105 protein-coding genes and 2 tRNA genes (1 of these 107 only partly in view) are annotated in these 115,343 nt (G+C 35.0%); 44 read left to right on the top strand and 63 right to left on the bottom strand.

Annotated elements, in window-relative coordinates; all coding sequences use genetic code 11:
• Positions 1-22: 22 nt before the first annotated feature.
• The gene (locus WHC90_RS07300; protein WP_188597820.1) at positions 23-214 is read right to left on the bottom strand and encodes a cold-shock protein; all 192 of its coding nucleotides are present in this window, start codon (positions 212-214) and stop codon (positions 23-25) included.
• 288 nt (positions 215-502) lie between these two features.
• Between WHC90_RS07300 and WHC90_RS07295 the strand changes: the two genes are divergently transcribed.
• Complete coding sequence (locus tag WHC90_RS07295; protein ID WP_188597819.1) at positions 503-1,795, top strand: aminopeptidase P family protein; 1,293 nt, start codon at positions 503-505, stop codon at positions 1,793-1,795.
• Between the two features lie 93 nt (positions 1,796-1,888).
• The gene (locus WHC90_RS07290; RefSeq protein WP_188597818.1) at positions 1,889-2,449 is read left to right on the top strand and encodes a PepSY-associated TM helix domain-containing protein; all 561 of its coding nucleotides are present in this window, start codon (positions 1,889-1,891) and stop codon (positions 2,447-2,449) included.
• On the opposite strand, the gene brnQ is transcribed toward WHC90_RS07290, so the two are convergent.
• Complete coding sequence (gene brnQ, locus WHC90_RS07285; RefSeq protein ID WP_188597817.1) at positions 2,446-3,720, bottom strand: branched-chain amino acid transport system II carrier protein; 1,275 nt, start codon at positions 3,718-3,720, stop codon at positions 2,446-2,448. The genes WHC90_RS07290 and brnQ overlap by 4 nt on opposite strands.
• Positions 3,713-4,273 carry a hypothetical protein gene (locus tag WHC90_RS07280; RefSeq protein ID WP_188597816.1) on the bottom strand — a complete coding sequence of 187 codons (561 nt, stop codon included), beginning with the start codon at positions 4,271-4,273 and terminating at the stop codon, positions 3,713-3,715. Before WHC90_RS07280 ends, brnQ begins: the two co-directional genes overlap by 8 nt.
• Positions 4,274-4,318: 45 nt before the next feature.
• Between WHC90_RS07280 and WHC90_RS07275 the strand changes: the two genes are divergently transcribed.
• From WHC90_RS07275 to WHC90_RS07265, 3 genes are all read left to right on the top strand, one after another.
• Positions 4,319-5,104, top strand: coding sequence for an alpha/beta fold hydrolase (locus WHC90_RS07275; protein ID WP_188597815.1), 786 nt, complete (start codon positions 4,319-4,321; stop codon positions 5,102-5,104).
• Positions 5,105-5,132: 28 nt separating this feature from the next.
• Positions 5,133-6,254: a helix-turn-helix domain-containing protein gene (locus WHC90_RS07270; RefSeq protein ID WP_188597814.1), complete on the top strand. Its 1,122-nt coding sequence runs from the start codon at positions 5,133-5,135 to the stop codon at positions 6,252-6,254.
• Between the two features lie 157 nt (positions 6,255-6,411).
• Positions 6,412-8,787: a TonB-dependent receptor domain-containing protein gene (locus tag WHC90_RS07265; RefSeq protein WP_229664884.1), complete on the top strand. Its 2,376-nt coding sequence runs from the start codon at positions 6,412-6,414 to the stop codon at positions 8,785-8,787.
• A 54-nt stretch (positions 8,788-8,841) separates the two neighbouring features.
• Here WHC90_RS07265 and thiL read toward each other — a convergent pair whose 3' ends face one another.
• Positions 8,842-9,891, bottom strand: coding sequence for a thiamine-phosphate kinase (gene thiL, locus WHC90_RS07260; protein ID WP_188597812.1), 1,050 nt, complete (start codon positions 9,889-9,891; stop codon positions 8,842-8,844).
• A gap of 96 nt (positions 9,892-9,987) precedes the next feature.
• Positions 9,988-11,616, bottom strand: a complete 1,629-nt coding sequence (locus WHC90_RS07255) for a M14 family zinc carboxypeptidase (RefSeq protein WP_188597811.1) — start codon at positions 11,614-11,616, stop codon at positions 9,988-9,990.
• A 232-nt stretch (positions 11,617-11,848) separates the two neighbouring features.
• Here WHC90_RS07255 and WHC90_RS07250 point away from each other — a divergent pair, with 232 nt between their 5' ends.
• From WHC90_RS07250 to sufD, 4 genes are all read left to right on the top strand, one after another.
• A complete protein-coding gene (locus tag WHC90_RS07250; RefSeq protein ID WP_188597810.1) occupies positions 11,849-12,178 on the top strand; it encodes a HesB/IscA family protein in 330 nt (109 codons plus the stop codon).
• Positions 12,179-12,194: 16 nt separating this feature from the next.
• A complete protein-coding gene (sufB, locus tag WHC90_RS07245) occupies positions 12,195-13,643 on the top strand; it encodes a Fe-S cluster assembly protein SufB (protein WP_188597809.1) in 1,449 nt (482 codons plus the stop codon).
• An 88-nt stretch (positions 13,644-13,731) separates the two neighbouring features.
• On the top strand, positions 13,732-14,478 hold the full coding sequence (gene sufC / locus WHC90_RS07240; RefSeq protein ID WP_188597808.1) for a Fe-S cluster assembly ATPase SufC: 747 nt from the start codon (positions 13,732-13,734) through the stop codon (positions 14,476-14,478).
• Positions 14,479-14,608: 130 nt separating this feature from the next.
• Positions 14,609-15,922 carry a Fe-S cluster assembly protein SufD gene (gene sufD, locus WHC90_RS07235; protein WP_188597807.1) on the top strand — a complete coding sequence of 438 codons (1,314 nt, stop codon included), beginning with the start codon at positions 14,609-14,611 and terminating at the stop codon, positions 15,920-15,922.
• Between the two features lie 4 nt (positions 15,923-15,926).
• Here the strand turns inward: sufD and WHC90_RS07230 are convergent, their stop codons facing one another.
• On the bottom strand, positions 15,927-17,255 hold the full coding sequence (locus WHC90_RS07230) for a serine hydrolase domain-containing protein (protein ID WP_188597806.1): 1,329 nt from the start codon (positions 17,253-17,255) through the stop codon (positions 15,927-15,929).
• Between the two features lie 98 nt (positions 17,256-17,353).
• Between WHC90_RS07230 and WHC90_RS07225 the strand changes: the two genes are divergently transcribed.
• Positions 17,354-18,565: an aminotransferase class V-fold PLP-dependent enzyme gene (locus WHC90_RS07225; RefSeq protein ID WP_188598583.1), complete on the top strand. Its 1,212-nt coding sequence runs from the start codon at positions 17,354-17,356 to the stop codon at positions 18,563-18,565.
• Positions 18,566-18,758: 193 nt separating this feature from the next.
• Here the strand turns inward: WHC90_RS07225 and WHC90_RS07220 are convergent, their stop codons facing one another.
• Together WHC90_RS07220 and WHC90_RS07215 are read right to left on the bottom strand one after the other, a co-directional pair.
• Entirely contained in the window at positions 18,759-19,397 is a 639-nt protein-coding gene (locus WHC90_RS07220; RefSeq protein ID WP_188597805.1) for a viroplasmin family protein, read from the bottom strand.
• Positions 19,390-19,959 carry a phosphoribosylglycinamide formyltransferase gene (locus tag WHC90_RS07215; protein ID WP_188597804.1) on the bottom strand — a complete coding sequence of 190 codons (570 nt, stop codon included), beginning with the start codon at positions 19,957-19,959 and terminating at the stop codon, positions 19,390-19,392. The genes WHC90_RS07220 and WHC90_RS07215 overlap by 8 nt, the downstream gene beginning before the upstream one ends.
• Positions 19,960-20,136: 177 nt before the next feature.
• Here WHC90_RS07215 and WHC90_RS07210 point away from each other — a divergent pair, with 177 nt between their 5' ends.
• The 5 genes from WHC90_RS07210 (at position 20,137) to pyk (ending at position 24,376) form a co-directional block, all read left to right on the top strand.
• On the top strand, positions 20,137-20,373 hold the full coding sequence (locus WHC90_RS07210; RefSeq protein ID WP_068702406.1) for an acyl carrier protein: 237 nt from the start codon (positions 20,137-20,139) through the stop codon (positions 20,371-20,373).
• Between the two features lie 7 nt (positions 20,374-20,380).
• On the top strand, positions 20,381-21,631 hold the full coding sequence (fabF, locus tag WHC90_RS07205) for a beta-ketoacyl-ACP synthase II (RefSeq protein ID WP_188597803.1): 1,251 nt from the start codon (positions 20,381-20,383) through the stop codon (positions 21,629-21,631).
• A gap of 5 nt (positions 21,632-21,636) precedes the next feature.
• On the top strand, positions 21,637-22,374 hold the full coding sequence (rnc, locus tag WHC90_RS07200; protein WP_188597802.1) for a ribonuclease III: 738 nt from the start codon (positions 21,637-21,639) through the stop codon (positions 22,372-22,374).
• A gap of 101 nt (positions 22,375-22,475) precedes the next feature.
• Positions 22,476-22,946: an IPExxxVDY family protein gene (locus WHC90_RS07195; protein ID WP_188597801.1), complete on the top strand. Its 471-nt coding sequence runs from the start codon at positions 22,476-22,478 to the stop codon at positions 22,944-22,946.
• Between the two features lie 2 nt (positions 22,947-22,948).
• Complete coding sequence (gene pyk / locus WHC90_RS07190; RefSeq protein WP_188597800.1) at positions 22,949-24,376, top strand: pyruvate kinase; 1,428 nt, start codon at positions 22,949-22,951, stop codon at positions 24,374-24,376.
• Positions 24,377-24,424: 48 nt separating this feature from the next.
• Here pyk and WHC90_RS07185 read toward each other — a convergent pair whose 3' ends face one another.
• Positions 24,425-26,725, bottom strand: coding sequence for a M20/M25/M40 family metallo-hydrolase (locus tag WHC90_RS07185; protein ID WP_188597799.1), 2,301 nt, complete (start codon positions 26,723-26,725; stop codon positions 24,425-24,427).
• A gap of 116 nt (positions 26,726-26,841) precedes the next feature.
• Positions 26,842-27,192 (bottom strand): hypothetical protein, encoded by a 351-nt coding sequence (locus tag WHC90_RS07180; protein ID WP_188597798.1) that lies wholly within the window; start codon positions 27,190-27,192, stop codon positions 26,842-26,844.
• A gap of 209 nt (positions 27,193-27,401) precedes the next feature.
• Here WHC90_RS07180 and WHC90_RS07175 point away from each other — a divergent pair, with 209 nt between their 5' ends.
• Complete coding sequence (locus WHC90_RS07175; protein WP_188597797.1) at positions 27,402-27,740, top strand: single-stranded DNA-binding protein; 339 nt, start codon at positions 27,402-27,404, stop codon at positions 27,738-27,740.
• 47 nt (positions 27,741-27,787) lie between these two features.
• On the opposite strand, the gene WHC90_RS07170 is transcribed toward WHC90_RS07175, so the two are convergent.
• From WHC90_RS07170 to WHC90_RS07155, 4 genes are read right to left on the bottom strand one after another with little or no spacing between them, the layout of a single operon-like run.
• Positions 27,788-28,240 (bottom strand): hypothetical protein, encoded by a 453-nt coding sequence (locus WHC90_RS07170; RefSeq protein WP_188597796.1) that lies wholly within the window; start codon positions 28,238-28,240, stop codon positions 27,788-27,790.
• A gap of 56 nt (positions 28,241-28,296) precedes the next feature.
• Positions 28,297-28,746, bottom strand: coding sequence for a hypothetical protein (locus tag WHC90_RS07165; protein WP_188597795.1), 450 nt, complete (start codon positions 28,744-28,746; stop codon positions 28,297-28,299).
• Positions 28,736-29,935 (bottom strand): ABC transporter permease, encoded by a 1,200-nt coding sequence (locus tag WHC90_RS07160; RefSeq protein WP_188597794.1) that lies wholly within the window; start codon positions 29,933-29,935, stop codon positions 28,736-28,738. The genes WHC90_RS07165 and WHC90_RS07160 overlap by 11 nt, the downstream gene beginning before the upstream one ends.
• Entirely contained in the window at positions 29,932-30,558 is a 627-nt protein-coding gene (locus WHC90_RS07155) for an ABC transporter ATP-binding protein (RefSeq protein ID WP_188597793.1), read from the bottom strand. Before WHC90_RS07155 ends, WHC90_RS07160 begins: the two co-directional genes overlap by 4 nt.
• Positions 30,559-31,126: 568 nt before the next feature.
• Between WHC90_RS07155 and ilvD the strand changes: the two genes are divergently transcribed.
• The 14 genes from ilvD (at position 31,127) to argH (ending at position 48,102) form a co-directional block, all read left to right on the top strand.
• Entirely contained in the window at positions 31,127-32,809 is a 1,683-nt protein-coding gene (gene ilvD / locus WHC90_RS07150) for a dihydroxy-acid dehydratase (protein ID WP_188597792.1), read from the top strand.
• A 9-nt stretch (positions 32,810-32,818) separates the two neighbouring features.
• Positions 32,819-34,552, top strand: coding sequence for a biosynthetic-type acetolactate synthase large subunit (ilvB, locus tag WHC90_RS07145; RefSeq protein WP_188597791.1), 1,734 nt, complete (start codon positions 32,819-32,821; stop codon positions 34,550-34,552).
• Between the two features lie 41 nt (positions 34,553-34,593).
• Positions 34,594-35,118 carry an acetolactate synthase small subunit gene (gene ilvN / locus WHC90_RS07140; protein WP_188597790.1) on the top strand — a complete coding sequence of 175 codons (525 nt, stop codon included), beginning with the start codon at positions 34,594-34,596 and terminating at the stop codon, positions 35,116-35,118.
• 17 nt (positions 35,119-35,135) lie between these two features.
• Positions 35,136-36,602, top strand: a complete 1,467-nt coding sequence (gene ilvC, locus WHC90_RS07135) for a ketol-acid reductoisomerase (protein ID WP_188597789.1) — start codon at positions 35,136-35,138, stop codon at positions 36,600-36,602.
• Between the two features lie 149 nt (positions 36,603-36,751).
• A complete protein-coding gene (gene ilvA / locus WHC90_RS07130) occupies positions 36,752-38,017 on the top strand; it encodes a threonine ammonia-lyase IlvA (RefSeq protein WP_188597788.1) in 1,266 nt (421 codons plus the stop codon).
• A 29-nt stretch (positions 38,018-38,046) separates the two neighbouring features.
• Entirely contained in the window at positions 38,047-39,654 is a 1,608-nt protein-coding gene (locus tag WHC90_RS07125) for an NADP-dependent glyceraldehyde-3-phosphate dehydrogenase (RefSeq protein ID WP_188597787.1), read from the top strand.
• Positions 39,655-40,013: 359 nt separating this feature from the next.
• Positions 40,014-40,628 carry a GNAT family N-acetyltransferase gene (locus WHC90_RS07120; RefSeq protein WP_188597786.1) on the top strand — a complete coding sequence of 205 codons (615 nt, stop codon included), beginning with the start codon at positions 40,014-40,016 and terminating at the stop codon, positions 40,626-40,628.
• Entirely contained in the window at positions 40,625-41,812 is a 1,188-nt protein-coding gene (locus WHC90_RS07115) for an argininosuccinate synthase (protein ID WP_188597785.1), read from the top strand. The genes WHC90_RS07120 and WHC90_RS07115 overlap by 4 nt, the downstream gene beginning before the upstream one ends.
• On the top strand, positions 41,809-42,780 hold the full coding sequence (argC, locus tag WHC90_RS07110) for an N-acetyl-gamma-glutamyl-phosphate reductase (RefSeq protein ID WP_188597784.1): 972 nt from the start codon (positions 41,809-41,811) through the stop codon (positions 42,778-42,780). The genes WHC90_RS07115 and argC overlap by 4 nt, the downstream gene beginning before the upstream one ends.
• Positions 42,781-42,790: 10 nt before the next feature.
• On the top strand, positions 42,791-43,921 hold the full coding sequence (locus WHC90_RS07105; RefSeq protein WP_188597783.1) for an aspartate aminotransferase family protein: 1,131 nt from the start codon (positions 42,791-42,793) through the stop codon (positions 43,919-43,921).
• A gap of 33 nt (positions 43,922-43,954) precedes the next feature.
• Positions 43,955-44,890, top strand: coding sequence for an N-acetylornithine carbamoyltransferase (locus WHC90_RS07100; RefSeq protein WP_188597782.1), 936 nt, complete (start codon positions 43,955-43,957; stop codon positions 44,888-44,890).
• Positions 44,890-45,666 carry an acetylglutamate kinase gene (gene argB / locus WHC90_RS07095; protein WP_188597781.1) on the top strand — a complete coding sequence of 259 codons (777 nt, stop codon included), beginning with the start codon at positions 44,890-44,892 and terminating at the stop codon, positions 45,664-45,666. The genes WHC90_RS07100 and argB overlap by 1 nt, the downstream gene beginning before the upstream one ends.
• Entirely contained in the window at positions 45,666-46,736 is a 1,071-nt protein-coding gene (locus tag WHC90_RS07090; RefSeq protein WP_188597780.1) for a M20 family metallo-hydrolase, read from the top strand. The genes argB and WHC90_RS07090 overlap by 1 nt, the downstream gene beginning before the upstream one ends.
• Positions 46,737-46,827: 91 nt before the next feature.
• On the top strand, positions 46,828-48,102 hold the full coding sequence (gene argH, locus WHC90_RS07085; RefSeq protein ID WP_188597779.1) for an argininosuccinate lyase: 1,275 nt from the start codon (positions 46,828-46,830) through the stop codon (positions 48,100-48,102).
• A gap of 59 nt (positions 48,103-48,161) precedes the next feature.
• Here the strand turns inward: argH and leuB are convergent, their stop codons facing one another.
• The 4 genes from leuB to WHC90_RS07065 all read right to left on the bottom strand — a co-directional run bounded on the left by leuB (position 48,162) and on the right by WHC90_RS07065 (position 52,566).
• Positions 48,162-49,277, bottom strand: a complete 1,116-nt coding sequence (leuB, locus tag WHC90_RS07080; RefSeq protein WP_188597778.1) for a 3-isopropylmalate dehydrogenase — start codon at positions 49,275-49,277, stop codon at positions 48,162-48,164.
• A 103-nt stretch (positions 49,278-49,380) separates the two neighbouring features.
• Positions 49,381-49,965 (bottom strand): 3-isopropylmalate dehydratase small subunit, encoded by a 585-nt coding sequence (gene leuD, locus WHC90_RS07075; RefSeq protein WP_188597777.1) that lies wholly within the window; start codon positions 49,963-49,965, stop codon positions 49,381-49,383.
• A 31-nt stretch (positions 49,966-49,996) separates the two neighbouring features.
• Positions 49,997-51,391 (bottom strand): 3-isopropylmalate dehydratase large subunit, encoded by a 1,395-nt coding sequence (gene leuC / locus WHC90_RS07070; RefSeq protein WP_188597776.1) that lies wholly within the window; start codon positions 51,389-51,391, stop codon positions 49,997-49,999.
• The gene (locus WHC90_RS07065) at positions 51,391-52,566 is read right to left on the bottom strand and encodes a 2-isopropylmalate synthase (protein WP_188597775.1); all 1,176 of its coding nucleotides are present in this window, start codon (positions 52,564-52,566) and stop codon (positions 51,391-51,393) included. Before WHC90_RS07065 ends, leuC begins: the two co-directional genes overlap by 1 nt.
• Positions 52,567-52,667: 101 nt before the next feature.
• Here WHC90_RS07065 and WHC90_RS07060 point away from each other — a divergent pair, with 101 nt between their 5' ends.
• Positions 52,668-54,263 (top strand): hypothetical protein, encoded by a 1,596-nt coding sequence (locus WHC90_RS07060; protein WP_373284656.1) that lies wholly within the window; start codon positions 52,668-52,670, stop codon positions 54,261-54,263.
• Here WHC90_RS07060 and metG read toward each other — a convergent pair.
• Positions 54,260-56,383, bottom strand: coding sequence for a methionine--tRNA ligase (gene metG, locus WHC90_RS07055; protein ID WP_262890145.1), 2,124 nt, complete (start codon positions 56,381-56,383; stop codon positions 54,260-54,262). The two genes, WHC90_RS07060 and metG, sit on opposite strands and share 4 nt — an antisense overlap.
• 72 nt (positions 56,384-56,455) lie before the next feature.
• On the opposite strand from metG, the gene WHC90_RS07050 reads away from it, so the two are divergent.
• Together WHC90_RS07050 and WHC90_RS07045 are read left to right on the top strand one after the other, a co-directional pair.
• On the top strand, positions 56,456-57,481 hold the full coding sequence (locus WHC90_RS07050; protein ID WP_373284655.1) for a S66 peptidase family protein: 1,026 nt from the start codon (positions 56,456-56,458) through the stop codon (positions 57,479-57,481).
• The gene (locus tag WHC90_RS07045; RefSeq protein WP_188597773.1) at positions 57,481-57,840 is read left to right on the top strand and encodes a YraN family protein; all 360 of its coding nucleotides are present in this window, start codon (positions 57,481-57,483) and stop codon (positions 57,838-57,840) included. Before WHC90_RS07050 ends, WHC90_RS07045 begins: the two co-directional genes overlap by 1 nt.
• Before the next feature lie 9 nt (positions 57,841-57,849).
• Here the strand turns inward: WHC90_RS07045 and WHC90_RS07040 are convergent, their stop codons facing one another.
• A complete protein-coding gene (locus WHC90_RS07040) occupies positions 57,850-59,181 on the bottom strand; it encodes a thioredoxin-like domain-containing protein (RefSeq protein ID WP_188597772.1) in 1,332 nt (443 codons plus the stop codon).
• A 94-nt stretch (positions 59,182-59,275) separates the two neighbouring features.
• Here WHC90_RS07040 and WHC90_RS07035 point away from each other — a divergent pair, with 94 nt between their 5' ends.
• Complete coding sequence (locus tag WHC90_RS07035) at positions 59,276-60,070, top strand: SDR family oxidoreductase (RefSeq protein WP_188597771.1); 795 nt, start codon at positions 59,276-59,278, stop codon at positions 60,068-60,070.
• On the opposite strand, the gene WHC90_RS07030 is transcribed toward WHC90_RS07035, so the two are convergent.
• Positions 60,063-60,419: a hypothetical protein gene (locus tag WHC90_RS07030; protein WP_188597770.1), complete on the bottom strand. Its 357-nt coding sequence runs from the start codon at positions 60,417-60,419 to the stop codon at positions 60,063-60,065. The two genes, WHC90_RS07035 and WHC90_RS07030, sit on opposite strands and share 8 nt — an antisense overlap.
• A 173-nt stretch (positions 60,420-60,592) precedes the next feature.
• Between WHC90_RS07030 and WHC90_RS07025 the strand changes: the two genes are divergently transcribed.
• A complete protein-coding gene (locus WHC90_RS07025) occupies positions 60,593-61,123 on the top strand; it encodes a CvpA family protein (RefSeq protein WP_188597769.1) in 531 nt (176 codons plus the stop codon).
• Positions 61,124-61,151: 28 nt separating this feature from the next.
• On the opposite strand, the gene WHC90_RS07020 is transcribed toward WHC90_RS07025, so the two are convergent.
• The 15 genes from WHC90_RS07020 to WHC90_RS06950 form a co-directional block, all read right to left on the bottom strand.
• Positions 61,152-61,787, bottom strand: coding sequence for a carbonic anhydrase family protein (locus tag WHC90_RS07020; protein WP_188597768.1), 636 nt, complete (start codon positions 61,785-61,787; stop codon positions 61,152-61,154).
• A gap of 3 nt (positions 61,788-61,790) precedes the next feature.
• Entirely contained in the window at positions 61,791-63,620 is a 1,830-nt protein-coding gene (locus WHC90_RS07015; RefSeq protein ID WP_188597767.1) for a SulP family inorganic anion transporter, read from the bottom strand.
• A 99-nt stretch (positions 63,621-63,719) separates the two neighbouring features.
• Complete coding sequence (locus WHC90_RS07010) at positions 63,720-64,022, bottom strand: hypothetical protein (RefSeq protein ID WP_188597766.1); 303 nt, start codon at positions 64,020-64,022, stop codon at positions 63,720-63,722.
• A 50-nt stretch (positions 64,023-64,072) separates the two neighbouring features.
• Entirely contained in the window at positions 64,073-64,834 is a 762-nt protein-coding gene (locus tag WHC90_RS07005; protein WP_188597765.1) for an SH3 domain-containing protein, read from the bottom strand.
• Positions 64,835-64,838: 4 nt separating this feature from the next.
• Positions 64,839-66,599: a BatD family protein gene (locus WHC90_RS07000; RefSeq protein ID WP_188597764.1), complete on the bottom strand. Its 1,761-nt coding sequence runs from the start codon at positions 66,597-66,599 to the stop codon at positions 64,839-64,841.
• Positions 66,600-66,646: 47 nt separating this feature from the next.
• Positions 66,647-67,474 (bottom strand): tetratricopeptide repeat protein, encoded by an 828-nt coding sequence (locus WHC90_RS06995; RefSeq protein ID WP_188597763.1) that lies wholly within the window; start codon positions 67,472-67,474, stop codon positions 66,647-66,649.
• A gap of 10 nt (positions 67,475-67,484) precedes the next feature.
• Entirely contained in the window at positions 67,485-68,519 is a 1,035-nt protein-coding gene (locus tag WHC90_RS06990) for a VWA domain-containing protein (protein WP_188597762.1), read from the bottom strand.
• Positions 68,520-68,543: 24 nt separating this feature from the next.
• The gene (locus WHC90_RS06985; RefSeq protein ID WP_188597761.1) at positions 68,544-69,551 is read right to left on the bottom strand and encodes a vWA domain-containing protein; all 1,008 of its coding nucleotides are present in this window, start codon (positions 69,549-69,551) and stop codon (positions 68,544-68,546) included.
• Positions 69,538-70,458, bottom strand: a complete 921-nt coding sequence (locus tag WHC90_RS06980) for a hypothetical protein (protein WP_188597760.1) — start codon at positions 70,456-70,458, stop codon at positions 69,538-69,540. The genes WHC90_RS06985 and WHC90_RS06980 overlap by 14 nt, the downstream gene beginning before the upstream one ends.
• A 31-nt stretch (positions 70,459-70,489) precedes the next feature.
• On the bottom strand, positions 70,490-71,359 hold the full coding sequence (locus tag WHC90_RS06975) for a DUF58 domain-containing protein (protein ID WP_188597759.1): 870 nt from the start codon (positions 71,357-71,359) through the stop codon (positions 70,490-70,492).
• A 75-nt stretch (positions 71,360-71,434) separates the two neighbouring features.
• The gene (locus WHC90_RS06970) at positions 71,435-72,424 is read right to left on the bottom strand and encodes an AAA family ATPase (protein ID WP_188598580.1); all 990 of its coding nucleotides are present in this window, start codon (positions 72,422-72,424) and stop codon (positions 71,435-71,437) included.
• A 124-nt stretch (positions 72,425-72,548) separates the two neighbouring features.
• Positions 72,549-73,310: a UDP-2,3-diacylglucosamine diphosphatase gene (locus tag WHC90_RS06965; RefSeq protein ID WP_188598579.1), complete on the bottom strand. Its 762-nt coding sequence runs from the start codon at positions 73,308-73,310 to the stop codon at positions 72,549-72,551.
• A 22-nt stretch (positions 73,311-73,332) separates the two neighbouring features.
• Complete coding sequence (locus WHC90_RS06960) at positions 73,333-74,895, bottom strand: S41 family peptidase (protein WP_188597758.1); 1,563 nt, start codon at positions 74,893-74,895, stop codon at positions 73,333-73,335.
• Complete coding sequence (locus tag WHC90_RS06955) at positions 74,882-75,316, bottom strand: deoxycytidylate deaminase (RefSeq protein WP_188597757.1); 435 nt, start codon at positions 75,314-75,316, stop codon at positions 74,882-74,884. Before WHC90_RS06955 ends, WHC90_RS06960 begins: the two co-directional genes overlap by 14 nt.
• Positions 75,317-75,356: 40 nt before the next feature.
• Positions 75,357-75,938: a HupE/UreJ family protein gene (locus WHC90_RS06950; protein ID WP_188597756.1), complete on the bottom strand. Its 582-nt coding sequence runs from the start codon at positions 75,936-75,938 to the stop codon at positions 75,357-75,359.
• Positions 75,939-76,089: 151 nt separating this feature from the next.
• Between WHC90_RS06950 and WHC90_RS06945 the strand changes: the two genes are divergently transcribed.
• Positions 76,090-77,442 (top strand): Gfo/Idh/MocA family protein, encoded by a 1,353-nt coding sequence (locus WHC90_RS06945; RefSeq protein ID WP_188597755.1) that lies wholly within the window; start codon positions 76,090-76,092, stop codon positions 77,440-77,442.
• A gap of 75 nt (positions 77,443-77,517) precedes the next feature.
• Here WHC90_RS06945 and WHC90_RS06940 read toward each other — a convergent pair whose 3' ends face one another.
• A complete protein-coding gene (locus WHC90_RS06940; protein WP_188597754.1) occupies positions 77,518-83,472 on the bottom strand; it encodes a PAS domain S-box protein in 5,955 nt (1,984 codons plus the stop codon).
• Between the two features lie 410 nt (positions 83,473-83,882).
• Between WHC90_RS06940 and WHC90_RS06935 the strand changes: the two genes are divergently transcribed.
• The gene (locus WHC90_RS06935; protein ID WP_188597753.1) at positions 83,883-85,370 is read left to right on the top strand and encodes a TlpA family protein disulfide reductase; all 1,488 of its coding nucleotides are present in this window, start codon (positions 83,883-83,885) and stop codon (positions 85,368-85,370) included.
• A gap of 57 nt (positions 85,371-85,427) precedes the next feature.
• Here WHC90_RS06935 and WHC90_RS06930 read toward each other — a convergent pair.
• Positions 85,428-85,509: transfer RNA gene (locus WHC90_RS06930), tRNA-Leu, on the bottom strand.
• A gap of 126 nt (positions 85,510-85,635) precedes the next feature.
• Between WHC90_RS06930 and WHC90_RS06925 the strand changes: the two genes are divergently transcribed.
• The 3 genes from WHC90_RS06925 (at position 85,636) to pth (ending at position 87,845) form a co-directional block, all read left to right on the top strand.
• Entirely contained in the window at positions 85,636-86,577 is a 942-nt protein-coding gene (locus tag WHC90_RS06925; protein WP_188597752.1) for a ribose-phosphate pyrophosphokinase, read from the top strand.
• Between the two features lie 26 nt (positions 86,578-86,603).
• The gene (locus WHC90_RS06920; RefSeq protein WP_188597751.1) at positions 86,604-87,182 is read left to right on the top strand and encodes a 50S ribosomal protein L25/general stress protein Ctc; all 579 of its coding nucleotides are present in this window, start codon (positions 86,604-86,606) and stop codon (positions 87,180-87,182) included.
• 84 nt (positions 87,183-87,266) lie between these two features.
• Positions 87,267-87,845, top strand: coding sequence for an aminoacyl-tRNA hydrolase (pth, locus tag WHC90_RS06915; RefSeq protein ID WP_188597750.1), 579 nt, complete (start codon positions 87,267-87,269; stop codon positions 87,843-87,845).
• A gap of 17 nt (positions 87,846-87,862) precedes the next feature.
• Here pth and WHC90_RS06910 read toward each other — a convergent pair whose 3' ends face one another.
• The 3 genes from WHC90_RS06910 to WHC90_RS06900 form a co-directional block, all read right to left on the bottom strand.
• Positions 87,863-88,315, bottom strand: coding sequence for a 6-pyruvoyl trahydropterin synthase family protein (locus tag WHC90_RS06910; protein WP_188597749.1), 453 nt, complete (start codon positions 88,313-88,315; stop codon positions 87,863-87,865).
• A 109-nt stretch (positions 88,316-88,424) separates the two neighbouring features.
• Entirely contained in the window at positions 88,425-89,195 is a 771-nt protein-coding gene (locus tag WHC90_RS06905; RefSeq protein WP_188597748.1) for an enoyl-CoA hydratase/isomerase family protein, read from the bottom strand.
• Between the two features lie 20 nt (positions 89,196-89,215).
• Positions 89,216-90,553, bottom strand: a complete 1,338-nt coding sequence (locus tag WHC90_RS06900) for an MATE family efflux transporter (RefSeq protein ID WP_188597747.1) — start codon at positions 90,551-90,553, stop codon at positions 89,216-89,218.
• A gap of 114 nt (positions 90,554-90,667) precedes the next feature.
• Here WHC90_RS06900 and WHC90_RS06895 point away from each other — a divergent pair, with 114 nt between their 5' ends.
• A complete protein-coding gene (locus WHC90_RS06895) occupies positions 90,668-91,465 on the top strand; it encodes a universal stress protein (protein ID WP_188597746.1) in 798 nt (265 codons plus the stop codon).
• A gap of 8 nt (positions 91,466-91,473) precedes the next feature.
• Positions 91,474-91,547, top strand: a tRNA-Ala gene (locus WHC90_RS06890).
• Between the two features lie 13 nt (positions 91,548-91,560).
• On the opposite strand, the gene WHC90_RS06885 is transcribed toward WHC90_RS06890, so the two are convergent.
• Complete coding sequence (locus WHC90_RS06885) at positions 91,561-94,317, bottom strand: PD-(D/E)XK nuclease family protein (protein ID WP_188597745.1); 2,757 nt, start codon at positions 94,315-94,317, stop codon at positions 91,561-91,563.
• A gap of 79 nt (positions 94,318-94,396) precedes the next feature.
• Here WHC90_RS06885 and WHC90_RS06880 point away from each other — a divergent pair, with 79 nt between their 5' ends.
• Positions 94,397-95,176, top strand: coding sequence for an amidohydrolase (locus WHC90_RS06880; protein WP_188597744.1), 780 nt, complete (start codon positions 94,397-94,399; stop codon positions 95,174-95,176).
• 62 nt (positions 95,177-95,238) lie between these two features.
• On the opposite strand, the gene WHC90_RS06875 is transcribed toward WHC90_RS06880, so the two are convergent.
• The 19 genes from WHC90_RS06875 to WHC90_RS06785 form a co-directional block, all read right to left on the bottom strand.
• Entirely contained in the window at positions 95,239-96,222 is a 984-nt protein-coding gene (locus tag WHC90_RS06875; RefSeq protein ID WP_188597743.1) for an acyl-ACP desaturase, read from the bottom strand.
• Between the two features lie 2 nt (positions 96,223-96,224).
• Positions 96,225-96,953, bottom strand: a complete 729-nt coding sequence (locus WHC90_RS06870; RefSeq protein ID WP_188597742.1) for a lysophospholipid acyltransferase family protein — start codon at positions 96,951-96,953, stop codon at positions 96,225-96,227.
• Between the two features lie 47 nt (positions 96,954-97,000).
• The gene (locus tag WHC90_RS06865) at positions 97,001-97,426 is read right to left on the bottom strand and encodes a hypothetical protein (RefSeq protein ID WP_188597741.1); all 426 of its coding nucleotides are present in this window, start codon (positions 97,424-97,426) and stop codon (positions 97,001-97,003) included.
• A 100-nt stretch (positions 97,427-97,526) separates the two neighbouring features.
• Positions 97,527-100,190 (bottom strand): TonB-dependent receptor, encoded by a 2,664-nt coding sequence (locus tag WHC90_RS06860; RefSeq protein ID WP_188597740.1) that lies wholly within the window; start codon positions 100,188-100,190, stop codon positions 97,527-97,529.
• A 219-nt stretch (positions 100,191-100,409) separates the two neighbouring features.
• On the bottom strand, positions 100,410-101,978 hold the full coding sequence (gene pgi / locus WHC90_RS06855; protein WP_188597739.1) for a glucose-6-phosphate isomerase: 1,569 nt from the start codon (positions 101,976-101,978) through the stop codon (positions 100,410-100,412).
• Positions 101,979-101,984: 6 nt separating this feature from the next.
• A complete protein-coding gene (locus WHC90_RS06850; protein WP_188597738.1) occupies positions 101,985-103,277 on the bottom strand; it encodes a peptidoglycan DD-metalloendopeptidase family protein in 1,293 nt (430 codons plus the stop codon).
• A 39-nt stretch (positions 103,278-103,316) separates the two neighbouring features.
• On the bottom strand, positions 103,317-104,093 hold the full coding sequence (locus WHC90_RS06845) for a DUF3108 domain-containing protein (RefSeq protein WP_188597737.1): 777 nt from the start codon (positions 104,091-104,093) through the stop codon (positions 103,317-103,319).
• Positions 104,094-104,182: 89 nt separating this feature from the next.
• Positions 104,183-105,103 carry a tryptophan 2,3-dioxygenase family protein gene (locus tag WHC90_RS06840; RefSeq protein ID WP_188597736.1) on the bottom strand — a complete coding sequence of 307 codons (921 nt, stop codon included), beginning with the start codon at positions 105,101-105,103 and terminating at the stop codon, positions 104,183-104,185.
• Positions 105,104-105,178: 75 nt separating this feature from the next.
• Entirely contained in the window at positions 105,179-106,342 is a 1,164-nt protein-coding gene (gene hppD / locus WHC90_RS06835) for a 4-hydroxyphenylpyruvate dioxygenase (RefSeq protein WP_188597735.1), read from the bottom strand.
• 47 nt (positions 106,343-106,389) lie between these two features.
• The gene (locus WHC90_RS06830) at positions 106,390-106,740 is read right to left on the bottom strand and encodes a four helix bundle protein (protein ID WP_188597734.1); all 351 of its coding nucleotides are present in this window, start codon (positions 106,738-106,740) and stop codon (positions 106,390-106,392) included.
• Positions 106,741-106,842: 102 nt separating this feature from the next.
• Positions 106,843-108,000 (bottom strand): homogentisate 1,2-dioxygenase, encoded by a 1,158-nt coding sequence (locus WHC90_RS06825; RefSeq protein WP_188597733.1) that lies wholly within the window; start codon positions 107,998-108,000, stop codon positions 106,843-106,845.
• Between the two features lie 205 nt (positions 108,001-108,205).
• Positions 108,206-108,538 carry a 2Fe-2S iron-sulfur cluster-binding protein gene (locus WHC90_RS06820; protein WP_188597732.1) on the bottom strand — a complete coding sequence of 111 codons (333 nt, stop codon included), beginning with the start codon at positions 108,536-108,538 and terminating at the stop codon, positions 108,206-108,208.
• Between the two features lie 24 nt (positions 108,539-108,562).
• Positions 108,563-109,618, bottom strand: a complete 1,056-nt coding sequence (locus WHC90_RS06815) for an NAD(P)/FAD-dependent oxidoreductase (protein ID WP_188597731.1) — start codon at positions 109,616-109,618, stop codon at positions 108,563-108,565.
• A 62-nt stretch (positions 109,619-109,680) separates the two neighbouring features.
• Positions 109,681-109,917, bottom strand: a complete 237-nt coding sequence (locus tag WHC90_RS06810) for a NifU family protein (RefSeq protein ID WP_188597730.1) — start codon at positions 109,915-109,917, stop codon at positions 109,681-109,683.
• A gap of 7 nt (positions 109,918-109,924) precedes the next feature.
• Positions 109,925-111,055 carry an Mrp/NBP35 family ATP-binding protein gene (locus WHC90_RS06805; RefSeq protein ID WP_188597729.1) on the bottom strand — a complete coding sequence of 377 codons (1,131 nt, stop codon included), beginning with the start codon at positions 111,053-111,055 and terminating at the stop codon, positions 109,925-109,927.
• 187 nt (positions 111,056-111,242) lie between these two features.
• The gene (locus tag WHC90_RS06800) at positions 111,243-111,578 is read right to left on the bottom strand and encodes an MGMT family protein (RefSeq protein WP_188597728.1); all 336 of its coding nucleotides are present in this window, start codon (positions 111,576-111,578) and stop codon (positions 111,243-111,245) included.
• 9 nt (positions 111,579-111,587) lie between these two features.
• Positions 111,588-112,202, bottom strand: coding sequence for a hypothetical protein (locus WHC90_RS06795; RefSeq protein WP_188597727.1), 615 nt, complete (start codon positions 112,200-112,202; stop codon positions 111,588-111,590).
• Positions 112,203-112,213: 11 nt separating this feature from the next.
• Entirely contained in the window at positions 112,214-112,888 is a 675-nt protein-coding gene (gene trmB, locus WHC90_RS06790; RefSeq protein WP_188597726.1) for a tRNA (guanosine(46)-N7)-methyltransferase TrmB, read from the bottom strand.
• 8 nt (positions 112,889-112,896) lie between these two features.
• On the bottom strand, positions 112,897-113,106 hold the full coding sequence (locus WHC90_RS06785; RefSeq protein WP_188597725.1) for a DUF6341 family protein: 210 nt from the start codon (positions 113,104-113,106) through the stop codon (positions 112,897-112,899).
• A gap of 119 nt (positions 113,107-113,225) precedes the next feature.
• Here WHC90_RS06785 and WHC90_RS06780 point away from each other — a divergent pair, with 119 nt between their 5' ends.
• The gene (locus WHC90_RS06780; protein WP_188597724.1) at positions 113,226-114,074 is read left to right on the top strand and encodes a hypothetical protein; all 849 of its coding nucleotides are present in this window, start codon (positions 113,226-113,228) and stop codon (positions 114,072-114,074) included.
• Here the strand turns inward: WHC90_RS06780 and upp are convergent.
• Complete coding sequence (gene upp, locus WHC90_RS06775) at positions 114,064-114,717, bottom strand: uracil phosphoribosyltransferase (RefSeq protein ID WP_188597723.1); 654 nt, start codon at positions 114,715-114,717, stop codon at positions 114,064-114,066. The two genes, WHC90_RS06780 and upp, sit on opposite strands and share 11 nt — an antisense overlap.
• 32 nt (positions 114,718-114,749) lie before the next feature.
• Positions 114,750-115,343, bottom strand: partial view of a glycosyltransferase family 9 protein gene (locus tag WHC90_RS06770; protein ID WP_229664883.1) — the 3' portion only. Its footprint extends 441 nt past the window's final position; the window shows 594 of its 1,035 coding nt (coding positions 442-1,035); its start codon lies beyond the right edge, outside the window — the gene reads right to left on this strand; it ends in the stop codon at positions 114,750-114,752.

The raw sequence follows: 115,343 nt of genomic DNA, 5'->3' as shown, positions 1-115,343 counted from the left end.
GTAATAAAAAAAAGTGTATATCTTAGATAACTTTTACGTTAACTGCGTTCATTCCTTTTCTACCTTCTTGTAAGTCAAATTCTACATCATCACCTTCTCTAATCTCATCGATTAATCCAGAAATGTGTACGAAATGTTCTTTGTTTGTGTCTTCTTCAGTTATGAATCCAAATCCTTTAGACTCATTGAAAAATTTTACTGTACCTTTACTCATTGTAATAAAAAATTATAAATAATATTAGGCACAAAGATAGTGTTATATATGATAGGTATTACATAAGTCTTCCTTTTTTTTATCGATTAAAAAATATAAATCTCTGAAAATCAATGTTTACGTGCCTTTGAGAGCCTTAAATATTTTTATTTTTTTCTTAAAAACAGCCTAAATAGTGCAAAAAAAGACTTTTTTAATGCTCTTTTTAGACTAGAATAAAAGAAAATTAGCAGCTATCTGTATCTTCAGCTATAATTAGTACCTTTGTTTGTATAAAAATTTACATCCATGAAGTACCATCCAATACAAAGCAGTTTATTCGTAAAAAATCGTAAAAACTTTGCTGAAAAGATGAGGCCAAACAGCTTGGCTGTATTCAATTCAAACGATATTTACCCTATTAGTGCAGACAGTACCATGCCTTTTGAGCAAAACAGAGACCTCTTTTATTTAAGTGGGGTTGATCAAGAAGAAAGTGTGTTGGTTTTATTTCCAGACTGTCCTAAACCACAATACAGAGAAATTCTTTTTTTAACCGAAACCAATGAGCACATTGCTGTTTGGGAAGGAGAAAAATTAACAAAAGAAGCAGCGATTCAAACGACCGGAGTTAAAACGGTATTTTGGAAACAAGAAATGGAAAAGGTGCTTTTTGAGTTAATGTCGCTTTCAGACACTGTATATATTAATACCAACGAGCATTACAGAGCGAATGTAGAAACAGAAACCAGAGAAGATCGCTTTAACAAATGGTTATTGGCAAAATACCCAGCTCATTCAGTAGCAAAAAGCAATCCGATTTTACAGCGTTTACGCTCAGTAAAAGATCCAATAGAATTAGACCTGATTCAACAAGCCTGTGATATAACAGAGAAAGGTTTTCGCAGAATTTTAGATTTTGTAAAGCCTGGTGTTTGGGAATATGAAATTGAGGCAGAGTTTATCCATGAGTTTGTAAGAAATCGATCAAGAAAATTTGCCTACACACCTATTATAGCAAGTGGTAATAACGCCAATGTATTGCATTATATAGAAAACAATCAGCAGTGTAAAGCGGGTGATTTAATCTTGTTAGATGTTGGAGCAGAATATGCAAACTACTCTAGTGATATGTCTAGAACCATTCCTGTATCAGGAAAATTCACAGCTCGTCAGAAAGAAGTATACAATGCCGTTAACCGTGTTAAAAACGAAGCGACTAAGCTTTTGGTTCCTGGTGCCGATTGGAATTCTTATCATGGTGAGGTTGGTAAAATAATGACTTCTGAACTTCTAGGTCTAGGTCTTTTAGATAAGGCAGACATCCAAAATGAAGACAAAGATTGGCCAGCTTATAAAAAGTACTTTATGCATGGAACCAGTCATCATATGGGTTTAGATACACATGATTACGGTCTTTTATTAGAGCCTATGAAAGCCAATATGGTGTTTACTGTAGAGCCAGGGATTTATATCCCAGCCGAAGGTTTTGGAATTCGACTAGAAGATGATGTTGTGATTCAAGAAACAGGAGAGCCTTTTAATTTAATGCGAAATATTCCAATTGAGGCAGATGAGATAGAAGCACTTATGAATTCTTAAAAAATTTCTTAATATAAAGTTAAAAGCGGGTCCTGACCCGCTTTTTTTATGCTCAAATGTATACTTTCGCGAATCTACAACTGAGCTGCATTTATGACAAAGAGAAAGAAACAAGCCAAAATTCTAAGAGACTTTAGGAAAATCCACCGGTATTCTGGCATTTCTTTGTTTGTTTTTTTCTTTGTGATTTCTATCACAGGCCTGTTGTTGGGTTGGAAAAAAGACAGTAAAGAGCTTTTATTGCCAAATACGTATCAAGGAACTAGTTCTAGTTTAAAAGACTGGAAATCCATTGATTTTTTACATCAAAAAGTAACCGATTATGTTGTTAAAAATACTGCTGATCAAACCTCTTATATAGTAGATCGTATTGATGTTAGAAAAGAGAAAGGTATCGCAAAGTTTATTTTCACCAATCGCTATGAAGCTCAAATAGATTGTGCCACAGGAAAAATTCTAAATTTTCAAAAACGTCATTCTGATGTCATAGAGAACATTCATGATGGTTCTATCATAGACATATACTTCAATTTAAATGGAACTCCTGTTAAGTTAATTTACACAACAGTTATGAGTCTAGCGCTGTTTATTTTTACCGTAACCGGATTTTGGTTGTGGTATGGTCCTAAACGAATGAGAGCTCAGAGATCTTAAGCTTTTCTAAATTTTAAAATACTATTTACCAAAATAAAAGCGATTGCCGCAGGCAAAACCCAGCCTAGACTCTGCTCAGAAAAAGGCAATAATTTTTGTACTCCAGTAAGTTGTTCAGTCGGGATTATAAACTTTAAAAAGTCTGGAATACTACATAAAAACGTAACTCCTACAACGATTTTAAAAACCATAGGTGAGGCTAGTTTCTCGGGTAATACATTTAGCAAAATAAGCACAATTGTAATCGGGTAGATAAACATAAGAGCTGGCAGTGCAACGTCAATAATATAATGCACATCAAACTGACCAATCACCACTCCTAATATAGAAGAAACTACTGCTGTGATCACATAGGCTGATTGTGATTGATTGAACAAGCCTTTTATGTAATCTGAGGTTCCTGTTACGATTCCGACAGCTGTAGTAAAACAAGCCAAACCAACCAACACACTTAAAAAAGTATTGCCAATAGAGCCCAGTGTTTGTAAGCTTAAACCCGATAGAATTTCTGTCCGTGTTGCACTCGCTTCAAAACTGCTTCCAAACAAAGCACCGTTATATATTAACCCTGCGTAGATTGTAAGCAAACCAAAACCAGCAATAAACCCCGCTTTTCTAATCAAGCTTTTTTTAGATTGAAATGAGGCGTTTCTCTTAAAGTTCATTGATATCACTAAGACGCCACCGACTACGATTGCTCCAATTGCATCAAAAGTTTGGTAACCCTCTAAAAGACCATCGATAAAAGGGCTTGCTAAACTTGTCGCTGCCATTTCATTTGCTGGACTAAAAAGACCAATACAGATAACACTACAGAGTATGATAATAATCAAAGGGGTTAAAAACTTCCCTAAAAATTGCAATACTTTACTTCTATTAATTGCAAAAAGGCAAACTAAAAAAAAATAGATAGAACTTGTTAGTAAAGAACTTGTACCAAAAAAGGGCTGAATAGCCATTTCATGAGTTACAGAAGCAGTTCTGGGTGCAGGTAATGCAATAGAAATTGAGTAAACAACTAGACAATAAACATAACTAAATACCGGTGACACTTTTTTACCGAAATCATACATGGTCCCTTGCAAACGTGCATGAGCAAAGATTCCAAGGATAGGAATCACTACTGCTGTGACAAAAAAACCAAGTGTAACCCAAAACCAAGTATTTCCTGCTTTTACTCCCAAATATGGAGGTAAAATTAAATTTCCAGCACCAAAAAACATTGAAAATAACGCAAAGCCCAAGATCAGAGCTTCTTTGTGTTTACCCATTCGAAAACTTTTTAAATAGCCAATAGGCTCCATTAATAATTAGGTAGATTAAAGAAATGCAAATAAGTGTAAATTTTGCAAAAGAAAAATAATAGGCAACCCAGGGCCAATATTCCGTATAGTTTCCTATTAGTAATTTAATTAATGCTACATTTTCTACACCATCAAAAATTGCAGTGATAAACATTGACCAAATTAAGAGGCCTCCAAGGCGATACTGAGGCTTATTAGCCCATAGACGCTCATTGACTTTATGAATTAACAAGGCAATAAATAAGGTGTAAATTAATAAAAATAGATAATCAAAACCCAAACTCAGACCCGCAAAAATTTTAGCCCCAGGTGACCAAGAGTCTAAAATTTGTCTCGAATGCTCTAGGTCTCCAGCCAATTCAAATGAAAACATTCCATAGCTTGCAGTCTCGTTCATGAGCTTGCTATCAAAATAACCCATAACGATGCTGCCAATAATAAGCATGTATAGCAAACTAAAGCTAAGTTTTTTTTCTGTTTTGGTTGTGACCTTCATAAAAGGCGATACAAACATATTCATCTAAATTAAGTTGATTAGCCATTTAAAGATACATATTTTTGTGAGATGGAGAATTTTATCGTTCATAAAAACACACAAGTTTATTATTCGTCAGAAGGCAAAGGGACTACTGTTGTTTTTTTGCATGGCTTTTTAGAGAATGCAAGCATGTGGAATTCCTTAGTAACAGCTCTCTCTACTAAGTATCGTGTAGTAACTATAGATTTACTAGGGCATGGAAAATCAGAGTGTTTGGGTTATGTTCATACTATGGAGATGATGGCTGATGCAGTCCAAGCGGTCTTACAGCACTTAAAACTGAGACGATTTTTTATTGTAGGTCACTCGATGGGAGGATACGTTGCTTTGGCCTTAGCCAAAAAATCACCCGAAAAAGTAAAAGGTCTGTGCTTAATGAACTCTACCGCAAGTGCAGATAGTTTGGAGAGAATACAGTTGAGAACGCGAGCTAATAAAATGGCTCAACAAAATTTTAAGACCTTAGTTCAACTCTCTTTTACCAATCTTTTTAGTGAGACAAGTAGAATAAATTATAAAAAGGAACTAGATTTTGCCTTAGCAGAGGCTTTTAAAACTTCACTTCAAGGTTATATTGCTGCGCAAGAAGGAATGTGCATACGACCTGATGCTCAAGAATTTTTAAAAAATCAAGATTTTCAAAAACTGTATATCATCGGAAAAAAGGATACAGTATTAAATGTTCAAGAATTGCAAAAAGAAGCAGCACATACACAATCAGAAGTAGTTTTACTAGACCAAGGGCATATGAGTCATATAGAAAACAAGGCCGAAGTTATAAAGGCGTTAAAAGCATTTTTGAAAAAAAGATGATTTTAAATTTTACATATCTTTGACCTTTATGGAGAACTCATCAATTATTAGTGTTCTAGCGATCATTATCGTTTTATTGTTTTTGTTTTTTTCTGTTTTTCTCCTAACCGTTAAGACAGAAAAAAAGCTGAGCAACGCCTTATTGGCTGCTTTTTTAGTAGTCACAGCTATTGATATCAGTGCGTTTTTTTATATGCAGTATATTCAGCTACCCTTAGCGTTAGAAATGCTTCGGATTAAAATCTCAAACTTTAAAGATCCTTTACTTTTTTTGTACATTTTATCTGTAATCTACTCAAACTTTAAGTTAAAAAGGATTCATTTGATATTTGTTTTGCCATGGGTTATTAATATTGTTGTTTTAATACCCCGCTTTTTTTTAGGAGATACGACTGCTAAAATGGAGTTTTTTACTCAGTATGATCAAACTGTTGAAGGCCAATTTCTAACTGTTTTTGGACATGTTGTTTCGCTAGCCTATTTTCTTGCTACAGTTTATTATGTACTTCGATACAGAAAATTACTTTTAGAAAATTATACTGATAAGAATGCATTTAAAAATTATATCTGGCTTAAGCAGTTGCTAATTCTAATCACCATTGGCCAATGTTTAACCATTGTTAAAAATACTTCTCGAGGAATTTACGCTAATGAAACAATTGATGCTCTTAGAATCCTAACCCTACTATTTGGAGTTTTCTTTATTTTCTGGTTAGTATTTAAAGCGCTAAACTCTCCAAAATTATTTCGGGGGATAGATGTCAACTTACAGGCATCCAAAGAAATTACAAAAGACACTGCTGTTAATGAGAAAATCAATCAACAAATAGCATTGCTTAAAAACTATATGAAAGATGAAGAGCCTTTTTTAAACCCTTCTCTAAGCATTAGAAATTTAGCAGAACAAATGAACATACCGCCGAGAGAATTATCGGTGCTCATCAATCAAAACCTCAATCAACATTTTTTTGATTTTGTAAATGAATACCGAATAAACAAAGCCAAAGAAATTCTTAAGGATCTTTCAAAATCAGAATTTACAGTCTTGGAAATTTTGTACGAAGTTGGTTTTAACTCTAAATCTTCTTTTAATACTGCTTTTAAAAAGCACACAGGCACAACTCCAACACAGTACCGTAAAACTACTTAAAAACAGGTGGTTAGCGTAAAGTCGAACTTAGGGTATACAAAGTCGAACTCATTTTTAGTTGCTAAAAGAGTTCGACTTTGCGTTTTCGGTCGTCTGTCTTTGTAAAGAAGCTCATTTTTGTCTCATCAAAATTAATAACAACAAAATGACATCAAAAATGAAACAGCTTATCACAATCTTCTTATTTTTCTTTCCAGCGCTAATTATAGCACAAACCATTACTGGAAAAGTAGCGGACAAAACAGAAGCAATTCCGTATGCCAATGTAGTAATAACGGATGCCAACCAAAAAATAATCACTGGAACCACAACAGATGATACTGGTTTTTTTAGTTTAAAAGTAAAGGCAGGTACTTATAAATTAACCGTCAGTTTTATTGGCTATAAAAATGTAACAAGAGAAGTTAACCTTACAAAAGACATTCATTTAGGAACGATTTTAATTTCAGAAAGCGAAGCGCTTTTAGATGAGGTTGTCATTCAATTTACCAAAAGAATCCTAGAAAGAAAAATTGACCGTCTGGTGTTTAATGTGTCACAAAGTATTGCAGCAACAGGTGGAAACGGTGTTGATATTTTAAAAATCACTCCAGGTGTTCAGCTCCAAAACGGAACCATACAAATTCTTGGGAAAGGTGCTTCTAGAGTATTGATCAATGATAGAATTTCTCCTCTACAAGGCGATGAATTGGTAAGTTTTTTAAGTGGGTTGAATGCGAATGATATTGAAAAGATAGAAGTCATTACAAATCCGCCTGCCAAATACGAAGCTGCTGGTAATGGAGGTTTAATTAATATTGTTTTAAAGAAAGGGGTACAGAATTCTTGGAGAAATTCGAGTACTTTAACCTACAACCAAAACAGCTATAATTTTACCACGCTCACAAACAATTTCTTTTACAATAAAAACAGAATTTCATTTTCTGCAAATCTAAACGCAAGCAAGGGTTCTTTTGAAAATAATGAAGGTTTGCAAATACACTACCCCAACAATTTTTGGGATATTGATGTACGATCTAAAATGGGTAAGGATCAATTTTCTGGACGTTTTTTAGTTGATTATGCGCTGTCAGCTAAAACTACTTTTGGACTGCAATATTTAACAACCAGCAATACGCCAAAAGATCTAGGAACCACTATTTCTTCAATTTTTGATGCAAATAATAACTTGGAAAAAAAGTTGATCAATACCGGAGTGAACAATGTCAATACAAAAAACCACACGCTAAATTTTCACCTCATTACTCAATTGGATTCTTTAGGGAAGCGCATTTCTTTGGATGCTGATTATTTTACATTAAATTCTAAAAGAGATAGAGACTTTGTTACTGAAAGTTATTTTGCAAATGGCAATTTTGAAGGCCTTAACTCTGCAGCGATAAACAATGCTAACCAAAAAATAGAAAACTTTAGTACGAAGCTAGATGTTGATCTACCCTTAAAAAAGATTCATGTTTCTTTTGGTGCTAAAGCTAGCTTTACCAAGTCTTTGAGTGATGTTTTTTATTATAATACCATCTCAGGGACAGCAGTTTTAGATGCAAGTCGATCTAATAAATTTACCTATCACGAAGATAATTTAGCAGCCTATGTTTCTGGGAATACCCAATTAACTAATAAGTTGCAAATGCAATTTGGTCTGCGTTTAGAAAATTCAAAAACTGAAGGGCTGAGTACTCAGGTAAATCAGACCAACGCCAATGAGTATACAAAGCTATTTCCAACGCTCTATTTTTCATACACAAAAAATGATTATCACAACTTTGGATTTACTTATGGGAGAAGAATAAACAGGCCTAACTTTACACATTTAAACCCGTTTCGATATTATATCAACGACAAGAGTTATAGTGTAGGAAACCCTTTTTTACAGCCTACCTTTAGTGATAATTTTGAGTTTTCACATGTGTATAAAAACAAGTTTCACACCAGTGTTTTTGTAAACTATATTAGCAATGGTTTTGGTACAGTTTTTACTTCAGATATTGCAAATCAAACCCAAATTATAACTAGAGAGAATTATTTTACCCAATACAATTATGGGATTACAGAGAGCTTTTCATACGCTAAAGTTTCTTGGTGGAAAAGTCAGAACAGCATTAATTTATTAGGATATCAAACTCGTTTTATCAAAGATTTTGGTTCTCAACCTAAAAATGGAATGCGTTTGTATTTAACGTCAAACAATACGTTTACACTCGCCGAAAACACAAAGTTGCAGCTAAATTCTTGGTATAGTTCAAAGCACAACAGCGGCTTGTATAGCCTAGGAGAAATGTTTGATCTGTCATTTGGTTTGGAGCATCATTTTAAAAAGAGCAATGTAAAAATGTCCTTATTCTTTAATGATGTTTTAAATACCACGAGTCTAAACAACTATGTGTCTACGGTTAATGGTGTAGAGCAAGTATACAAGCAAAATGAAAGTTCTAGAAACTTTAGACTTTCACTCTCATATGATTTTGGAAACAAAAAAGTACAGGTAAAGAATCGCGACTTTGGTAACGATGATGAACTTAGAAGAAGTCATTAATTTTTAAATAAAAAAAAGCCACAAAAAAAGAGATTTTGTGGCTTTTACTATTTTTTATTCTTGCTTGAGAGCATTCCAGCCTTGCGCCTTTAGTGCAATTTCTTGGTTGGCTCGAGTTACTAGGTTTAATCCCTGGTCTTCTGCAGTGATATGACCAATAATACTAAAATTTGGATTGCCTTTTATTTTATCAAAATCAGCAATAGGAACTGTAAATAGCAATTCATAATCTTCGCCGCCACTTAAGGCCACCATAGTGCTGTCGATATTAAACTCTTCACAAGCAGAAATTACCTGTGGGTCTAATGGAATTTTATCTTCATAAAGTTTACAACCAACTTTGCTTTGAGAGCAGATGTGCATGATTTCTGATGATAGGCCATCAGAGATATCGATCATTGACGTAGGTTGTACTTCTAGTTCTTCTAGGATGCCTTTTACATCTTTTCTTGCTTCTGGCTTTAACTGTCTTTCTATTAAATATGTATATGCATCCAAATCAGGTTGATTGTTTGGGTCTACCTGAAATACTTGTTTTTCTCTTTCGAGAACTTGCAATCCAAGGTAAGCAGCTCCTAAATCACCACTCACTACGATTAAATCAGTTTCCTGGGCGCCAATTCTATATACCACATCTTCTTCTTTTGCAGAACCGATGGCAGTTACAGAGATTAGCATTCCCTTTGTAGATGAGGTTGTGTCACCTCCAATTAAATCAATTTTATAGGTATCACAAGCCAACTTGATTCCGGCATATAATTCTTCAATTGCCTCTAGAGGAAAACGATTAGAAATGGCAATAGAAACAGTAATCTGTTCAGCAGTACCATTCATGGCGTACACATCAGATAGATTAACCATCACAGCTTTATACCCTAAGTGTTTAAGAGGCATATAGCTCAAATCAAAATGAACTCCCTCAATTAATAAATCTGTGGTAACAAGGGTTTGCTTGTCTGTTGCAGCCAATACGGCAGCATCATCACCAACTCCTTTTATAGTAGATGAGTTGTTGAGACTAAAATGTTTAGTAAGGTGATTTATCAAGCCAAATTCTCCAAGCTCGGACAAAGAGGTTCTTTGTGGGTTTTTATCTTCAATCATGCCGCAAAGATACAGCAATTCTATTTGTTTTTAAAGCAAAAAAAAGGGAGCGTGTTCTATAATACACCCCCTTTAAATTTATATGTTGTTTAAATATTATCTAACAGAATAATATTTAAAAACTGGATATTCAACCGCCTTAGTATCGACTCCTTGTGCTTTTAAATACTCATCAAAGAAATTCCAAGTAGCTAAACCATCATCAGATTGTGGCTCTAAAGTGTAAAAAGCTAAATTGGTTAATGGCTGTGCCATGTCTACCCAAAAGTCTCCTTTTTTAAAGGTTCTAGTTTTTGCAACATAGCTTCCCTCTAAAGTGGTCATAAAATGCCCTTCAAATTTACGTCTTGCATTGGTTAATTTTTCTACCATAAAAACTTCACCGGTAGCTCTCTTACGTCCCTTTAGTTCTGTAACTTCAATTCCTTGTTTTCTCAGGTGGTCCACAATCGGCTTCATTGATTTTGGTAAAAAATAACCACGTGGTAATGTTGTAGAAACTGTCGCATCAAATTTTGACAGGTTTTCTACATTGGGTACATCAATTATTTTTCCTGAACGAACATAGCTTTTTCTTCCGTTTTTATTTAGATAAGGTACGTAATCGTAGGTTCTGTAATTTTCAATTTTTTTCTCTAAAGGCACCATTTTAAAACGAACCCCTTTTTGAGCTTTACCTGCATTGCTGATTACATTTTGTATAGCATCTTTTTCTGCTTGCGCATTGATGCTCATCATTTTTTTACCATTTTTATGGGTAAATTCTAGAATTTCAGCAACAAAACCATAGGTTCCATTGATACGTGTATAAAAACGATCGTGAGCAAAAGCTTCACTTAAAATACCTACCTTATTACGCAATCCCATTTGATTTACGATGTATCTTGGATGGTGATTGTAAGTGTAAATAGAGGTTGGAGGCCAAGCTTTGTTTACAGAATAATATCCATAAGGACCGATCTTAACTTTGTAGTTTTCATCTGCTTTTTTTACCACTTCTGGCAATAAAACATCCCAAGTAAAATCATAAGGAGCTTTTTCTCCAGCATAATGATAACTTGGAGCATAGGTAATTCCGTAACCATGCCAGGTTCCGTTAGTGGTATGTAGATCAACCAACATTTCTGGATTCCATTTGTTTAATATGTTTTGAACCAGTCCGTTAGTTTCAAAAGCTTCCATTTTAATACCGTCTCTGTTTAGATCTAGCCCTTGGCTGTTTTCTCTGATTCCAACTTCAACAGGACTATCTTCTTGAGAAGGTCTTCTTCCTTGTTTCATTTTGTCATTAGAATCGGTGTTGTAGATTGGAGCAAAAAGAATAATTTGATTGTCTAATAAATGCTTTTTGTCTCCCAATAAGATATCTCGCATCAGTTGCAAAACAACTTCTTTTCCTTCTACTTCACCAGCGTGAATATTCCCTTGAATGTACAAGACTGGTTTGCCAGAGGCGATAGCTTCTTGAGGTGTTTTAATTGATGGGTTAGCCAAAATAGCAACAGGGATTTTTTTTCCTTCCTTACTGGTTCCCATATATTCTAATTGTAGCAAATCAGATTTTTTTTGCAAGGCCGTAATAAACGACATCACATCAGAATAGCTAGAGGTTTTTTGGTAGTTTGATTTTTCTGCAACAGTGATCAAATCTTCGCTCCATACTGTTTGCTGTGCACTCATTTGCCAGCAAAGAAGTAGGGTTAATACAGTGATTAGTTTTTTCATTTAGTTGTGTTTAATAAAGGTCAATAAAAGTAAGTCTAAATCCTTATTTGTAAATTACATAAAGCACTCTTTAACATTTTGTTAACAGTTTTCTTTGCCTTCAAAAACTAAAGTCTTGATTTATATCGATAATCCTTATTTGTCAATCAATTTTAATCATGCCTAAAGTTTACTAAAATGATATTTTGTTGCTATCTTTGCATCTAATTTTGATTTAATCTACATAAGAATTATGATAAAAGTTTCAGACATCGCTAAGAAAAAAGTGGTAGAGTTAATGACTGATGATGGTTTTGACACTGCAATACACTTTGTTCGTGTAGGTGTTAAAAGCGGAGGTTGCTCTGGCTTGTCATACGACTTAAAGTTTGACAAAAATCAAGCAGAAGGCGATAAGGTTTTTGAAGACAATGGTGTAAAAATTATTGTTGACAAAAAAAGTTTCTTGTACTTAGTTGGAACCACACTAGAGTATTCTGGTGGGTTAAACGGAACAGGTTTTGTGTTTAACAATCCAAACGCAAATAGAACCTGTGGGTGCGGAGAAAGTTTTTCGTTATAAAAAAGATTGAGAAATTATGAGTAAGTATACTGAAGATAATTTACGAGAAGAATTAAAGACCAAGGAATACGAATATGGTTTTTATACAGATATAGAAAGTGAAACCTTTGCAAAAGGGTTAAATGAAGATGTTGTACGTGCTATTTCAAAAAAGAAAAATGAGCCAGAATGGATGACCGATTGGCGTATTGAGGCTTATAGAGTTTGGGAAAAAATGACAGAGCCAGAGTGGGCAAACGTTAAATATCCTAAGCCAAATTTCCAAGAAATGTCTTATTATTCTGCTCCTAAAAAGAAGCCGAAATTAAACAGTTTGGATGAAGTAGATCCAGATTTGTTAGAGACCTTTAAAAAATTAGGAATTTCTATAGATGAGCAAAAAAAGTTGGCAAATGTTGCAGTAGATATCGTAATGGATTCTGTATCTGTAGCCACAACTTTTAAGAAAACGCTTGCTGAGAAAGGGATTATATTTATGCCTATCTCTGAAGCCATTCAAGAGCATCCAGAATTGGTAAAAAAATACTTAGGATCTGTAGTTCCAACTACGGATAATTTTTATGCAGCCTTAAATTCGGCGGTATTTTCTGATGGATCTTTTTGTTATATTCCAAAAGGAGTTCGTTGTCCAATGGAACTATCGACCTATTTTAGAATTAATGAAGGAGGTACGGGTCAATTTGAAAGAACTTTAGTTGTTGCAGATAAAGGCAGCTATGTTTCATATCTTGAAGGCTGTACAGCACCACAGCGTGATGAAAATCAATTGCATGCTGCAGTGGTAGAGCTTATCGCTATGGATGATGCAGAAATTAAGTACTCTACTGTTCAGAATTGGTTTCCAGGTGATGCAAATGGAAAAGGAGGAATCTTTAATTTTGTGACCAAAAGAGGGATCTGTGAAACCAATGCAAAAATTTCATGGACACAGGTAGAAACAGGTTCTGCAGTGACATGGAAATATCCAAGTTGTATTTTAAAAGGGAATAATTCTGTAGGTGAGTTTTACTCAATTGCAGTTACCAATCACTTTCAACAAGCAGATACAGGGACCAAAATGATTCATTTGGGTAAAAACACTCGAAGTACTATTATTTCGAAAGGAATCTCTGCTGGAAAATCACAAAATAGTTATCGAGGATTGGTTCAGGTTAGTGCCCGAGCAGAAAACGCCCGTAATTTTTCGCAATGTGATTCATTGCTAATGGGGAATGATTGTGGAGCACATACTTTTCCATATATCGAAGTAAAAAATAAATCTGCTCAGATAGAGCATGAGGCTACTACCAGTAAGATTGGTGAAGATCAATTGTTTTATTGTAATCAAAGAGGAATCGATACAGAAAAAGCAATTGCATTAATTGTAAATGGTTTTAGTAAAGAAGTTTTAAACAAGCTTCCGATGGAGTTTGCTGTTGAAGCTCAAAAATTATTAGAAATTAGTTTGGAAGGTTCTGTTGGTTAAACTCAAAAGAGCTTTTAAAAAAAGTATTAATAAAGTAGTTGAAAAACTAAAACCTTAAGACAGCTGTCTTGGGCTTTAAATTATTTATATGTTAAAAATTAACAATTTACACGCAAGTATAGACAATAAATCAATCTTAAAAGGATTGAATTTAGAGGTAAAAGCAGGAGAAGTTCATGCAATAATGGGTCCTAATGGTGCTGGAAAAAGTACTATGGCTAACATCATTGCCGGAAAAGAAGAGTATGAGGTTACAAACGGAATCATTGAGTTGGATGGTGAAGACATTAGCGAGTTGGCTCCAGAAGAGCGCGCTCATAACGGTGTCTTTTTATCTTTTCAGTACCCAGTAGAAATTCCAGGAGTTTCTGTAACTAACTTTATTAAAACTGCTATTAACGAGTCTCGAAAAGCAAGAGGTATGGAAGAAATGCCAGCCAAGGACATGCTAAAATTGATTCGTGAAAAATCAGAGTTGTTAGAAATGGATCGTAAATTTTTATCGCGTTCGTTAAACGAAGGTTTTTCTGGAGGAGAGAAAAAAAGAAACGAAATTTTTCAGATGGCAATGTTAGAGCCAAAATTGGCCATTTTAGATGAGACGGATTCTGGTTTGGATATTGATGCTTTGCGTATCGTAGCTAATGGTGTAAACAAATTAAAATCTAAAGACAATGCAGTGATTGTAATTACACACTATCAACGCTTGTTAGAATATATCGTACCAGATTTTGTACATGTATTGTACGATGGTAAAATTGTAAAGTCTGGAGATGCATCTTTGGCTTTAGAATTAGAGGCTAAAGGTTACGATTGGATTAAAGAACTCGTATAATCTCATCCTTGCATTTTTGCAAATTCTTTAAAAATTAAAATAAGATTTTTAAGAAGTTGAGAAGCTCATCACAGTGGAGTTTATATAAAAAAGATTTCGCACTAGCGGCGAAACTACAGAAAGAAAAAACATGGAATTAAAAGATAAAATTATTGAATCGTATGTGGCTTTTGAAAACAAAGTCAATGTCAATTCTGATATTCATGATATTAGATCTGAAGCTTTACATACTTTTGAAAAATTAGGCTTTCCTAGCAAAAAATTGGAGGCGTGGAAATACACCTCACTAAATGCTGTTTTAAAACAAGATTACTGTTTGTTTCCAAACAAAGAAAACACAGTAACCTTTGCTGATGTAAAGAAATACTTTATTCACGATATAGACACCTTTAAAGTTGTTTTTATCGATGGAAAGTACAGTTCTTTTTTATCGGACACCACTCATGATAATATGGATATTTGCTTGCTGTCTTCGGCCTTAGCAAAACCCAAATACAAAGCGGTTATTGAGAACTACTTTAACAAAATTGCCAAGCAAGACAATCTTACTTCTTTAAACACGGCCTTTGCAACAGAAGGAGCTTATATTTATATTCCTAAAAATGTTGAGGTTAACAAACCGATTGAGGTAATTAATTTTACAACTGGATCAGAACAAGCGACACTTTTGCAACCTAGAAACTTAATTGTTGCTGAGCAAAATGCACATGTACAAATTATAGAACGTCATCAAAGTTTAAATGATACACCTGTGCTAAGCAACGTCGTAACAGAAGTTTATCTAGCCAAAGATGCACAGGTAGATATCTATAAAATTCAAAATGACAATATCAATGCATCACTGGTAGACAATACCTATATTGAGCAAAAATCAAACAGTGTTGCCTCAGTTCATACCTTCTCTTTTGGAGGAAACATTACCAGAAATAACTTAAACTTTTATCAAAAAGGAGAGCATATCAACTCTATCTTAAAAGGGATTACAATTATCGAAGGTAAACAGCATGTAGATCATCATACTTTGGTTAATCATATAGAGCCAAATTGTGAAAGTCACCAAGATTATAAAGGGATTTTTGACGATCGTTCTACAGGTGTTTTTAACGGTAAAGTAATCGTAGAAAAAGAAGCTCAAAAAACCAATGCTTATCAGCAAAACAACAATATATTGGTTAGTGATAGATCTACCATTAATGCAAAACCTCAGTTAGAGATTTTTGCAGATGATGTAAAATGTTCACACGGTTGTACCATCGGACAATTAGATGATCAAGCTTTGTTTTATATGCAGCAGCGTGGAATCCCTAAAAAGGAAGCCAAAGCATTGCTTATGTATGCCTTTGCCAATACGGTTTTAGAAAGTGTTAAGATTCCTGAAGTAAAACAACGAATTACCAAATTGATTGCCTCTAAGTTAGGGGTTCAGATTGGTTTTGAATTGTAGTCTTTTACCGGGCATTGATGCTTGAAAGCACATGGCTCATAAACTCATTTTCATCGGCATTTTTACTTAGGCCCATTCTTACAATTACCAGGTCATTGTCTGGAAAGATATAAACATTTTGACCTTGGTATCCGTTTGCGGCAAACATGTTTTTTGGAACGTCTGGAAAGCGATTTCCGGCATTCAACCAAAACTGAGCTCCGTACCAACCATCAGAAGTAGGTGTTGGTGTAGTTGCATAATCAACCCAAGAAGCATTAAAAATTTGTGCTCCGTTCCAGTTTCCTTTATGTAGGTATAGCAAACCAAATTTAGCCCAATCTCTTGGAGTTGCCCAAGCATAAGAAGAGCCAACATAATTGCCTGCTAAATCAGTTTCTATGGTCATAGAACTCATACCTATTTTATCGATCAGTTCTGTATACCAAAAGTCTAAATAATCTTGATGATTTTTAAACTGCTGTCTTAAAATTCGGGATAATAAATTGGTGGTTCCTGAGGAGTAGTTCCAGCTTTGGTTAGGTTTTCCTGCAAGTGGTTTGTGAATCTGTTGTTGGGTCATGTCTCTTTCTAAAAACAACATTTTAGTTGCGTCAGAAATTTCATTGTAGTTTTCATCCCATTCTAAACCCGAGTTCATTTGCAATAAATTATGAATTGTGATAGCGCTTCTCTCATCATCTTTCCAAGCTGCAATCGGTGCTTTGTCTTGCACGTTTAAAAGGCCTCTACTTTGTAAAATTCCAAAAATAGTACCCGTGATACTTTTGGTCATGGACCAGCCTAAAATTTTTGAATCTTTGGTAAAGCCTTCGGCGTATTTTTCGGCAATTATATGATTTTTATAAACCACAACCACAGCCCTAGTTTTATTTTCTGGCTCAAACATGGCCGTAATCGCATTGTTTAAAAGCGTGTAATTAACCTCTTTAAAAAGACTGTCTTTTGGATTGGCGCTTCCGTACGGAAAAGCTGTATTTAGATCTGCTTTGGCTCTTTTAGGAGTTTTATAGTTTGCTGTTTGATCTGATTTTTTTAAACTTAAAACAGCCCCCAAACCTTCTCTGTAAATAGCTTTTCTAGTAAGCAGCCCAAAAGCTGATGAAGTGGCAAATTTTTCGGCTTGGTTGATATAGTTGCTGGCAAGGTTGATGGGAGAAAAATTATTATCTGTACTGTCAGTAAATGCCAGTGATCTGTCTGCTAAAAAGACAGAAGAAGCAGTGTTTTTTGCAGCATAACCGGCAATAATATTTAACTTAGGGTAGTTAAAAAAAACCGCAAGTAAAATTACGGTAAGAAGTAAAACAACTGTTTTTTTGAAGTATTTCATGATAAAAAAGGGATAAACGAGGTGTAAAGATAAGAATTTAAGCTTTTGATATGGCTGTTCTCTTTGCAAGCCTTATTTTTGTATTTCAATTTAAGATGATGTTTCCAATAGAAAGAATTAGAGCCGATTTTCCAATACTACAAAGAACCGTTCACGGTAAACCGTTGGTATATTTTGACAATGCTGCTACCTCGCAGACACCTCAAATGGTCATCGATGCTATTGTTGAATATTATTCAAAATACAATGCAAATATTCATAGAGGAGTACATACTTTAAGTCAAGAAGCAACGGATAAATACGAAGAAGCTCGACTTAAAATTCAAAAGCATTTAAACGCAGCAAAAGCCTATGAAATTATTTTTACTGCAGGAACAACTCATGGAATCAACATGGTTGCCTCTGGTTTTTCTGAGCTTTTAAAAAGTGGAGATGAAGTGATTGTTTCTGCCTTAGAGCATCACTCAAACATTGTTCCTTGGCAAATGCTTTGCCAAAAAACAGGAGGAGTATTAAAAGTAATTCCGATGCTTGACAACGGAACTTTAGATATGGATGCCTACGAAAATTTAGTAACTAGCAAGACAAAGTTGGTTTTTTGTAATCATGTATCCAATGCGCTAGGAACCATCAACCCAATAAAAAAGTTAATAGCAAAAGCCCATGCTGTTGGTGCTGCTGTTTTAATTGATGGCGCTCAAGCAGCTCCGCATATTAAACCAGATATGCAAGATTTGGATGCTGATTTTTATGTGTTGTCTGCTCATAAAATTTGTGGTCCTACCGGTGTTGGAGTCCTTTATGGTAAAGAAGCCTGGTTGCAAAAACTACCACCTTATCAAGGAGGTGGAGAAATGATAGAAACCGTTACTTTTGAAAAAACAACCTATGCAGGCTTGCCACATAAATTTGAAGCAGGAACTCCTAATATCTGTGGAGGAATCGCCTTTGGAGCGGCTTTGGATTATATGAATGCCATTGGTTTTGATGCAATTGCTGCATATGAACATGAGCTGCTGGCTTATGGAACAGAAAAACTACAAGAAATAGAAGGCTTAAGAATCTATGGAACTGCGGATAAAACTGCGGTAATCTCTTTTAATATAGAAGGTATCCATCCCTATGATATCGGTGCTATTTTAGATAAATTAGGGGTTGCTGTTAGAACCGGACACCACTGTGCACAGCCTATCATGGCTTTTTATAACATCCCAGGTACGGTAAGAGCTTCTTTTGCTTTTTACAATACCAAAGCAGAGATTGATGTATTGGTTGCAGCTGTTAAAAAGGCGCAAATGATGTTGAGTTAAGTTTTTTTGTTTAAAGGTTCAAATCTGCCTGCCTATTTCCTGCTGGAGACATTGCAGGAATAGGTTAAAAGGCTAGAGAAAAGAGAAATTTGATATACACAGCTTATATATTTTAATAAGATTTAGAATCTCGGTTTTAGTAGGTCGTTTAGCGCTGTTCTTTCTTCTCTTTTCTCTTTTCCAAAACCACCTTTTACTTTCTCCCAAAGTCAGCAGGAATTTCGCCCCATGCCTTGGTTTCCCATTTTAAGATTGGATTTTTATAGCTGTTTTCTTTAAGCCATTTTTCGGCTCGTTTAATAAGTATAAGTAAGTCTTGATTGCTTTGATCAAAGACGATGTTGGTTCTGCAAGCTTTTTTCTTTACCCAACTCATAGCGATTTTTGAATCAGAATAAATAGGAATGTCTTCTTTATTTCGGGCCTTTAGAAAGGCCAAACCGTGAACCAAGGCTAAGAACTCACCTATATTATTGGTTCCTTTTTGATAAGGTCCCTGAATAAAGAGTTGCTTTTTTGAGTGGGTGAGCACTCCTCGGTATTCCATCTTACCCGGATTGCCACTACAGGCTGCATCAACAGAGATGCTTTCTAAAATAGGAGATCCGTAGCTTGCTTTTTCTGTAGCCGTTAATGTTGCTTTTTTGGTGTTTTTACCTTTGTATGAAGCGTAATTTTTGTTGTAAGCCAACTGCGCTTCTGTTTTATCTGCAAAGGCTTTGTATTGAGCGCCTTCAAAGCCGTCAATTTGTTTTTTGCAATCGTTCCAAGAAGAAAAAACTCCTTTTTTACGACCGTTCCAGACAACATAATATTTTTTTTGTTTAGCCATTCTTTAGTACTACTTCTTCTACAACTTTAGGAAAATGTGCATACTCTAAAGTATGAATTTTTTGGGCAATATCATCAGCAGAGTCCGTATTTTTAAGTTGCGTTTTGGCTTGAAAGATAATGGCCCCTTCATCATACTGTTCATTGACATAATGTATGGTGATTCCTGTTTCTGTTTCTCGGTTGGCTTTTACGGCTTTATGAACGTGCATTCCGTACATGCCCTTTCCACCATATTTAGGTAATAAGGCAGGGTGAATATTTATGATTTTGTTTGGGAAGGCGCTAATCAGTTCTTCTGGAATTTTAAGTAAAAATCCAGCTAAAACAATATAATCATAGTCTTTAGCTAAGGTCTTGATAAAGCGCTCAGAGTTGTTTAAGTCCTCTTTTGTAAAGAAATCACAAGGAACTTCTAATCTTTTACAGCGATCAAAGACCCCTGCATCCCTTTTATTACAGTATACTTTGCTTACTGTTACAGTTTTTGAATTTTTAAAATAATGTATGAGATTCTCTGCGTTAGAACCTGATCCTGAGGCAAAAATGGCAATTCTATGCATCTTTATGGTTTTTTATCAGTACAAAAAAAAGCATAATTATTAACAATGTTGATTAGTTTATGAATTCTTTAAAGATTTTTTTTTACTTTAGATTCCACAATTTTTATGTAAAAGTTAGAATTAAATAATAAGATTCGTATTTTTGCATCGATTTTAAATTTTTAAACTTATAAAATTATGTCAGACATTGCATCAAGAGTAAAAGCTATTATCGTAGACAAATTAGGAGTAGACGATAACGAAGTAACAAACGAAGCTAGCTTTACAAACGATTTAGGAGCAGATTCTTTAGATACTGTGGAATTAATTATGGAATTTGAAAAAGAATTTGATATTCAAATACCAGACGATCAAGCAGAGAATATTGGAACTGTAGGTCAAGCAGTAAGCTATATCGAAGAAGCAAAAAAGTAATTTTCATATGCAATTAAAACGAGTTGTAGTAACTGGGCTTGGTGCTTTGACACCAATAGGTAATAATATACAAGAGTATTGGGATGGTTTGGTTAACGGAGTTAGCGGAGCTGCCCCGATCACGTATTTTGATGCCACAAAGTTTAAAACTCGTTTTGCTTGCGAATTGAAAAATTTTAACGTAACCGACTTTATTGATCGTAAAGAGGCCCGAAAAATGGACCGATTTACTCAGTATGCGATGGTTGCATCAGATGAGGCAATAGCTGATTCTGGATTAAATGCCAATGATTCAGATCCTGATAGAATTGGTGTTATTTGGGGAGCGGGTATTGGTGGTTTAGAGACTTTTCAGAACGAAGTGTTAAACTTTGCTGCTGGAGATGGATCACCAAGGTTCAACCCTTTCTTTATCCCTAAAATGATTGCAGATATTGCTCCAGGGCAAATATCAATCAAGCATAATTTTAGAGGACCAAATTTTGCAACAGTTTCTGCCTGTGCATCGTCATCAAACTCTATTATAGATTCCTTAAATTACATTCGTTTAGGCATGGCCGACGCGATAGTTACTGGAGGTTCTGAAGCAGCAGTTACGATAGCAGGAATGGGTGGTTTTAATGCTATGCATGCATTATCTACAAGAAACGATGATCCAAAAACAGCTTCGAGACCTTTTGATAAAGATCGAGAAGGTTTTGTGTTAGGTGAAGGCGCTGGTGCTCTTGTTTTAGAAGAGTATGATCACGCTGTAGCACGTGGTGCTAAAATCTATGCAGAAGTTATTGGAGGAGGACTTTCTTCTGATGCATATCATATTACAGCTCCACATCCAGAAGGATTGGGTGCCAAAAATGTGATGATAAACTGTTTAAAAAATGCGGGTATTGAAGCAAGTGATGTTGATGCAATCAACATGCACGGAACTTCTACACCTCTAGGAGATATTGCAGAATCAAAGGCTATTAAAGAAGTCTTTGGAGAGCACGCTTACAAGATTAACCTAAATTCTACCAAGTCAATGACTGGTCACTTATTGGGTGCTGCTGGTGCTATCGAAGCAATTTCTTCGATTTTATCAATGGAACACGGTATGATACCACCAACTATCAATCATTTTACAGATGATGAAGGCATTGATAATAAACTCAATTTTACATTTAATAAGGCTCAGAAACGAGATGTTAAAATAGCATTGAGTAATACCTTTGGTTTTGGAGGTCATAATGCTTGTGTCGCTTTTAAAAAGCTTGATTAATATCTATGAATTTTATTCGTAAAATAGTTAAGCCCAGACAAAAAAAAGACGAGGCTTTCCTTAACGAATTAAAACAGCTCCTTAGGTTTTCTCCTAAAAAAATATCCTATTATAAAAAGGCATTTACACATCGGTCGCTAAAACTTACTGATGAACACGGAGATCCTATTAATTATGAGCGATTAGAGTTTTTAGGTGATGCCATGTTAGGCTCAATTATAGCCTCTTATTTATACAAAAAAGTTCCAGAAGGCTCAGAAGGTTATTTAACGCAGATGCGTTCAAAAATTGTAAGCAGAGAGCACTTAAATGAATTGGGTAAAGATTTAAACCTAATCCAATTTGTAAAGAGTAATATTTCTAAAGACAATATTGGAGATAATATTCATGGAAATATTTTTGAAGCCTTGGTTGGAGCAATCTATCTTGATAGAGGATACAATTATTGTAAAAAGTTCATTTATGAAAAAGTTATTTCTCCTTACGTAGACATAGAAAAGCTAGAAGGAAAAGTAACCAGTTATAAAGGTTTGATTATCGAGTGGTGTCAGAAACAAAAAAAAGCCTACGATTTTGATGTGTATGAAGATTCTGGAAACGAGCACATTAAGCATTTTAGTGTAAAAATTAGCATTGAAGGTGTGTTGGTTGCAAAAGGAAGAGCCACTTCTAAAAAGAAAGCCGAAGAACAAGCTGCAAAGAGAGTCTTTTTTGCCATGCAAGAAGAGATAACAAATTCTTAATATTCACACGACAACGTTTTCGTTAATTTTCAAGTACGTTTAGAAAACTATCTGTAATTTAGCAGAACAATAGGTAGCGTACCTGTATATAGAGATGTAGCATGCAAATACACGCCTTAGAAATAGATGACTTTTCCAACGATGATTATATTCTTATTGGCATTCATTCTGCTTTAGAAGAATTTCAGTTGGCATATTTGTTAAACCAGTGTTTGTTGACAAATTTTAAAAGAGCTAAGCATGGCTTGGATTTTGAAAATAAAAACAACAATGCCACTTTTTCTATCTATGAATATGAGAATACAAAGTTCAGCCAGTTTTGGTTTTTAATTGAAAACAAATATGTTGATACTTTAGACAGTCAATCTTCTGGGTTTTTTCAGAGCAACGAAATAACCACCTATTTAATACCAGAACAAAAAAAAGTTGATTTTTTTCTTAAACTTGAAGGTGATTTTGACCCAGAGTTTATTCAAAAAACTATAGAAAAGATTAACAATATAAATCAAGTTATTACGTCTTATACCATTGACGTTTATACTTTAAAATCTAAAGATTTTTTAATTTTTTAAACATGCCAGCAAACAAAAAAACAAAAATAGTAGCCACATTAGGACCTGCAATTAATTCAAAATCCATGTTAGAAAAAATGGTAGAAGCAGGTGTTAATGTTTTTAGAGTTAATTTTTCTCATGCAGATTATGAGAATGTAAAAGAACGCATTAAAGATATCCGAGAAATCAATAAAGAAAAGGGTGTTTATACTTCTATTTTGGCTGATTTACAAGGACCAAAACTTCGTGTTGGGGTTATGGAAGAAGGAGTAGTTCTTAAGGATGGGGATTCATTTGTGTTTACCACAGAATCTTGTATCGGAACTTCAGAAAAAGCATTTATGACCTATCAAAATTTTCCAAAAGACGTAAAAGTTGGGGAGCATATTTTGGTAGACGATGGTAAGTTGCTGTTTGAGGTCATGGGAACCAACAGAAAAAATGAAGTGCAAACAAAAGTACTAGTAGGGGGTGTATTGTCGTCTAAAAAAGGTGTAAACTTACCCAATACAGCTATTTCTTTACCTGCATTAACAGACAAAGACATGAAAGATGCAGTCTTTGCTCTAGAGCAAGAGGTAGATTGGATAGCTCTTTCATTTGTCAGAAACCCTGAAGATTTAAGAAAATTACATGATCTGATCAAACAAAAATCAGTGCATAGAGTTCCTGTAATTGCAAAAATAGAAAAACCAGAAGCTGTAGAAAATATCGATGCTTTAATTCCATATTGTGATGGTCTAATGGTTGCACGTGGAGATCTAGGGGTAGAAATACCTATGCAAGAAGTTCCTCTAATCCAGAAGAAACTAGTTCAACGTGCTAAAATGGCTAGGATTCCTGTTATTATTGCTACCCAAATGATGGAAACCATGATTACCAATGCAGTGCCAACCAGAGCCGAGGTAAACGATGTGGCAAATTCTATTATGGATGGTGCCGATGCTGTGATGTTGTCTGGAGAAACCTCTGTAGGAGCTCATCCGCTAAGAGTCATTCAAAAAATGACTGAGATTATTAGAAGTGTAGAAAATTCTTCGCTGATTAAAGTGCCGCAAACACCGCCACATATTAGAACCGATCGCTTTATTACAAAATCGGTTTGCCACCACGCTGCTCTTATGGCAAACGATGTTGATGCCACTGCTATTTCAACATTAACCAATAGTGGGTATACAGCTTTCCAAATTTCTGCATGGAGACCTAAGGCCAATATTTTGGCATTTTCATCAGAAAAAAGAATCTTAACCAAATTGAGCTTGCTTTGGGGTGTTAAATCATTTTTTTATGATAAAAACGTCAGTACTGATGATACTGTAGTAGATATTAATAAAATTGCCAAAGCCAAAGGCTATGTTAAAAAATCTGATTTTGTGATCAACTTAACTTCAATGCCAGTTGAGGCAAAAGGGATGGTAAATACCTTGCGTGTTTCACAGATTAAATAATAAAGTATTTAAACAAAAAAAGCCTTGAATTTTCAAGGCTTTTTTTGTTTATAATTTAATTCGCTGTATGCTAATAATGGCATCATTGCTCACCATTGGCATGGGCATCATATTTTCATCTCGAGGCTTGATTGAAAAGAGTGGACTTTCTAACAAATCAAAAGAGATTTCATTTATGATGATGTCAAGGTTCTCGTGTTGACCCACTTTTATACTAAGCTGGATACTTGCCTCATCTGGGCTTAAAAAGTAGCTTAAAAAAGCACCATTGCTAACTGTAAATGCCTTGTCTTTATTAGCAGATGTTTCATTAATTTTTAATTGCTGAAAACTAATCTTTGCCGTATTTGTAAATTCTATTTTTTGAACATTCCTTTGAGGCGTTATTAGCATGTCTATAAGTCGAGAGCCATTAATAAGGGTGTCTTTTAGAATTTCTATTTTTGCAGAAGGAATGGCTTTTGTTTCTGTTTTTAATAGATAACGAAAACGGGTATTGTACTTGTTTCTTGTTTCTGCCTTATCCAGACTACCAGCTGTCGGATTTTTACCGAAAATTTGCTCAGTATAGGTATCCATAGTTTGATTGTGGCTTCCAAAATAAGCAGTTTTCATGTCGTTATCCTGAATAAAAGCAAGGCTGTTGGGTTTTTTATTGTCAATGTTAAAACCACTAGTATAATAAGTGTATACAAAAGTACTTAGTGCTGCAACTCCCAATGCATTAACCATCCATTTTCTAGATTTAAATGAAGCAAAAACAGGAGCCATAAGTCCAAAGATCAATGCAATAAATAGACCACTGATAAACAAGCTTTTTAATCCCAATCCCACCGGAAACATTTTAATTTGGGGAGCGAACATGTAAATTACTGGGATAGCCAGAATGGAATAAATAATAATTTTTGTAGATTTTTTAAATTTTAAAAACACATGAACAAGCATGCCTACTAACACAAAGTACACAGGGATAATAAAATATCCAGCACCAGGTAAGTATAACTTAATAAGCAGGTTTATGAGTAACCAAAAACTTAATGGAGCGACAACCAAGTCTATGCCGTTGTATTTTTTAAAATAGGGAGCATACAATTTAAATAAAAGCCAAATGCACAGGCAGCTAAAGGCAAAAATATAATAATAACCATTATAGGTAAATCCGTGTAAAATATCATTGTATTGAGGATGCAGCCACAATACTCCTTGCCATAACAAATAACAAGAACCCGCAGTAATGACGAGACCTAAAACAAAAGGAATATAGCCACTCATGATTCCTTTAACTGTTATTCTGTTTAAAGAAATACCAAAAAACAAAAGAACCATAGTTAAAATCACGCTAAAGATTAGCAAAGCTGTACCCCATGAATACGGATACTGTAACATTCCAAGAACAGGAAAGTTGGTATAAACCACATCAGTCGAACTGTCTAATTTGCTTAAGTCTGCATTTGAGAAATAAGGTAAAAGTGTCATTAAATAATCTGCCTGATGTAATAAGGTTGCTCGATCAAGACGTTCATAAGTATCTTGAGCGGTATGATAATCAAAATGATCACCAATAAAAGCAAAATTAAACCCATTGATATTGGCTTCCTCTCTAAAAACAGTTAGATCTGTATCATTAGGGAGCATCTTATAAATACTATACATCAATGAGTTGGCAACCGGATAATTAGGCTTGGCTTCTAAAAAAGCTTTTAGCAAAGCACTGTTTTTACCATTGGTTTCCATAAGCATATAGCTTGGGCCACCACTACCTCGAGCTTCAAAATTTAAAACCAATCCAACCTCTTTTGCTAATGGATGATTGTCTACAAAGGCTTTTGCACCAAGTAAACCCAATTCTTCTCCATCAGAAAATAGAATTATGATATCGTTTTTAGGTTGTTTGTTTTCTGCTAAAAAGGCACGAACACCTTCTAGAATTGTGACCACTCCAGAACCTGCATCACTAGCACCAAATGATGAATGAGGATTTGAATCATAATGCGATAATAATACTAATGATTTTCCGTTTTCTGAGCCCTTAATTTTGGCAATGATATTTTGTGTTTTGGCAGCAGCAAACCACTTTTTATTAATAACTGTTGCTGTTTGAACTTCTGGTTCTAATCCTAATTTTTTTAATTCAACCACAAGGTAATCCCTAACCAATTGGTGATTAGAAGCACCAATAAAATGAGGTTCTTTACTAATGTTTTTTAAATGTGTCAATGCGTTGCTTAAGACAAACCCTTTTTCCTGATTTGCTGTAGTTTGATTTTTTGACGGAATCATGTCAGAAAAAGCCCAAAAGATGGTTGCTAAGATGATGCATACAGATATAAAGGGAATAAGTTTTTTCATTAGTGGACTGCTTTTTAGTAAATGTAGTAAAAATTAAAAAAAGGGGAGCTTATAAATAGCTAAAGTAAAGGTGTTATCCTTTAATTATCAATCATTTATTAAAGCATTTCGTTTAGTTATTCTTTTTTAATCAATAGATAGTAATCGTTTTCTAAGGCTAGATAGCCTTGATTGTATACATAGTAATACGTGTTTCCTGTTTTTGTGGTATAGATACTTGTAAAAAAATGAAAGTCAAACCCACGATCAAATAATTTGCTTCGGGTTACTTTTGTTTTTCCTGTTGCATTGAGCTCAGTTAAAATTTTGTAATTCTTACGAAGGCGGTTGTTGGTATTTCTGATGAGGTTTTTACTCTCTGTATTTACTTTGTTATTGAAGCTGTTTCTACAATAATCAGAGCAAAACTTTTTATCTACTCTACCTTTTATGGCTTCACCACACTCTAAACATACTTTATTTTCCATAGTTTTTTGTTTAAAGATATAAAAAAACATTTACAAACGACTACAAACGTTTACATACGAAAGTAACCGTGTTTCAACCGAATCTCATAATCAAGTTGCCACATCTTTGCAGTGTTAAGTTTATGCTAGGCTTGCTTTAGTATCTATTTAACCATACAAATTTTTATAAACCGCACGGATTATTATTGAAGTGCCTAAAAACTTATCTTATGAGTACGTTAAGAAACAAAGTTCAATTAATTGGACATCTAGGAAACAACCCAGAAATCATTACACTTGATTCTGGAAAAAAATTAGCAAAATTATCGATTGCTACAAATGAAACTTACAAAAACGCCCAAGGCGAAAAAGTAACTGACACGCAATGGCACAATGTAATTGCCTGGAGTAAAACTGCAGACATTATAGAAAAGTATCTGGAAAAAGGCAATGAGGTTGCCATTGAAGGCAAACTAACTTCTCGTTCTTATGACGACAAAGAAGGAGTTAAAAAATACATCACTGAGATAGTGTGTAATGAGTTGGTTATGCTTGGGGGATCCAAATAATCTAAGATTACTTTGGAAATGAAAAGAGCGCTTAAAAGCGCTCTTTTTTATTTTTTTACAAGTTTTAAAGTTGCCTTGTCTAAGCCAAAACTCACTTTACCTTCAAGGTCATAAACGGGGTTAAAAAAACCAGTAACCTCTACAATATCATCAGATTTAAATTTTTTATTGGTGTTTTTATATCCGAATAATTCCAAGATCGTTTCTGGACCAGATTTCCCACAAAAGAAACACGAAGCAAAAGGATTTTTAGAAATCATAAACCATTTGCCATCAGGATCTAAATCCAAAAAATAACCAACAATTTTTACTTTAGTATTTTCAATGTCTTCTAGAGACATCCCGTCTTCTTTAAGGGCAGATTGCGGGTTTTCTTCAGCTAAGCGAAACTCTTTGGCATAGATATCTAAAACATTTGTCCATGTTATTTTTTTTTGACCAAAAGAACTATTTGAAAGTAAAACAAATAGAAAAATACATAGTAGTGATTTAATTTTCATTGTGGAATCTTGTTTAATATTATTTTGGAAATATAGAATTGATCTTTGCTGTAAATTTAATTTAAATGCTTTACGGTTGGGTTGAGTAAAATAAAACTAACGTCTACTTCGTTTTCAGTAATTAGTTTTATAGTTCCAGTTGCAGTAACAATGTCATCGGTTTTAAATTTTTGTTTGTCATTTTTAAACTTCATAAGTTCAAGTACAGTTTCAGGGCCTGCTCCACCGCAAAAGAAACAGGTTGCAAAAGGATTTTTAGAAATCATAAACCATTCGCCATCAGGATCTAAGTCTAAGAAATACCCAGTGATACTAATTTTTTTTCCTTCAATATCTTTTAATGATTTCCCCTGTCCTTTAATTGCTTTTGCAGGGTTTTTTTCAGAGAAGATTACCTCTTTGGCGTAGATATCAATAATGTCTTTCCAACTTGTTTTAATTTGCCCATATGAGTTGTTGATCACAAAACTGATCAAAAGAAAGGCTAGTATAGTTTTAATTTTCATTGCTCAATATTTTAGAAACGTCCATAGTAAAAATTGGGATGATGGCGATGGCAGTTGCCGAAACAATAAGCCCAAAAGTAAACAGCCCTAACTCTAATAGGTCTTGTGAATAATTTAAAAGGTAAATTTGTTGTTTGTATGTTTGTTCAATTGCATTAAAAACGGCTTGTAATCCAAGGGATGCAATAAGAATACCGACTCCAAAACTAAATATTCCAATAAGAATACCTTCTGTAAAGACCAATAAAATTAATTTATTTCTACTAGCTCCATAAGTTCGTATTAAGGCTAATTCTTTCGATTTATCCACCACCATTCTGTATAAGCTAATAAAGATACTAATTCCAGAAACAAATAAAATTGCGATGGCTATCCAGCTAATGGCTTTGGTAGCAATGGCTGTCATCTGAAATAATTTATCCAATTCATATTTAGGTAATGCCGCCTGAAAGTTGGTGGTCTCATTAATCATACGAGGCAATTGAAGCAGCGCTCTTTTGTTTTTAAATTGTACTAACAAAGCAGTGATTTCTCCATCTGCATGATCGTGATTTTCTTCAGCAGCTGCACCGTGCTCATGCATATGCCAAATACTTTCTACATCTGTAACGATAAGTCTGTCAACCACATTTTGTGTAGGTGCTAAAATTCCGACAACTTTTAAAGGGTGCTCGCTGTGTTCTTCAATTGCATTTTCTATCAAGCCGTGGGCGCTAGAAAAAGTGTCGCCAATCTTTAGGTTTAAATTAGTGGCAACAGCACTCCCAATCACTACTTCAAAAGGAACCTTAAAAAGTACCCCTTCGCTTAGTTTTGCCTTTTGGAGATCAATAAATTGCGTTGTAGTACCAACTATTTTATAGCCTTGGTAGTTGTCGCCAATCGATACAGGAACCGCTACATCAATAGCGCGATTGCTTCCAATTTTTTTGGCTTCAGCATAAGAAATATTTCCTGTCGGGTTGTCAATATGCAAAACAGCCGATAGAACCAATTGCAATGGACTTCCTTTGGCTCCGACAACCATGTCTACACCATTTAAGCTTTGTTTTAATTGATTTTCAAACACCCTATTGAGTTGTTTAACTCCTAATAACAGACCGATGCTTAACGATAAAATTAAAACCGTCAAAAAAGTCTGTAAGGCTTTTGTCTTGATATTTTGAATGCTAAGCTTTAATAAATTCATAATACAAGGGTGTTAGTAAACTCATCTTTTATGCGCTGGTCATGGGTAATAATGATCAAATTCGCTTTTGATTTTGCTGCTTGTTTTTTTAATAATTTAATTACCAATTTACAGTTCTCATCATCTAAACTAGAAGTAGGTTCATCAGCAAGAATGATGTTGGGTTGATGAATAACGCCGAGCGCTATGCCCAAACGTTGTAATTGCCCTTGACTTAATTGGTGTGGTTTATGATTTTTTACAGCAGTCAAGTCAAGTTGCTCTAACAAGCTGTCAATGGTTTCTTTTGAACTAGGAAGCCCGCTAAAATACAAGCGGGTAGTTAGGTTGTCTGAAACTGATAAAGAAGCGATGGCAGTTGTCTTTTGAAAAATAAACCCAATGTTTTTACCTCTAAAATCATCGAGTTTTTTGGGTTTAAAATGCGTAATATTATTTTCATTTACGATGATTTCTCCACCCTGTGGAGTTAAAATACCTCCTAAAAGGTGTAATAGTGTCGTTTTCCCAATTCCAGAGGCTCCTAAAATTAACAAGTGTTCTTGTTCTTTTAGCGTGATGTCCGGAAAACGGAATGCCACATTTTCTGAGTAGGAAAAAGAAAGGTTGTTGGTTGTAATCATAAACAAAAAAATCAGCAGTAAATATAATTTATAAGAATTTTATAACATAATAAACTATCATAAAATGGGGTTAAATTTTTTTAGTGCTTTTTATTGTTTATTTCAAAGAAAGATAGATATTTGTCACTCACATATGAACAGACAAGGTATCCATATCATTTCTACTATTATTATTGCTATTCAAAAGCAATGATACGGAAGTGTATATCTATAATTTAAAATAGTTTAAAAGCCTTCCGTTTTCGGAAGGCTTTTTTTATGAAACAAACGAAACAGATGAGTTTTATTCAGAACATCATTATCGCAATTAGTATCATTATTAGCTCACCACCGAGTTGATACAGATTCTTATTGCCCATATAAAGCAAAAACCTGTATCAATTTGATACAGGTTTTTTTTATAAAGTCAATCCGTTGAAAATCATAAAATAAAAAACACAAAACCCACTAAATCAGTTATTTATGTGTTTTTTCATTAAAATAGACATCAGCAAAATAAAAAAATAAAGAATACCGAGAAAGTACAAATATCTAATATTGAACTCTTTAAAAAACAGAATTAATACAAATGAAACTAAATAAACACAGTAGTAGATTAACAGAAGATCAATCACAGCCAGCCTCACAAGCCATGTTGTATGCTGTTGGTTTTACCGATGAAGACATGCATAAAGCGCAAGTTGGAATCGCTAGCACAGGCTATGATGGTAACCCTTGTAATATGCATTTAAATAATTTGGCAGCAGAAGTAAAAACAGAATGTAATATCAATGGGGTCGTTGGATTAGGGTTTAATACCATTGGGGTTTCTGATGGAATTTCTATGGGTACTTCTGGCATGAATTATTCTTTGGTTTCTAGAGATTTAATTGCAGATTCTATAGAAACAGTGATGAATGCACAAAGTTATGACGCCTTGATTTCTGTAGTTGGTTGTGATAAAAATATGCCTGGTGCTGTCATTGCAATGTTGCGTTTAAATCGACCTTCAATTATGATGTACGGAGGTACAGTAGCTTCTGGAAAATACAAGGGAAAAAAGTTAAACATAGTATCTGCTTTTGAGGCACTGGGGCAAAAAGTAGCTGGGGAAATTGATGAAAAAGAGTACAAAGAAATCGTTAAAAGAGCTATCCCTGGTGCCGGTGCTTGCGGTGGAATGTACACAGCAAATACGATGGCTTCTGCAATAGAGGCCATGGGATTTGCATTGCCCTATAATTCTTCAATTCCTGCAGAAAATCCAAACAAGTTATCAGAAAGTGAACGAACTGCACTGGCGATCAAAAACTTGTTAAAATTAGATTTAAAGCCCTTGGATATTATCTCTAAAAAATCAATAGAAAATGCCATAGCCATTGTAAATGCTTTGGGCGGATCTACCAATGCAGTTTTACATTTTTTGGCGATAGCCCATGCTGCAGATATCGATTTTTCTTTAGAAGATTTTCAACGAGTAAGTGATCGAACACCGTTGATTGCCGATTTAAAACCGAGTGGAAAATACTTAATGGAAGATGTTCATGGCGTTGGTGGTACACCAGCAGTCATGAAATATTTATTAGACAATGGATATTTACACGGCGAGTGTTTAACCGTTACAGGAAAAACTTTGGCAGAAAATCTAGCCAATGTTGAACCCCTTTCATTTGATGCAGAACAAGATGTAATTCACTCCAAAGACAGCCCCTTAAAATCTTCGGGGAATCTTCAGATTTTATACGGAAATCTTGCAGTCGAAGGAGCCGTTGCAAAAATTAGCGGAAATGAAGGTTTGCATTTTAAAGGAAAAGCAGTGGTCTATGATGGAGAAAATGCAGCAAATATTGGAATCTCTAACGGAGAAGTTAAAAAAGGAGATGTGGTTGTTATCCGATATGTTGGGCCAAAGGGAGGACCAGGAATGCCAGAAATGCTAAAACCAACCTCTTTAATTATGGGAGCAGGTCTTGGGAAATCAGTTGCTTTAATTACCGATGGACGTTTTTCTGGTGGAACTCACGGATTTGTCGTTGGTCATATCACTCCAGAGGCACAATCTGGTGGTACAATTGGACTGTTAAAAACAGGTGATGTCATTACCATTAGTGCAGCTGAAAGAAGCATTAATGTGCTGCTTTCTGAAGCAGAATTAACTAAAAGAAAAGCAGACTGGAAAAGACCAGCATTAAAACATAGAAAAGGAGTTTTATACAAATACGCAAAAACAGTAGCATCAGCATCACAAGGTTGTGTGACAGATGCGTTTTAAAAAAAGCTTATGAAAGTACAGACACAAACCAAAGCCTTAAAAAGGCAACAAAAGACAGAACACATTTCTGGAGCCGAAGCAGTTGTACGCTGTTTGCTAGCAGAAGGAGTTAATTTAATCTATGGCTATCCCGGTGGAGCAATTATGCCAATTTATGATGAATTGTATAAATACCAAGACAAATTACAGCACGTATTGGTACGACATGAACAAGGCGCAACCCATGCAGCACAAGGTTTTGCTAGAGTAACAGGTAAAGTTGGTGTCGCGATGGCAACTTCTGGACCAGGAGCAACAAACTTGGTCACTGGAATTGCTGATGCACAAATAGATTCAACTCCCATGGTCTGTATTACCGGGCAAGTAGGGAAGCATTTATTAGGTTCTGATGCATTTCAAGAAACTGATATCGTTGGCATCTCTACTCCAGTGACCAAATGGAATTATCAAATTACAGAAGCAGCAGAAATCCCAGAAGTGTTGGCAAAAGCATTTTATATCGCTCGTTCTGGGAGACCAGGACCTGTATTAATTGATATCACCAAAAACGCACAGTTTGATAGCTTTGATTTTGAATATAAAAAATGCACAGCTATCCGTAGTTATAAGGCGGTACCAGATGTAGATAAAAGTATGTTGTTGGCTGCTGCTGCATTGATAAATAAGGCAAAAAAACCATTGATTGTTTTTGGTCAAGGAGTTCTGTTAGCAGAAGCAGAAGCCGAATTTAAAGCACTCATTGAAAAGGCAGGGATTCCAGCTGCATGGACAATTTTGGGCTTATCAGCCTTAGCGTCTAAACATCCACTAAATGTTGGCATGGTTGGCATGCACGGAAATTACGGGCCCAATAAACTTACCAATGAATGTGATGTGCTAATTGCAATCGGGATGCGATTTGACGATCGTGTAACCGGCAATTTAGCAAGTTATGCAAAACAAGCAAAGGTGATTCATTTTGATATTGATCCATCAGAGATTGATAAAAATGTAAAAACGGATGTTGCAGTTTTAGGAAACGCAAAAGAAACCTTGGCTAAAATGTTGCCTTTGCTTGAAAAGAAAACTCATGAATCTTGGCTACAAGAATTTAGAGACTATGATGCTATTGAATTTGAGAACGTGATCAAAGAAGAATTGTATCCAAGCAAAGCTGGAATTTCTATGGGTGAAGTGCTCAAAGAAATTAACCAGGTAACCAATGGAAAAGCAGTGATTGTTTCTGATGTTGGTCAACATCAAATGGTTGCCTGTAGATATGCAGAGTTTCAACAAACAAAAAGCAGTATTACCTCGGGTGGATTAGGAACCATGGGTTTTGCATTGCCAGCCGCAATTGGCGCTAAAATGGGAGCGCCAACTAGAGAAGTTATTGCCATTATTGGCGATGGGGGCTATCAAATGACCATTCAAGAATTGGGAACCATTTTTCAAACCAAAGCTGCTGTTAAAATTGTGGTTTTAAACAATGAGTTTTTGGGAATGGTGAGACAGTGGCAACAGTTATTTTTCGATAAAAGGTATGCATCAACAGAAATGACAAATCCAGATTTTGTGGCCATTGCAAAAGGCTATCATATCAATGCCCAAAGAGTTACAAAAAGAGAACATTTAACGGCTGCCATACAAGAAATGATCAGTTCAAAAGAATCGTATTTCTTAGAAGTATGTGTGGCAAAAGAAAACAATGTATTTCCGATGATTCCGACAGGAGCATCTGTTTCAGATATCAGATTAAGTTAATAAATAGAGAATCTTTAGGGCCTCTTCAAAAAAAGAAAAAAATGAACACAGAACTGAAATCGTATACCCTATCAATATATACAGAAAACAATATTGGTTTGTTAAACAGAGTATCGTCAATATTTTCTAAAAGACACATCAATATAGAAAGCTTAACAGCTTCGCAATCTGAGATTGAAAATGTAAACAGGTTTGTAATTGTTGCCAGCATGGAAGTGCATCAAGCAAGTAAAATTGTCGGACAATTAGAAAAGCAAATAGAAGTCATCAAAGCCTATGCGCATACAGATGAAGAAACCATTTATCAAGAATCTGCACTGTATAAAGTGGCCTTAGACTCTTTGCTCGGCACTTCTCAGTTACAAGAAATTATTAAACAAAATCACGCACATATAGTCACGGTTTCTAATGATTTTTTTGTGATTGAAAAAACAGGAAGTAGAGTAGAAACTGAACGATTATATCAAGAACTAAAACCCCACAAATTATTGCAATTTGTAAGATCAGGTAGAATATCAATAAGCAAAGAACCAATGAATATTTCAGAAATGCTCACCGCATTTTAAAACTTAATAAAAGAAAAATGACAAATTATTTTAACACGCTATCATTAAGAGAACAATTAATAGAATTAGGAAAATGTCGATTTATGGAGTCTTCAGAATTTGAAGATGGCGTAAGCGCATTAAAAGGATTAAAAATTGTAATTATTGGTTGTGGTGCCCAAGGATTAAACCAAGGATTAAACATGAGAGATTCTGGATTGGATATTTCGTATGCCTTAAGAGCCCAAGCCATTTCAGAAAAAAGACCATCATTTTTAAATGCCACTAAAAACGGATTTACCGTTGGAACTTATCAAGAATTAGTACCTACAGCAGATTTGGTTTTGAATTTAACACCAGACAAACAACATACTAATGTGGTAAATGCAGTAATGCCTTTGATGAAAAAAGGAGCGACCTTGTCTTATTCTCACGGATTTAATATCGTAGAAGAGGGCATGCAAATACGAGAAGACTTAACCGTGATAATGGTTGCGCCCAAATGTCCAGGTTCTGAAGTAAGAGAAGAGTACAAAAGAGGCTTTGGAGTGCCAACATTAATTGCTGTGCATCCAGAAAATGATCCACAAGGAAAAGGCTTGAAGCAAGCAAAAGCCTATGCTGTGGCAACTGGTGGACATAAAGCAGGAGTCTTGCAATCGTCTTTTGTGGCAGAGGTAAAATCAGATTTGATGGGAGAACAAACCATTTTATGTGGAGTCTTGCAAACTGGAGCAATATTGTCTTTTGATAAAATGGTAGAAGAAGGCATTGAGCCAGGTTATGCCGCAAAGCTAATTCAGTATGGATGGGAGACCATAACAGAGGCTCTAAAGCACGGAGGAATTACCAATATGATGGACCGTTTATCAAACCCAGCAAAAATTAAAGCCTTTGAAATTTCTGAACGCTTAAAAGAGATTATGCGTCCTTTATTTCAAAAACACATGGATGATATTATGTCTGGTCATTTTTCAAAAACCATGATGGAAGACTGGGCTAATGAGGATAAAAACTTGTTGAGCTGGAGAGCAGAAACTGGTGAAACTGCTTTCGAAAAAACAGCGGTAACCAGCCAAGAAATTCCAGAACAAGAATATTTTGATCACGGTACTTTATTGGTCGCCTTTGTTAGATCAGGTGTAGAGTTGGCCTTTGAAACAATGACTGCCTCAGGGATTATTGCAGAATCAGCTTATTATGAATCGTTGCATGAAACTCCTTTAATCGCAAATACCATTGCACGTAAAAAGTTATACGAAATGAATCGTGTGATTTCTGACACGGCAGAATACGGTTGTTATTTGTTTGATCACGCTTGTAAACCCTTATTAAAGGACTTTATGAAAACAGTAAAAACTGATGTTATTGGTGCAAAGTTTAGCGCAGGAAACCAGGTAGGTAATCAACGATTAATTGCTGTAAATAAAGTGATTAGGGAACACGAAGTAGAAAAAGTTGGAGCTGTTTTACGGGCTTCAATGACTGCGATGACACAACTTTAAAAGTTGTTGTCATTTGGTCAGAGCAACGATAGGAGCGATGAGAAATCTCTTAAATAAAATAAAAAAAGATATTATTAATCTGACAATTGGCAGATTTCTCAATCGCAAAAATGCTCATTTCGAAATGACATTATATTGAAATACAAAAAATGAACATACAAACATCAACATATTACCCAAAATTAGAAGATATTCAAAGAGCTGTCACTTCATTAAAAGATGTAGTGACAGTAACTCCTTTGTCACAAAACATTAATTATTCTAGAAAACTTGATGCAACTGTTTTGTTGAAAAGAGAAGATTTACAACAAGTTCGCTCGTATAAAATTCGCGGAGCATATCATAAAATTAGTTCATTAACAGAAGAAGAATTGCAAAAAGGAATTGTCTGTGCCAGTGCAGGGAATCACGCACAAGGTGTTGCTTTTGCCTGTCAAAAGTTAAAGATTTACGGAACTATTTTTATGCCAACGCCAACTCCAAAACAAAAGTTAGATCAAGTAAAAATGTTTGGAGGGAAATATGTGACGGTAGCCTTGGTTGGAGACACTTTTGATGATGCTCAAAAAGAAGCCGCATTTACTTGTGAAACCCAAGGAAAAACATTTGTTCATCCCTTTGATGACCCTAAAATTATCGAAGGGCAAGCCACGGTTGGTTTAGAAATTTTAGAGCAGACAAAAGAACCAATCGATTATGTTTTTATTCCTGTTGGTGGTGGAGGCTTGGCCTCTGGGCTTTCATCGGTTTTTAAAATGCTTTCACCCAACACCAAAATTATTGGAGTCGAGCCAGAAGGAGCGGCTTCAATGAAAACTGCTCTTGCACAAGGAAGCAATGTTCGACTTTCTAGCATCGATAAATTTGTAGATGGAGCGGCAGTTCAGCAAGTCGGCGCTCTAACTTATGAAATATGTAAAAAAAACCTCGATGCTATGATGACGGTTCCAGAAGGGAAAGTGTGTCAAACCATTTTGGATCTATATAGCAAAGATGCCATTGTCGTTGAGCCTGCCGGAGCATTAACTTTGGCGGCCTTAGATAGCTATGCAGATGAGATAAAAGGAAAGACCGTGGTCTGTATCGTTAGTGGTAGTAATAATGATATTACCAGAACTCCAGAAATTAAGGAGAGAGCCATGCTTTATAATGGTCTAAAGCATTATTTTATCATTCGATTTCCACAACGAGCAGGTGCATTAAAAGAGTTTGTAGTCCACGTGTTAGGAGAGCAAGATGATATTACCTATTTTGAATATGCTAAAAAGCACAGCAGAGAAGATGGTCCTGCAATTGTGGGTGTAGAATTAAAGCACAAAGATCATCTACAACCGCTCTTAATGCGGATGAAAAAAATGAATTTTTATGGTGATTATTTAAACGATAAACCTGATTTATTTCAATTTTTGATATAACTTGCATAAAATTTAATACAAATTTTCTATTGAAAAATTTATTTACAAATAGCTCAATACCAGAAGAATTTAGAATCAATGTACCGTACATCCAAGATCGGTATTTGGTCAATGGATCTTTAAAAAAGTGGGAAGGAAAATTTACTGAGATTGTCTCTCCTATTTTTGAAGCTACTCCAGAGGGCACACTTGTGCAAAAATCAATTGGTAGCATCCCTGATTTAGGTAAAAAAGAAGCCTTAGAGGCTTTAGAGTCAGCATATACTGCTTACGATAAAGGGCGTGGAGCCTGGGCAACAATGAAGGTAGAAGAACGCATTTCTTGTGTGGAGAAATTTGCAGAAATGATGTTAGAAACCCGCGATGAGGTGGTTAAATTATTGATGTGGGAAATTGGCAAACCCTACAATGAATCTTGTAATGAATTTGACAGAACTATTGAGTATATTAATGATACCATTGTTGCTTTAAAAGCAATGGATAGAGCAGATTCTAAAGTTCAAAAGAGCGATGGAATTTACGCACAGATAAGAAGAGGCCCCTTAGGAGTGGTTCTGTGTTTAAGCCCTTATAATTACCCATTAAATGAAACTTTCTGCCTGTTGATTCCAGCGTTAATCATGGGAAATACAACCATTTTTAAGCCAGCAAGACATGGTATTTTACTTTTATCTCCTTTGTTAAAAGCATTTCAAACCTGTTTTCCAAAAGGCGTTGTAAATCTAATTTATGGAAGCGGTAGAACCCTAGCGACTCCAATTATGAAATCAGGAAAAGTAGATGTCCTGGCATTGATAGGTAATAGCAAGTCTGCTAATATTTTACAAGAGTACCATCCAAAGAAAAATAGATTGCGTTTGGTGTTAGGTCTTGAGGCTAAAAACCCAGGAATCGTATTGCCAGATAGCGATATAGATCTAGCAGTAAAAGAATGCTTATTAGGCGCTTTGGCATTTAATGGTCAGCGTTGTACGGCCTTAAAAATACTTTTTGTGCATGAAGATGTTGTACAAGAATTTAATCAAAAGTTTGTAGAAGAATTAGCCAAATTAACTGTAGGATTGCCTTGGGATTCTGATGTAAACATCACTCCTTTGCCAGAACCAACCAAGCCTGCATATATTAAAGAATTAATAGACGATGCACTTAATCTTGGAGCCGTTGTCCTTAACAAAGGCGGAGGAGACAGCCTTAAAAGTTTTGTCAACCCAGCAGTGTTGTATCCTGTAAATAACAAAATGAGAGTGTATGAAGAAGAGCAATTTGGTCCTGTTGTGCCGATTGTTTCATTTTCTGATATTCAAGAACCGCTAGACTATATTTCAGAGTCCAATTATGGGCAACAGGTTAGTCTGTTTAGTAAGAATGCCAGTTCTTTAGCTCCTTTGATTGATTCTTTGGTCAATCAAGTGTGTAGAGTAAATATCAATACCAAATGTCAAAGAGGCCCGGATGTTTTCCCTTTTGTTGGAAGAAAAGATTCTGCTGTGAGTACCCTGAGTGTTCATGATGCCTTGCGAACATTTTCAATTAGAACCTTGGTAGCCTTTAGAAGTAACGAGGCTAATGATGCTATTCTAACGGATTTACTAGAAAGCAATCAATCCAATTTTGTAAATACTAATTATATTTTGTAATTTTTTTTAAGTACTTGTTGCACATATTTAAATTATGTATACATTTGTGGCATGATTTCAAACAAAAATAAAAATCGCTCGATCGCTCTTCGTAGTTTCGTTCGCTTACGCCGCCGCTGTTAAGTAGAACCAAACCCACTGATCTTATACGCAATTTTTATTTTTTTCCATTGAACACATTATATACCCTTATCACATTATCTTCTTTTTCTTTTGTTTTAAACAACAAGAAGAATTCGACGCGCATTCGCTTTAGTCGTCGCCCGTAGGGCGAATATCTTTATAGAACCCAGGTGAGTCCGGTTCTCCACTCAAGAAACTTTTCAAAACATTTAGTATCCATTAAAAAATCAATTTCAATGAAGGTTGTTATTGCTAATATGTCGCATGGAAAATATGCAGACATTATTTGTCAAACCATTGACGAAGCGGCCTTGGTAAGAGGCACTGGAATCGCAAAGCGAAAACCAGAATACATCATGACAAAGCTAGAAAACGGCAATGCCGTCATTGCTTTGGATGGAGATAAGTTTGCTGGATTTTGTTATATCGAAGCTTGGAGTCACGGCAATTTTGTTGCCAACTCGGGCTTGATTGTACATCCAGATTATAGAGGGATTGGCTTGTCAAAAAGAATTAAAAAAGTTGTTTTTGAGCACTCAAGAGCCAAATTTCCAAACGCAAAAGTTTTTAGCATTACTACAGGTCTGGCTGTAATGAAATTAAACAGTCAACTGGGTTACAAACCTGTAACTTTTTCAGAACTGACTACAGATCAATCTTTTTGGAACGGTTGTCAAACCTGTAAAAACTACGATGTTTTACAGCGAACTCAGCAAAAAATGTGTTTGTGTACAGGGATGTTATATGATCCAAAAGCAAAAAATAAAGAGATTAGAAAAATCAAAGAATCGGTGTTTAAGAGACTAAAAAGTATCAAGCAAAACCTATTCTTACTAAAAGAAAAAAAATGAAAAAATTAGTTTTAGCCTATAGCGGTGGTCTAGACACATCATATTGTGCAGTTCACTTAACAAAAGACCAAGGATTTGAAGTACACGCAGTGAGTGTCAATACAGGAGGTTTTACTTCAGAAGAGCTTCATAAAATTGAAAAAAACGCTTATAAAATGGGTGTGAGTAGCTATGTAAATATTGATGCAATTTCTGAGTATTATCAAAAAGTAATCAAGTTTTTAATCTTTGGAAACGTTTTAAAAAACAATAGTTATCCACTTTCTGTTAGTGCAGAAAGAATCATTCAAGCCATTAAAATTGTTGATTATGCCAAAAAAATAAAGGCCAGTCATATTGCACACGGAAGTACAGGGGCAGGGAATGATCAGGTGCGTTTTGATATGATTTTTCAGATTTTAGCTCCAGAAATCACCATTGTTACACCTATCAGAGATCAGCAATTGTCCAGACAAGAAGAGATTGCTTATTTGCAAGATCACGGTATAGAAATGTCTTGGGCCAAGGCAAAATACTCTGTAAACAAAGGGCTTTGGGGTACCAGCATTGGAGGAGAAGAAACCTTAAACTCAAAAGACCCTTTACCAGATTCTGCCTATCCTTCTCAACTTCAAAAAGAAGGTTCAGAACACGTAAAGCTCGGTTTTGAAAAAGGACAATTGGTGCAGGTAAATGACTTTGCTCAATCACCAGAAAAAAACATTGCCTATTTAAATGATTTGGCTGCTGCCTATGCAATAGGTAGAGATATTCACGTGGGTGATACTATTGTGGGTATCAAAGGAAGAGTGGGTTTTGAGGCTGCTGCCGCATTGGTTTGTATCAAAGCCCATCATCAGTTAGAAAAACACTGCTTAACCAAATGGCAATTGCAGCATAAAGAACATCTGTCAAGTTATTATGGAATGCACTTACACGAAGGGCATTATTTAGATCCTGTGATGAGAGATATTGAAGCCTTTTTACAAAACAGTCAAGAGGCGGTTACAGGTACTGTTTTTGTAAGTCTAAAACCTTACCACTTTAGCATACAAGGGATTGAATCTTTACACGATTTAATGAACCCTGCTTTTGGAAGTTATGGAGAGATGAATTTGGCTTGGACAGCAGATGAGGCTAAAGGATTTATCAAGATTGTAGCCAATCAAAATAAGATTTACCAACAAGTAAACTCAAAATCATGATAGAAGTAGGAATTATCGGTGGAGCAGGATATACTGCTGGAGAATTGATTCGAATTTTGATAGGGCATCCAAAAGTGCACATCAATTTTGTATACAGTACTTCAAATGCCGGAAACAAAATAGCAAGCGTTCATCAAGATTTGTATGGAGAAACCAATCTTAAATTTTCGGATGAGATTAACAGTACTGTTGATGTCTTGTTCTTGTGTTTAGGTCATGGAAACTCAAAAGCGTTTTTGGCTGAAAATCATTTTTCTTCTAGCACCAAAATTATTGATTTAAGCAATGATTTTAGACTTACCGAGGATGCCGTTTTTGAAAACAAAAGCTTTGTGTATGGGTTGCCTGAACTGCAAAAAGAGGCCATTAAAAATGCTCAATACATAGCAAATCCTGGTTGTTTTGCTACGGCCATTCAATTGGCTTTGCTTCCACTAGCAAAGGCACAGCTATTGCAAAATGAGGTACATATAAATGCAGTTACTGGAGCAACTGGAGCAGGGACAAGCTTATCGGCATCGACACATTTTACATGGAGAGACAATAATTTTTCTCATTACAAGGCTTTTTCACATCAGCATTTGGGAGAAATTAATCAAACCATTCATCAGCTTAACAACAAATCAGAACTCTATTTTATCCCAAACAGAGGTAATTTTTCTAGAGGGATTTTTGCAACCCTATACACCACTTTTGATGGGACTTTAGCAGAGGCGAAAGACTTGTACAACTCTTTTTATAAAGAGGCGGCATTTACACAGGTTTCTGATGAAGAAATTCATCTAAAGCAGGTGGTAAATACCAACAAGTGTTTGATCAATCTACAAAAGCACAACCAGCAATTGTTAATTACTAGCTGTATAGACAACTTATTAAAAGGAGCATCTGGACAGGCTGTTCAGAACATGAATTTGATGTTTGGCTTGGAAGAAAAAGAAGGAATTCAATTAAAAGCTAACTATTTTTAAAACGAAACTCATGAAACTATTTAATGTATATCCCTTATTTGACATCACACCTCTTAGTGCAAAAGATGTTTATGTTTATGATGATCAGGGCATCAAATATTTAGATTTGTACGGAGGGCATGCGGTCATTTCTATTGGACATTCGCATCCAACGTATGTAAAAAAGCTACGTGAGCAAGTGAGTAAATTGGGCTTTTATAGCAACTCAATACAAAACCCATTACAAGAGGTGTTGGCTCAAAAATTAGGAGCACTGTCTGCTTGTGAAGAGTATGAATTGTTTTTGTGTAATTCTGGTGCAGAAGCCAATGAAAATGCATTAAAACTTGCCTCTTTCTACACAGGTAAAAAGAAGGTACTGGCTTTTAACAACTCTTTTCACGGAAGAACTTCATCGGCGGTGGCTGTAACCGATAACCCAAAAATTGTAGCTCCGTTAAATGCCCAACATCAGGTTGATTTTGTTGCACTTGGAGATTTGCTTTCTGTCGAAGAAATTTTAAAGAAAGAACAGACCTGTGCAGTAATCGTAGAGTGCATACAGGGAGTTGGGGGCTTGGATGAAAGCAGCACTCAGTTTTATCAAGGCTTAGCAAAATTATGCAAACAATACAGTGCATTATTTATAGCCGACGAGGTGCAATCGGGTTATGGTAGAACAGGAGATTTCTTTGCTTTTCAAAAACATCAAATACGACCAGACATAATTTCTGTAGCCAAAGGAATGGGCAATGGTTTTCCAATTGGAGGGATTTTAATAGGGCCTGGTATTGAGGCTTCTTATGGGTTGTTGGGCACCACCTTTGGAGGAAACCACTTGGCCTGTGCAGCTGCATTGAGTGTTTTAGAAGTTCTAGAAGAAGAGCAATTAATGAAAAATGTTTCTGAAGTCTCAGCGTATTTTATGGAGAAAGCAGCTCAATTGGCTTCTGTAAAAAATATCAAAGGAAGAGGTCTAATGTTGGGCTTAGAATTTGATTTTCCAGTGGCTGCTTTGAGAAAAAAACTCATTGATACCCAGCATATTTTTACGGGGAGCTCAAACAATCCAAAACTGTTGAGAATTCTTCCTCCGCTAACGATTAAAAAAGAACATATAGATCATTTTTTTCAAGCCTTAATTAAAGAACTCGATAGCTAAACCTTAGCGCAGCTGAGATTAAAAGTAGTACCCATGAAAAAATATACAGATTTACAAGACATAGATAACATTGAAGCCTTGGTAAATGAGGCCATTCAATTAAAAAAGAATCCTTATCAATTTTTAGATTTAGGGAAAAACAAGACTTTGGTTATGCTGTTTTTCAACGCGAGTTTGCGTACGCGATTGAGCACAGAAAAGGCCGCCAGAAACCTAGGAATGCAGGTAATCGTTATGAATGTGAATGCAGCCTGGGAGTTAGAATTTGAAGAGGGAACCATTATGAACTTGACTGCATCTGAGCATGTAAAAGAAGCTGCTCAAGTAATTTCTCAATACGCAGATTGTATTGCGATCAGAGCATTTGCTTCGTTAACAGATAAAGAAAAAGACCTGCAAGAAATGGTCTTAAGCAGTTTTCAAAAGTATGCTTCTGTGCCGATTGTCAATATGGAAAGTGCTACGGCTCACCCATTGCAAGCCTTAGCAGATGCCATTACTTTAAAAGAGTTTTCAGGCAAGAAAAAGCCAAAAGTAGTACTGTCTTGGGCACCGCATCCAAAGGCATTGCCCCACGCAGTAGCAAATTCATTTGTGCAAATGATGCAACTGTTAGAGGTAGATCTTTGTATTAGCCATCCAAAAGGATATGAACTAAGCGATGCTGTTGTAAAGAACACTACAGTTATCTATGATCAAGAAGAAGCACTTAGAGATGCCGATTTTGTCTATGTCAAAAACTGGAGTAGTTTTCAATCTTATGGTCAGGTACTTTCTCAGGATCCAACATGGATGATGACCCAAGAAAAACTAGGCACTGCAAAGTTTATGCATTGTTTGCCAGTGAGAAGAAACGTAGTGGTAGAGGATGCTGTTTTGGATGGACCAAATTCATTGGTAATAGCCCAGGCAAACAACAGAACCTATGCGGCTCAAATCGTATTAAAAAACCTCTTAGAAAATCAATAATGGATACGGTAAGAATAGTAAAAATAGGAGGTAATATTATTGATGATCCACAAGCTTTGGATGATTTTTTAGTGAACTTTTCAAAGTTACAAGGTCCGAAGGTTTTGGTGCATGGTGGAGGAAAACTAGCCAGTAAATTAGCTCTTCAAATGGGTGTTGAGGTTCAAATGACTCATGGCAGACGAATTACAGATTTGCCAAGTCTAGAGATTGTAACCATGGTTTATGCAGGACAGATAAACAAAACAATTATTGCAAAATTGCAAGCAAATCAATGCAATGCTGTTGGTTTTTCAGGAGCCGATGGCAATGCTGTTGTAGCAGTGCAAAGACCCGTTAAAACGATTGATTTTGGCTATGTAGGAGATGTCAAAAAAGTTGATTTAAAGGTTCCAGAACTGCTTTTAGGTCATGGAATCACTCCTGTGTTTTGCGCCATCACACACAATGAAGAAGGGCAATTGTTAAACACCAATGCAGATACCATTGCCTCAGAACTTGCACTGGCCTTTTCTAAAAATTACAAGACAGCCTTGTATTATTGTTTTGATAAAAAAGGAGTGCTTAGAGACAAGGATGATGAAAACTCTGTGATTAGAAAAATTACAGCAGCTACTTTTAAAGAATTAGTAGATGCTAAATACATCGTAGATGGGATGATTCCTAAACTGGAAAATTGTTTTTACGCTTTAGAAAATGGGGTTCAAAAAATAGAGATAGGCTTGCCTTCCATGATATTTGAGCCAGAAACCATACACACAATATTAGAAAATTAATGGACACTACACAGAACACACAAGAAGCGATATTGCTTTTAAAGCAGTTGATAGCAACCCCGTCTTTTTCATCAGAAGAAGCGGCTACTGCACTTTTAATTGAGCAGTGGTTTACAAAACAAAAGATTGCTTATCATCGAACAGTCAATAATGTTTGGGCAATCAATCAATTTTTTGATCCGAAGAAGCCAACACTGCTGTTAAATTCGCATCACGACACAGTAAAACCCAATTCTGGATACACCAAAAATCCATTTGAAGCGATCGAAGAAGACGGAAAACTTTATGGATTAGGGAGTAATGATGCAGGCGGCTGCTTGGTTTCTTTACTCGCCACTTTTGCTCATTTTTACAAGCACAAAGAGCTTCGGTACAATTTGGTGATGGTGGCCTCAGCCGAAGAAGAAAGTAGTGGGCCGAATGGTTTAAATAGCATGTTATCTATACTTCCAAAAATTGATGTTGCCATTGTAGGAGAGCCAACCTTAATGAACTTGGCAATAGCAGAAAAAGGCTTGGTTGTTTTTGATGTGCTTGTTAAGGGCACCCCAAGTCATGCAGCACATCCTAATTTAGACAATGCCATTTATAAATGCATTCCTGTATTGGATTGGTTTCAAAATTTTCAATTTGAAAAAGACTCTGAAACCTTGGGCCCAGTTAAAATGACGGTGACTCAGATACAGGCAGGAAAACAGCACAATGCAGTGCCTGCAGATGTAAAGTTGGTTATCGATGTACGGGTAAATGATGCCTATACCAATAAGGAGATTGTAACCATTTTGCAAGAATCAGCTCCTTGTGATAGCATGCTGCCTAGAAGCACAAATTTAAATTCATCGGCCATTTCTAAGGAGCATCAATTGGTAAAAGCAGGCCTTGCTTTAGGAAGAACAACCTATGGCTCACCCACGCTCTCTGATCAATCAGTTTTGTCTTGTCCTTCCTTAAAATTAGGACCAGGAGATAGCACAAGGTCGCATTCTGCAGATGAGTTTATTTATTTGGATGAGCTAAAAGAAGGTATAGAAATCTATATAGAATTATTAAATCGCGTGATTGTGAAGTAGCTGTCATTTTGCAGCTGATGTAGCAGTTAAAACAGTAAATTATTAATACTAAGATTCCCGTTTTTAAGGGAATGAAAAAAAAGAAATAGAGATGAAACTTTGGGACAAAGGAATATCAATAGATAAAAAAATAGAAAAATTTACAGTAGGGAACGATCGTGAAATAGACATACACATTGCTAAGTACGATGTTCAGGCATCTTTAGCACATGCAAAAATGCTACAAAAAGTAGGGCTGATTTCTGAAGAAGAATTAAGCCAAGCCATCAAAGGTTTATCAGCTTTGCAAGGACAAATAGAAGCGGGTACTTTTGTCATTGAGTCCCATTTTGAGGATGTGCACTCCAAGATTGAGTTTGAGTTGACCAAGAGCTATGGAGCCGTTGGCAAAAAAATCCATACCGCTAGGTCTAGAAACGATCAGGTTTTGGTTGCACTGCATTTGTATTACAAAGATCATTTGCAGCAAATTAAAACACAAACAGCCACATTTTTTGAGACCTTAATAAATTTAGCAGATCAGCATCAAGAAAAATTATTGCCGGGCTATACCCATTTGCAGGTGGCCATGCCATCTTCTTTTGGCTTGTGGTTTTCTGCCTATGCAGAGCTTTTAATAGACGATGTATATTTGTTAAACGCAGCCTTGCAAACGGTAGATCAAAATCCACTAGGCTCTGCGGCAGGTTACGGTAGTTCGTTTCCTATCGACAGAGATTTTACCACCCAAGAGCTAGGCTTTGCTAGCCTTAAGTACAACGTAGTTGCAGCCCAAATGAGCAGAGGTAAAAGTGAAAGAACTGTTGCAGCAGCCTTGGGAAGTTTGTGTAATACCTTGGCAAGATTTGCCATGGATATCTGTTTGTATACCAGTCAGAATTTTGGATTTATAAGCTTTCCAGATGCATTAACAACGGGGAGCAGTATTATGCCTCATAAAAAGAACCCAGATGTGTTTGAACTGATTCGAGGAAAATCAAATAAAATTCAAGCATTGCAAACCGAAATGATTTTAATTACCAATAATTTACCGAGTGGTTATCACAGAGATTACCAATTGCTTAAAGAGCATATGGTCATTGCTATAGAAGAGGTAAAAGAGCTTTTAGATATTTTTAATTTTGCTATCCAGCAAGTGATTGTCAACGAAGTAAATCCTATGGATGAAAAGTATAAATACTTGTTTACGGTAGACAACATCAATAATTTAATGCTAAGCGGAATGCCTTTTAGAGATGCCTACAAAGAAATTGGAGCAAAAGTAGAGGCGGGTACTTATGAGCCTGATATCACTAAAAAACACAGCCATATAGGAAGCATACACAATTTATACTTAGCTCAAATTAAAGAGAAATTTCCAAATTAAAAAGAGTGTTACCAACTTGGTAACACTCTTTATTCAAATAAACTAATATCTCAAGGTTATCAGATAATAGTGCTTTGGCCCATATGAATATTCATGAAATTCATATTGCTGTCTTGTTGGTTTTCTATATAGTCAGCGATAAAATCACCTACCTTAGAGGTGGTAAATGCTCTTTCTGGATTGAGATCTTCTGTGCTAATTTCTAATTCTAATGATTTTTCTACAGCGTTAGTAATCGCATTGGCTTCTTTGTGTAAGCCGAGGTGTTGCAATAATAGGGCTGCAGATAAGATAGCCGCAAGTGGGTTGGCACAGTTTTTCCCAGCGGCTTGTGGGTACGATCCGTGAATCGGTTCAAACAAGGCCGTTTTTTTACCAACAGAAGCCGATGCTAATAAACCAATAGAGCCTCCAATTACACTGGCTTCATCACTAAGGATGTCTCCAAAAAGGTTTTCAGTTAAAATCACATCAAACTGTTTTGGGTTTAGGATCAATTGCATAGCAGCATTGTCAACAAAAAGAAAATCCAACTGCACATCTGGATACTGATTTGCCATGGCAGTGATAGTTTTTCTCCACAAACGCGATGTTTCTAAGACATTGGCCTTGTCTACTAAAGTTAGTTTTTTCCTTCTGTTTTGAGCCTCTTTAAACGCTAAGTGTGCAATTCTTTCTATCTCTTCTACACTATATGAACAGCCGTCAAAAGCAATCGTTTTGTCATCGCTTAACTCTTTGATACCAAAATAAATACCGCCTGTTAGTTCTCGGTAGATTACAATATCAGTACCGGATATAATTTCCTTTTTTAAAGGTGAGTTGCCAATCAATTGCTCATAAGCTTTGATTGGACGAACGTTGCAAAATAAGCCCAAGTCTTTGCGAAGTTTTAACAAGCCTTGTTCTGGTCTAACTTTGGCTTTAGGATCGTTGTCATACTTTGGGTGTCCAATAGCACCAAATAAAATGGCATCTGATTTTTTACAGAGGCTTAGTGTTTCGTCAGGCAAAGGTGCTCCTGTTGCATCAATAGCACAGGCTCCCATTAAAGCCTCTTTAAAGCTAAAGCTATGATTGTATACATTGGCAACTGCCATCAACGCTTTTTTGGCTTGTGCCGTTACCTCGGGACCGATTCCATCTCCAGGAATGACTGCAATATTGTATTTCATATTTTTTTATTTGTGCGTTACCAAAAGGGTCGCGCTTTTCGTTATATATGTCTGCCGGTAGGCAGGTCTTTTAATGTCACTTCTGTCGCTAACGCGCTTTTATTTAGTATTCTAGTTGAGCTTCAAAAGCTGTTATTTTGTCCTTCTTACTAATTAAAAAATCAATATCATCATAACCGTTTAGCAGGCAGGTTTTTTTATAAGGATCGATGTCAAAAGAGCTGGTTCCAACTGCTGTCAAGAGTTGCTGTTCTTTTAAATTTACCACAAGAACGCTGCTGGGGTTTGCTTCTATTTCTTTTAATAAGGCCTTTAAATATTTAGGAGTCACCTGTATGGGTAACAAGCCATTGTTTAATGAGTTTCCCTTAAAAATGTCTGCAAAAAAACTACTGATAATTACTTTAAAACCATAACCCATTAAGGCCCAAGCAGCATGCTCTCTACTTGATCCACAACCAAAATTATCTCCAGCTACCAGTATGCTCCCGCTAAAAACAGGGTTGTTTAATACAAAATTGGGATTGAGGTTTCCATCGTTAAAATACCGCCAATCTTTAAAAACCTGCTCTCCAAAACCCAACTTGTCAGTTGCTTTTAAAAAGCGTGCCGGAATAATCTGATCGGTATCTATATTTTCTGTTGCCAATGGAATGGCTGTCGATTTTAAAAGTGTAAATTTTTCCATTTAACAAATGCGCTCTATTGTTTTTTAAAATTTATAAAACTTGGGGTTCCAAGGTCTTGGTGATATCTACTATTTTCCCTGAGACTGCCGTTGCTACTGCAACTAAAGGACTCGCTAAAATGGTTCTAGCACCTTGTCCTTGTCTTCCTTCAAAATTTCTGTTAGAGGTAGAAACACAATATTCTCCCGAAGGAATTTTGTCGTCATTCATGGCTAAACAGGCAGAACAACCAGGCTGTCTTAAGCTAAAACCCGCCGATTCAAAAATCTGCAGCAAACCTTCTTCAGCAATTTGCTTGGCAACGTTTTGTGAGCCAGGAACCAACCATGCCGTTACATTATCGGCTTTTTGTTTTCCTTTTACATAGTTGGCAGCGACTCTAAAATCTTCTATTCTTGAGTTGGTACAACTTCCGATAAACACATAGTTGATGGGTGTATCAATTAATGAAGCTCCTTTTTTAAAATTCATATAAGCCAATGATTTTTCAAAAGAACGCTCATTCGTTTTTGGGATGTTTTCAGAAATTTTAATCCCCATACCAGGGTTGGTTCCAAAGGTGATCATCGGTTCAATCTCTGAAGCATCGATATGGTGTTCTTTGTCAAAGACTGCTCCTTTGTCTGTAGCTAAGCTTTTCCAATAGGATATTTTTTTGTCAAGTTCAGCCCCTTTAGGAGCAAATTCTTTTCCTTTGAGATAGTCAAAAGTTTTTTGGTCTGGAGAGATCATCCCTCCTCTGGCACCCATTTCTATACTCATATTACAAACCGTCATTCTGCCTTCCATGCTCATGTTTTCAAAAACATCACCGGCATATTCACAAAAATAACCTGTACCTGAGTTGGTTCCTAGTTTTGCAATAATGTAGAGTATAACATCCTTAGGAAGTACTCCTTTTTTTAGTTTTCCATTCACCAGCACACGCATTTTCTTAGGCTTTTCTAAAAGCAAGCATTGACTGGCAAAAACCTGGGCCACTTGACTAGTACCGATTCCAAAGGCTATGCTTCCAAAGGCCCCATGTGTAGAGGTATGAGAATCTCCACATACCATGGTCATTCCGGGTTGTGTAATGCCTAATTCTGGGGCAATCACATGGACAATTCCGTTGTTTTTATGCCCTAATCCGTATAGGGTAATCTTATTTTTAGCACAGTTTTGTGTAAGCTGCTCAAGTTGTTTTCTAGAGTTTGCATCTTTTATGGGTAAATGCTGATTTATCGTTGGCGTATTGTGATCAGCCGTTGCGACAATCTTGTCAGGCCTCGCAACAGAGATCCCTCTTTTTTCTAGTTCTTCAAATGCTTGAGGGCTGGTTACCTCATGAATCAAATGCTTGTCTATATATAAAACTTGAGGGCCATTTTCTATGGCGTCTACCACATGAGAGTCCCATACCTTATCAAAGAGTGTTTTTTTCATTAGGCAACGGCTATTTTAGAGAATTTATCAACGTTTTTCATGATTGTGTGCAGGTCATTATCTTTAATTTCTTTTTTTGAATCTGCCAATTGTAAAAAGTAGTTATAGGCTTTGTCTAACTGAATTTTAGTCAACTCATACCCAATTTTTTTTGCTCTGTAAGCCAAAGCAGCTCTACCGCTTCTGGCAGTTAAAACAATGGCGCTTTCTGTGACACCTACATCTTCTGGATTTATAATTTCATAGGTTTCTCGGTTTTTAATAACTCCGTCTTGATGTATCCCAGAACTATGAGCAAAAGCATTGGCTCCAACGATGGCTTTATTGGGCTGTACTGGCATGCCCATTTTTTCTCGAACCATCATGCTGGTATCGTAGAGTAAATGCGTATTGATATTGGTTTCTAAGTTTAAATATGGGTGCTGTTTTAAAATCATTACCACTTCTTCTAAAGCTGTATTTCCGGCACGCTCACCGATCCCGTTAACGGTACATTCAATTTGTCTGGCTCCATTAACAACACCAGCAATAGAGTTAGCTGTTGCCAAGCCTAAATCATTATGACAATGACAAGAAATAACAACCTTTTCAATGCCTTTTACATGCTGCTTGAGGTACTTAATTTTTGCTCCGTATTCTTCTGGTAAACAATAGCCAGTGGTATCAGGAATGTTTAAAACCGTAGCTCCTGCTTTGATAACGGCTTCACATATTTCTGCTAAAAAGGCATTTTCTGTTCTCCCGGCATCTTCTGCATAAAATTCTACATCGTGGACAAATGTTTTTGCATAGCGAACCGCTAAGACAGCTCTATGTATCACTTGGTCTCTAGTACTGTTAAATTTAAATTTTATATGAGAATCACTGGTGCCTATGCCTGTGTGGATTCTTGGATTTTTGGCAAACTTAAGTGCTGCTGCTGCAATTTCTATGTCTTTTTCTACTGCTCTTGTTAAAGCACAAACGCTTGCATTTTTTACAAGTTTGGCAATCTCGCTTACCGAATTAAAGTCACCTGGACTAGATACCGGAAAACCCGCTTCAATTACATCAACACCCAAGAAGTCTAATCGCTCTGCGATTACTAGTTTTTGTTGGGTGTCTAATTTACAACCAGGAACTTGTTCTCCGTCCCTTAGTGTGGTGTCAAATATTTCAATCTTATTTGTGGTCATAAAAATGAATTCAGTTTTTTAATCTAACTCAAATGTATATATTGTCCATTCCTTAGTAAGTAAATTTCGTTTTGAAATTACGATGCTTATTTAAGGTCAAAATGATATTACTACCTGATAATCAACCTATTAGAATGAGTGTTTTTACGTCGCCCAATCATCAAAATGATTCTTTATTTGTTTTGATCAAGTCTCTGACCAAGTCAGAAAAGAGGCAATTTAACCTGTATGTGGGCAGGCTAGAGGGGAACACTGAAGCTAAATTTTTTACCTTGTTTAAGTTGTTAGACAAGATGAAGACCTACAATGAACCACAGATTTTAAAAAAGAATATTGTCGCCAAACAACAATTGGCTAATTTAAAAGCACACTTATACAAACAGTTACTAATCAGTTTGCGATTAAATCCTGTGCATCAAAATGTTCGAATGCAAATTAGAGAGCATTTAGATTTTGCAACGGTGCTCTATCAGAAAGGGCTTTATAAACAGAGTTTAAAGCTTTTAGAAAAAGCCAAATCGATGGCCTTAGACAATGATGAAAAAAACATTGCCTATGAAATTGTCGAACTAGAAAAGGTCATTGAAACGCAGTTTATCACTCGGAGTATTAGTACGCGTGCCGATGAACTTTCTTTGCAGGCAAAAGAGTTGAGCCAACAAAATGTGATTACCAGCAAACTCTCTAACCTGTCTTTACAATTGTACAGTGTCTTGCTAAAAACGGGCTATGTTAGAAATGATAAAGAGCTTCAAAAAATCACCAATTATTTTAATAGTCATTTGCCAAAGTATGTTTATGAGTCCTTGGGATTTCGCGAAAAATTGTGGTTGTACAAAGCTCATCTTTGGAAAAGTTTTTTAACCCAAGATTTTGTACAATCGTATAAGTATGCATCTAAATGGGTAGCCTTGTTTAAGGAGCAACCTAAAAATATTGCTCTGCATCCCGTTTTTTTCTTAAAGGGAGAAAATTACCTGCTTGAAACATTGTTTTTTGTTAAAAATTATTCAAAGTTTAAAGACGAGTTGGTAAGTTTTGAAGCTATGGTTAACACAAATAGCTTTCCATCAAACAGTAATACTGATATGCTAGTTTTCCAATACTTGTATGCCAATAAATTGCATTTGCACTTCTTAGAAGGAAGCTTTGAAGAAGGTGAGTATTTGGTTGCCCTAATTGAAGAAAACATTGTGCAGTATAAAAATCATTTAGACAAACATCATATTGTGGTCTTGTATTATAAGATAGCCTGTTTGTATTTTGGGATGGGTCAAAACCGACTTTGTATTGCCTATTTAAACAAAATAATAGAGGACAAAAACCTAACCTCTGGTGAGGATCTCCAATGCTTCGGCAGGATATTAAACCTAATTGCCCATTATGAATGCGGTCTAGACTATCATCTAGAGAAACATTTTAAAGACACTTATAAGTTTTTATTAAAAATGGAAAACTTGCAGGAGGTACAAAAAGAGTTTATTGTATCTATCAAGGCCTTAGGTGATGTATATCCACATCAAATTAAGGGTGAATTTAAAAAGATTCACCAGCGATTGCAAAAATTTGAGAATCATCCCTATGAAAAGCGTGCGTTTTTATACTTAGATATTTTATCTTGGTTAGAGAGTAAAATAGAGCACAAAAGCATCGGAACTGTAATCAGAGAGAAGGCCTTGCAGTTAAAAAATAACTAACTTATTTGCTGACCGTTATCTATAGCTTGTTCTGGGCTAACAAAAGCCAATTTTCCATCGATGGTGTCTGTCATTAAGATCATTCCTTGACTCTCAATTCCTTTTAAAGTTCTCGGTGCTAAATTGCACAAAACAGTTACCTGTTGACCAATGATTTCTTCAGGACTAAAACTTTCTGCGATTCCAGAGACGATGGTTCTTACATCAATACCTACATCAACTTTTAGCTGAAGTAACTTTTTTGTTTTTGGAACCTTGGTGGCTTCTAAAATAGTCCCCACTCTCATATCCAATTTGGTAAAGTCATCAAAATTGATAGTTTCTTTTTGAGGAGCTACCGTTTTTTTCTCGTTTTCGTTACTTTTTTTGGTTGCTTCTAATTTTGCCAATTGCGCTGTAATTTCTTCGTCTTCAATTTTAGAAAAAAGCAATTCTGCTTTGTTAATTTGATGTTTAGCAGCCAGCAATGTAGCTTCTGTACTCACTGATTTCCATGTTAGAGTTGCTGTGCTTTTATCGCTTTGATTGATGTTTAAAATCCCTTTTAATTTGGCAGAGGTAAAAGGTAAAAAAGGCTCAGATAAAACGGCCAAACCAGCTGCAATCTGCAAGGCAACATGCATAATTGTTTCTACGCGTTTCGGATCTTCTTTAACTACTTTCCAAGGCTCTTCGTCTGCCAGGTATTTGTTTCCTAAACGAGCAAGATTCATTAATTCTTGACTTGCTTCTCTAAAACGGTAACGCTCTATAGATCTAGATATGATCTCTGGAAACTCTTGTAATTGAGTAAGCACTTCTGTATCTATGGCTGTTAATGAACTTGCTTCAGGAACAAGGCCATTGTAATATTTAGAAGTTAAGACCACAACTCTATTGATAAAGTTACCAAAGATAGCAACCAATTCATTATTGTTTCTGGCCTGAAAATCTTTCCAAGTAAAGTCTGTGTCTTTGGTTTCTGGAGCTGTTGCTGTAAGTGCATATCGCAAAGCATCTTGCTGATTTGGAAAATCAACCAAGTATTCATGCAGCCAAACAGCCCAATTTTTTGAGGTCGATAGTTTGTTTCCTTCTAAGTTTAAGAATTCGTTAGCAGGGACATTTTCTGGCATTACAAAATCTCCATGGGCTTTAAGCATTGCAGGAAAAATAATACAGTGAAAAACGATATTGTCTTTCCCAATAAAGTGCACCAATTTGGTATCGTCATTTTTCCAATAAGGCTCCCAGTCTTTGTTGTTTTGTGCAGCCCATTCTTTGGTTGCAGAAATATATCCGATAGGAGCATCAAACCAAACATACAATACTTTTCCGTCGGCTCCTTCTAAAGGAACAGGAATACCCCAATCCAAATCTCTGGTTACTGCTCTAGGTCTTAAACCATCATCAATCCAAGATTTTACCTGACCTAATACATTGGGTTTCCAGTCGTTTTTATGACCAACTAAAATCCATTCCTTTAAAAAAGCTTCATGCTTGTCTAAGGGTAAAAACCAGTGTTTGGTTTCTTTTAAGGTTGGGACGTTTCCGGTGATAGAAGATTTTGGATTGATCAAGTCTGTTGCATTGTGGCTAGTTCCACAACTTTCACACTGATCTCCATAACTTTCTTCATTGCCACATTTAGGGCAAGTTCCTATAACAAAACGATCGGCTAAATATTGATTGGCCTCTTCATCGTATAATTGTTCTGTTATTTCTTCAATAAACTCACCATCATTATATAATTTTAAGAAAAATTCTGAGGCAGTTTTATGGTGAATTTCTGCAGAGGTTCTTGAATAATTGTCAAAAGAAATTCCAAAATCAGCAAAAGAATCTTTGATAATTGTATTGTATTTATCAACCACTTGCTGTGGAGTGATTCCTTCTTTTTTTGCCTTAATTGTGATAGGTACTCCGTGTTCATCTGATCCACAAACAAAGACAACATCTTCGCCTTTAAGTCTCAAATAACGTGTGTAGATATCAGCAGGTACGTAGACTCCGGCTAAATGCCCAATATGGACAGGTCCGTTGGTATAAGGCAAAGCTGCAGTAATGGTATATCTTTTAGGAGTCTTCATTTTAAGTTGATTTTGAATTGAAATTAGTTTGGACCAATTTTTGAATTGCAAAAGTACAAAAAAGCAAGCAGAAGTTATTTTACAATGCCAACGAAAATTGATACTTTTACAAAAAGCAATTCTATGAATTTAAAAGCCCAAACCTACTTAGTCAGACTCTTTTTTTTAAGCTTGATAAGCTTTGCTTCTGCTCAAGAAATGCCAAACTCACTTAGAGTTAAAAGCAATCAACTAGTTAAGGCACCTTATCTTAAAAAGGGAGATACGATTGCTATTGTAGCCCCGGCAGGTATTTTAATGAACCGAGAGGCTTCCATAGAAAAAGCAAAGCGATTGGTAGAAAGTTGGGGATTGCATGTGGTTTTGGGTGAGCATTTGTATGTCCAAGGATCTCATTTTGCAGGTTCTGATGAAGAACGAGCAGCTGATTTTCAAAAGGCCTTGGACAATAAAAATATCAAAGCAATTTGGAGTGCACGTGGAGGATATGGATCTGTTCGGATTTTAGACTTATTAGATTTTAGTACTTTTAAAAAGCATCCCAAATGGATTGTTGGTTATTCAGATATTACTGCAATTCACAGTCATGTACACAACCTAGGTTTTGAAACATTACACGCTATGATGGCAACCAGTTTAGAAGAAGATCCGAAAGAAACTAAAAAGACCATTGCTAGCTTTAAGTCTGCGCTATTTGGAGAATCTTTGAGCTATCAAGTTAGTCCAAATGATCTGAATAGAAAAGGTTCTGCAGAAGGTCAATTGGTTGGCGGAAACTTAACCATGTTGTTAACCATGTTGGGTTCAAAAAGTGAAATAGATACCCGTGGAAAAATCTTATTTATTGAAGAAATTGGCGAGTATAAATATCATATAGATCGTATGCTGCAAAGTTTAAAGCGGGCAGGGTATTTTGAAAATTGCAAAGGACTTATTATTGGTGATATGACCAAAATTAAGAAAAATACTACGCCTTGGGGAGAATCTATAGAATCACTCATTTTAGAAGTGGTTGCAGAATATGATTTCCCTGTTTTGTTTGATTTTCCTGCAGGTCACGAGGCAGACAACCAGGCGATTATACTTGGTAGAACTATAGAAATGGATGTTACAGAGCAACACGCAACAGTTTTATTTATGCAGAACTAATGGCAAAGCACTACGAACTTGGTAAAAAAGGAGAGCAGTTAGCTGTTGAATTCTTGTTAAAAAAGAAGTATACCATCCTAGAGACAAATTATCGTTTTTTAAAAGCTGAGGTTGATATTATTGCCCAAAAAGAAGATACTATTGTCGCGGTAGAAGTAAAGACTCGGTCCTCAGAAGCTTTTGGGAATCCACAGGATTTTGTCAATAAAAAAAAGATTCAACTCTTAGTTTTGGCTATGGATCATTATGTGCAAGACAAAGATTTAGATGTTGAAGTTCGCTTTGATATCATTGCTATTATTAACCAAAAAAGCACCTTTACTATAGATCATATAGAAGATGCTTTTTTGTATTTCTAAATAGAAAACCTATTCTAAACCACTGATTATTTTTTGTAGTTGCTCTAATGTTTGTGGTTTGGCAATGATTTTTTTATTGCTGTTCAAAACGATATAGGTTGGCGTTGAATATATTTGATAGGTTCTAGCTGTTGGGTTTTCCCATTTATTTAAACCGAGGATATGGTGCCATCCGCTTAAACCTTTGATATAGCTTTTCCAATTAGCACTTGATTCTTCCATCCCGAAAGCAATAATTTTTGTATTCTTTTTACCTTTCATAAAGCTGTGTAATAAAGGAATTTCACGGGTACAATGAGAGCAAGTGGTGCTCCAAAAAATCAATACATAGTTTGAGGCTTCTTTTAAGGTAGAAAGCTTGTAGTTTTTACCATTCTCTGTCCAGCTAATATCTGGAGCTATTCTACCAACCTCAACAATCGTTTTTTCTTTAACTAAAGCTAAGAATTCTTGATCTTTTATGTTTTTTGGTAGTGGATCGTAATAGCTGCTCATTAAATAATCTACAAAAGTAACTCGCTGGTAATTGATAAATTGGGTAACTAAAAACTCAACAATATCTTTTTTAAATACTGGATCTTTTACTCTACCTAGAACATCTTTAATGGCTTTTTTATGCAGATTTTCTTGTGTTTTTTCATCTTCAGAATAATTCATGTAGAACACATAATCTGTAATCCTATCAACTAAAAAAGTAGAATTGTATAATGTCTTGTTGTTAAAATCGATGTTGTCAAAAAAGTGCTTGACAACCATGTTTAGGTAAGCCTGTGAATCTTTTGAAATACTAGTACTGTTGTATCGATTATTGGCTTTAATAAAATCCTCAACCATTTTTCCTTTGGCTTTCTTTACATAAGAAGCTTGTAAGGCAGTAATTTCTTTTAGTTGGTTGTTGTATAGTTTTTCTGTGTTTGCTGATGGGCCTTTTAAATAGGCTACCTGCAAGGAGTCTAACTTGTACTGTTCAAGAGCAACAACTTTAATATAGTCTTGATATAGGATGTTTTCTGAAGAGCTATCAAAATGAATGCTTTCTTCTGCACTGTTTGGGTTAAAACGAAAACGGATGTCTTCTTTGTTAAATAAAAAATCGACAAAGCCAGCGCCTTCTGTTTTGTAAGAAACACGATACATTCCTACTTTGGCATCGGCAGGTAATTCAAATTTAAATTGACCATTTTCAATTTTACCACTTTTTACAAACAGTTGTTTTGCACCTTCAATTTTATACAGGATTACCCAGCTAAATTTGTCGGCAGGGTTTAGGGTTCCTTCTATTTTATATTGAGCTTGTGCTGTGATTGCAAACAGGGCAAAAAGAATGAATAATTTTTTCATAATCAATTTTTTAATTTTCTTAAACTTCTCAAGAAGTGTACCAAAATTACTATTTCTAAGTTAAAATAAGTACATTGCTTTTAAATTATTTTACATGAATTTTTCAAATAAAATCGTTTGGATTACTGGAGCATCTTCTGGAATCGGAAAAGCTCTAGCAATTAAATTGTCAGAAGAAAATGCAATTTTAATTCTTTCTGCGAGAAAATTGCCAGCTTTGTTAGAGGTGCAACAGTTGTGTAAGGACCCAGAGAAGGTATTTCCTTTTCCCTTAGATTTAGAAGACTATAAAGATTTTCCGAGCAAAGTTGCTGAGCTGATCAAAAAGCACGGAACTGTAGATGTTTTAATTAACAATGGAGGCATCAGCCAACGATCATTGGCAAAAGACACTGAGCTAAGTGTAGATGAAAAAATAATGAAGGTTAATTATCTTGGAACTATTGCACTTACTAAGGCCTTATTACCTCATTTTATTGAAAAACAAAAAGGTCATTTTGTGGTCACATCTAGTGCTGTAGGGATTATAGGTACCCCTTATCGATCTAGCTATGCTGCATCCAAACATGCCTTGCATGGCTTTTTTGATAGTTTAAGAGCGGAGTGTTTTACAGACAATATATCAGTGACAATCGTCTGCCCAGGGTTTGTAAAGACTTCAGTATCTATGAATGCTTTAACGGGTGATGGTAGCCCACAACAAAGCATGGATAAAGCAACAGAAAACGGAATAGATCCAGAGCGTTTTGCTACAAAAATGCTCAAGGCTATTGCTCAAAAAAAAGAGGAGGTTTATATCGCTGGAACCAAAGAGAAGTTTGGAATCTACCTAAAGCGTTGGGTTCCTAAGCTATTTTCTGTTTTGGTAAGAAAAATTAAAGTTACTTAAAGAAATCTAAATTCTCAAAATAAGCAACAATAGATTCTTTCATCAATACAGATTGTTCTCCAGGTTTTAAATTAGGCAACTGATTGATTGTTTTATAATGCGGCCATCCATCTTCATCAAAAAAATCAAATTCATAGTAGCCATATGGCTCTAGCAATTTGCAAATGGCAATATGCATTAGGTTTAATTTTTCGTCTTTTTTAAATTTACGTTGTCCTTGTCCAAGTTCTTGAACACCAACAAGATATATAACTGCGTCAATATTTAAAGGATCCCCATCTGCAAATTGAGCAGAGAGTTTTTCAATGATGTAATCCCATTTTTCTTTTAAGGTGCTATTTTCTGTCATAAAAAAATATAATGCCTCAAAGATACGCACTCTTTGCAATATTTTTCTTTAATAAGAACAGACATTTGAATTTTCGTGCGATTTGTAGTAAGTTAGCTACGCAGAATCAAAGTAGAAATCTCTCACTTGTAATAAGAAACTGTAAAGTAGTATAAAAAAGTTGTTTTTAAATTATGAATGTTTTTGATATTGTTATTACGATTGTATTGGTTTTTGGTTTTGTTAGAGGTTTGATAAAAGGTTTTTTTGTGGAAATCGCTTCACTAATTGCTTTGATAGGTGGGGTTTATGGTGCCATTCATTTTTCGGATTATGCAGCTTCGTATCTTAAAGAAAGTGTGTCTTGGTCAGAAAAACAGATTTCTTTGGCAGCTTTTGCACTTACCTTTATCGTTATCATAGTTTTAGTGAGCCTAGCTGGGAAACTGCTAACTAAATTAGCAGATTTTGCAGCATTAGGGATAATTAATAAAATATTAGGAGGTGTCTTTGGCTTTTTAAAATATGCGTTGATACTAAGTGTATTTTTTATCTTCTTTCAAAAAATGAACAAAACAATAAGTTTTGTCAAACAAGAAACACTCGATGAATCTTTATTATATGGGCCGATAAAAAGCATAGTCCCAGCAATTATTCCAAGCATCGACTTGGAAAACCAGCCACTTAAAACAGAGGGTCTGGACAAGCTTCTAGAAGAGATATAAAAAAAGGAGGCAATTGCCTCCTTTTTAATTAGATTAAGTATACTTTTCCTGTACTCAGCTGATAGACGCCACCTACAATTTTAATTTCTTGGTTTTGTTCCATTTCTTTTAAAATTGGGCTTTTGTCTCTAATTCTGTCGATAGTTAACATTACGTTGTTCTCTATGGTCTTGTTTACAAATTCTTCATTCGAAGAATTTTTCTTGCCGTTTACTTGACCTTCAGACATTTTAACAGCGGGCTGAATATTGGCTAGCATAGAGGTAATATTCCCTAATTCTACATGGTCGCAGGCAGCTCTTATGGCTCCACAACTTTCGTGTCCCAATACAAATATCAATTTACTACCAGCAACCTTACAAGAATACTCCATACTTCCTAAGATATCTGTATTCTCAAAATTACCTGCTACTCTTGCTACAAAAATATCTCCAATAGTCTGGTCAAAGATTAATTCGACAGGAACTCTTGAATCGATACAAGAGAGTACAATTGCTTTTGGATGCTGTCCTTCAGTAGTTTGTGTTATCAAGGCTTTGTGGTTGATAGAATGCACCTCATCTCTAATGAATCGTGCATTCCCTTCAATAAAATCTTGTAAAACGCGCAGTGGGGTCAATTTGTCCTGCTGCTCTTTTGTAACTGCTTTATCTCTATGTAACATTGTTTAGTTTTTTGTTTGTTCTTTAATCCAACTTGTACAGTCTTTAAATGTTTTAAAGATATGTTCCTTAGGAATCAAATCAGGAACAAGATCTATACGTTCTAACATATATTTAGGTTGGGTTAACACATTTACTAATAATACTTTTTTGCCATTTTGAACCAACTCCATAGCAGCATCTTCTAGCGCATACAAACCTGATTGGTCCATGTACGGAGATCTTCCCATACGAATGATTACATATTCTGCAGAACTTGGAATTTGTTTGGTTAAACTCTGGAAATTACTAGTAGATCCAAAGAACAAAGGACCTTTAATGTGTTTGATGTATACTTTTTCTTTTAAATCTTCTGGAAAATCAGCTTCATCTTCCCAGCTTTTTTCTTTTTTAAGTGATTTTACATCTGATCTTTTTTCTGAGACATCACCCATTTTTTTCATGAATAACAAACAAGCCATTACCAAACCAATTCCTACTGCGTTCACTAAATTCCAGAACGTAGATAAGATTAATACGATAAACATAATAACGACTTCACCAGAAGGCATTTTTACAACAGCCTTTAGTCCTTTATAGTCCATTACACCAATACCTACAGTAATTAAAATACCAGCTAATACTGCTGCAGGAATCTGTGAAGCTACCGGGCCTAATGCTAATAAAATTAATAGTAATAATAGTGCGGCAACCATACCAGAAAGTTTTGTTTTTCCTCCAGCATTGATGTTTACAACGGTTCTAATTGTTGCACCTGCACCAGGGATACCACCAAAAATTGATGAAATACTATTTCCAATTCCTTGACCTATTAATTCTTTATTTGGATTGTGTTTTGTCTTGGTCATATTGTCTGCAACGACCGAAGTTAGTAATGAGTCAATGGCTCCAAGTAGCGCTAATGATAGTGCGGTAAAAATATAAGGTGAAATTCCGCCAAGACTAAATTGTGTAAACATTTCAAAATGTGGTATCGGTAAACCCGATGGAATTTGTTCTATAGAACGGTAATCCAAGCCTCCAAAATAGGCCACTCCACTAACTGCGAGCAAGGCCACCAAAGTACTTGGGACGGCAGTTGTTATTCGTTTAAAACCATAGATAATAAAAATAGTCGAAAGAGCTAAAATAAGCTCTAACCAGTTAATATTTCCAATAGCTCTTGGAAGTGATTTCACTGCGCCGATTACACCAGAAGTATTACTAGCAGCAAGAGTTTGAGACTCTTTTAATATTTGATCCTCTGTAATTGTTCCTGCTCTGTTGATGGTTTCTTTAAAATCTTCTAAAACCAAAATACCTTCTCCTGCTTCATCTTTAAGAATATTTTGTAAGATGATTTCTTCTGCTTGAGGTTTAAATTCATTTACAAAAGCAACATCCTCTTTTGGGTAATATCCAACAGTTGGTAAAATTTGTGTAATGATAATAATTACTCCAATTGCTGTCATAAAACCAGAGACGACCGGATAGGGTATGTATTTAATGTACTTTCCTAAACCAGCTAATCCTAGTATTACTTGAAGTAAACCTGCCAAGAAAAATACAAATAAAATGTAAGGAAGTGCTTTTGTAACATCTCCATCGTTGGCAGCCACGATTCCTGCAATAACCACAACACTAACGGCAGTCATTGGGGCAGTTGGTCCAGAAATTTGGGTGCTAGTACCGCCAAATAATGCGGCGAAAAAACTTAAAAAGATGGCCCCATACAATCCAGCACTAGGTCCTAATCCAGAACTAACACCGAAAGCTAAAGCTAGTGGAAGGGCTACAATACCAGCAGTAATACCACCAAAAATATCCCCTTTAATATTTGAAAAAATAGATTTCATATAAATATAAGTTTTTAATTCCTTGCTAAAAGTAGGAATTAATTAATAAAAAAATTGAATGATTGTGTTCTAAGTAAATAGAAAGTTTTTGGGCTAAGATTAAGCCACATTGTACTCTGGAGGTGGAAATACCACGTTGAGATAAGGCTTAGGATAATTAGCGTTGTTATGTCCTAAATTGTTGTCATTAGAAACTTTGGCAAACTCAAATTCATTTGGCTTTACCTGAACAATGAAAACTTTGACATTTTTATCTGCTTTTTGTCCTTGTTCTTCTTCTTCCGAAGTAGAGTAAATAAAAGAGATATCAATAGATTCATCTATTAATGTAACAACGGTTGGCGCTGTTACAAACAGGATAAAAATAAAAGAAAAAAAGATTGCTATCTTGTTTTTGTTCATCAGTTTTTTTGTCAGAAATGCGAATTTACTAAAATTTAAGTAATTATTTGTTAATTCTGGGTTAACAATTTTAATTCGCTAGAGCTCATCCAACCAATTTTTCCGTCGGCTAGAAGGATTTTATTCCAATCGTCAACGGCATCCAAAATCTGAACTTTGGTTCCTTCATGTAATTCAAAAATTTCATCTGAATTTGAGGTTGGAGCATTTTTCACAGACACTTTTGCAGCAAAGATAATTGCTGTTTTAGTTGTTTTATGCTTGTCGTATTGGTGATAACTAACACTTAAAGAAGCTAACAAGCCTAGAAATGCAATAATACTTGTAATAAAGTAAATCCTTTTTTTGTTTGAGATTTTTGAAATATAAAAGAGTAAAAAAAGGACTGCGGTTAGAACCGAGAAGATTACTGAAATACGAGCCCATTGATCAAAGGATAACTTTTTGATGTAGTTGGTTTCTAATCTCTGTAAAAAGGTCTGAGGCAGCTCTTCTATGTTGTCTATGACCATTCTTTTTGCAAATGTCAAATTATTAGTAGCATCTGTATTTAGAGGATTGATCAATAAGGCTTTCTCATAATAATAGATGGTATTGGCAACACTGTTTAGCTTGTAGTAACAATTTCCTAAATTGTAATACAGGTCGGATGATATGCTGTCTTTTCCTTCTATCTGTGTATAAAGCTCTATTGCTTTTTTATATTGTCCTTCTTTGTATAAACCATTTGCTTGATCAAACAAAGCGCTACTAGTTTGCGCAAACATTGTTTGTGCAACGAGTATAAATACGATGTATATACTTTTTTTCATCAGCTTATAATTGTTTGTCTATAAGAGAAATTACATGTTTGGCTTTTTCAAACTCATCTTGCATCATCACATCAGTGATCGGAGTATAACGAGCAAAATCACAACCGTCTAAAACCTCAATAAAAGATTCAATAGTTTCTTCACTGATCTTTTTATCAATTAAAATTTCTTTGATACTCTCTCTACTTATATCTACAGTTTCTATTTGCAATTTTGCTTTTAAATAATTGTGCAAAGCTCTTTCTAAAGCTATGTAAAACGCTTCTTTGTTTCCGAGTTGTTTTTTAGCTTCGGATAAGTACTTTTTAGCGAGCCTATCTGCTGTTCTAAGTTTCTTGCCAACCAGGTCTTTTGACTTTTCGACACTTTTATTATAGATGATTATGCCAATCGGTATAAAAAGTAAAGGGATAATTAAGAGTAGATAAAACAGATTTGAATCAAAGAAAAAGCTTGTCGTTTTAGGTTTAAAACTAGTACTGGTTTGAATATATCTAAAGTTGTTTCCAGAAATTACGACATCTTTTTTAGCCGTGTCTGCATTTGTGCTGCTTACAATTTCTTTCCCTTCTAAAACATTTACATACAAATCGTCTGTTGTTATAGTCTTGTATTTTTTCTCTGAAGGATTAAAATAGGAGAAGGCCAGTTTTGGAATTTTGTATTTCCCTTTAAATTGCGGAACAACGGTATATAAATCAGAGACTGTACCCTGCAACCCACTTGCTGTGGTTCTTAGGTTTTCCTTGTGCTCAGGGGTATATACCTCTAGTTCTTTTGGCGTTTCTATGTTAGGTAAGCTAAAGAGTTTTAAGTTTCCTTTTCCTGATACAGTCACTTTTATTTCTGATGATTCATTGGCTTTTAAATCATTTTTATTTGCAGAAACTACAAAATCAAAATCTCCAACGGCACCTGTAAAGTTTTCTGGTTTTCCTTTTATGGGTAAAGCAGCAACCTGAATGTTTCTTTGGGCAGAGGTAAACTCTTTTCTAACAGTTGTAGTAATTGGGTTTCCAAAAAAATCACCTCGGCCGGTTGGTACTCCAATCCACACATCCATTTTCATGGGTTCAATTATCAGTTTTCCTGATTTTGTTGGAATAAGTAGCGCTTTTTTTAAGACTACATAACGATAATCTTCTCCGTTAAACTTCCCTAATTTTACCTGTAAATTGTCTATTCTAATGTCTTGATTCCAAAAGCCATTGTATTTTGGGCTTTCTGTTACCTCATAATTATCTACACTGATGTTTTGACTAACATACAGCTTATACTCAACATAAATACCTTCTCCAACATAAGGCTTGGTCTTAGAAACTTCTGCAACCAAGTGTACGTTTTGCTCAGCAATATAATTAGGGTCATTTGGATTTTTTGGAATATCGACTGCTTTTAAGATGTTCATCTCAACCGTATTGGAAGTGAGTGTTTTTCCTCCAAACTCTATGGTTGCTCCAGGGATAGTATAAACGCCAATGTTTTTTGGTTGCAGGGTGTAAATATAGGATTGTGAAAAGGTAGTTTTTCCGTTAATCCACGCTTGGTTTACAGATTGACTTGGCCCAGCTATGACCTTAAAATTTTTAAAATTTGGTGGAGAAAAATTATCTGCACCTTGCATATTGATGGTAAATTCTATTCTAAAACGTTCGTTTACACCCAATTTGTTTTTACTAACCGCAGTAGTAAATGTCGCTTGGGCTAATAAGGATTGGGTAAACAATCCAATAAAACACAGTATGTAAAACGCTTTCATTTTCATTTTGTCAACAATCAAAAATAATAAGATTTGTAAATATTAAAAATTACTTACCAATCTTTTTCTTTATTGGTTTTTGTTCCTTTTGCTTTCTCTACGTTCATTTTTTTCTGAGTCTTTTTTTCTTCGTTGTTCAAACTCTCTAACAATTGTTTGATCTGCTCAGGAGTCATTTTGCCTTTTTTAGGCTGCTCTTTTTTCTTATTGTCTTTATTTTCGTTTTGTTTAGGGTCTTTGTTGTCTTTCTGATCACCATTTTGATCATCTTTTTTGTCGTCCTTGTTTTTATCCTCGTCTTTCTGGTCTCCTTTTTTATCGTCCTTTTGATCTCCTTTATCGTCGTTCTTATCTTTGTTGTCTTTCTTGTCTTTGTTATCCTTTTTGTCGTCTTTATTGTCCTTGTTCTCTTTGTCCTTTTGCTCTTTTAATTTCTTTTTTGCAACGGCCAAATTGTAACGAGTCTCATCATCATTTGGATTGTTTCTCAAGGCATTCTTATAAGCGTCTATCGCTTGTTGATATTGCTTTTGCTCCATCATAGAATTCCCAAGGTTATGAAAAGATTCTGCTTTTGAGAACTTGTCTTTTGCCGCTTTTGCAGACAATTCAAATTGAGGAACTGCTTCTTTATAATCCTTTTGCAAATACAAGGCATTGCCTAAATTATAACTAGCCTTTTTATAGGTGGCGCTTTTTTCTAAGGCCTTTTTGTATAGGACACTGGCATCAGTATACTTTTCTTGCTGATAGAGTTCATTTCCATTTCTCAACAAGCTTCTGGCCTCTCTTTGAAGTGCAATGCTATCTTGCTGAGCAAAGCTCGTAGCAGAGAACAGCACGAAGAATACTACGGTAAAGATGTTTTTAATTCTATTCATTGGTATTGTTTTATTGCTCATTAAATAAATCAATTTTTTTAACCCATTTTGTTTTTTTGTCAAGGAAAAATACATCAATTAAAAGAAAGAGGATCCCCAAACCAATAAACCACTGAAATTGATCTTTATAATCTGAAAATTGCTTGGTTTCAAACTCACTTTTTTGTGCGTTTGCCAATATTTTTTCAAGTATATCCACAGGAGTTTCAGTTTTGTTTCCGTCGATATAGCGTCCACTAGCAGAATTTGCTACTTCTTCTAAAACTTCTTGGTTGCGCTTGGTTATGACAGTTTCTCCCTTGTTGTCTTTTTTGTATCCTACCAAAGATCCGTTTGTCTTAATTGGGATTGGGCCTCCTTGCTCGGTTCCAACACCAATGGTAAAAATCTTAATACCTTCTTTAGACATGCTTTGTGCAACCTTGCTGGTTTCATCTTGATGATCTTCTCCGTCTGAAATAATGATTAAAAACCGATTGGTTTGCTCATCATTATTATAATAGGTTTTTGCCAAAGTTAAGGCTTCATTAATTGCTGTTCCTTGACTCGACACCATATTTGGTCCAGCATTTTGTAAAAACATACTTGCTGCAGCATGGTCGGTTGTAATTGGTAAGAGTGGATATGCATTACCGGCATAAATAATGATTCCAACACGGTCACTTCCTAATTTATCAATAATTTTAGAGATAATTTGTTTGGCTTTTTCCAAACGATTAGGAGCAATATCCTCTGCCAACATACTTTTAGAAACATCCAAAGCAAAAACAACATCAACACCTTCTCTTTTTAAAGTTTTTAATTTGGTCCCCATTTTAGGGTTGGTTAAAGACACCACTAAAAAACTGATCCCTATAAGCAAAAACACCAATTTTAAAACCGATTTAAACGTAGAAGTGTTTGGAGCTAATCGCACTAATAAATCTTTATCAATAAATTTTTTCTGAGTGCTTTTTTTCCACCAAAAGACCAATAGAAAAAGCACAATAATCACTGGGATTATAGCTAGGTAATAAAAATAAGAAGGTTCTTCTATCTGATACATTTTTTTTGTGCTAGTTTTGTTAAACTATATAAAACTTTTAAATATCGTATTCTTTAAGGTGTATTCCAATACTAATAAACCTAATGCGATTAGTACTAAGAGTCGGTATTTCTCTTCGTAATTGTAATATTTAAATTCTTCAATTTTTGTTTTTTCTAATTTGTTTATTTCATCGTAGATTTCTTTTAATTTGGTGTTGTCCGTGGCTCTAAAATATTTACCATCGGTTTGTTCTGCGATGTACTTTAAAAGATCCTCATCAATTTCTACTTGCTGTTTTCTGAATATTAATTGACCTGTTTGCGGATTGATATTTACAGGGAAATCAGCCATTCCATTTGTCCCTATTCCAATCGTATATACCTTAATTTCTAATTCTGTTGCCAATTCTGTCGCCGTCTTTGGGTCAATAAAACCAGAGTTGTTAACTCCGTCGGTTAGCAAGATAATCACCTTACTTTTGGCTTTGCTTTCTTTAAGTCTATTTACGGCAGATCCGAGTCCCATACCAATGGCAGTACCACCTTCTAACTGTCCCCATTTAATATCAGAAATAGTTCTTTTTACGATGCCTTTATCACTAGTTATTGGTGTTTGGGTAAAACTTTCACCAGCATAAACCACAATTCCTATTCGATCGTTGGGTCTTTGATTTACAAAGTCTGTAGCTACGTTTTTTAAAGCTTCTAATCTATTTGGCTTTAAGTCTTTTGCCATCATGCTTGCAGAAACATCAATGGCCATCACGATGTCTATACCTTTGTTGGTTTTTGTCTTTTTACTCACCGCCACATTTCTGGGTCTGGCTAATGCCACTATAAGTAAAGAAAATGCAAGTAAACGGAGTACATAGAGTATCGGTTTTAGTTTTGGCAACCATGATTGCTCAGCTTTAAACCCCTTAACACTTGGTATGGTTAAATTTGCACTGTTTTTGTTTCGCATTAAAACATACCACACAATGAGGATAGGGATCAAGGCAAACAGCCAGAAAAACTCAGGATTTAAAAACTCAAAATTACTCCAATCCATCTTCATCTTCTTTTATAGGTGTAGGTTTTAAATTAGAAACCACCAGTTCTGCATCTTTTCTGTTTCCTTCTATTTCATCTGCCATAGGCATTGATTTAGCAAACTTCACCAAATCAGCTTCACGCAATAAAGCTTTTAATTTTTGTATGGTTTCTTCAGAGGTGGTGATAGATCCAGTCTTATTAAAATCAATCAAGGTATCTACCAATTCATCGGTGGTAGACTCCAGGGCAGGAACCTTTAGTTCTCTTTCTATATACCCTCTAACAATGTCTGTAAGCTCACTGTAATATTCTTTTACTTTGTTGTTTTGCCAAAGTAGTTTTTTATCCAGTTGTTGCAGTCTTTGAATAGCCTCTTCAAACGGAGGCAATAGTGCTTCTGCAATTTTTTCTTCTGGGGTCTTTTTCTTTCTAAAAATAAAATACAAAATCACAGCCAGTACCACTAGCCCTAAGAGAACATACCATAAGTAAGGTATAAAATCATCAAAGGTATAAGGTTCTTTTTGGATAGATTTTATAGGAAACATCGGTTGTTTAACAGTGTCAATAGCCACCGTTGCTACCTTTACAAGCAATGAATCTGTAAGGTGTAATCGTTGTTTTATAAAAATTTGTTGCTGTGGAATATAAAAAGCACCGCTGTCAAAACCAGTAAGAATATACTTCTTAATTAGCTGATTTTTTAAGGTGTCCATTTTTGTGTCTTCAACAATTTCTAGGCCCTTTAAATTTTCTAATTTAGGAATGATAACATTGTCTATCTCATCCACAGAAATTTGATAGGTAATTTGTTCACCTATTCTAATTTGTGCGGTATCAATAGCCGCTTTGACCAATGGCTTTTGTTGAGCAAATGCCATGGTCGAAAAGAATATGAATAGATAAAATAAGTTTTTCTTCATTTTTTAAACGCTTTTTGTAAACGCAGTCTTGCTAGTTTCCTTTGTGTTTAAAATAGCCTAATAATTTTTTTACATAATCCTCATCAACTCTTGTGTTGATGGTTCCCGCTCCACTTCGACTAAAGGTTTTTTGATAAAAATCGAACAAACGCAAGGCATTGGCCTTGTAGTTAGTTCGGACATTTTTTGCTCCAGTATTAATCAATTGTACTTTTCCGGTTTCTGCATCCAACATGGGTACCATTCCTAAATTAGGAATCTCTTCATCGTGCTTGTCGTAAATTCTGATTCCGGTAACATCGTGTTTGTTTCCAGCAATTTTAAGGGTTTGCTCATACGAGTCATCCATAAAATCAGAGAGTACAAATACGATGGCCTTTTTCTTCATCACATTGGATAAAAACTTAAAAGCTTCACCAATATTGGTTCCTTTGCTCTTTGGTTTAAACTCAATCAATTCTCGGATAATACGCAGTACATGACTTTTTCCTTTTTTGGGAGGGATGTACAATTCTATTTCATCCGAAAACAGCATTAAGCCAACTTTATCATTGTTTTGTATAGCAGAAAAAGCTAGTGTTGCAGCAATCTCTGTGGCTGTATCTCTTTTGTATTGTTGGTGGGTACCAAAAAATTCAGAACCAGAAATATCAACCATTAATAGCATGGTCAACTCGCGTTCTTCTTCAAAGACTTTTACATAAGGTTCATTGTAACGTGCGGTCACATTCCAATCAATGGCTCTAATATCATCGCCATATTGGTACTGCCGAACTTCAGAGAAAGTCATACCTCGTCCTTTAAATGTAGAATGGTATTCTCCTCCAAAAATATGATCAGACAGCCTACGTGTCTTAATCTCTATTTTTCGAACTTTTTTTAGTATTTCTTTCGTCTCCATTGTTTCAATTGCCAGTTAACAGTTATCAATAATCAGGGGTTTTTTACTCGCCGATAATTGTCTTTCGATAATTGATTAAGGTACTTCTACTTCATTGATAATACTGTTAATGATGTCTACAGAGCTAATGTTTTCTGCTTCTGCTTCATAAGTGATACCAATACGGTGTCTAAGTACATCATATACTACTGCTCTAACATCTTCTGGAATAACATACCCTCTACGTTTGATAAAAGCATAACATTTGGCAGCTTTTGCCAAGTTAATACTTCCACGAGGAGAGGCTCCAAATCCGATTAAAGGCTTTAACTTTTCTAAGTTGTATTTTTCTGGATAACGCGTCGCAAAAATAATATCTAAAATGTATTTTTCAATTTTCTCATCCATATAAACCTCATTAACTACTTCACGAGCTTTTAAGATTTGGTCAACAGAGATAATTGGATTTATTTGTGCGTGTTGGTTGTTTAGGTTTTGACGCATGATAATTTGCTCATCAGCCAATTTAGGATAATCAATAACCACTTTTAACATAAAACGGTCAACCTGAGCTTCTGGCAAAGGATAAGTTCCTTCTTGCTCTACAGGGTTTTGGGTAGCCAATACTAAAAAGGGCTCATCCAATTTAAACGTTTCGTCACCAATAGTTATTTGGCGCTCTTGCATGGCCTCTAGCAAAGCCGATTGAACCTTTGCAGGTGCACGGTTAATCTCATCAGCCAAGACGAAATTTGCAAAAATGGGACCTTTTTTAATCATGAAATCATTCTCTTTCATGTTGTATATCATGGTTCCAACTACATCAGCAGGTAATAAATCTGGGGTAAATTGAACTCTACTAAAACTAGCGTCTACAGCTTTAGATAAAGTGTTTATCGCTAAAGTTTTTGCAAGACCTGGAACTCCTTCTAGTAAGATATGCCCATTACCAAGCAAACCAATAAGCAAGCGTTCAATCATGTCTTTTTGACCCACAATTACCTTGTTCATTTCCAAAGTTAAAATGTCTATAAAGGCACTTTCTCTTTCAATCTTTTCGTTGATTGCTCTTACATCTACATTCATTTGTGATTCTATCATTATGAGTAATTTATGTGTACTAATCTAGTTATAGTTTGACAAAGCTACAATAATAGCAATTTTTTTCTTGTTAAAAGAAGGTTAAAGATTTGGTTAAAGTATTGTGAAATCAAGGCTTACCGTATTCTTTAAGACCGATGTTTCCGTCTTCAAAAACACCATAGGTAAAATACTGAATCCAATCTCCTAAATTGATGTATTTGCTTTGCTTGTTTAAGTCAATTTCAAGAGGCAAATGACGATGACCAAAAATAAAAAAATCATAGTGTTTGGTCTCTAGTTTTCGTTTGCAATATTGAACTAGCCACTCATTATCTTCTCCTAAAAAAGCAGCATCTTCATCACCAGAAATGAGTTTATTTTTAACAGAGAAATACTGTCCTAATTTAACGCCAATATCGGGATGCAGCCATCTAAACAACCATTTAAAAAACGGAAAAGTAAATACTTTTTTCATGCGTTTATACCCTTTATCTCCAGGGCCTAAACCATCTCCGTGACCGATGAGTAAAGAGGTTGTGTTAAATACAAATTCTTGAGGCTCATGATATACAGGAATGTTTAATTCTTTTTCAAAATAGTCACGCATCCATAAATCGTGATTCCCTACAAAAAAATAAATGGGAATTCCACTGTCTTTTAGCTCGGCCAGTTTTCCTAAAACCCGAACAAATCCCTTTGGGACCACTGTTTTGTATTCAAACCAAAAATCAAATAAATCTCCCAATAAAAAGATTGCAGCAGCATCTGTTTTTATCTCGTCTAACCATGAGACAAATCTTTGTTCTCTTGGCATACTAGCCTCTGCAGTTGGTGCCCCTAAATGTTGATCTGAGGCGAAGTAAATTTTTTTGTTTTGGGGTACTTTAATCATCATAGACAAAGGAACGGCATTAATTGGAACTTTCCAACTCTAATACTTTTAGGATCATCGTATCATCTTCTTGAATCACTTTATAAAAACCTTCATCGCCAAACAATTGATTTGCAACAGCAGCCTTTAAGTATTGAGTCATGGTTTTAAGCATGCTTTTAGAGGGTTTAAGTTTTGGTATGCCTTCTAGGTATTTTTTTAAAATAAGATCTATATAGTTGCCTTCTATATATTGGCTTAAGCTAATTTTTTGAAGTTTTTTTCGATGCTCATCAACATAGTCAAAAGCAAAGTTATTAATGGTGTTATACAAGTAGGTGTTTAGGTAGGCTGTTGTGTCTATCGGCACAAAAACATCAGGAACAATTCCTCCACCTCCGTAGACTATTTTGCCTTTTGGGGTTTTATATTGTAATGAATCTACCACCTTAATACTGTCTCTATTAAGCAATTCTCCATTTTGATAGCGGTTGGCCATGTCTCGTTGATAGGCCTTGTCATTTCCGTCGCTATAGGGTTTCTGTATAGAGCGTCCGGTAGGTGTGTAGTATCTTGCTATGGTTAAGCGCACTGCTGAGCCATCTCCTAAATCCAACTCTTCTTGAACCAATCCTTTACCAAAAGAACGTCTTCCGATGGTTGTACCTCTATCATTGTCTTGTAGGGCACCAGCAACAATTTCTGATGCAGAAGCTGTTCCTTGATCTATTAAGACATACAAGCCTCCTTTTTCAAAACTTCCTCTACCACTGGCAAAGTCTTCGTCAATTTCACCCTTGTTATTTTTGGTAAAAACGATGAGTTTTCCAGACTCTAGAAATTCATCGACTATTTTATTGGCAATATCCACATAGCCACCTCCATTATCACGTAGATCTAAAATTAAATCAGTCATGCCCTTTTTTTGCATCGTGTTCAGTGCTGATTTAAATTCTTGGTAACTAGTTCTTGCAAAACGCTCTAATTTAATATAGCCAATAGAGTCGTTTATCATATACGATACTTCCACACTTTTAATGGCTACTTTACCTCTCTTAAGTGTCAGAGAAAATAATGAATCATTGCTTTTTCTGTAGAGTTGAAGTTTAATAGGGGTACTAGCAGCACCCTTTAAAAAACTCATTATTTGATCGTTAGACAAGTTCTTGTTGTATAAGGTGTCTGTGTTTGCTAGTAAAATTCGATCACCAGCTTTGATTCCTGCCTTGATACTTGGGCCTCCTTTTATGGGTTGGATGACTGTAATGGAGTCTTTAATCATTCGAAACTGAACTCCAATTCCAACAAAGTTTCCCTGCATGTTTTCTGTAACCGCTTGTAGGTTTTCTTTTGGGATGTACACAGAGTGAGGATCTAATTTTCCTAAAATTTGCGTGATTGCTCCGTCCAATAAATGATCTGTATTGATAGAGTCTACATAATCTCTCTGGATAAAATCGATGAGGCGTTTTATCTTTATTTCATTAGGAGATTTTTTTGAAAACAAGAAAGCATCACTACTTCCTGAATTAAAAAGACTTCCTATAAATATGCCTAAGACAACAGCAATAGATAAGTATATGGGTAAATTATTTTTGTTCATCTGTAATCTGCATTAATTCTGTTTTTACCCCCGCTTTTTCTAAAAATTTTAATCCGACTCCATCTTTATAAGCATTTGCATAGACCACGCGTGTAATACCAGCTTGATGAATGAGTTTGCTACATTCTTTGCAGGGAGATAAGGTAATATATAAAGTAGCTCCTTTACAAGATTGTGTTGAGGATGCTACTTTTAAAATGGCATTTGCTTCTGCGTGCAAAACATACCATTTGGTGTAATTTTCTTCATCTTCACAATGGTTTTCAAAACCGGTTGGGGTTCCGTTAAAGCCATCAGAAATAATCATACGATCTTTTACAATAAGTGCCCCTACCTGTTTGCGGTCACAATGAGATAATTTTGCCCATTCATGTGCCATTCTTAAATAGGCGGTGTCATATTTTAATTGCTTTTTACTCATAGAGCGAAGGTAGTAGTTTTTTTAAAGTGTTTGTAATGAATTACCAAAAAACACGCTCAATCATCATAGGAATAACAAAGCCAATAACAATAGATGAGCAGACTAAAACCCAATCGCGCTTGCTAACTTTCCCCATTGATTGAACCAAAGAGCCAACTATTAAAATCCCTAAAACTATTATAACTTGTGATAGTTCAATTCCTAAAGCAAATTCTATTAGAGGGAGTAGTTTATCTTCTTCTTTTCCTATCATCATTCTAAAATAATTAGAAAAGCCCAAGCCGTGTATCAACCCAAAAATTAGTGCAAATGCCAAATTGATATTCTCTTTTTTCTCATTGAGTTTGTTAGAATTATAGACGTTTACAGCTCCTGTAATAAAAATAGTGACAGGGATTAAAAACTCTATTATTGAAACATCAATTTTTAAAATTCCGTAAGCAGATAAGGCCAGCGTTAATGTGTGTCCGATGGTAAAAAAGGTAATTAGCCACAGTACTTTTTTTAGCTGGTAAAAAGAAAAAATTACCGCTAAAACAATTAAAAATAAAATATGATCATATGCCTGAAAGTCAAGCACATGATAGAGGCCCATTTTTATGTATAAAATTACTTCATCCATGTTAGAGAATTTTTTAGATTTCCAAATATATAAAAAACAACAGATGGCTTTGTGGTTTGGGCTCATAATATTTCTATAAAATTAAAGGTCTGTTGTGGCTAATAATTTTTAAATTTGAAAAGAACAAATCATTAATTTTAATAAAAGCAACATGAGTTCAAGAAGAGATTTTATCAAAAAATCAGCTATAATAGGTACGGGAATCGCCATGGCTCCTAGTCTTTCTTATGGAATGACCAATCCAGCCAAGAAGTTGAAAATCGGTATGATAGGAGTGGGTTTACGAGGCACTAACCATTTAAACAATGTATTGCAAAGAGATGATGTAGAGGTGACGGCCATTTGTGATATTGATCCTGCAAGAATACAAGTAGCCTTGAAGCAAGTTGCAAAATTTGAAAAGAATAAGCCCGCTGTTTTTGGAAGCAATGAAGAGGATTATAAAAATTTATTGGCTCTTAAAAACGTAGATGCCGTAATCATTTCTACACCTTGGTTGTGGCATACGAGAATGGCAAAAGATGCGATGTTGGCTGGAAAATATACCGGATTGGAAGTGTCTGCAGCAAATACCATGGAGGAGTGCTGGGATTTGGTCAATACCCATGAGCAAACTGGGAGTCATTTAATGATTTTAGAAAATGTAAATTACAGAAGAGATGTCTTGGCGGTTTTAAATATGGTCAAGCAAAATGTTTTTGGAGAGTTGGTTCATTTTCGATGTGGCTATCAGCATGATTTGCGCTTTGTTAAGTTTAATGATGGAAAAACACCTTACGGAAAAGGAGTGGAGTTTGGAGATAAAGGAATTTCAGAGTCCGCTTGGCGAACACAACATTCTTTATTGAGAAATGCCGATGTATATCCAACTCACGGAGTAGGGCCAATGGCTACCATGTGTGATGTAAATAGAGGTAACCGATTTATGTCCCTAACTTCTCATGCCACCAAAGGAATCGGTTTGCACAATTATATAGTTGCTAATGGAGGCAAAGACCATCCCAATGCAAAATTAAAATTTAAACAAGGAGATGTAATCACTTCGACCATTGAAACTGCTAATGGAGAAACAATTATTGTGACTCATGACTGTAACTTACCCAGACCCTATTCTTTAGGGTTTAGAGTGCAAGGCGCTAATGGATTGTGGGAAAAAGATGGGGATAGAATGTATATAGAAGGAGTTTCAAAGCCTCATGCTTGGGATGCTTCTAAAGAATGGTTAGACAAATACGATCATCCACTTTGGAAAAAATACGGTGAGCATGCGCAAGGGGCTGGTCATGGTGGAATGGATTTCTTTGTGATTAATGCCTTTGTCAACTCAGCACTGCAAAACATTGCCCCACCTTTAGACGTGTATGACGCAGCAGCCTGGAGTGCCATTACACCGCTTTCTGAAGCATCGATAGAAAACAACGGAGAGCCACAAGATTTTCCAGATTTTACGAGAGGAATGTGGGTAAAACGCAAGCCTTATAATTGGATGAAGGATACGTATTAAAGTAAAAAACCTCAACTGAAAAGTTGAGGTTTTTTACTTTAATTATATGCTGTTTCTATGGTTTTTTGGAGGAATTCATTTTTCTAATGATAGACAAATTTTAATTTTTGTACCAACATTTATTTCAGAAGTAATAATCAGCTCTCCATTCATGTTTTTAATGCGTTCTTTAACGGCGAATAAACCAAAACCAGATTCTGAACTTATAGTATTACTTAATGTTGAGGTATCAAATCCTTTTCCATTATCGGTGAGTATAACAGTAATTGTTTCTTCATCTTTTTCTAGATCTAATATAATTAAAGAAGCGTTTGCATATTTTATTGTATTTGTTACAGCTTCTTGAATACAACGAAATAGTAAAATTGATTTAAATTCATTTAGGCTACTAGTATCTGTATTGGTGTTAAACTCAAACTTAATCCCATATTGATTTTCAATAGTATCCGCAAACCAAGATAAGGTATCAATTATGCCTAGCTGATATAAGACAGGTGGTGAAAGATCGTAGGTTATTTTACGACTATTTTCTAAGGCGCTAGAAATGTGATCTTTGATAAAACTTAGATCTTCTTGAATGTTTTCTAGTTCTGTTTTTTTCTCCAATTCTGAAATTCGCATTTTCGAAATAACTAGAGATTGACTTAAGTGGTCGTGAATATTGGCAGCTATTTCTTTTTTTTGTTTTTCTTCAGTTAAAGAAAGTTCGGTGGTTAATTTTTGAAGAGAAGATTGATAGTCTTGAATTTCTTTTTTAGCCAACATCCATCTTGAAATATCTCTATTAGTAGTTACAAAAGAATCAGCTTGGCCTTTCTTAAATACTGGAGAAACAGACCCTTCTAACCAAACATAATGCCCGTTTTTATGACGAATACGGTACTCTACTGTGTTAGAACTTTTATCTTTTGAAACATTTTTATTGATTGTTTTTTTTATTTTTTTAACATCATCATTATGAATTAAATCTAAAAAATGTTTATCAGTTAGCTCTTCTTGCTTGTAGCCCAGTATATTTTCTACAGAAGGGCTAATATATTTAAGCTGATTGTTGATGTCTTGTAAAGTAATAATATCATTACTGTTATTTGCCAATAAGCGATAGGTTTCTTCTGCTTTTTTTCTATCAGTAACATCAGTCATGGCACCAACCATTCGAGTGGCCACTCCTTCATTATTTCTAATAACAACACCTTGGTCAGATACATATATAAGGCTTCCATCCTTATTAAATAACCGGTACTCTTTTTTCCATCGAGTGCATAAAGGGTCAGCGATTGCTTCTTCGATACTTTTCTGAATTTCGTCTTTGTCTTCAGGGTGAAAACTATCTTTCCAAAAATTTTCCTTATTCAAAAACTTTGAGACTTGGTCCCCGAATAACTGTTCAATGGCTTCTGAACGATAGAAGGTATTGTTGGCGATATCCCAATCCCAAATTACATCATTGGTTGCTTCGGTTACTTTTTCAAATCGTTCATTTGCTTGGAGTATTTCCTTCTCCGCCTGTTTTTTAGCTGTAATGTCAATATTAGTTCCTATCATTGTAATAGGCTCTCCAGAAACTTCATCCTTTATTACAATAGCATCTCCTTGAACGTGTCTAATGGACTTGTCAGGCCAAATAACTCGGAACTCCACATTAAGTTTTGAAAGGCCTTGTAGTGCAATTTGAACCTCCTCATTGGTTTTATCAATATCATCGGGATGAACTGTAGCAGCCCAAGTTTCGAACTTGCCATTAAAGTCTTTTTCAGTTATTCCAAAAATTTTAAACATGGTCTTGTCCCAAATGAGCTGGTTGTTTGGAATATCCCATTCCCATATACCAATATTTGCTGTTGTGGTCGCTAATCGCAATCGTTCTGAGGTCGAAATTAAATTTTCTTCAGCAATTTTCCGCTCGGTAATATCTAGAACTACTGCCAGAAAATTTTCATGTGTACCATGATTTATAAGCTGTAAATGAACCTCAACAGGGTAAACACTACCGTTTTTACGTTTGTGATTGGTAAAGAATACAATTCTATCTTTTTTGTGTTTTATTAACGGTGTAGTAAGTACATTAAATGATGCTTTTGTATAGTCAGGGATAAGATCAAGTGTGGTTAATGAGTGTATTTCTTCATTTAAATAGCCAAGATTATGTAGAGCACCTTTGTTTACATAAATAAATTCTAGGGTTCTCGAATCGAATATATAAATTTCGTTTAAGCTGTTTTCTAAAGTTGTGTATAAACTATTGCGTTCTTGCTCTGTTTTTTTTCGTTGGGTTACATCTTTAAAATAAATAGATAGCCCCTCATTAGATGGGTAGGCTGTAACCTCCAGCCATATATTTAAAGCTGGGTAATGTTCTTCGAAGTTAACCATCTTACCAGTCTCCATTGCTTTGTGATATTGGCGGTAAAACTCTAAATCTTTGGCATCTGGATATGCATTCCAAAGATTCTTTCCAATGATGTCATTTCTGCTTTTTCCAAGAGAAACTTCTGCTTGCTTATTCCAATAAGTAACCATCCAGTTTCTATCTACAGCAAAAAACGCATCCCCTATACTTTCTAATATATTTGCCTTTTCGGTAAGGACATTCTGGAGCTCTTCAGTGATTTTTTTAACCGCATGGATATCTTGAAAACTACCATAAACTCTTATGCTTTTTCCTTGAACTATTTTGCTTTTTCCCAGCACCCTAACCCATTGCTCTTTTCCTTTCGCTGAGATGAGTAAAATTTCTTCATCAAACTCAACGTTTTCTTCAAGTAGCGCAGTAAATGCTTTGCTCATTTGGATTTCACTCTCTTTGGTGCAGAACTCCAAACCAGCATTAAAACTAGCTTCAAAATTTTCATCAACCCCTAGAATCTCTCTCATTAACGGAGACCAATACATCATATCTCCCTTTTGACTAGTTAAATCCATTTCCCAACTTCCAATTCGTGCCATTTTGGTCGTTTGTTCAAGCATTTCTTGATTCTTAGCCTCTTGGGTGACGTCTAATATAATGGAGTTAAAAAGTATTGTACCGTCTGCTAAATAAGTAGGAGTTCCGTTGCCTAGATGGATTTTTAACTCACCATTTGGCATTACATATTTGAATCGATATGACCACTTTGATTTAGACGCTATAGATTCAGTAATACTTTGTTGAACCTTTTCAAAATTGCCGCCAAGCTTAATATTGTTCCAAACTAACTGATTGTCTTTCATTACTTCGTTAGCAGAAAACCCCCATACTTTTTTTGAACCTGCACTAACAGATTTTAAGACGTCAGTTCCATCAGGATAGATAAGGTACTGAAACACTACTCCAGGTAAATTATTGGCAAGTGATTGCAGTCTATTTTCAGCTTGTTTTACGGTGTTAATATCTTGAAAACCACCGTATAATCGAATGCATTTGCCATTTTTAAATTCGGCATCACCAATAGAGCGAACCCATAATTCATTCTTATTTGCTGTGATGATTACCGCTTCAAAATCCCAATTTTTTTGGTGAGCAATGGCGTTTTCTATCTTTGATTGAACCATTTCCCGAAAATCCTCCCTGTAAAAGTTGATTGCTTCTTCCAAGTTTGGATTGTAGAGATTTGGGTCTGTTTCATGCATCTTGTGCACTTCATCAGACCAATAGAGTGTTTGTTTAATTAAATCTACTTCCCAGCTTCCAATTTGGACGAGCTTGCCAACTTGCTGGTTTAATTCTCTCAGTTTCTTTTCTTCAGAGATATCTTTACCTACAGCATAAATAATACTTTGCTCAGGTAAGGAAGTAGCAGTCCAGCTCAACCAAACTACTTTACCTTCCTTTGTAATGTAGCGGTTTTCAAAATTAGTAAGGTTTTCACCACTATACAATTTAGTTTGTTGTGCCACAGTAAGCAGCAGATCTTCTTCATGAACAAATGACTTTACTGGACGTGAGTAAATTTCATCAAATGAATAGCCTAATATCTTTAATCCAGCAGGATTTATTCGCTTTATATAACCATCAAATCCAGTTACACAAATCATGTCTGGTGTGAAATCAAATATCTGAGAAAGCTCTATTTCGATTTGCTTTCTACTCAACTCAGAGCCAACTACTGTCTCTAAGTTTAGAAATAGTTCAGAACTCACATTAAGAGCAGACTTTGCTTTTTCTGTCCCTATCAAAAGACCGCCTATTATCTCATTATTATGAGTTAATGGAACACCAATAAATGTTTTAATTCCTGCTTTATTTGCAGCTGATTTTCGCTTAATCAAGTCCCAATTATCACCTTTAGCTTCGCAGATCACTGTTTTGTTATTTTGCATAACCTGACCTGCTAGACCATCATTTATGCGTATTGTATTTGTGTCATTGGATGCTTTTAAAAATGCTTTACCAGCTTTGCCCTTTGCGTAACTAGCTGCTAGATTAAGCGTTATAGTATCAATTGCAGGCAACCAAATTTCAGCAAAACTAAAATCATCAAATCGAGCAATTTCCTTACATAGATCTAGTAAGCAGGGAGATAAGCCTTTGTTGATGTTTTGATTAAACGTCTTACTTATTTTAGCGATGAGGTTCTTTTCAAACTCTTCATTTTTTTGTTTGGTTACGTCACTTATAACATCCACAATTCCTCCAATGGAAGGGTCATGTATCAGGTTGGTAATAACAGCACTAACCCATCTCCATGAACCATCTTTATGTTTGATTCTTGAAGTGTGCCCCTGTATAGAAACACCCGGATTCTTCATAGCTTGTGATATGGCCTTCGCAGAATTATCTCTATCCTTTGGATGAATTAGTTCCCAAATATCCAGGTTTATTGTTTCTGATGCTGTGTAGCCTATAATTTCATTTATTCCCTCAGAGACAAAGATTGTCTCACCTTCTGGAGAAATTATGGTGATACAGTCGGTACTGTTTTGGATTAGTTTTTCAAATCTTTTTTTAGTTTGAGCAATCCGTTCTTCCTGCTCAATTTTATCTGTAATATCCCTTGAATTAATAACAATGCCATTAATTGCTGAATTATCTAACATGTTTGTTAATACCGATTCAACCCATCTCCATTCATTTTTATTATTTTTAGCACGATAAGGTTTCATTATTAGCCTATCTACTTTGGTTGATTTTTCAAGCTCAGCTAATGTTTGGCTAATATCATCGGGGTGAACAAAGTCAAATGCATACTTCCCAATAAATTCTTCAGGTGGAATACCAGAAATAGCTTTGATTGAAGGACTCATATACAAATAACATCCTTCAGTGTCTAAGACAGCTACTAAGTCAAATGCACCTGACACTAACGCTTTAAATCGTTGCTCATTTTTCTTAATTTTATCTTCCTGCTCAATTTGTTCTTTATTATCTCTAGCTACACAATAGAATAATTTGGTTGTAGCATCCCATCTTGAGGACCATAAATTATAGGCAATTTCACCATTTTTCTTTTGATATCGATTAGAAAAGGTTTTTATGTCGCGCCCACCTTCGATAGCAGTTGCAGTTTCTTCGGTTTTTAATTTATCATTTTCTAGAGTTAACTCTATATAGGGCCTCCCAATTAACTCATCGGGCTTGTAGCCCCACAGTTTTTGGGCAGCTGAGCTTACATAAACAAATTCTCCTTTTTCATTGATGGTGCAAAAAACATCTAACGAAGCATCTAATAATCGACTAGCTTCATTTGTGTGTTTTATGGTTGATGCACTATTTTTCCATCGGCACGCAACAGCAAAGATTTTTTTATCATCATCTAGTAAAGGTTCAAAAGAAGTGCAGCCATTTTTAGTTTCTTCTAACGCTGGATCATAAAGCTGGTTATCGACTTCGAAAGACGATCCGCTTAAAGCCTTTTTATAGTATGATTTCCATTTTTTTGCATCATTTAAAAGAAAGACAGGTTTGTAAAGCTCTGGTGTTTTTCCTGTGATTGTTTTTAGTGCACTTAAGTAGGCTTTATTTGCGTAAATTAATTGAAGGTCAAGATTTACGATCCAAAAAGAATCTTTACTTTGGTCTAATGCAGTATTTGTTAACTGAGTATAATTCATAAAGATTGAAGTGTTGAACGCAATTAAAATACAAAAAATTTTACATCAAACCAAAAGAATGTGTTTTTATGGTATGCTGTAATAATTTGATATTTAAAGAGTTATAAATTTTTATTGAAAAGAATTCAAAACTGCATAGTTTTTTAGGTTTTCTTTAGATTAAGGGTGGGTATTAAAGTAAAAAACCTCAACAGAATGTTGAGGTTTTTAGTACTCGAGGTGGGAATCGAACCCACACTCCCGAAAGAACTGGATTTTGAATCCAGCGCTATCTTGTTGTTTATTTTTTGTAGTTTTTTTATCCTATTTTTGTTACTGTCTGTTACAGACAAAATTAAATAAGATGAGTGTAAAGCTTAGAGAAAGAAAAAGAGTAGACAAGTTCTTATAATCCTAATAACTAACTTAGAATGAAAAATAAAATAAAATATTTTACAGCTATTTTTTCAGTATTACAATTATTTATTTCTTGTGATAATAAATCGGTAGATAAAGATGATACTAAAATAGTGGTGACTGGAAAAGTTGAAAACCTGAAGGATACTACAATTGTTTTTTCCTATTATGAATATGATTTTTTAAAAGACCTTGCTCGCCAAGAAGTTAAATTTGATAGTGACGGTTCTTTTAAAATGAAAATGGAAAAAACAGCAGCTTTAAAAGGGTGGTTTTCCTTTGGTAAGGTTCCAATAACTGAAGTGTTTCAGCTTAAAACTGTTAAGAATAAAGACACAATAATGAAAACGGAGACTTACGATTTTAGAATGATTTATCTTTATTTACAACCTGGAGATAGTTTACACTTAACTGTTGATGTAAATGATATAAAAAACACATATAATTTTACGGGAGAAAATGCAGCTCAAAGTATATTTGTAAATCAAGAAGAGTATCGTTTTAACAATTATAAAAGTAAATTTTTAAGGAACTATTATAATTTGGTAAACAGAGGGCCTGATGAGTATAAGCAAATAGCTGATGAGTTATATCAGAATAAATTAGCATTTTTAGATGACTTTTCGAGTTCTCATAAGTTAAGTGATGATTTAATTGCTTTTTATAAAGCAGATTATAAGGCAACAAATGTTGGTTCAAAAATTAATTATCCAGCAATGCATGCTAGTTATACTAATAAAGAAGAAACAGTTCTTCCAGAAGATTATTATAATTTTTTAGAAACAGTTAAATTAGACGGAAGTATAAGTAAGCACGGTACTGGTTATTTTTATAATTTAAGAACCTACTTAAAAAAGAAGTATGATTTTGAGAAATCTTCAAATAAAGAAATCCCTGAATTTTACGATTGGTTAGAAACTGAGCTATCTGAAAAGAATAGATATGAATACATGGCCTATGCTTTACCAGGTGATTTTTCGAAAAAAGTATATGATCATTTTGATAGTAATAGTCCTTACCCAGAAATGGCTAAAGCTGTAAGAATAAAGTATAAAGATTCAGAAGGTATGTTAGAGGGAAGTCAAGTGCCTAACATTTTATTTGAAGATACCAATGGAGGTAAGGTGGCGTTGAATGATCTTCAGAATCAATATGTGTATATAGATTTATGGGCTACTTGGTGTGGTCCTTGTATAAAAGAGATCCCATATCTTCAAAAGGTTGAAAAAGCATATCACGGCAAGAATATACGCTTTGTCAGTGTGTCTGTTGATTCTGAAAAAGATAAAGAGAAGTGGAAAAAATTTGTTAAAGATAAATCACTTAAAGGCACACAACTATATGCAGATAGTGTTGCTCACAATATTATTAAAAAGGTTTTTAGGGTTAATACCATTCCAAGATTTATATTATTAGATACAAGAGGTAAGGTGGTTTCGGCTAATGCACCAAAGCCATCTGACTCTAAATTAATCGATTTATTTGATAAAAATAATATATAGCATACTATTATAGTAGATAAAAAAACCTGACAATTAACTAATTGTCAGGTTTTTTTGTACTCGAGGTGGGAATCGAACCCACACTCCCGAAAGAACTGGATTTTGAATCCAGCGCGTCTACCAATTCCGCCACTCGAGCAATTCTTAAATTGGACTGCAAATTTAAAAAATATTTTTAGTTTATCAGCATAAAAAACACTCATCTCACTAAATATTTTTATTTTTGTCATTCACAACACACAAACTAATAACAAAACCCAACTAAATGCCTACAAATCAACTTGAACCAAAAATTTTTGCTTGCTCACAAAGTGTAGAATTGGCTGAGAAAATTGCCAAAGAATACGGAAGTCCACTAGGGGAGGTTACAGTAACTCATTTTAGCGACGGAGAATTTCAACCTGCATTTGAAGAATCAATTAGAGGAAGAAGAATTTTTATTATTGGTTCTACGTTTCCAACAGCAGATAATTTAATGGAAATGTTGTTAATGATTGATGCTGCTAAAAGAGCATCAGCAAGACACGTAACAGCTGTAATGCCTTATTTTGGATGGGCAAGACAAGACAGAAAAGACAAACCAAGAGTTGCTATTGGTGCAAAATTGGTTGCTAATTTATTACAAGCTGCAGGAGCTACAAGAATCATGACCATGGATCTGCATGCAGATCAAATTCAAGGATTTTTTGAAAAGCCAGTGGATCATTTATTCGCTTCAACCATCTTTTTGCCGTATGTAAAATCGTTAAAGTTAGATAACCTAATGATTGCATCGCCAGATATGGGTGGGTCTAAAAGAGCCTATGCATACTCTAAGTACTTAGATTGTGATGTAGTGATTTGTTATAAGCAACGTAAAAAAGCGAATGTCATTTCTCATATGGAGCTCATCGGCGAAGTAACAGGAAAACATGTTATCTTGGTTGATGATATGATAGATACAGGAGGAACTCTTACAAAAGCGGCAGATTTAATGATGGAGAAAGGTGCTTTAAGTGTCCGTGCAATTTGTACACATCCAATCTTATCTGGGACCGCAATTGAGCGTATAGAAAACTCTAGCTTGGTTGAGTTAATTGTTTCTGATACAATTCCTTTAAAAAGAGAAAGTTCTAAAATAAAAGTTGTATCTTGCGCCCCTTTATTCGCTGATGTGATGCACAAGGTTCAGTCCAACACATCCATTAGTGGACAATTTTTAATGTAAATAAATAACCATAATTAAAACAAGTAATGAAGTCAATTACAATCAAAGGATCTCAAAGAGAAAGCGTGGGTAAAGTAGCTACTAAAGCCTTACGTAATGCTGGTCAGGTACCTTGCGTTATATACGGAGGAGACAAGCCTATGCATTTTTCAGCAGAAGAATTAGCATTTAAAAAATTAGTGTACACTCCAAACGTTTATACAGCAACGATTGAATTAGGAGGAGAGAAAATCATCACTACATTACAAGACATTCAGTTTCACCCTGTAACAGATAAAATCTTACACGTAGATTTTTATCAATTGTTTGAGGACAAAGAAATTTCGATGAACATTCCAGTAAAATTAGTTGGAAAATCGAAAGGTGTTGCTACTGGAGGTGCATTACGTCACAACTTACGTAAATTAAAAGTAAAAGCTTTACCAGCTAACTTACCAGATGTTATTGAAGCAGACATCACAGAATTACAAATTGGAAACAAATTGGTTGTTCGTTCTTTACAGAATGACAAATACACAATTATGCATCCAGAAAATACTGTGGTTGCTCAAGTAAGAATGTCTCGTAACGCAACTAAAGTAGCTGCTGAAACAGAAGAAGAATAAAATTCATTCTATTTATAATAGCAAAAAGCGTTACAGTTATGTAACGCTTTTTTTTATTTTTGCAATAGACTAAGGAAAGACTTAATGAAAAAATTTTTAATTGTTGGTTTAGGTAATATTGGTGAAAAGTATACCAATACAAGACACAATATTGGTTTTCAAATATTAGATGCACTTGCCAAAGATGAAGGTGCTGATTTTGTTACTGAAAAGTTAGGAGATCGGGCAGAGTTTCGTTTTAAAGGAAGAACTTTTATCTTGTTAAAACCAAGCACTTATATGAACTTAAGTGGTAAGGCTGTTAAGTATTGGATGGATCAAGAAAGGATAGCCATAGAACAACTACTTGTGGTTACGGATGATTTAAATATTGATTTTGGAACCATCAGAATTAAAGCAAAAGGAAGTGCTGGAGGACACAATGGTTTAAAAGATATTCAAGAAAAATTAAATACAACAAACTATCCACGATTTCGTTTTGGTGTCGGAGCTAATTATTCTAGAGGGCGTCAGGTTGATTTTGTCCTTAGTCAATGGGATAAAGAAGAAACAAGCATGTTAATAGAACGAATTCCTGCCTCTTGTAAAGCCATTTTATCTTTTGGTACCGCAGGTTTAGCCAATACCATGAACACCTTTAACGGAAAAGGCGATAATATTTAAAATAATTGTTTTCTAAATTACTGATTGTCAGAAGCATACCATTCTGCAAAGCTGGTTTCTGTCTCTTGAAGTCTTACAGAAAACAATTGAATGTTTTGAGGTAGGCGTCCCTTGATTTTTTTAGCAAAATCAATCACCATCATTTCGCTGGTGGGTTGATAATCAACCAAAATTACATGATGATCTCTGTCTTGTAATTCTTTTGCCAACTCTATATGAGGTGTGTTTTTATTAAAGACTGTTGCATGATCAAACACATCGACAATTTCTTCTTTTACAATTTTTTTTAGGTCTGTAAAATCAATCACCATACCATATTTTACTTGGGTGGAGTCTGAAATGGGTTTCCCAATAACAGTAACAGATAGCTTATAACTGTGCCCGTGGACATTTTTACACTTTCCGTCGTAGCCATAAAGGGCATGACCTGTTTCAAAGTTAAACTGCTTGGTGATTCGGATAGTACCCATAAGCTTATTTTTTTGCTTTAAATTTATTGTAAAAATACATGATTGCTAAAACCACAGCCAATCCTAAAAATAAATAATCTGGACCCATATTTAATGTTTTTGTGAGTTGTTATTTTTTAAATTTTGCCAATGCTTTTTTTGTAAAATCGGATAAAACCAATTTGCCAGAAATTTGTGCTCGCTCTATTAATAACGTATCCCAATTTTCTGTGTTTTTCCATAAGATTTTTTTCATTTCAGCTAAGGCTTCTAAATTATAGTTGGCCAATTGTTGGCTAAGGATGTCTACTTCTTTATAGAGCTCTTCTTGAGTTTCAAAAACCTTAGCATACAAACCTTTTTCTTTGGCCCAATAAGCATTTTTCCATTCGGTAGCTGCAAGACTTAGCTCTGTTAAACCAGCCAAACCCATTTTTCTTTCTACTGCAGGAGCAATTACAAAGGGGCCAATACCGATGCTAAGTTCAGACAATTTAATTGCTGCTGCTTCAGTGGCCAAGGTATAATCACAGGCAGCTGCAAGCCCTACACCTCCACCAACAGTTTTTCCTTGTACAGCACCAATAATTAATTTTGAGCAGGTTCTCATGGCATTGATAACATTTGCAAAACCAGCAAAGAATTTTTGCCCATCTTCTAAATTAGTAATGGCCACTAATTCATCAAAAGAAGCACCAGCACAAAAGGCTTTTTCTCCTTCAGATTTTAAGACAATTACCGCTACTTCTTCGTTCTTAGAAAGCAGGTTAATTTCTGCCGTCAATCTGGCCAATAAACCACTTGGAAATGAATTGCTTGCAGGGTGCCCAAACTCTAGGGTTGCCACCTTATTTTGAATACGAGTATACAAACTCCCTTCGATTCTATTGGTTGTGCTCATGGATTAATCTTTGGTCAAATTTAAGGCTTTTGAATTAGGGGTAAAAACATTCTTCTAAATTTAAAATATAAAAAGATTCCTCTAAAAAAGATCCAAACGGTAAATGCAATCCAAATAGCGTAGAGTTTCCAGTCAAGCCAATCAAAAAATAATAAGGTAGGGATAAACCCAAAACCAGTTGCAATAAGCAGTACATTTCTAAGGTATTTCATTTGTCCCAAACCTTTAAAAGTTCCATCAAAAATAAAGGTCATAGCACAGAGTGGTTGCATGAGTAGAATAACCCAAAAAACAGTATAAAATTCTTTTAATACTAGAGGGTCTTTTGTGAAAATTAATCCAATTTGGTTGTAAAACACACTTCCCATCACTATAAAAATAAGACCGAGAATTGCTGCGTAACGCAGTAGTTTCTTATTGAGTAGCCACAAGCTGTTGTATGATTTTTGCCCATATAATTTTCCGGAAAGGATGTTTCCAGCACTCGAGTAGCCATCAATCATAAAGGCGCCTAACAACCACAAATTTAACCCGATTGTATAGGCTGCTATGTATTCTTTGCCATATCCTGTTGCATAAGCTGTACCAAAATACAAAGCAGTGTTCAGCGCAAGGGTTCTAATAAAAAGGTTCCAAATCATATAAAGAAGTCTTTTTATTTCTGGATGAAAAGGTAAGCTCACACGCAAAGGAATGCTTGTTTTTTTTACGAGTAAAATAGCAGAAATTACAGCCATTACTATTTGGGCAAACACACTGGCGTAGGCAGCTCCTTTAATATCCATGGCGGGGATCCAGCCTTCAATTCCATAAACTAAAATAATGTCCAAAACAATGTTTAGCAAAGCTCCAATAATGGCAACGATCATTGGATAGTAGGTGTTTTGTAAACCTCTAAAAGCTCCAAAGATAGCAAAGGTGAACAAAGAAAAAGGAAACCCAAAAACTCTAATTTGGTAATACTCTATACAGTACTGTAAAATGAGGTTATCAGCATTGTAAAAACGAAATATACTGCTAGCAAAAGGATAACTAATACCTAGAATTATAAGGCTTAAAAGCACGATAATTAAGATGGCCTGACTGGGTAGGTTTTTTATTTCATCCAATTTATCAGCTCCTAAATACTGAGATACGATTGCAGAAATAGCACTTCGAGTTTGTCCAAAAACCCAAATCAGCATAGATATAAAGGCACCAACGATTCCAACTGCTGCTAAAGATTCAACAGCATTGTATTCAATGTTTCCAATAATGGCTGTGTCTGTTATAGACAATAAGGGTTCTGCAACACCGGCAATGAGCGCTGGTATCGCTAATTTGTTGATACTTTTAAAGTCGATAGGGGTTTTGTTCATAGGGTAAAAAAAGCCATTGAAACCAACTAAATTTTAACAAATGTTATATTTAGGTTGATTACTTTTGCAATTCATTAAAATTATGTAATTTCCTTTTCTCAAAAAAAACAATTCATGAAAAATATTCTTGTTCCTATCGGTTCTAGTGAAAATTCCATCAATACCCTTCAATATGCAATAGATTTTGCTAGCACTATTGGTGCTAATATCTATGTGCTTAGGGCATATAAAGCCTTTTCTAAAGCTGGAACGATGGTTGATGTAGACGCAATTTTAGAAAGAGAAACTAATTTGTATTTAAAATCTGTTATCAATTCAACCAACCGAAGGGGATTAGATATCAAATTGATTTCTGCCAATAGTAATGTATTAGATTCAATAACTTCTGTTGATAAAAAAATAGGAATCGATTTAATTGTGATGGGACCAAAGAGCAACTCAATTAAAGAAGAAGTTTTCTTAGGAGGTACTTCAGGTAGTGTAGTAAAACAATCTAGTATCCCCGCTTTAATTGTTCCAGAAGGCTATGTGTTTAAACCTTTTGAATCTGTGTTAACAGCATTTAAGTCTGGGGTTGTTACAGAGAAAAACGTTTTAGAACCTTTGCAGTTTTTAATGAAAACTTTTAATCCTGTTGTAAATTTATTGTTGGTTAAAACTCCAGGGTATTCAGATGAGGATTTGGTTTTAGATAGCCAGCTAGAAGCTGTAAAATCATCATTAACTGTTACAGAAAATGCCACTACATTTCAAGGTGTTTTAGAACATTTTCAGGCAAATAATCCTGATTTATTGTGTGTTTTTAGAAGAAAGCGAGGGTTTTTCACAAAATTATGGGAGAAGAATACCATCCTAAAAAAAGAATTTCACTGTAGTATTCCATTATTGGTCTTAGGCGAAAAGAAAAAATAAGTATAGCTGGGGATGTAGCTCAGTTGGCTAGAGTGCTTGACTGGCAGTCAAGAGGTCGTGGGTTCGAATCCCATCTTCTCCACAAAATAATGACCCTACGGGGTCATTTTTTTTATCAATTTTTCTTCGAAAGGAATTTCTGGATTGTAGATTTCTAAAATTAGAGTTTCCATTGCATGTACAAATTCTGCTAACTTTTCTGGTGTAATTATTACCTCTGCTGGTTTTCTACCTTCTGCAAAATTTACTTTTATAAAGCCTTCATTTAAATTTTTAAAAGAAACAATCCCTGCTTCGAATGGTTTTTCAGGGTTGTAGTTTGGAGACTTGCTGTATAAAAAAGCGTAGAGAAGTACCTGGATAGCCTTGCTATATTTGTCATCGTTAATAGTCGATACATCGCTGATTTTTAGATTGCTTGCCGTTACTTTTCCTGTTTTGTAATCAATAATTCTCAAAACATCATTTAGTTGATCTATTCGATCTACATTTCCGTGTAGTTTAATCGGGAAAGGAATGCCTTTTACCTGTATTGTCGTATCTAAAGTTTGTTCGGTAGCAATGATTTTTAGTTTATTTCCCTGAGCAACTAGTTTCTTTTCGTTTTTGATAAATCGTTTTACAAATTGTTTGGCAACTTCAAAAATTAGCTTGTTTTTTCCGGTAAGAACTGCACTTTGATGAAAATGTTTTTTAAAATAAAAATGTATGGACTCATCAATTTTTGTCTCCATACTACTAAAATGGTCAGTGCTTAATAAACTGCCAATATAAGGTTTGTAAAGTGCTTCAAGCGTTTCGTGGACTATCGTTCCAAGGGTGTTTGCAGCCACCGTTTCTTCTACCGCGTCTAGCTCTTTAATAGCAAGTACTTTTTGCTGATAAAAATCTAATGGGTTTCTAAGGTAACTAGTTAGTGATGATGGCGAAATACCCTTTTTTGCTAGCTCTTTAAGCTTAGCCATCACAAATTCTGATTTTTCTATGCGTTTTAAATTCGTCTTTTCTGTTCGTACCTCTGGACTTATCTGAACAGTAGTTAGGGCTGGTTTTAATTGATTTAGTTGTGCTATAAACCTACTTTTTTCTCCAGCTCCAAAGCTATCACTTTCTGAATTATAGAGTAGGAAGATGTTTTTTGCTCGCTGTAACAATCTAAAAAAATGGTAAGAAAAAATTGCATCTTTTTCTTTAAAAGTAGGAAGCCCATAAGCCACTTTGACATCAAAAGGAATAAAAGAGTTTTGCTTGTTTCCAGCAGGGAGGACTCCTTCATTTACTGAGCTAATGATTAGGTTTTCAAAGTCTAGAACACGTGTTTCTAACATGCCCATTAATTGCAAACCCTTTAAAGGTTCACCTTCAAAAGACAGGCTTTCGCTAGCAATGAGCTGGTTAAATAACTGCTGTAAACCTTTTAAACTTTGCAGATATTTATAGCTGCTCTGAAGTTCTTGTAATTGTGTAAAAATTTTATAATATCTAAATAAGTATTCTTTTTCTATAGCACTTACCTCTTCTTTTAAAAACTGAATAAGTAAAAGTAAGCGATCAAAAAAGTGTTCTATACTTGTTAGTGGATCAAAAATAGCTAATATTATCTCTTTTTTCTTAGGCTCAAGTGGGTCTAGACAATTAGCAATATATGCTTGACTGATAAAAACCTCATTATTTTTTGCAATGCGAGTGGCAATGACTAAACTAAGATTTCCACTAGGAATATTTAAGGTATTAAAAAGCAATGGGTGTTTTAAAAGGTCGATGACATCTTTGTAATAGAATCCATTTGATACTTTCTTTTGTAAGCTTTCTTGGGATAAAAACACCTTAAAAATCAATGAAAATAAAAGGGTAGAGGGCAGGTCTTTTAAAGGATATCCCATGGTAATATTAATGCCTTCTATCTTTTTTGGCAATGCGTTCAGTGCCAGGGGCAATAGGCTTTCATCAGCTAAGACGACTGCTGTTTTCTGAAAAGATTCAAAAGAATCTAAGAGTTCGCCAATATATTTAAATTGACTGCTATTTTTTGAAGCCCCAATTACTTGAATATTTTTTGGAGTATCAAAAGAATTTGTAACAGTTTTTAGTTCATTCTTTTCATAATATTTCCAGCTCTTTTTGTACTGTCTAATAAAATGCCCTGCCTGATGTTTATCCTTTAAAAAAGCGCTATCAATATCCCAATAGACCTTTGCCTGTTCTGTAGCCAAGACGGTTTGAAAAATCAATTCTTCTGCTTTGTTTAAGGCATTAAAGCCTAAAAAAATCAATTTTTTTTCTGGATTCATTTTACAAAAGGAATCGATTTTTTTAGCAGCCTCTCTGTACATTAATCCTTGATAACCCCAATTTTTCTCTAGTAAATATTGGTACAATTCTGTATAATATTCTCCAAGTTTTTCCATAAAAGAAAAATGACTTTTCATTAGAGGAGTACTTTGCATAGGAGTTTTAAGATCCCAATTTTTAATGCGTTGGATGTCTTTTAAGTAATTAAAAATACCTTTTGGGTCAACTAAGTGTTGATCAATTTCATTAAAATCTTGAAGTGCAGTAACCGCCCAAGAAGCAAATATATCAAAAGACTCTGGTTTTGCTGTCTTCTTCTGATAGCAGTGGTAAAAATGAAAAAGTAAAGGAACTGCTTCGACCTTGTTGATATGAGAAACACGTGAAATAAAGGTTTCAATATTTAAAATTTCTGGCAAAAAACCACTGCTTATTTTATCCTGAATGGCTTTTTTTAAAAAGACACCAGCTCTTTGTGATGGAAGTATAAAAATACTATTTTCAAAAGTATTTTGACTTTTTAGGATGTCGTCTAAGGTTTCAGAAATGAATGATTGCATGGATTGCCAACTGATAATTTGAACAAACAATGTACAAAAAGCCGAGTTCTTTTACTTACTTTGTTAAAAAATAATTTTTATGAGTTTAACCTTGCAGATTGCTTTAGTGCAAACCGATTTGTTTTGGGAATCCCCCAAAGAGAATTGCAACCAATTAACAGTTCAACTTGCTGAGCTTCCTAATACTGTAGATTTAATTGTCTTACCAGAGATGTTTACTACTGGGTTTTCTATGGAGCCAACAAAACTGTATGAAACTATGGATGGACCTACTGTTAAGTGGATGCAGGAACTAGCCAAGCAAAAGGCAGCGGCGGTTATGGGTAGTCTTATTATTAAAGATCAGGAGCAGTTTTTTAATCGACTGTTATTTGTAGAGCCCACTGGAGCAATAACTAGTTATGATAAAAAACACGGATTTAGTTTGGCAGGAGAAGATAAGGTATACACACCTGGAGTTTCAAGGCAGTTGGTACACTATAAAGGCTGGAGGATTTGCCCGCTTATTTGTTATGATTTGCGCTTTCCGGTTTGGGCTCGTAATACAGTTGATTATGATCTCTTAATTTATGTTGCCAATTGGCCCGTTCCGAGAATAAATGCATGGAACACTTTACTAAAAGCAAGAGCTATAGAAAACATGAGTTATTGTGTTGGGGTCAATAGAATTGGAGTTGATGCCAATGGCTATGAATATTCAGGAAATTCTATTGCTATAGATTATCTAGGATCTCCTTTAACGGAGGTTTGCGAGCATAAAGCAGCAGTGCTTATCACAACACTTTTAAAAGAACCGATGATGGCTACCCGACAAAAATTAGGATTTTTAAATGATCGAGATAGTTTTGTAGTAGACTAATTACTGTATAATAAAAAAGCCGTCAATCTTAGATTGACGGCTTTTTTATATCTGTGTTTATTTTAAACGATAGGATTCATCCATTTAAAATCATATTTGGTATCTGGAACCACAATTCTTTCTGTGATTCTATACATACGATCTGGAAGCTTTAACAAATAATCTCTTGCTTTTTCTGCTTCAGGACTTAGGTTGGTTAATTTGTCAATTTCCCAAGTGGTATTTAGCTTTTTAAGGATGTCTACATAGTCAAAACCAGTATAAACCCCTACGCGTTGTGCGACAGTAGAAAATTGATCAAACAAGGTTCCTTTGTTGTTAAACGATTCTCTCAGGTGTACTGCAGGCATGACAATCTTATGCTTCATCATATGTTGAAAAGCTAGCATCATTTCGTTTGGATCTATTTTAAAGATTTCTTTAACAAACTCTGCATAGGCTATATGATGGCGCATTTCATCACCAGCAATAATTTTAGACATTTTAGCCAAGGCCTTGTGCCCTTTGCTTTTGGCGATTTTTGCTACGTTATTATGAGAAATATAGGTTGCAAGTTCTTGAAAACTAGTGTAAACAAAATTCTTATACGGATCAGATGCAGTACCGATGTCAAAACCATCAGCAATTAAATGTTGGGTGGTAATTTCTACCTCACGCATGTTTACACGTCCAGACAAATACAAATACTTATTTAAAACATCACCGTGACGATTTTCTTCTGAGGTCCATGCTCTTACCCATTTTGCCCAACCGTTATCTGGATGTTGACTAACTCCATCAAGGTCTAATAGCCAAGACTCATAAGTAGGTAAAGCCTCTTCGGTAATAGTATCACCTACTAAAACTACCCAAAAGTCGTCATCCAATTCTTTCGAGATTTCTTGAATTTCTCTTACTTCATCAATGAAGCTATCTTTTTGAGAATTAGGCAAAAAATCAGTTGGCTGCCAAATTTTTTCAGGCGTGATTAAAAACTTATCTACAAATGTATCGATGTTTTTTTCTAAGGTTAACATCACCTCTTTTCTTATGTTGTGTACAGACATATTTATTGGATATGATTGGTGACCGCTGTTTCTACTTCTTTCATTAATTCATCAAACGGTAATGAATCTATTTTTATAGGTTTGTGTGTAGTAATGCTAATAGGACTTCCTAAACCCAAAGGAAATTTGCCATATTTAAATACTTTCCACGAATTGTTAATGGTCAAAGGTACAATATATCCGTCAGGATTGTATTTGGTTATCATTTTTAATCCATTTGTAGAAAAAGGCTTTGGCTTCCCCGTTCTACTTCTGGTACCTTCTGGGAAGATAATTGCCCCCCATTTTTTTTCGCGGATTCTTTTAGAAAATCGTCCAAGCTCAGTAAGTGCTTGTTTTGCATCTTTCCTGTTGATAAGAGCCGCGCCTCCGTGTCTTAAATTGTATGAAACACTTGGTATGCCTTTACCCAACTCGATTTTGGCAACAAATTTTGGGTGATGCTTTCTAAAAAACCAACCAATTGGAGGGATGTCAAAAGTACTTTGGTGGTTTGATACAAATATTAAGCTGGTATCTTCTGGTAATGTGTGTTTGTTGATCAATCGGATAGGAATCCCCAAGATTAGTAAAGACTTAACCAAAAAAAAGTTTAGTGCTGCCACAACTTTATCATGTGCTTTATGGCCAAAAACATTTAAGCTTATCCATTGTAGCGGGTGAAAAATCACTAACAACAGAAAAAAGACAAGGATAAATATTGGAGATATTATATAACTTAAAATTTTCATTTTTATATTTAAAAAAATCCTAAGAAAAACTTAGGATGTGAGTGTTCTTATTTAAACCATTGATTCCAGGGAATTCTTGCTAATATCAACAAGAAAGCGATGCCATAGAAAATGGCAAAGGTTTTAAATTTAGCAGTGTCAGTTGTTTTCTTTTTGTGTTTAGACCAACCAATAGTAATTAAGACAATAGCTATGATCATCATTAGAGGATGCTCTAGAGCTAACAATCTACTTTCTGAGTTACCCATTACAGCAGTGCTATCAGCTTTCATTGCTTTGTACCAAGGACTCATAAAATACCAACCCAATCCGATTAATAATTGAATATGTGATACGATTAAGGTAAACAAACCTATGCGTAAATCTTTATCGGTAAAGGCTCTTTTTTTTTGAAGTGCTAAGAGTGCATTAATAACTGCGAAGGCTAAAAAAAGCACCACTAAATAGGCCCAATAAGAATGTATTTCTTTCATGATCTTGGTTTTATTTTTTAAAGGAGTAAATATACAGAATTTTAGTCATAAAAAAACCACCTCAAAAGAGGTGGTTTTAAAAATGTATAGTTTTAATTTCTTAGAAAGAAAACTTAAAAGAAGCATTCCAAGTTCTTCCGTAACCAAAGTATACTCTGTTGTTTACATCTATACCATCATAGGTTGTGCTACCTGCAGTTGCATGGATGTTTGTGTAACCATCAGAAATATATCTCGTGTCTAAAACGTTGTTTACGTTAAGTCTGAAACGAGCATTAACTTTTTCTCCAAAGTTAAATTTGTATGATACTCCTGCATCTAATAAAGAATGACTAGGAAGTTTTAAAGATCCAGCATCATTATCAGCTTGTGAGGTAAAAGAAGAAGCGCTAATTGTTGGGTATAAATTTGTTGCGTAAAAATTGCTAATATCAAATTTTAAGTCATCTGTAGCTCTATATGTAACTCCAATTCTTGCTGTAGTTTGAGCAGCATCACCAACTTTAACTCCATCTAAATAAAAAGTTGTTCCACTAGCTCCAACAACATTATTGTTTTGGTCATATTCTGTACCAGTTACATTACCTACATATTGGAAATTACCTAAAGAAAGCATTCCATCAATAGTGAATTTTCCATAATATGCATTTGCTTCAAATTCTAATCCAGTGTGAACTTGTTCAATTCCTGAGAAATCAACAAAATTTCCTGGTGCAGAACCACCTGATCTTTGGTATCTGTCTTTCCATGAAGTTCTATATGCATTTACTTTTACATTGTAGTTTTCATTTCTAAAACCATAACCTAACTCCAATCCTACGATTTTTTCGTTTGTTAACCCAGTATTGATGTCGTTGTTGTTATAGTTTGGGTAAACAGCGTCAAAGAAAGGTTGTTTAGAATAGTAACCTGCATTTCCAAAAACATTATGCTCTTCATTAATGTTCCAGTTCATTCCCCCTTTTATGTTTCCTCCTAATAAGCTTTCAAAGCTTGATTTTTGACTACCAACTAGCAAGTTGAAATAATCAACTCTTTGGAATGCTTGTTGAGAAACACCAGCTTGTACAAAAGCAGAAATATTATCTTTAGAATATTCAACTTGTCCAAAAGCTCCTAACCAACGAACGTTACCATCATTATAGTACTCAATTTTTTGTTGATTGGTAATATTAGCCCAAGGATTAAAACTTGGAGAAGGATCTACAAAACTTGTAATATTTCTGTTAGGATTGTTTACATCTCTGTTGTCAGTATATCCTGTAGCTCCTAAAAGATTAGAAACAACTCTGTAGTGAATTCCTTGGTAAGTTCTTGCATCTATACCTAAGTCCCAGCTTAAGTTTTCGTTTGCTTCTTTATGGAAGTTAGCAATAAGACCATACCAGTTATGAGAGTTCATAGAAGCTCTACGTGTTAAACCGTTATTTCTATCATTAACTGTACTAACTCTATCTGCTCCAAAATCAGCTACAGTACCACCTGCATTCCACTTTGCGATATCGTCAAAACGAACTTGACCAGCTGCATCTCTTAATCTAAAATCATAATCACGGATACCGTTTACATTTCCAATTGGACCTGATCCACCTCCACGTCCCCATGAAGCGTAAAGAACAGTTGATAAACTTGCATCGTCAGAAATTTTCCAGTCATAGTTTAAAGACATAACTGGTTTGTGGTAAAAGTTTCTTCTTAAAGAAAATTCTTCTCCATTATACATTCCCCAAGCTGGATTGAATTTTCTGCTAGGTTCATCTGCAGTTCCAAACTGTTGGTATAATGATAGTTTTTCAGCATAACTACGTTGGTGATGCCATTGTGGTGCACCAGTAAATGTAAACTCAATTGAGTGCTCATCATTAAATGTGTAACCAAGACCAATAAAATAGTTGTGTCCTAAAAATTTAGTACCATCAACATAACCATCTCCTTGAGTTCTGCTTAATAAAAAAGAAGCAGATAATCCGTTGTCTAATTTACCTGTAGAATAAGAAGCCAAATATTTCATATATCCGTCATTTCCAAAACTAGCAGTTACATTTCCTCCTTGTTTTTGTTCAGAAGTCTTTGTAATAACGTTTACAGTACCTCCAACAGACGAAATTGCCAATTTAGAAGAACCTAAACCTCTTTGTACTTGCATTGCAGAAGTTACATCAGAAAGTCCAGCCCAGTTAGACCAATAAATAGAACCATTTTCCATGTCATTTACTGGAACACCATTAATCAATACAGCAATGTTCTCTTGACTAAATCCTCTAATATTAATTCTAGCATCTCCAAATCCACCACCAGATTTGGTAGCGTATACAGAAGGAGTAGATTTTAAAATTTCAGGAAATTCCTGAGACCCTAATTTTTCTTCTATTTCATTTGCTTTAATCGTTGAAACCGCTACAGGAGTTTTTCTGTCTTTGGCAACATCAATTACACCTTGGATAACAACTTCCTCTAAAGTGTTAGAGTCTTCAGTTAATTGAATAGTCCCTAAATTACTTTTTGATGAAGTAAATGCTACTTCTTTAGTTAGGTATCCAATAAACGAAATCAATACGACACCAGAGTCGGTGTTTGCGTTTAAAACAAATTTCCCATCAAAGTCTGATGATGTTCCATTTGAGGTTCCTTTTACTTGAACACTCGCACTTGGTAATGGTTGACCAGATTCGTCAACAACTTTACCAGTGATTTTTGATTGTCCAAAAACTGTAGCAACTGTAAAAAACAATGCAACTACTAATAAATTTTTAAAATTTTTCATTTTTAAATTTTACGTTATTAAATGTTATGCAAAAATCCCTCTTTTTACACTTCCCAATGTTAAGTTAATGTTAATTATTAACATAAAATTAAGAAATATAAATTTAGCTTTTTTAGGGTTAAATTCTGTTTATCAGAGAATTAAATATTAACAGGGTTGTTAACAAATGAATATTAAAAGTTAAAATTTTAACGAGAAATAAAAAAACAGACAATTTTTTTATTGATTTAAATAAGTATTAGCCAATTCTTTTCCTAATTCTACACCAAATTGATCAAAACTATAAATATTCCAAATAATGCCCTGAGTAAAGATTTTATGCTCGTAAAGTGCAATTAATTTGCCTATAGATTCTGGAGTTCTTTTTTTGATAATTAGTGAATTACTAGGTTTGTTTCCCTCAAAGACTTTGTAAGGAAGTAGCTCTGAGATTTGGTTAACTTTTCCTTGAAATTTAAGTTCTAAGTGTGCGTCTTGAATGCTTTTTCCAAAAGCCAATGCGGTAATTTGTCCTTGGTAATTGGCCATTAGTTTTTTGTGCTGATCTTTTCTTCCGCTGCAAGATTCTTTAAAGCCAATGAAATCTGCAGGTATTAGTTTGGTGCCTTGATGAACCAATTGCATGAATGAGTGTTGTACATTGGTTCCAATACCTCCCCAAAGAATACTTCCAGTTTGGTAGCCTATTTTTTTACCAGCTCTATCTACGCTTTTCCCATTGCTTTCCATAGAAGCTTGCTGCAAATAAGGGACCAGATTTTCTAAGGCCTGCGCATAAGTCAAGACAAGTTCCGTTTCACAATCAAAAAAATTAGTGTACCAAATACCTATTAAAGCCATAAGTACAGGGATGTTTTTATTAAAAGGGGTACTTTTAAAATGTTCATCCATTTCATTGGCGCCTGCTAAGAGTTGTTTAAAATGCTCAAAACCTAGAGACAAGGAAATTGTAATTCCCACGGGACTCCAAAGTGAAAAACGACCACCAACCCAATCCCACATCGGTAGGATATTTTTTGGAGCCACACCAAATGCTGTAACAGCTTTTGTATTTGTAGAGACTGCTATAAAATGTTTGGCGATGTCTTTTTTAGTTGCAGATTTTAAAAACCATTCTTTAGCACTTGTTGCATTGGACAATGTTTCTTGAGTGCTAAAAGTTTTTGAGACGATCACAAACAAGGTAGTTTCTCTATTTAATTTTGCTAAAACAGACTCCAAATGATCGCCATCAACATTTGATATAAAATGCGTGTTTAAATGATTGGAGTATTCTTGCAAGGCAGTCACAACCATTTGTGGTCCCAAATGAGACCCGCCAATACCAATATTTACGATGTCTGTAATTGCTTTGCCAGTAGCTCCTTTCCATTTGCCAGAAACCACGTCATTTGTTAGGCTTTCCATTTGCTTTAAAGCAGCTGCTATTTCTAAGCGAATGTTTTTTCCGTCAACCCATAAAGGAACTTCTGAATTTGATCTTAAGGCTGTGTGTAATACGGCCCTTTGTTCTGTGCTATTAATAATATCGCCATTAAAATAACTTGCTATTGCATTAGGTAAGGCTACTTCTTCAGTTAACTCAGTTAAAAGGTCAAGGACTTCTTGATTGAGTCTGTTTTTAGAATAATCAAAAAAGAAATCTTCAAAATCAATAGTAAAGTCTGTTGCTCTGTTGGGGTGGTCTTTAAAAAAATTGATGAGGTGTTTTTCTTGTATTTCCAGAAAATGCTCATTCAGTTTTTTCCAGGCAATTGTAGTTGTTGGATCAATGTTTTTTAAAGCCATTTTTGATTAGTTTTGAAAAGCGACAATGTTTGTTGTAGGCAATATCAACTCTTCTATTTCTTTTTTATAAGTAATGTTGTCTAATTGTGTTTTTAGAGGTTTAATGTGGGTGAAAAAGGTAGGTCTTTTTTCCTTTTTAAGGGGTTCAGCGGCAGGTAGTTTCTCTTTAAGTGGATCTACTTGGCGTCCATTTTTCCAGAAGCGATAGCACACATGGTTTCCGCTGCTGCTTCCAGTAGAGCCTACAAAACCAATAATGTCACCTTGTTTTACGTACTGCCCTCGTTTTACATTTCTTCTACTCATATGTAAATACTGAGTAGTGTATGTGCTGTTGTGTTTAACCTTAACATAATGCCCATTTCCGGTTTTTCTGTAGGCTGATTCAGTTACAACTCCGCTGGCAGTTGCCATGATTGGAGTACCGTAATTGGCCGCGAAATCAGTACCTTTATGTGGCTTTACCTTGTTGTTGTAAAGGGCAATTTTTCGGGTTAAGTTGTATCGAGATGAAATTCTATATTGAAACTTAATAGGTGATTTTAAGAATTGACTTCGTAGCATGTTTCCGTCTTCATCATAATATTCTACAATGCCTTTTTTAGGGTCAGGAACAAAACGATAGGCATACAAATCTTTACCTTTATGGTTAAAAACAGCGGCTTTGATTTTTCCGTAGCCAACAAAAGTATCATCATCTATATATTGTGCTTCGTAAACAATCTTAAAACTATCTCCTTTTTGAAGCTTTAAGAAATCTAAAGTCCAAGCGTAAATGTCTGCAACTTCATTCATTAAATTTGAATTAATCCCCAAACTATCCATTGATTCTGAAAAGCTAGAATAAATATGACCAATGGCTTCTTTTTCTACAGTTTTAATCTCTTTACGATATTTGTAGCTGTGTATAATCGAGTCATTAAACTCTACAACAGTTGCAATTGACTTAGTGTTTTTATAGATAAATACTTGAGCTTTTTGAGTTGAATCTTTTGAGGCTAAAATTATATATGGTTTTCCGGCTCTTACCATACGAACATCAAAAGTGTCTTTAACTTTTGTTGCAATTTTATTGATAATTGGGTAATCCACATGATAACGATCTAAAATAACGCCAAAACTTTCTCCCTGTTTGATAGTGTCATGAAACACTGTGTAATCATCCAGTTTAAATCCGTATTTCTGAACAATTTTTGGCACTTTTACAGTTGCGCTAAGTTCATTTTGTGGTGGTGTAATTTCTGATTTACAAGAAACCAATAGAAAAACAATTGAAAAGATGGACAATAAATTTTTCAAACGAGTATTTTTTATGTTTTTAAAACGTAAAAATACAATTTAATCGTATATAATTTCAAAAGAATTTGCAAGACCTTTATAGGCTTCTAATTCTGCGCGTAAAGAACCTACTGCTAAAGATGCTTTTAACTTGATAGGAATTTTATTCGCATCAGCAGTTATCCAGATGGTAACACTTTCATTGGCTTTAAAAATCCTACCAGCCTGAACCATGGGTCTAAATAGCAGAGTTTTAACCTTGCCAAAAGAGGTCTTTAAAAACTCAGTACCTAAAAAGCGCAATTTAAAAGGAAAGGTTTCTCCGTCTATAAACATATTAAGTCCTATCTCATCTCCTTCGTTTAAATTCTCTAAATTTTGAGTCCTTAAGTAATAAAAAGCTGAGAGCATATCTTGGATGTCTTCAATGCTTGCAGATGAAGTTGTTCCTGATTTAAAATCTTGAGTTGTGGCTATATTGTTAGAGTAATCAAAATTTATTTTACGATTAATAATATAACCTCCCTCATTGATGTTTCTTATAAACACATAAGGTTGAATGGTTTCTTTGTTAAAAAAGGACTCGTACGTGTCATCTACCTTAAAAAACCATTTGATTACACCAGAAGTCCATCCTTTTCCTGTAACATGAAATACTTCTTTGTCATTAATAATTGCTTCATCCACACTAAGAGTTGCGCTACCAGCTCTTAAAAAACCGCTATAGCTCATTTTAAATCGTAGCCATTCACCTTTTTTAAAAACAGTTGTTGTTTCTTGAGCGTGTCCAAAACCTATATATAATAAAGCGAGAAAGAGGAGGATATTTTTTTTCATTAAATCAAACATATAAAAAAAGGATGACAAAATCTGTTCCAAAATTAAAAACCTTTTAGAATTGCTATTCCAAAAGGTTTTGAAAGGACTTAGAATGTTCCCCAATTTTTTAGTTCATCATTACTCCATAAATATGGAAAAAAGATTCTTCGTTGGAATTTGGGATGCATGTATTTTCGCCAGCTACTTCCACCGGTTGCTTCAAGATCTTTATCTCCTCCACCCAGATATTTTCCTGCAGCATTGTAGTGTGCCATCACCCACTTTACATTGACGGTATAATCGTAATGCCTCATGGCTTTAATTAGATTTGGATCTTTTTGAAATTCTTCTGGAAGTTGTTTAAATTTTTTAGAGAGATTGCACTCGTTGTAATCTTCCATAAAATCAATAAAATCGCCCATATACTTTTTTTCAAACAAGTTGATTAGCGTCGATTTTTTCCCAGTTTTATGGTCTTTGCCTGCAGCCTGCCAATACAAGTGGTCAAAGGCATTTTTAAAAGATGAATTTCTATCGATGCTATCTCGGTAACGCACATCAATCAAGTTGATAAGCTCCGTAGAAGCAAATTCTATTTTTCTGTATTGAGCACTCTGAAAACCACTTGCAGGTGTTAGAGTGTTTCTAAACTTTAAGTATTGATCCACATCCATACCCTCTGCCATTACTTCAAAAGAATTGCAAAGCATGTCAAAATACCTGCTAATTCTCATTAGGTGTTTTGAGAATTTCTCTGCAGAAACAGTTTCTTTAGAAAGTGAAATTTGATCAATCTCCCATAAAACCATTTTAAAAAGCAACTCGTTTACTTGGTGGTACATGATAAAGACCATTTCGTCTTTTTCAGTTGTTCTCGGAATCTGAAGACCTAGTAAGGCGTCGGTTTGAATATAATCCCAATACGTAATTGGGGTGCTCCACAATAAGCCTTCAAGCATGCTGTTTAAAGGAACGCCCAGTTTCTCGTATTTTGCTTCTAAAGCCTTTAGTAATTCTTCTTTTTCCATGTTTCTGTTATGCATTAAAAAAGAGCCAAGTTTAAAACTGTTTTGCTTTTAGCTTGGCTCTTTTTGAAATGTTTATTATAAAGTACCTCTTTTTTCTTGTTCTCTTTCTATAGACTCAAATAAAGCTTTAAAATTACCGGCGCCAAAACCACGAGCACCCATTCTTTGAATGATCTCAAAGAAAAGTGTAGGTCTGTCTTCTACAGGCTTAGTGAAGATTTGTAATAGATAGCCTTCTTCATCTGCATCAATCATAATTGATAATTTCTGCAATTCGCCAATATCTTCTTTCATCATGTCTCTGTGCTCTCCTAAACGATTTGGAATATCATCGTAATATGCTTGAGGCGGTGGAGGTAAAAATTCAATTCCACGAGCTTTTAATTGACTTACGGTTTCTATAATATCATCAGTTGCTACTGCAATGTGTTGAACACCAGAACCTTCGTAAAAATCTAAATATTCTTCAATTTGAGAACGTTTTGCAGCTTTGGCAGGTTCATTAATTGGAAATTTAATACTGCCATTACCGTTGCTCATTACCTTACTCATTAAGGCAGAATACTCCGTGTGAATTTGCTTGTCATCAAAAGATAAAAAGTTTTCAAACCCCATTACATCTTCATACCATTTAACCCAAACATCCATTTGGTTCCAACCTACGTTCCCAACCATATGGTCAATGTATTTTAACCCAACTGGTGTAGGGTTGTAGTCTGATTCCCATTTTTTAAATCCAGGCATAAAAGTTCCTGTGTAGTTCTTGCGCTCAACAAACATATGAACTGTTTCTCCATAGGTATAGATTCCAGCCTTAACAACTTCACCAAATTCATCCGACTCAACAGTAGGCTCTAAATATGATTTTGCACCGCGTTTGGTAGTTTCTTCGTAGGCACTTCTGGCATCTTCTACCCAAAGAGCAATTATTTTTACACCATCACCATGCTTGACGATATGATCATTAATAGGTGATTTGCTATTTAACGGTGTGGTTAGCATTAAGCGAATCTTATCTTGCACTAACACATAACTTACACTGTCTTTTGATCCTGTTTCTAGACCTTTGTAGGCTAGAGATTGAAATCCAAAAGCAGTCTTATAAAAGTGTGCAGCTTGTTTTGCATTCCCTACATAAAATTCTACATAGTCTGTTCCTAATAAAGGCAAAAAGTCTTGTGCCCCTTCAAATATTTTTTCTAAACCGTAGTTTACTGATTTTATTTCTTTTTTACTCATTATACTCTGTATTAGAATAAAGAAAAAAGAGTAGAGAAAAGAGACAACTATAGTTTGTTTTGAAAACTCATAGTCATCATTTGGAACTCTGCTAGTTTTTCTTCAAATGTTTTTAATTGTTTTTCTGTAATATATTTTCTTTTATATGCTATTATTAATTGTGTTTCAAGTTCAAACGAAGAACCTAAAGAGACATCGATAAAGTGAGAGAAAGATTTACTTGTTCTAGATGATCCTTCTGCAATATTACTTGGAATAGAAATAGAACATCTATTGATTTGTGAAATTAACCCAAACTTTTCTTCTATTGGAAATGAATCAGTTATTTTAAAAACATCATCTACAATTTCAATACCTAAATTCCAAATTTTAAGGTTTTTGTAATTATGTCTTTTCATCTCTCTTCTCTCTTCTCTCTTCTCTGTTTTCTATTCTCTCTCTCCTAATTTAATTAAAAATTAAATTGATACATTTTCAAATTGTTTTATTGTTAAATTGACCTACTCAAGCCAAGATTTATAATAATCGTCGTCGGCTATTTTCATAGCTTCTTCTGTTACTTGTAAAGGCTTAAAAGTATCTACCATAACGGCCAATTCTTCTGTTTTGGTTTGACCAATACTTCTTTCTGTCGCTCCAGGGTGGGGACCATGTGGGATTCCCGCAGGGTGTAATGAAATATGTCCAGGAGCAATATCGTTTCTACTCATAAACTCACCATCAACATAGTAGAGAACTTCATCAGAATCTATATTGCTGTGATTGTATGGCGCAGGGATAGAATCTGGGTGGTAATCATAGAGTCTTGGTACAAAACTACAGATTACAAAAGCACTGGTTTCAAATGTTTGATGTACTGGAGGCGGTTGATGTATGCGACCTGTAATGGGTTCAAAATCATGAATAGAAAATGCATACGGATAATTAAATCCATCATAGCCTACCACATCAAAAGGATGACTTGCATAGACCATTTCTATAATGTCGCCTTGCTTTTTTACTTTCATAATAAACTCTCCAGTTTCATTATGGGTTTCAAGTTCAGAAGGCCTTCTAATGTCTCGCTCACAGAATGGTGCATGCTCTAAAAGCTGACCAAACCAGTTGCGGTATCTTTTTGGAGTATAAACAGGTTGGTAGGACTCTACAATAAAAAGACGATTGTCTTGAGTATCAAAGTCTAATTTGTAAATGATTCCTCTTGGAATCACTAAATAGTCTCCGTATTTAAAATCAATATTTCCTAAATGAGTTCTTAGTTTTCCGCTACCCTTATGGATAAACAATACTTCGTCTGCATCGGTATTTTTGTAAAAATAATCTTTGGTAGATTCTTTTGGTGCGGCTAAAATAATGTTACAATCAGCGTTGGTTAACATTACTTTTCTACTATCAAGATAATCGTTTTCCGGTGCTACCTGAAAACCTCTAAGACGGTAAGATTGTATGTTATTTGCTTTCGCAATTTTTGGCTTTACAGAATATTGTTTTCTGATTTCTTTGACCATGGTTGGTCTTTGCTCGTGATACGAGTTGGTAGACATTCCGTCAAATCCAATAGTACCAAACAATTGTTCGTAGTACAAATCGCCATTTGGTTTTCTAAATTGAGTATGACGTTTGGGTGGTATTTTTCCTAAATGATGATAAAAAGGCATCTTTGATATAGTTTTATAAGTTAATAATTGTGCAACAGCGTTTTAAGGCTCTCGATTGCACTTCATTGAAATACAGCTACATCAGTCAATCATTCTGGGTTTCTCTTGATTAAGAATTTTAACAATATTAATAGGTCTAACCAGCTCATAGGTAAGCATTTTAAGCATCTGCTTCACAAATATACAAAAACTAACAAAAGGATTTTTAAGATTCTGGAGCTAATTCTATCTCTAGACCATCCATCTCTGGAGTGATTTGAATTTGACAGCCCAAACGACTGTTTTCTTTTACGTGAAAAGCCTCTGCAAGCATCATGTCTTCATCAGGCCCCATTTCTGGTAATTCATGATCAGACTCTACATAGCATTGACATGAAGCACACATGGCCATTCCTCCACAAATGCCGATGGTTCCTTCTGGAGCAAGCTCATAAGATCTAACTACTTCCATCAGGTTCATTGCCATGTCTGTGGGAGCTAAAATTTCGTGTAGAACACCTTCTCTGTCTTTTATTTTTAGGGTAATGTCTTGTTCCAAAGTTTTCGTTTTAAGTGTGTACTATTAATCGATACTTTTTATAACTGCTTTTGGAGCCTCTTTTCGGGTCCCATCAAAACCATCAACACCACCAACTGTGGTGTATTTCATTACGTATTTTTTGTTTGGGAAGATTCGTTGATATGCACTTTGACACATCAAGGTTGCCTCGTGAAATCCACACAAAATTAATTTTAATTTTCCTGGATAGGTATTTACATCACCAATGGCATAGATGCCAGGAATGTTGGTTTGATAGTCCAAGGCGTTGTTTACCTTAATGGCATTTTTTTCTATTTCTAAGCCCCAATTTGCGATGGGTCCAAGTTTTGGAGACAAGCCAAATAGCGGGATAAAATGATCCGCTTCTAAAATAAAGTTTTCTTTGTCTTTCTGTTTTACGACCACGCCCGTTAGCTTTGATTCACCAACGATGTCTACCACTTCTGCGGGAGTAATCAAATTGATTTTTCCTGAGTTTTTTAATTCTTGAACTTTTTCTACAGAATCAAGTGCTCCTCTAAACTCATTTCTTCTATGGATTAGGGTAACACTTTTTGCAACATCCGTTAAAAAGATTGACCAATCCAAAGCAGAGTCTCCTCCTCCAGAAATAACAACATCTTTATCGCGGTACAATTCTGGCTCTCGGATCATGTATTCAACACCTTTGTCTTCAAATTTTTCAATTTGAGGAATGGGAGGTTTACGAGGTTCAAAACTTCCTAATCCTCCAGCAATTGCAACAATTGGTGCTTTGTGCTGAGTTCCTTTATTGGTGGTTACTACAAAGCTACCATCTTCTTGCTTTTCTATGGTTTCAGCGCGTTCTCCTAAGGTAAACCCAGGTTCAAATTGCTTTATCTGCTCTAGTAGTTTATCGGTAAGGTCACCGGCTAAAATTTCTGGATATGCAGGGATATCATAAATGGGTTTTTTTGGATAAATTTCAGAACATTGACCACCTGCCTGAGGTAGTGCGTCAATTAAATGACATCTTAGTTTTAGTAATCCTGCTTCAAAAACAGTGAATAATCCTGTAGGGCCAGCGCCTATGATGAGTATGTCTGTGGTTATCATTTGCAAAAAAAATTCAAGTAAAGATACGTGCTGTTTAAAAGATAAAAGCTGATTTTTATCAGTTAAGCAACATTAATAACTTCTTCTATTTGGGGTGCATATTTTTTGATGGTAGCTTCTACGCCGTTTTTCAAGGTCATTTGATTAACGGAACAGCCTGTACAAGCGCCTTCTAATTGAACTTTTACAATATTATTTTCGATTGATAGCAGTTTTATATTGCCACCATCACTAATTAAAAAAGGACGAATTTCTTCTAGTGCCTTTTCTACATTGTCTGTTGTTTCTTGTACAGTCATAGTTTATTTATTTAGTACTACATCCACTCATCGTTGTAATTCTAACAACTTCTGTAGGTGGTAAATTTGCATTTCTTTTTAATAATTGAGAAAGCATTTCTTTGGTGATGTCAGCAAAAGCTTTTTCTAGAGGCGTGTTCTCTTGTAAGGCAACTGGATGTCCAACATCTCCTGCTTCTCGAATACTTTGCACTAAGGGAACCTCTCCCAAAAATTGAGTTTGTATATCCTCGGCTAAATTTTTAGCTCCATCTTTTCCAAAGATATAATATTTATTGTCTGGTAACTCTTCTGGAGTAAAATAAGACATGTTTTCTACGATTCCCAATACAGGAACATTGATACTTTCTTGTTGAAACATGGCAACTCCTTTTTTGGCATCAGCTAAAGCAATGTTTTGTGGCGTGCTTACTACCACAGCTCCGTTAATAGGAAGGGCCTGAACTATGGATAAATGTACATCTCCTGTTCCTGGAGGCAAATCAATTAGTAAGAAGTCTAACTCACCCCAATCTGCATCAAAAATCAATTGATTTAAAGCTTTAGAAGCCATGGGTCCACGCCAAATAACTGCCTGGTTTGGATTGGTAAAAAAGCCTAAAGACAGTAATTTTACGCCATAACTTTCAATAGGTTTCATTTTAGATCTTCCATCTACAGTAACCGAGACTGGTTTTTCTTTTTCTACATCAAACATTAAATGCATCGATGGGCCGTAAATATCGGCATCTAAAACACCTACACTAAATCCCATTTTAGCTAATGAAACAGCTGTATTTGCTGTGATGGTAGATTTACCAACTCCTCCTTTACCAGAAGCGATGGCAATGATGTTTTTTATATTTGGAATTTCTTTTCCTTTAATCTGATTTGGATTTTCTTTAGAAGCAGCTTCTACTTTAACATTCACCTTTACGTCGATGCTATCACCAACATGTTGATGAATTGCTTTTTTAATGTCGCTTTCAACGCGTTTTTTTGCTTGTAATGTAGGGTTGTTAATGCGAACATCTACTACAACTTCATTGCCAAAAGCAACAATATTGCTGATGTTTTTATTTTCTACTAGACTCTTTCCTTCTCCTGGAGCAGTGATGCTTTCTAATGCGGTGTATATATCTTGCTTGGTAAAACTCATGATGGTATATCTGTAAACTTGAACCTGTTTAACTTGTTTTTGTGCGCAAGTTTAAACTCTGTTCTAACTCTTAAAGTAGTTTTTAATTAGTTTTAATCTAAAGAACAAAGATAGTATTTACAGTTCAGATATTAAAGCAGATAGATGATGTTTATTGATGGGTCTATAGAAGAAAATTATGCTTAATTTATAGCAATTCTTCACTGGGGTTCCAAAAAACCTGATCAAAGTTTTGAATCTGATTGTCTAAGACCACAATTCCTTCGCTTTCTAAAAGTTGTTGCATAAGGTTGGTGCCTTCAAAATGCTGTTTCCCAGTAAGTAATCCTTTTCTGTTAACAACACGATGAGCAGGAACTTCATCCGTTTGATTGTGTGAGTTGTTCATTGCCCAACCAACCATTCTTGCAGATCTTGCAGCCCCTAAATAAGTTGCAATTGCCCCGTAACTGGTTACTCTACCATAAGGGATCAATCGTGCCACTTGATAGCATTTTTCGAAAAAATTATCTGAGCTTTTCATGGAAACAAGTTACAATAATTTAAAAAAAGTAAAAAGAGCTAGAAATCCAGTCAGAACAGCTAGGGCCATGTTAAAATGTTGGGTGTAGCTTTGCAAACGAGGTCTTATTTTTTCTGCCAAAAGTATATAGTGGTACAAAATAAAAAATGCACCAATACTAGAACCCAAAGAAAAGGCAAGCATTGATATGGGTTCTAAAAGGAACCAATCGTAAAGATTAAGCATTGCTCCAACGCCACAAAAAAAAGGAATCGCAAACATGTTAATACTCGAAAGGCTGACACCAATTAAGAAGCCATTTTTTATTTTTTTTGGAGTGTCAATTGCTAAATCTTCTTGACGATCTTTTCTTGATTTTAGGTAAAAAAAGATCGATAAGGCTGCGAAAACGATGACAATTACAATTTGGAGTTGATCTAAAATAGAAGGGTATTGATTGAGAATAGTTAAGATATATAGGCCTATATAGGCTTGGAAAATTACAATAAAGGCGACTCCAAAGGCAAATTGAATGGCGTTTTTTTTGCCGTTTTCTAAACGTAATTTAATGGCTGTAATATTAAGCATGCTGGGTGTAATAGAACCTAGGTATGAAGTAATAAGGCCTATTATTAAAGTCAGCAAAACCATCACGTTTATTTATAGTTGATTCTAAATTTAACGTAAGTTATGGGTTTTCCTTTTTCTAAGTATTGTTTTTCGTAAAATGTTTGTGTACCTGTAACTTCTTCAGGACTGTAAACGTTTTTGTAGACGTCGTGGTTTGAGTGCAATATTTCATGCCCTTCACCATGTAATAAGCCCAAGGTGTACCCGTGCATAAATTCGCTGTCCGTTTTTAAATTAACACAGCCGTCTTTTTTTAAGATGTGGTGGTATTTTTTTAAAAACTCAGAATTTGTAAGTCGATGCTTGGTGCGTTTGTATTTAATCTGTGGATCGGGAAAGGTAATCCAGATCTCATCAACTTCTCCCTCAGCAAAAATCAAATCAACCAGTTCTATTTGAGTTCGAATAAAGGCAACATTAGGCAAGTCTTCTTCAAGTGCAGTTTTTGCACCACGCCAAAAGCGAGCACCTTTAATATCGATTCCAATAAAGTTTTTTTCTGGATTTTTTTGAGCCAAAGCAATAGTGTATTCACCTTTACCGCAGCCTAATTCTAAAACAATCGGATGATCGTTTTTAAAAAAAGTATGCCATTCACCTTTAAGATGAAACCCGTTTAAAAGTTCTTCTCTTTTTGGTTGAATAACATTTGAAAACGTTTCATTTTCATTAAAACGTTTAAGTTTGTTTTTACTTCCCAAGTTCTATATTATTCAGCAGAATCTTCGATGCCTTCTTTTTGAAAACGTTTTGATTCTTTCATCCAATAAGCAAATAGAACAAAACCAACTAAAATAAACAGCCAGTTTACTATATTCGAAGCCCACCATCCAAAATCACCTAAGCGTAAGGCTTGAAAAGGACCAAAAGCCCATGTAAAAAAGTCTCCAATGAGTCTAAAAATATTGCTTGCTATCATAACTTAAGTATATTTACAGTGCAAAAATATAAAAACAAATGATGTTAGCCAATTTTTTCGGCAAATCAAAACCAGTTAATTTTATAATTATAGCCGGGGTTTTCCTTATCTATTTTCTTATGACACAATTGACGGTCATAAAACCAGCAGAAACAGAAGGTTTTTTACTCCCTAAGTTGGGGCTTTTGATGCTTTTTGGACTTTTTCTGTTCTTGTTTAATTTTATCATTGTAAAAAATAAATTAACAAGAGATAATCTGTATGCTTTTTTGCTTTTAGTAATTTTCTTAGGTACAGTGAGTAATAGTTTGGTCAATCTTAATAATTTATTGGTTCAGGTTTTAATTTTATTGACCCTAAGAAAAGTATATAGCATCCGAAAACTCAATAATGTCTTGTCAAAACTTTTTGATAGTGGTCTGTGGTTGGGTGTTGCCTTCTTACTAGAGCCATTCTCTATAGTCTTTTTGTTGATGATCTATGCAGCAGTCGTTCTGTTTTATGAAGTTTCTGTCAAAACTTTACTGATACCTATTTTAGGTTTTTGTTCTCCACTGTTTTTGTTTTTTACCTATCTTTTTTTTGTAGATCAAACCGATATTTTTTACAGCTTGTTTACGTTTACCACTACTTATGATTTTAGCAGTTATGATTCTGTTTTCTATTCAACAAGTTTTTTCTTGTTTTTTGGAGCGCTTTTTGTTGCTATTATATCTAGGACACCACGTGTTTTTTCTGTTAACAATAAGTTTAGAAGAAGCTGGTTCTTGCTGTTATTTCATTTAGCTGTGGCATTGGCTTTTGTTTTACTGATAAAACAAAGAGATGGTTCTGAGTTAATCGCTGTTTTTATTCCGATGAGCATCATTATAGCAAACTGGTTACAGTTCTTAAAGAAAAAACTGTTTGTAGATTTAATACTGCTTTTATTTTTGGGTTACTCTATTGCGATTCATTTTATAGTTTAGTGCCATAAGCCAAATCACCAGCGTCTCCTAATCCTGGCACGATATACCCTTTATCGTTTAGTGAAGGGTCAATGGTGGCGATCCATAAATGAGTATTTTCAGGAAAATTTTCACCTATATAATCAATTCCTTCCTGTGATCCTATCACTGCGACAATGTGAATTTCTCTTGGAAGCCCATGCTTTTTTAAAGCCTCGTATACAGCTACCAATGATTGTCCAGTTGCCAACATCGGGTCTGCAAGTAAAACTATTTTATTTTCGAGTGCAGGGGCTGCAAAATACTCCACGACAATTTCAAAGTTTTCATCTTTGTTTGGATGATGTCTATAAGCAGAGATAAATGCATTTTCTGCATCGTCAAAATAATTTAATAAACCTTGATGCAAAGGCAATCCAGCTCTTAAAACTGATGCGATTACTAAATTGTCTTTGATAAAAGAAGTTTCTTTAATGCCTAGAGGAGTTGTGGTGCTTGAGGTTTTATACAAAAGTTGCTTACTTAGCTCATAACTTAATATCTCGCCAATTCTTTCAATATTTCTTCTGAAACGCAGAGAGTCTTTTTGAATTTTCACATCTCTAATTTCTGCAATAAATTTATTTAGTATCGAGTTGTTTTGGGCAATATGATGAACAGTCATGATGGAGAAAATTTTTATTAAAGGTACTTTTTTTAGTTTAAAACCGATACGATTTTTTTGGTGATAGTATTTGGCTTTATGCTGTACATTACTTCTTCATAACCCTCGCAAACTTTATTGCCATATACAGAGCATGGAATGTTTGGATATTTTTTTAAATCGGGTAAAATGCAATAATCTACAGGTTGACCAAAAGGTGCAAATCCTGCAAAAGGGTGGGTAACTCCCCAAAGAGTAATGGTTTTAATTTGCTGCATGGATGCAAAATGTGCATTTCCAGAATCCATAGCGAGCATCAAGTCTAAATGAGAAATTAGATCTAACTCTTCTTTTAGTTTTAGTCGGCCCGCAACACAGATGGTTTGTGGGTGTTTTTTTTCTAGACTGGTTAAGATTTCAATTTCTTTTTGCCCGCCTCCAAACAAAAATAAGTGATAATGTTCACTTAGTTTTTCAATCACCTTTTCCATGAAGTCTAAGGGGTAAGTTTTTGATGCGTACTGGGCAAAAGGCGCAATACCGATCCATTTTTTTGAATCTTTAATGCCTGTAATAGTTGTAATATTTTTTGATAAAATAGGTTTTTTTAACTGTGTAGGATTCGAAATATCAACAAGAAATCCCAA

Source organism: Polaribacter pacificus (genome assembly GCF_038024035.1).
GTDB classification, from domain to species: domain Bacteria; phylum Bacteroidota; class Bacteroidia; order Flavobacteriales; family Flavobacteriaceae; genus Polaribacter; species Polaribacter pacificus.
The sequence above is the reverse complement of the archived record's forward strand: the minus strand, read 5'-3'. Positions and strand labels throughout refer to the sequence as shown.

Bases quoted from the DNA above. Each gene is read 5' to 3' on its own strand.
- WHC90_RS07300 (WP_188597820.1), bottom strand. From the start codon at position 214: ATGAGTAAAGGTACAGTAAAATTTTTCAATGAGTCTAAAGGATTTGGA.
- WHC90_RS07295 (WP_188597819.1), top strand. From the start codon at position 503: ATGAAGTACCATCCAATACAAAGCAGTTTATTCGTAAAAAATCGTAAA.
- WHC90_RS07290 (WP_188597818.1), top strand. From the start codon at position 1,889: ATGACAAAGAGAAAGAAACAAGCCAAAATTCTAAGAGACTTTAGGAAA.
- brnQ (WP_188597817.1), bottom strand. From the start codon at position 3,720: ATGGGTAAACACAAAGAAGCTCTGATCTTGGGCTTTGCGTTATTTTCA.
- WHC90_RS07280 (WP_188597816.1), bottom strand. From the start codon at position 4,273: ATGAATATGTTTGTATCGCCTTTTATGAAGGTCACAACCAAAACAGAA.
- WHC90_RS07275 (WP_188597815.1), top strand. From the start codon at position 4,319: ATGGAGAATTTTATCGTTCATAAAAACACACAAGTTTATTATTCGTCA.
- WHC90_RS07270 (WP_188597814.1), top strand. From the start codon at position 5,133: ATGGAGAACTCATCAATTATTAGTGTTCTAGCGATCATTATCGTTTTA.
- WHC90_RS07265 (WP_229664884.1), top strand. From the start codon at position 6,412: ATGAAACAGCTTATCACAATCTTCTTATTTTTCTTTCCAGCGCTAATT.
- thiL (WP_188597812.1), bottom strand. From the start codon at position 9,891: ATGATTGAAGATAAAAACCCACAAAGAACCTCTTTGTCCGAGCTTGGA.
- WHC90_RS07255 (WP_188597811.1), bottom strand. From the start codon at position 11,616: ATGAAAAAACTAATCACTGTATTAACCCTACTTCTTTGCTGGCAAATG.
- WHC90_RS07250 (WP_188597810.1), top strand. From the start codon at position 11,849: ATGATAAAAGTTTCAGACATCGCTAAGAAAAAAGTGGTAGAGTTAATG.
- sufB (WP_188597809.1), top strand. From the start codon at position 12,195: ATGAGTAAGTATACTGAAGATAATTTACGAGAAGAATTAAAGACCAAG.
- sufC (WP_188597808.1), top strand. From the start codon at position 13,732: ATGTTAAAAATTAACAATTTACACGCAAGTATAGACAATAAATCAATC.
- sufD (WP_188597807.1), top strand. From the start codon at position 14,609: ATGGAATTAAAAGATAAAATTATTGAATCGTATGTGGCTTTTGAAAAC.
- WHC90_RS07230 (WP_188597806.1), bottom strand. From the start codon at position 17,255: ATGAAATACTTCAAAAAAACAGTTGTTTTACTTCTTACCGTAATTTTA.
- WHC90_RS07225 (WP_188598583.1), top strand. From the start codon at position 17,354: ATGTTTCCAATAGAAAGAATTAGAGCCGATTTTCCAATACTACAAAGA.
- WHC90_RS07220 (WP_188597805.1), bottom strand. From the start codon at position 19,397: ATGGCTAAACAAAAAAAATATTATGTTGTCTGGAACGGTCGTAAAAAA.
- WHC90_RS07215 (WP_188597804.1), bottom strand. From the start codon at position 19,959: ATGCATAGAATTGCCATTTTTGCCTCAGGATCAGGTTCTAACGCAGAG.
- WHC90_RS07210 (WP_068702406.1), top strand. From the start codon at position 20,137: ATGTCAGACATTGCATCAAGAGTAAAAGCTATTATCGTAGACAAATTA.
- fabF (WP_188597803.1), top strand. From the start codon at position 20,381: ATGCAATTAAAACGAGTTGTAGTAACTGGGCTTGGTGCTTTGACACCA.
- rnc (WP_188597802.1), top strand. From the start codon at position 21,637: ATGAATTTTATTCGTAAAATAGTTAAGCCCAGACAAAAAAAAGACGAG.
- WHC90_RS07195 (WP_188597801.1), top strand. From the start codon at position 22,476: ATGCAAATACACGCCTTAGAAATAGATGACTTTTCCAACGATGATTAT.
- pyk (WP_188597800.1), top strand. From the start codon at position 22,949: ATGCCAGCAAACAAAAAAACAAAAATAGTAGCCACATTAGGACCTGCA.
- WHC90_RS07185 (WP_188597799.1), bottom strand. From the start codon at position 26,725: ATGAAAAAACTTATTCCCTTTATATCTGTATGCATCATCTTAGCAACC.
- WHC90_RS07180 (WP_188597798.1), bottom strand. From the start codon at position 27,192: ATGGAAAATAAAGTATGTTTAGAGTGTGGTGAAGCCATAAAAGGTAGA.
- WHC90_RS07175 (WP_188597797.1), top strand. From the start codon at position 27,402: ATGAGTACGTTAAGAAACAAAGTTCAATTAATTGGACATCTAGGAAAC.
- WHC90_RS07170 (WP_188597796.1), bottom strand. From the start codon at position 28,240: ATGAAAATTAAATCACTACTATGTATTTTTCTATTTGTTTTACTTTCA.
- WHC90_RS07165 (WP_188597795.1), bottom strand. From the start codon at position 28,746: ATGAAAATTAAAACTATACTAGCCTTTCTTTTGATCAGTTTTGTGATC.
- WHC90_RS07160 (WP_188597794.1), bottom strand. From the start codon at position 29,935: ATGAATTTATTAAAGCTTAGCATTCAAAATATCAAGACAAAAGCCTTA.
- WHC90_RS07155 (WP_188597793.1), bottom strand. From the start codon at position 30,558: ATGATTACAACCAACAACCTTTCTTTTTCCTACTCAGAAAATGTGGCA.
- ilvD (WP_188597792.1), top strand. From the start codon at position 31,127: ATGAAACTAAATAAACACAGTAGTAGATTAACAGAAGATCAATCACAG.
- ilvB (WP_188597791.1), top strand. From the start codon at position 32,819: ATGAAAGTACAGACACAAACCAAAGCCTTAAAAAGGCAACAAAAGACA.
- ilvN (WP_188597790.1), top strand. From the start codon at position 34,594: ATGAACACAGAACTGAAATCGTATACCCTATCAATATATACAGAAAAC.
- ilvC (WP_188597789.1), top strand. From the start codon at position 35,136: ATGACAAATTATTTTAACACGCTATCATTAAGAGAACAATTAATAGAA.
- ilvA (WP_188597788.1), top strand. From the start codon at position 36,752: ATGAACATACAAACATCAACATATTACCCAAAATTAGAAGATATTCAA.
- WHC90_RS07120 (WP_188597786.1), top strand. From the start codon at position 40,014: ATGAAGGTTGTTATTGCTAATATGTCGCATGGAAAATATGCAGACATT.
- WHC90_RS07115 (WP_188597785.1), top strand. From the start codon at position 40,625: ATGAAAAAATTAGTTTTAGCCTATAGCGGTGGTCTAGACACATCATAT.
- argC (WP_188597784.1), top strand. From the start codon at position 41,809: ATGATAGAAGTAGGAATTATCGGTGGAGCAGGATATACTGCTGGAGAA.
- WHC90_RS07105 (WP_188597783.1), top strand. From the start codon at position 42,791: ATGAAACTATTTAATGTATATCCCTTATTTGACATCACACCTCTTAGT.
- WHC90_RS07100 (WP_188597782.1), top strand. From the start codon at position 43,955: ATGAAAAAATATACAGATTTACAAGACATAGATAACATTGAAGCCTTG.
- argB (WP_188597781.1), top strand. From the start codon at position 44,890: ATGGATACGGTAAGAATAGTAAAAATAGGAGGTAATATTATTGATGAT.
- WHC90_RS07090 (WP_188597780.1), top strand. From the start codon at position 45,666: ATGGACACTACACAGAACACACAAGAAGCGATATTGCTTTTAAAGCAG.
- argH (WP_188597779.1), top strand. From the start codon at position 46,828: ATGAAACTTTGGGACAAAGGAATATCAATAGATAAAAAAATAGAAAAA.
- leuB (WP_188597778.1), bottom strand. From the start codon at position 49,277: ATGAAATACAATATTGCAGTCATTCCTGGAGATGGAATCGGTCCCGAG.
- leuD (WP_188597777.1), bottom strand. From the start codon at position 49,965: ATGGAAAAATTTACACTTTTAAAATCGACAGCCATTCCATTGGCAACA.
- leuC (WP_188597776.1), bottom strand. From the start codon at position 51,391: ATGAAAAAAACACTCTTTGATAAGGTATGGGACTCTCATGTGGTAGAC.
- WHC90_RS07065 (WP_188597775.1), bottom strand. From the start codon at position 52,566: ATGACCACAAATAAGATTGAAATATTTGACACCACACTAAGGGACGGA.
- WHC90_RS07060 (WP_373284656.1), top strand. From the start codon at position 52,668: ATGATATTACTACCTGATAATCAACCTATTAGAATGAGTGTTTTTACG.
- WHC90_RS07050 (WP_373284655.1), top strand. From the start codon at position 56,456: ATGAATTTAAAAGCCCAAACCTACTTAGTCAGACTCTTTTTTTTAAGC.
- WHC90_RS07045 (WP_188597773.1), top strand. From the start codon at position 57,481: ATGGCAAAGCACTACGAACTTGGTAAAAAAGGAGAGCAGTTAGCTGTT.
- WHC90_RS07040 (WP_188597772.1), bottom strand. From the start codon at position 59,181: ATGAAAAAATTATTCATTCTTTTTGCCCTGTTTGCAATCACAGCACAA.
- WHC90_RS07035 (WP_188597771.1), top strand. From the start codon at position 59,276: ATGAATTTTTCAAATAAAATCGTTTGGATTACTGGAGCATCTTCTGGA.
- WHC90_RS07030 (WP_188597770.1), bottom strand. From the start codon at position 60,419: ATGACAGAAAATAGCACCTTAAAAGAAAAATGGGATTACATCATTGAA.
- WHC90_RS07025 (WP_188597769.1), top strand. From the start codon at position 60,593: ATGAATGTTTTTGATATTGTTATTACGATTGTATTGGTTTTTGGTTTT.
- WHC90_RS07020 (WP_188597768.1), bottom strand. From the start codon at position 61,787: ATGTTACATAGAGATAAAGCAGTTACAAAAGAGCAGCAGGACAAATTG.
- WHC90_RS07015 (WP_188597767.1), bottom strand. From the start codon at position 63,620: ATGAAATCTATTTTTTCAAATATTAAAGGGGATATTTTTGGTGGTATT.
- WHC90_RS07010 (WP_188597766.1), bottom strand. From the start codon at position 64,022: ATGAACAAAAACAAGATAGCAATCTTTTTTTCTTTTATTTTTATCCTG.
- WHC90_RS07005 (WP_188597765.1), bottom strand. From the start codon at position 64,834: ATGAAAAAAAGTATATACATCGTATTTATACTCGTTGCACAAACAATG.
- WHC90_RS07000 (WP_188597764.1), bottom strand. From the start codon at position 66,599: ATGAAAATGAAAGCGTTTTACATACTGTGTTTTATTGGATTGTTTACC.
- WHC90_RS06995 (WP_188597763.1), bottom strand. From the start codon at position 67,474: ATGAATAGAATTAAAAACATCTTTACCGTAGTATTCTTCGTGCTGTTC.
- WHC90_RS06990 (WP_188597762.1), bottom strand. From the start codon at position 68,519: ATGTATCAGATAGAAGAACCTTCTTATTTTTATTACCTAGCTATAATC.
- WHC90_RS06985 (WP_188597761.1), bottom strand. From the start codon at position 69,551: ATGGATTGGAGTAATTTTGAGTTTTTAAATCCTGAGTTTTTCTGGCTG.
- WHC90_RS06980 (WP_188597760.1), bottom strand. From the start codon at position 70,458: ATGAAGAAAAACTTATTTTATCTATTCATATTCTTTTCGACCATGGCA.
- WHC90_RS06975 (WP_188597759.1), bottom strand. From the start codon at position 71,359: ATGGAGACGAAAGAAATACTAAAAAAAGTTCGAAAAATAGAGATTAAG.
- WHC90_RS06970 (WP_188598580.1), bottom strand. From the start codon at position 72,424: ATGAATGTAGATGTAAGAGCAATCAACGAAAAGATTGAAAGAGAAAGT.
- WHC90_RS06960 (WP_188597758.1), bottom strand. From the start codon at position 74,895: ATGAACAAAAATAATTTACCCATATACTTATCTATTGCTGTTGTCTTA.
- WHC90_RS06955 (WP_188597757.1), bottom strand. From the start codon at position 75,316: ATGAGTAAAAAGCAATTAAAATATGACACCGCCTATTTAAGAATGGCA.
- WHC90_RS06950 (WP_188597756.1), bottom strand. From the start codon at position 75,938: ATGGATGAAGTAATTTTATACATAAAAATGGGCCTCTATCATGTGCTT.
- WHC90_RS06945 (WP_188597755.1), top strand. From the start codon at position 76,090: ATGAGTTCAAGAAGAGATTTTATCAAAAAATCAGCTATAATAGGTACG.
- WHC90_RS06940 (WP_188597754.1), bottom strand. From the start codon at position 83,472: ATGAATTATACTCAGTTAACAAATACTGCATTAGACCAAAGTAAAGAT.
- WHC90_RS06935 (WP_188597753.1), top strand. From the start codon at position 83,883: ATGAAAAATAAAATAAAATATTTTACAGCTATTTTTTCAGTATTACAA.
- WHC90_RS06925 (WP_188597752.1), top strand. From the start codon at position 85,636: ATGCCTACAAATCAACTTGAACCAAAAATTTTTGCTTGCTCACAAAGT.
- WHC90_RS06920 (WP_188597751.1), top strand. From the start codon at position 86,604: ATGAAGTCAATTACAATCAAAGGATCTCAAAGAGAAAGCGTGGGTAAA.
- pth (WP_188597750.1), top strand. From the start codon at position 87,267: ATGAAAAAATTTTTAATTGTTGGTTTAGGTAATATTGGTGAAAAGTAT.
- WHC90_RS06910 (WP_188597749.1), bottom strand. From the start codon at position 88,315: ATGGGTACTATCCGAATCACCAAGCAGTTTAACTTTGAAACAGGTCAT.
- WHC90_RS06905 (WP_188597748.1), bottom strand. From the start codon at position 89,195: ATGAGCACAACCAATAGAATCGAAGGGAGTTTGTATACTCGTATTCAA.
- WHC90_RS06900 (WP_188597747.1), bottom strand. From the start codon at position 90,553: ATGAACAAAACCCCTATCGACTTTAAAAGTATCAACAAATTAGCGATA.
- WHC90_RS06895 (WP_188597746.1), top strand. From the start codon at position 90,668: ATGAAAAATATTCTTGTTCCTATCGGTTCTAGTGAAAATTCCATCAAT.
- WHC90_RS06885 (WP_188597745.1), bottom strand. From the start codon at position 94,317: ATGCAATCATTCATTTCTGAAACCTTAGACGACATCCTAAAAAGTCAA.
- WHC90_RS06880 (WP_188597744.1), top strand. From the start codon at position 94,397: ATGAGTTTAACCTTGCAGATTGCTTTAGTGCAAACCGATTTGTTTTGG.
- WHC90_RS06875 (WP_188597743.1), bottom strand. From the start codon at position 96,222: ATGTCTGTACACAACATAAGAAAAGAGGTGATGTTAACCTTAGAAAAA.
- WHC90_RS06870 (WP_188597742.1), bottom strand. From the start codon at position 96,953: ATGAAAATTTTAAGTTATATAATATCTCCAATATTTATCCTTGTCTTT.
- WHC90_RS06865 (WP_188597741.1), bottom strand. From the start codon at position 97,426: ATGAAAGAAATACATTCTTATTGGGCCTATTTAGTGGTGCTTTTTTTA.
- WHC90_RS06860 (WP_188597740.1), bottom strand. From the start codon at position 100,190: ATGAAAAATTTTAAAAATTTATTAGTAGTTGCATTGTTTTTTACAGTT.
- pgi (WP_188597739.1), bottom strand. From the start codon at position 101,978: ATGGCTTTAAAAAACATTGATCCAACAACTACAATTGCCTGGAAAAAA.
- WHC90_RS06845 (WP_188597737.1), bottom strand. From the start codon at position 104,093: ATGAAAAAAAATATCCTCCTCTTTCTCGCTTTATTATATATAGGTTTT.
- WHC90_RS06840 (WP_188597736.1), bottom strand. From the start codon at position 105,103: ATGGAAAAAGAAGAATTACTAAAGGCTTTAGAAGCAAAATACGAGAAA.
- hppD (WP_188597735.1), bottom strand. From the start codon at position 106,342: ATGAGTAAAAAAGAAATAAAATCAGTAAACTACGGTTTAGAAAAAATA.
- WHC90_RS06830 (WP_188597734.1), bottom strand. From the start codon at position 106,740: ATGAAAAGACATAATTACAAAAACCTTAAAATTTGGAATTTAGGTATT.
- WHC90_RS06825 (WP_188597733.1), bottom strand. From the start codon at position 108,000: ATGCCTTTTTATCATCATTTAGGAAAAATACCACCCAAACGTCATACT.
- WHC90_RS06815 (WP_188597731.1), bottom strand. From the start codon at position 109,618: ATGATAACCACAGACATACTCATCATAGGCGCTGGCCCTACAGGATTA.
- WHC90_RS06810 (WP_188597730.1), bottom strand. From the start codon at position 109,917: ATGACTGTACAAGAAACAACAGACAATGTAGAAAAGGCACTAGAAGAA.
- WHC90_RS06805 (WP_188597729.1), bottom strand. From the start codon at position 111,055: ATGAGTTTTACCAAGCAAGATATATACACCGCATTAGAAAGCATCACT.
- WHC90_RS06800 (WP_188597728.1), bottom strand. From the start codon at position 111,578: ATGAAAAGCTCAGATAATTTTTTCGAAAAATGCTATCAAGTGGCACGA.
- WHC90_RS06785 (WP_188597725.1), bottom strand. From the start codon at position 113,106: ATGATAGCAAGCAATATTTTTAGACTCATTGGAGACTTTTTTACATGG.
- WHC90_RS06780 (WP_188597724.1), top strand. From the start codon at position 113,226: ATGACACAATTGACGGTCATAAAACCAGCAGAAACAGAAGGTTTTTTA.
- upp (WP_188597723.1), bottom strand. From the start codon at position 114,717: ATGACTGTTCATCATATTGCCCAAAACAACTCGATACTAAATAAATTT.